General features: G+C 43.4%; 107 protein-coding genes and 5 tRNA genes (2 of these 112 running past the window's edge). 59 read left to right on the plus strand and 53 right to left on the minus strand.

Annotated features, from left to right (window positions below; all coding sequences use genetic code 11):
- The 12 genes from L1271_RS00790 to leuS all read right to left on the minus strand — a co-directional run.
- Window positions 1-354, minus strand: the 5' portion of a protein-coding gene (locus L1271_RS00790) for a hypothetical protein (protein ID WP_235366555.1). It extends 195 nt beyond the left edge of the window; the window shows 354 of its 549 coding nt (coding positions 1-354); its start codon is at window positions 352-354; the stop codon falls past the left edge of the window.
- Window positions 355-512: 158 nt separating this feature from the next.
- Window positions 513-1094 carry a hypothetical protein gene (locus tag L1271_RS00795; RefSeq protein ID WP_102057335.1) on the minus strand — a complete coding sequence of 194 codons (582 nt, stop codon included), beginning with the start codon at window positions 1092-1094 and terminating at the stop codon, window positions 513-515.
- A 419-nt stretch (window positions 1095-1513) separates the two neighbouring features.
- Window positions 1514-2677, minus strand: coding sequence for a serine hydrolase (locus L1271_RS00800; protein WP_102057334.1), 1164 nt, complete (start codon window positions 2675-2677; stop codon window positions 1514-1516).
- 41 nt (window positions 2678-2718) lie between these two features.
- Window positions 2719-3492, minus strand: coding sequence for a septal ring lytic transglycosylase RlpA family protein (locus L1271_RS00805; protein ID WP_235366556.1), 774 nt, complete (start codon window positions 3490-3492; stop codon window positions 2719-2721).
- Entirely contained in the window at window positions 3492-4598 is a 1107-nt protein-coding gene (rodA, locus tag L1271_RS00810) for a rod shape-determining protein RodA (protein WP_102057333.1), read from the minus strand. Before rodA ends, L1271_RS00805 begins: the two co-directional genes overlap by 1 nt.
- Window positions 4595-6463: a penicillin-binding protein 2 gene (gene mrdA / locus L1271_RS00815; RefSeq protein WP_235366557.1), complete on the minus strand. Its 1869-nt coding sequence runs from the start codon at window positions 6461-6463 to the stop codon at window positions 4595-4597. Before mrdA ends, rodA begins: the two co-directional genes overlap by 4 nt.
- A 2-nt stretch (window positions 6464-6465) precedes the next feature.
- Window positions 6466-6936 (minus strand): 23S rRNA (pseudouridine(1915)-N(3))-methyltransferase RlmH, encoded by a 471-nt coding sequence (gene rlmH / locus L1271_RS00820; protein ID WP_010372039.1) that lies wholly within the window; start codon window positions 6934-6936, stop codon window positions 6466-6468.
- 1 nt (window position 6937) lies between these two features.
- Window positions 6938-7255, minus strand: a complete 318-nt coding sequence (gene rsfS / locus L1271_RS00825) for a ribosome silencing factor (protein WP_010372036.1) — start codon at window positions 7253-7255, stop codon at window positions 6938-6940.
- A 52-nt stretch (window positions 7256-7307) separates the two neighbouring features.
- Complete coding sequence (gene nadD / locus L1271_RS00830; protein ID WP_235366558.1) at window positions 7308-7943, minus strand: nicotinate-nucleotide adenylyltransferase; 636 nt, start codon at window positions 7941-7943, stop codon at window positions 7308-7310.
- Window positions 7940-8983, minus strand: a complete 1044-nt coding sequence (gene holA / locus L1271_RS00835; protein WP_235366559.1) for a DNA polymerase III subunit delta — start codon at window positions 8981-8983, stop codon at window positions 7940-7942. Before holA ends, nadD begins: the two co-directional genes overlap by 4 nt.
- A complete protein-coding gene (locus tag L1271_RS00840; protein WP_102057329.1) occupies window positions 8983-9495 on the minus strand; it encodes an LPS-assembly lipoprotein LptE in 513 nt (170 codons plus the stop codon). Before L1271_RS00840 ends, holA begins: the two co-directional genes overlap by 1 nt.
- Window positions 9479-12067, minus strand: a complete 2589-nt coding sequence (leuS, locus tag L1271_RS00845; RefSeq protein ID WP_235366560.1) for a leucine--tRNA ligase — start codon at window positions 12065-12067, stop codon at window positions 9479-9481. Before leuS ends, L1271_RS00840 begins: the two co-directional genes overlap by 17 nt.
- A gap of 248 nt (window positions 12068-12315) precedes the next feature.
- On the opposite strand from leuS, the gene L1271_RS00850 reads away from it, so the two are divergent.
- From L1271_RS00850 to L1271_RS00870, 5 genes are all read left to right on the plus strand, one after another.
- Window positions 12316-13392 (plus strand): PepSY-associated TM helix domain-containing protein, encoded by a 1077-nt coding sequence (locus L1271_RS00850; protein WP_266069460.1) that lies wholly within the window; start codon window positions 12316-12318, stop codon window positions 13390-13392.
- 180 nt (window positions 13393-13572) lie between these two features.
- Window positions 13573-15708, plus strand: a complete 2136-nt coding sequence (locus L1271_RS00855; RefSeq protein WP_102057881.1) for a TonB-dependent receptor — start codon at window positions 13573-13575, stop codon at window positions 15706-15708.
- Window positions 15709-15842: 134 nt separating this feature from the next.
- Window positions 15843-16301, plus strand: coding sequence for a zinc ribbon-containing protein (locus tag L1271_RS00860; protein ID WP_017216346.1), 459 nt, complete (start codon window positions 15843-15845; stop codon window positions 16299-16301).
- Between the two features lie 71 nt (window positions 16302-16372).
- Entirely contained in the window at window positions 16373-18802 is a 2430-nt protein-coding gene (locus tag L1271_RS00865) for a Lon protease family protein (RefSeq protein WP_235366561.1), read from the plus strand.
- Window positions 18789-19268 (plus strand): FKBP-type peptidyl-prolyl cis-trans isomerase, encoded by a 480-nt coding sequence (locus L1271_RS00870; RefSeq protein ID WP_010606161.1) that lies wholly within the window; start codon window positions 18789-18791, stop codon window positions 19266-19268. The genes L1271_RS00865 and L1271_RS00870 overlap by 14 nt, the downstream gene beginning before the upstream one ends.
- 98 nt (window positions 19269-19366) lie before the next feature.
- On the opposite strand, the gene L1271_RS00875 is transcribed toward L1271_RS00870, so the two are convergent.
- The 8 genes from L1271_RS00875 to L1271_RS00910 form a co-directional block, all read right to left on the minus strand.
- On the minus strand, window positions 19367-19693 hold the full coding sequence (locus tag L1271_RS00875; RefSeq protein ID WP_069018990.1) for a hypothetical protein: 327 nt from the start codon (window positions 19691-19693) through the stop codon (window positions 19367-19369).
- Window positions 19690-20328, minus strand: a complete 639-nt coding sequence (locus L1271_RS00880) for a DUF4178 domain-containing protein (protein WP_235366562.1) — start codon at window positions 20326-20328, stop codon at window positions 19690-19692. Before L1271_RS00880 ends, L1271_RS00875 begins: the two co-directional genes overlap by 4 nt.
- A gap of 65 nt (window positions 20329-20393) precedes the next feature.
- A complete protein-coding gene (locus tag L1271_RS00885; RefSeq protein WP_010606164.1) occupies window positions 20394-21083 on the minus strand; it encodes a PspA/IM30 family protein in 690 nt (229 codons plus the stop codon).
- A gap of 15 nt (window positions 21084-21098) precedes the next feature.
- Window positions 21099-21512: a DUF2170 family protein gene (locus tag L1271_RS00890; protein ID WP_010606165.1), complete on the minus strand. Its 414-nt coding sequence runs from the start codon at window positions 21510-21512 to the stop codon at window positions 21099-21101.
- An 81-nt stretch (window positions 21513-21593) separates the two neighbouring features.
- The gene (locus tag L1271_RS00895) at window positions 21594-23246 is read right to left on the minus strand and encodes a polyamine aminopropyltransferase (protein ID WP_233525254.1); all 1653 of its coding nucleotides are present in this window, start codon (window positions 23244-23246) and stop codon (window positions 21594-21596) included.
- An 87-nt stretch (window positions 23247-23333) separates the two neighbouring features.
- Entirely contained in the window at window positions 23334-24233 is a 900-nt protein-coding gene (locus L1271_RS00900; protein WP_010606167.1) for a DUF350 domain-containing protein, read from the minus strand.
- Between the two features lie 23 nt (window positions 24234-24256).
- A complete protein-coding gene (locus tag L1271_RS00905; protein ID WP_235366563.1) occupies window positions 24257-25195 on the minus strand; it encodes a CHAD domain-containing protein in 939 nt (312 codons plus the stop codon).
- Between the two features lie 289 nt (window positions 25196-25484).
- Window positions 25485-26267 carry a sporulation protein gene (locus L1271_RS00910; RefSeq protein ID WP_010606169.1) on the minus strand — a complete coding sequence of 261 codons (783 nt, stop codon included), beginning with the start codon at window positions 26265-26267 and terminating at the stop codon, window positions 25485-25487.
- A 286-nt stretch (window positions 26268-26553) separates the two neighbouring features.
- Between L1271_RS00910 and L1271_RS00915 the strand changes: the two genes are divergently transcribed.
- Window positions 26554-27495: a sensor domain-containing diguanylate cyclase gene (locus tag L1271_RS00915; protein WP_010606170.1), complete on the plus strand. Its 942-nt coding sequence runs from the start codon at window positions 26554-26556 to the stop codon at window positions 27493-27495.
- A 683-nt stretch (window positions 27496-28178) separates the two neighbouring features.
- A complete protein-coding gene (yegD, locus tag L1271_RS00920) occupies window positions 28179-29537 on the plus strand; it encodes a molecular chaperone (RefSeq protein WP_235366564.1) in 1359 nt (452 codons plus the stop codon).
- A 55-nt stretch (window positions 29538-29592) separates the two neighbouring features.
- Here the strand turns inward: yegD and L1271_RS00925 are convergent, their stop codons facing one another.
- The 3 genes from L1271_RS00925 to putA form a co-directional block, all read right to left on the minus strand.
- Window positions 29593-30051, minus strand: a complete 459-nt coding sequence (locus L1271_RS00925) for a methylglyoxal synthase (RefSeq protein ID WP_102057321.1) — start codon at window positions 30049-30051, stop codon at window positions 29593-29595.
- A gap of 28 nt (window positions 30052-30079) precedes the next feature.
- A complete protein-coding gene (locus L1271_RS00930) occupies window positions 30080-30715 on the minus strand; it encodes a LysE family translocator (RefSeq protein WP_211866749.1) in 636 nt (211 codons plus the stop codon).
- Between the two features lie 303 nt (window positions 30716-31018).
- Window positions 31019-34822, minus strand: a complete 3804-nt coding sequence (gene putA, locus L1271_RS00935) for a bifunctional proline dehydrogenase/L-glutamate gamma-semialdehyde dehydrogenase PutA (protein ID WP_095728277.1) — start codon at window positions 34820-34822, stop codon at window positions 31019-31021.
- Between the two features lie 406 nt (window positions 34823-35228).
- Here putA and L1271_RS00940 point away from each other — a divergent pair, with 406 nt between their 5' ends.
- Genes L1271_RS00940 through L1271_RS00955 form a run of 4 tightly spaced genes read left to right on the plus strand, consistent with a single transcriptional unit; the run spans window position 35229 to window position 37549 of the window.
- Window positions 35229-35717, plus strand: coding sequence for a winged helix-turn-helix transcriptional regulator (locus L1271_RS00940; RefSeq protein WP_010606176.1), 489 nt, complete (start codon window positions 35229-35231; stop codon window positions 35715-35717).
- Window positions 35718-35744: 27 nt separating this feature from the next.
- Complete coding sequence (locus tag L1271_RS00945) at window positions 35745-36491, plus strand: SDR family oxidoreductase (protein ID WP_102057318.1); 747 nt, start codon at window positions 35745-35747, stop codon at window positions 36489-36491.
- Window positions 36492-36497: 6 nt separating this feature from the next.
- Complete coding sequence (locus L1271_RS00950; RefSeq protein WP_010371961.1) at window positions 36498-36947, plus strand: adenylyltransferase/cytidyltransferase family protein; 450 nt, start codon at window positions 36498-36500, stop codon at window positions 36945-36947.
- Entirely contained in the window at window positions 36944-37549 is a 606-nt protein-coding gene (locus tag L1271_RS00955) for an SDR family NAD(P)-dependent oxidoreductase (RefSeq protein ID WP_235366565.1), read from the plus strand. The genes L1271_RS00950 and L1271_RS00955 overlap by 4 nt, the downstream gene beginning before the upstream one ends.
- 9 nt (window positions 37550-37558) lie before the next feature.
- On the opposite strand, the gene L1271_RS00960 is transcribed toward L1271_RS00955, so the two are convergent.
- Together L1271_RS00960 and L1271_RS00965 are read right to left on the minus strand one after the other, a co-directional pair.
- Window positions 37559-38176, minus strand: a complete 618-nt coding sequence (locus tag L1271_RS00960; protein ID WP_102057317.1) for a GNAT family N-acetyltransferase — start codon at window positions 38174-38176, stop codon at window positions 37559-37561.
- Window positions 38160-38387, minus strand: a complete 228-nt coding sequence (locus tag L1271_RS00965) for a helix-turn-helix domain-containing protein (protein ID WP_102057316.1) — start codon at window positions 38385-38387, stop codon at window positions 38160-38162. Before L1271_RS00965 ends, L1271_RS00960 begins: the two co-directional genes overlap by 17 nt.
- Before the next feature lie 393 nt (window positions 38388-38780).
- On the opposite strand from L1271_RS00965, the gene L1271_RS00970 reads away from it, so the two are divergent.
- From L1271_RS00970 to L1271_RS00980, 3 genes are read left to right on the plus strand one after another with little or no spacing between them, the layout of a single operon-like run.
- Window positions 38781-39092 carry a 2Fe-2S iron-sulfur cluster-binding protein gene (locus tag L1271_RS00970; RefSeq protein ID WP_010371949.1) on the plus strand — a complete coding sequence of 104 codons (312 nt, stop codon included), beginning with the start codon at window positions 38781-38783 and terminating at the stop codon, window positions 39090-39092.
- 4 nt (window positions 39093-39096) lie between these two features.
- Entirely contained in the window at window positions 39097-40503 is a 1407-nt protein-coding gene (locus L1271_RS00975; RefSeq protein ID WP_102057880.1) for an FAD/NAD(P)-dependent oxidoreductase, read from the plus strand.
- The gene (locus tag L1271_RS00980; protein WP_235366566.1) at window positions 40490-41695 is read left to right on the plus strand and encodes an NAD(P)/FAD-dependent oxidoreductase; all 1206 of its coding nucleotides are present in this window, start codon (window positions 40490-40492) and stop codon (window positions 41693-41695) included. Before L1271_RS00975 ends, L1271_RS00980 begins: the two co-directional genes overlap by 14 nt.
- A gap of 370 nt (window positions 41696-42065) precedes the next feature.
- Here the strand turns inward: L1271_RS00980 and L1271_RS00985 are convergent, their stop codons facing one another.
- Window positions 42066-43055 carry a rhomboid family intramembrane serine protease gene (locus L1271_RS00985; protein ID WP_235366567.1) on the minus strand — a complete coding sequence of 330 codons (990 nt, stop codon included), beginning with the start codon at window positions 43053-43055 and terminating at the stop codon, window positions 42066-42068.
- A gap of 306 nt (window positions 43056-43361) precedes the next feature.
- Here L1271_RS00985 and L1271_RS00990 point away from each other — a divergent pair, with 306 nt between their 5' ends.
- The 4 genes from L1271_RS00990 (at window position 43362) to L1271_RS01005 (ending at window position 49904) form a co-directional block, all read left to right on the plus strand.
- Window positions 43362-44396: a S66 family peptidase gene (locus L1271_RS00990; RefSeq protein ID WP_235366568.1), complete on the plus strand. Its 1035-nt coding sequence runs from the start codon at window positions 43362-43364 to the stop codon at window positions 44394-44396.
- A gap of 267 nt (window positions 44397-44663) precedes the next feature.
- Window positions 44664-47315 (plus strand): Ig-like domain-containing protein, encoded by a 2652-nt coding sequence (locus tag L1271_RS00995; RefSeq protein WP_235366569.1) that lies wholly within the window; start codon window positions 44664-44666, stop codon window positions 47313-47315.
- A gap of 1611 nt (window positions 47316-48926) precedes the next feature.
- On the plus strand, window positions 48927-49478 hold the full coding sequence (locus tag L1271_RS01000) for a hypothetical protein (protein ID WP_010606187.1): 552 nt from the start codon (window positions 48927-48929) through the stop codon (window positions 49476-49478).
- An 81-nt stretch (window positions 49479-49559) separates the two neighbouring features.
- Entirely contained in the window at window positions 49560-49904 is a 345-nt protein-coding gene (locus tag L1271_RS01005) for an energy transducer TonB (RefSeq protein WP_211866737.1), read from the plus strand.
- A gap of 236 nt (window positions 49905-50140) precedes the next feature.
- On the opposite strand, the gene srmB is transcribed toward L1271_RS01005, so the two are convergent.
- Window positions 50141-51367 (minus strand): ATP-dependent RNA helicase SrmB, encoded by a 1227-nt coding sequence (srmB, locus tag L1271_RS01010; protein ID WP_010606189.1) that lies wholly within the window; start codon window positions 51365-51367, stop codon window positions 50141-50143.
- Window positions 51368-51434: 67 nt separating this feature from the next.
- Here srmB and L1271_RS01015 point away from each other — a divergent pair, with 67 nt between their 5' ends.
- Window positions 51435-52139 carry a tRNA1(Val) (adenine(37)-N6)-methyltransferase gene (locus tag L1271_RS01015; protein WP_235366570.1) on the plus strand — a complete coding sequence of 235 codons (705 nt, stop codon included), beginning with the start codon at window positions 51435-51437 and terminating at the stop codon, window positions 52137-52139.
- A 129-nt stretch (window positions 52140-52268) separates the two neighbouring features.
- Window positions 52269-53867, plus strand: coding sequence for a hybrid sensor histidine kinase/response regulator (locus tag L1271_RS01020; RefSeq protein WP_235366571.1), 1599 nt, complete (start codon window positions 52269-52271; stop codon window positions 53865-53867).
- Window positions 53868-53912: 45 nt separating this feature from the next.
- Here L1271_RS01020 and fldB read toward each other — a convergent pair whose 3' ends face one another.
- A complete protein-coding gene (fldB, locus tag L1271_RS01025) occupies window positions 53913-54437 on the minus strand; it encodes a flavodoxin FldB (RefSeq protein WP_010375981.1) in 525 nt (174 codons plus the stop codon).
- A gap of 80 nt (window positions 54438-54517) precedes the next feature.
- Between fldB and xerD the strand changes: the two genes are divergently transcribed.
- From xerD to L1271_RS01085, 12 genes are all read left to right on the plus strand, one after another.
- On the plus strand, window positions 54518-55441 hold the full coding sequence (gene xerD / locus L1271_RS01030) for a site-specific tyrosine recombinase XerD (RefSeq protein ID WP_010606193.1): 924 nt from the start codon (window positions 54518-54520) through the stop codon (window positions 55439-55441).
- A gap of 98 nt (window positions 55442-55539) precedes the next feature.
- Window positions 55540-56277, plus strand: a complete 738-nt coding sequence (dsbC, locus tag L1271_RS01035; protein ID WP_010375978.1) for a bifunctional protein-disulfide isomerase/oxidoreductase DsbC — start codon at window positions 55540-55542, stop codon at window positions 56275-56277.
- 101 nt (window positions 56278-56378) lie between these two features.
- Window positions 56379-58109, plus strand: a complete 1731-nt coding sequence (gene recJ / locus L1271_RS01040) for a single-stranded-DNA-specific exonuclease RecJ (protein WP_235366572.1) — start codon at window positions 56379-56381, stop codon at window positions 58107-58109.
- 173 nt (window positions 58110-58282) lie between these two features.
- Window positions 58283-59381 (plus strand): peptide chain release factor 2 gene (gene prfB / locus L1271_RS01045; RefSeq protein ID WP_099030198.1). Its coding sequence is split into 2 segments (ribosomal slippage): window positions 58283-58357 and window positions 58359-59381, totalling 1098 coding nucleotides; the frame shifts between segments, so codons are not numbered across the junction.
- Window positions 59382-59408: 27 nt separating this feature from the next.
- Window positions 59409-60959 carry a lysine--tRNA ligase gene (gene lysS / locus L1271_RS01050; protein ID WP_010375973.1) on the plus strand — a complete coding sequence of 517 codons (1551 nt, stop codon included), beginning with the start codon at window positions 59409-59411 and terminating at the stop codon, window positions 60957-60959.
- A 238-nt stretch (window positions 60960-61197) separates the two neighbouring features.
- On the plus strand, window positions 61198-61380 hold the full coding sequence (locus L1271_RS01055; RefSeq protein WP_010375970.1) for a hypothetical protein: 183 nt from the start codon (window positions 61198-61200) through the stop codon (window positions 61378-61380).
- A gap of 119 nt (window positions 61381-61499) precedes the next feature.
- A tRNA-Ser gene (locus L1271_RS01060) sits at window positions 61500-61592 on the plus strand.
- A 21-nt stretch (window positions 61593-61613) separates the two neighbouring features.
- Window positions 61614-61690, plus strand: a tRNA-Arg gene (locus L1271_RS01065).
- 136 nt (window positions 61691-61826) lie between these two features.
- A tRNA-Arg gene (locus L1271_RS01070) sits at window positions 61827-61903 on the plus strand.
- Window positions 61904-61956: 53 nt separating this feature from the next.
- Window positions 61957-62033, plus strand: a tRNA-Arg gene (locus L1271_RS01075).
- Between the two features lie 137 nt (window positions 62034-62170).
- Window positions 62171-62247: transfer RNA gene (locus L1271_RS01080), tRNA-Arg, on the plus strand.
- Between the two features lie 555 nt (window positions 62248-62802).
- Window positions 62803-63963, plus strand: a complete 1161-nt coding sequence (locus L1271_RS01085) for an exo-beta-N-acetylmuramidase NamZ family protein (RefSeq protein ID WP_235366573.1) — start codon at window positions 62803-62805, stop codon at window positions 63961-63963.
- A gap of 55 nt (window positions 63964-64018) precedes the next feature.
- Here L1271_RS01085 and L1271_RS01090 read toward each other — a convergent pair whose 3' ends face one another.
- Window positions 64019-64867, minus strand: coding sequence for a MurR/RpiR family transcriptional regulator (locus tag L1271_RS01090; RefSeq protein ID WP_010606197.1), 849 nt, complete (start codon window positions 64865-64867; stop codon window positions 64019-64021).
- Window positions 64868-65079: 212 nt separating this feature from the next.
- Here L1271_RS01090 and L1271_RS01095 point away from each other — a divergent pair, with 212 nt between their 5' ends.
- Complete coding sequence (locus L1271_RS01095) at window positions 65080-66456, plus strand: Na+/H+ antiporter NhaC family protein (RefSeq protein WP_235366574.1); 1377 nt, start codon at window positions 65080-65082, stop codon at window positions 66454-66456.
- A 13-nt stretch (window positions 66457-66469) separates the two neighbouring features.
- On the opposite strand, the gene L1271_RS01100 is transcribed toward L1271_RS01095, so the two are convergent.
- The 3 genes from L1271_RS01100 to L1271_RS01110 all read right to left on the minus strand — a co-directional run bounded on the left by L1271_RS01100 (window position 66470) and on the right by L1271_RS01110 (window position 68568).
- A complete protein-coding gene (locus L1271_RS01100) occupies window positions 66470-67075 on the minus strand; it encodes a hypothetical protein (protein WP_235366575.1) in 606 nt (201 codons plus the stop codon).
- Window positions 67068-67625: an RNA polymerase sigma factor gene (locus L1271_RS01105; RefSeq protein ID WP_235366576.1), complete on the minus strand. Its 558-nt coding sequence runs from the start codon at window positions 67623-67625 to the stop codon at window positions 67068-67070. Before L1271_RS01105 ends, L1271_RS01100 begins: the two co-directional genes overlap by 8 nt.
- Window positions 67626-67932: 307 nt before the next feature.
- Entirely contained in the window at window positions 67933-68568 is a 636-nt protein-coding gene (locus tag L1271_RS01110) for an energy transducer TonB (protein WP_102057304.1), read from the minus strand.
- 168 nt (window positions 68569-68736) lie between these two features.
- On the opposite strand from L1271_RS01110, the gene L1271_RS01115 reads away from it, so the two are divergent.
- Complete coding sequence (locus L1271_RS01115; protein WP_010606202.1) at window positions 68737-69243, plus strand: DUF3087 domain-containing protein; 507 nt, start codon at window positions 68737-68739, stop codon at window positions 69241-69243.
- A 210-nt stretch (window positions 69244-69453) separates the two neighbouring features.
- Window positions 69454-69726: a hypothetical protein gene (locus L1271_RS01120; protein WP_235366577.1), complete on the plus strand. Its 273-nt coding sequence runs from the start codon at window positions 69454-69456 to the stop codon at window positions 69724-69726.
- Window positions 69727-69765: 39 nt separating this feature from the next.
- Here the strand turns inward: L1271_RS01120 and L1271_RS01125 are convergent, their stop codons facing one another.
- Genes L1271_RS01125 through L1271_RS01135 form a run of 3 tightly spaced genes read right to left on the minus strand, consistent with a single transcriptional unit; the run spans window position 69766 to window position 72969 of the window.
- On the minus strand, window positions 69766-71331 hold the full coding sequence (locus L1271_RS01125; protein ID WP_010606204.1) for a sensor domain-containing diguanylate cyclase: 1566 nt from the start codon (window positions 71329-71331) through the stop codon (window positions 69766-69768).
- Window positions 71324-71746, minus strand: coding sequence for a hypothetical protein (locus tag L1271_RS01130; protein WP_102057302.1), 423 nt, complete (start codon window positions 71744-71746; stop codon window positions 71324-71326). The genes L1271_RS01125 and L1271_RS01130 overlap by 8 nt, the downstream gene beginning before the upstream one ends.
- Window positions 71746-72969, minus strand: a complete 1224-nt coding sequence (locus L1271_RS01135) for a hypothetical protein (RefSeq protein WP_102057301.1) — start codon at window positions 72967-72969, stop codon at window positions 71746-71748. The genes L1271_RS01130 and L1271_RS01135 overlap by 1 nt, the downstream gene beginning before the upstream one ends.
- A 159-nt stretch (window positions 72970-73128) precedes the next feature.
- Between L1271_RS01135 and L1271_RS01140 the strand changes: the two genes are divergently transcribed.
- From L1271_RS01140 to csrA, 6 genes are all read left to right on the plus strand, one after another.
- Window positions 73129-73755 carry a GTP cyclohydrolase II gene (locus L1271_RS01140; RefSeq protein WP_102057300.1) on the plus strand — a complete coding sequence of 209 codons (627 nt, stop codon included), beginning with the start codon at window positions 73129-73131 and terminating at the stop codon, window positions 73753-73755.
- A 242-nt stretch (window positions 73756-73997) separates the two neighbouring features.
- Window positions 73998-74795, plus strand: coding sequence for a BPSS1780 family membrane protein (locus L1271_RS01145; protein WP_235366578.1), 798 nt, complete (start codon window positions 73998-74000; stop codon window positions 74793-74795).
- On the plus strand, window positions 74795-75283 hold the full coding sequence (locus L1271_RS01150; protein WP_010375943.1) for a regulatory protein RecX: 489 nt from the start codon (window positions 74795-74797) through the stop codon (window positions 75281-75283). Before L1271_RS01145 ends, L1271_RS01150 begins: the two co-directional genes overlap by 1 nt.
- 4 nt (window positions 75284-75287) lie before the next feature.
- Complete coding sequence (gene alaS / locus L1271_RS01155) at window positions 75288-77891, plus strand: alanine--tRNA ligase (RefSeq protein ID WP_235366579.1); 2604 nt, start codon at window positions 75288-75290, stop codon at window positions 77889-77891.
- A 7-nt stretch (window positions 77892-77898) separates the two neighbouring features.
- Window positions 77899-79122, plus strand: a complete 1224-nt coding sequence (locus L1271_RS01160) for an aspartate kinase (RefSeq protein ID WP_010606210.1) — start codon at window positions 77899-77901, stop codon at window positions 79120-79122.
- A 90-nt stretch (window positions 79123-79212) separates the two neighbouring features.
- Entirely contained in the window at window positions 79213-79398 is a 186-nt protein-coding gene (gene csrA, locus L1271_RS01165) for a carbon storage regulator CsrA (RefSeq protein ID WP_010375935.1), read from the plus strand.
- 77 nt (window positions 79399-79475) lie between these two features.
- Here csrA and L1271_RS01170 read toward each other — a convergent pair whose 3' ends face one another.
- Entirely contained in the window at window positions 79476-79970 is a 495-nt protein-coding gene (locus L1271_RS01170; RefSeq protein ID WP_235366580.1) for a YcxB family protein, read from the minus strand.
- Between the two features lie 458 nt (window positions 79971-80428).
- Between L1271_RS01170 and L1271_RS01175 the strand changes: the two genes are divergently transcribed.
- The 5 genes from L1271_RS01175 to L1271_RS01195 all read left to right on the plus strand — a co-directional run bounded on the left by L1271_RS01175 (window position 80429) and on the right by L1271_RS01195 (window position 84782).
- A complete protein-coding gene (locus L1271_RS01175; protein WP_010606212.1) occupies window positions 80429-80677 on the plus strand; it encodes an OadG family protein in 249 nt (82 codons plus the stop codon).
- Window positions 80678-80689: 12 nt separating this feature from the next.
- A complete protein-coding gene (gene oadA, locus L1271_RS01180) occupies window positions 80690-82471 on the plus strand; it encodes a sodium-extruding oxaloacetate decarboxylase subunit alpha (RefSeq protein WP_235366581.1) in 1782 nt (593 codons plus the stop codon).
- A gap of 10 nt (window positions 82472-82481) precedes the next feature.
- The gene (locus L1271_RS01185; protein WP_010606214.1) at window positions 82482-83612 is read left to right on the plus strand and encodes a sodium ion-translocating decarboxylase subunit beta; all 1131 of its coding nucleotides are present in this window, start codon (window positions 82482-82484) and stop codon (window positions 83610-83612) included.
- A gap of 120 nt (window positions 83613-83732) precedes the next feature.
- Window positions 83733-84455 carry a subclass B1 metallo-beta-lactamase gene (gene bla, locus L1271_RS01190; protein WP_235366582.1) on the plus strand — a complete coding sequence of 241 codons (723 nt, stop codon included), beginning with the start codon at window positions 83733-83735 and terminating at the stop codon, window positions 84453-84455.
- A 9-nt stretch (window positions 84456-84464) separates the two neighbouring features.
- The gene (locus L1271_RS01195) at window positions 84465-84782 is read left to right on the plus strand and encodes a hypothetical protein (protein ID WP_010606216.1); all 318 of its coding nucleotides are present in this window, start codon (window positions 84465-84467) and stop codon (window positions 84780-84782) included.
- Between the two features lie 87 nt (window positions 84783-84869).
- On the opposite strand, the gene L1271_RS01200 is transcribed toward L1271_RS01195, so the two are convergent.
- Together L1271_RS01200 and L1271_RS01205 are read right to left on the minus strand one after the other, a co-directional pair.
- Complete coding sequence (locus L1271_RS01200) at window positions 84870-86414, minus strand: basic secretory protein-like protein (RefSeq protein ID WP_235366583.1); 1545 nt, start codon at window positions 86412-86414, stop codon at window positions 84870-84872.
- Between the two features lie 249 nt (window positions 86415-86663).
- Window positions 86664-87671 carry an alpha/beta fold hydrolase gene (locus L1271_RS01205; RefSeq protein ID WP_235366584.1) on the minus strand — a complete coding sequence of 336 codons (1008 nt, stop codon included), beginning with the start codon at window positions 87669-87671 and terminating at the stop codon, window positions 86664-86666.
- Between the two features lie 212 nt (window positions 87672-87883).
- Between L1271_RS01205 and L1271_RS01210 the strand changes: the two genes are divergently transcribed.
- A complete protein-coding gene (locus tag L1271_RS01210) occupies window positions 87884-88066 on the plus strand; it encodes an alternative ribosome-rescue factor A (RefSeq protein ID WP_010606219.1) in 183 nt (60 codons plus the stop codon).
- 3 nt (window positions 88067-88069) lie between these two features.
- Here the strand turns inward: L1271_RS01210 and L1271_RS01215 are convergent, their stop codons facing one another.
- Together L1271_RS01215 and L1271_RS01220 are read right to left on the minus strand one after the other, a co-directional pair.
- Window positions 88070-89551 (minus strand): sensor domain-containing diguanylate cyclase, encoded by a 1482-nt coding sequence (locus L1271_RS01215; RefSeq protein WP_235366585.1) that lies wholly within the window; start codon window positions 89549-89551, stop codon window positions 88070-88072.
- A gap of 180 nt (window positions 89552-89731) precedes the next feature.
- A complete protein-coding gene (locus L1271_RS01220; RefSeq protein ID WP_010606221.1) occupies window positions 89732-90139 on the minus strand; it encodes an MAPEG family protein in 408 nt (135 codons plus the stop codon).
- Window positions 90140-90233: 94 nt separating this feature from the next.
- Here L1271_RS01220 and L1271_RS01225 point away from each other — a divergent pair, with 94 nt between their 5' ends.
- On the plus strand, window positions 90234-91190 hold the full coding sequence (locus L1271_RS01225; protein WP_010606222.1) for a GlxA family transcriptional regulator: 957 nt from the start codon (window positions 90234-90236) through the stop codon (window positions 91188-91190).
- A gap of 128 nt (window positions 91191-91318) precedes the next feature.
- On the opposite strand, the gene L1271_RS01230 is transcribed toward L1271_RS01225, so the two are convergent.
- From L1271_RS01230 to L1271_RS01245, 4 genes are all read right to left on the minus strand, one after another.
- Window positions 91319-91606 carry a hypothetical protein gene (locus L1271_RS01230; protein ID WP_010606223.1) on the minus strand — a complete coding sequence of 96 codons (288 nt, stop codon included), beginning with the start codon at window positions 91604-91606 and terminating at the stop codon, window positions 91319-91321.
- A 312-nt stretch (window positions 91607-91918) separates the two neighbouring features.
- Entirely contained in the window at window positions 91919-92473 is a 555-nt protein-coding gene (locus tag L1271_RS01235) for a hypothetical protein (protein ID WP_102057291.1), read from the minus strand.
- Between the two features lie 117 nt (window positions 92474-92590).
- Window positions 92591-93325: a helix-turn-helix transcriptional regulator gene (locus tag L1271_RS01240; protein WP_235366586.1), complete on the minus strand. Its 735-nt coding sequence runs from the start codon at window positions 93323-93325 to the stop codon at window positions 92591-92593.
- A gap of 32 nt (window positions 93326-93357) precedes the next feature.
- On the minus strand, window positions 93358-93675 hold the full coding sequence (locus tag L1271_RS01245; protein ID WP_235366587.1) for a hypothetical protein: 318 nt from the start codon (window positions 93673-93675) through the stop codon (window positions 93358-93360).
- 155 nt (window positions 93676-93830) lie between these two features.
- Between L1271_RS01245 and L1271_RS01250 the strand changes: the two genes are divergently transcribed.
- A complete protein-coding gene (locus tag L1271_RS01250; protein WP_235366588.1) occupies window positions 93831-94841 on the plus strand; it encodes a hypothetical protein in 1011 nt (336 codons plus the stop codon).
- A gap of 132 nt (window positions 94842-94973) precedes the next feature.
- Window positions 94974-95360 (plus strand): MmcQ/YjbR family DNA-binding protein, encoded by a 387-nt coding sequence (locus L1271_RS01255; RefSeq protein WP_235366589.1) that lies wholly within the window; start codon window positions 94974-94976, stop codon window positions 95358-95360.
- Here the strand turns inward: L1271_RS01255 and L1271_RS01260 are convergent.
- Window positions 95338-96219, minus strand: a complete 882-nt coding sequence (locus tag L1271_RS01260; RefSeq protein ID WP_235366590.1) for a LysR family transcriptional regulator — start codon at window positions 96217-96219, stop codon at window positions 95338-95340. The two genes, L1271_RS01255 and L1271_RS01260, sit on opposite strands and share 23 nt — an antisense overlap.
- 232 nt (window positions 96220-96451) lie before the next feature.
- On the opposite strand from L1271_RS01260, the gene L1271_RS01265 reads away from it, so the two are divergent.
- Together L1271_RS01265 and L1271_RS01270 are read left to right on the plus strand one after the other, a co-directional pair.
- Window positions 96452-96835, plus strand: a complete 384-nt coding sequence (locus L1271_RS01265) for a rhodanese-like domain-containing protein (protein WP_010606234.1) — start codon at window positions 96452-96454, stop codon at window positions 96833-96835.
- A gap of 104 nt (window positions 96836-96939) precedes the next feature.
- Window positions 96940-98385, plus strand: coding sequence for a serine hydrolase domain-containing protein (locus tag L1271_RS01270; protein WP_235366591.1), 1446 nt, complete (start codon window positions 96940-96942; stop codon window positions 98383-98385).
- Between the two features lie 174 nt (window positions 98386-98559).
- Here L1271_RS01270 and L1271_RS01275 read toward each other — a convergent pair whose 3' ends face one another.
- Complete coding sequence (locus tag L1271_RS01275) at window positions 98560-99156, minus strand: acyl carrier protein phosphodiesterase (protein WP_235366592.1); 597 nt, start codon at window positions 99154-99156, stop codon at window positions 98560-98562.
- Window positions 99157-99312: 156 nt separating this feature from the next.
- Here L1271_RS01275 and L1271_RS01280 point away from each other — a divergent pair, with 156 nt between their 5' ends.
- Complete coding sequence (locus L1271_RS01280; RefSeq protein WP_235366593.1) at window positions 99313-99894, plus strand: YqaA family protein; 582 nt, start codon at window positions 99313-99315, stop codon at window positions 99892-99894.
- 6 nt (window positions 99895-99900) lie between these two features.
- Here L1271_RS01280 and L1271_RS01285 read toward each other — a convergent pair whose 3' ends face one another.
- From L1271_RS01285 to L1271_RS01295, 3 genes are all read right to left on the minus strand, one after another.
- Window positions 99901-100959: a hypothetical protein gene (locus L1271_RS01285; RefSeq protein WP_235366594.1), complete on the minus strand. Its 1059-nt coding sequence runs from the start codon at window positions 100957-100959 to the stop codon at window positions 99901-99903.
- Window positions 100960-101023: 64 nt separating this feature from the next.
- Entirely contained in the window at window positions 101024-102508 is a 1485-nt protein-coding gene (locus tag L1271_RS01290; protein WP_235366595.1) for a tetratricopeptide repeat-containing sulfotransferase family protein, read from the minus strand.
- A 54-nt stretch (window positions 102509-102562) separates the two neighbouring features.
- Window positions 102563-105010 (minus strand): TonB-dependent receptor, encoded by a 2448-nt coding sequence (locus tag L1271_RS01295; RefSeq protein WP_102057282.1) that lies wholly within the window; start codon window positions 105008-105010, stop codon window positions 102563-102565.
- A 339-nt stretch (window positions 105011-105349) separates the two neighbouring features.
- On the opposite strand from L1271_RS01295, the gene L1271_RS01300 reads away from it, so the two are divergent.
- The 4 genes from L1271_RS01300 (at window position 105350) to L1271_RS01315 (ending at window position 109340) form a co-directional block, all read left to right on the plus strand.
- Window positions 105350-105814 (plus strand): CreA family protein, encoded by a 465-nt coding sequence (locus tag L1271_RS01300; RefSeq protein ID WP_102057281.1) that lies wholly within the window; start codon window positions 105350-105352, stop codon window positions 105812-105814.
- A gap of 131 nt (window positions 105815-105945) precedes the next feature.
- The gene (locus tag L1271_RS01305) at window positions 105946-106119 is read left to right on the plus strand and encodes a hypothetical protein (RefSeq protein WP_157782802.1); all 174 of its coding nucleotides are present in this window, start codon (window positions 105946-105948) and stop codon (window positions 106117-106119) included.
- A 410-nt stretch (window positions 106120-106529) separates the two neighbouring features.
- Window positions 106530-107216, plus strand: coding sequence for a transposase (locus tag L1271_RS01310; RefSeq protein ID WP_102057280.1), 687 nt, complete (start codon window positions 106530-106532; stop codon window positions 107214-107216).
- Window positions 107217-107471: 255 nt separating this feature from the next.
- Window positions 107472-109340 (plus strand): DUF885 domain-containing protein, encoded by a 1869-nt coding sequence (locus L1271_RS01315; RefSeq protein WP_235366596.1) that lies wholly within the window; start codon window positions 107472-107474, stop codon window positions 109338-109340.
- Between the two features lie 104 nt (window positions 109341-109444).
- Here the strand turns inward: L1271_RS01315 and L1271_RS01320 are convergent, their stop codons facing one another.
- The 3 genes from L1271_RS01320 to nfsB form a co-directional block, all read right to left on the minus strand.
- The gene (locus tag L1271_RS01320) at window positions 109445-110506 is read right to left on the minus strand and encodes an endonuclease/exonuclease/phosphatase family protein (RefSeq protein WP_235366597.1); all 1062 of its coding nucleotides are present in this window, start codon (window positions 110504-110506) and stop codon (window positions 109445-109447) included.
- 133 nt (window positions 110507-110639) lie between these two features.
- The gene (locus tag L1271_RS01325; RefSeq protein ID WP_010606245.1) at window positions 110640-111752 is read right to left on the minus strand and encodes a M35 family metallo-endopeptidase; all 1113 of its coding nucleotides are present in this window, start codon (window positions 111750-111752) and stop codon (window positions 110640-110642) included.
- Window positions 111753-112139: 387 nt separating this feature from the next.
- On the minus strand, window positions 112140-112799 hold the full coding sequence (nfsB, locus tag L1271_RS01330) for an oxygen-insensitive NAD(P)H nitroreductase (protein ID WP_235366598.1): 660 nt from the start codon (window positions 112797-112799) through the stop codon (window positions 112140-112142).
- Window positions 112800-112895: 96 nt separating this feature from the next.
- On the opposite strand from nfsB, the gene L1271_RS01335 reads away from it, so the two are divergent.
- Entirely contained in the window at window positions 112896-113807 is a 912-nt protein-coding gene (locus tag L1271_RS01335; RefSeq protein ID WP_010606247.1) for a LysR family transcriptional regulator, read from the plus strand.
- Window positions 113808-113809: 2 nt separating this feature from the next.
- Here the strand turns inward: L1271_RS01335 and L1271_RS01340 are convergent, their stop codons facing one another.
- A complete protein-coding gene (locus L1271_RS01340; protein ID WP_235366599.1) occupies window positions 113810-114658 on the minus strand; it encodes a sterol desaturase family protein in 849 nt (282 codons plus the stop codon).
- A 121-nt stretch (window positions 114659-114779) separates the two neighbouring features.
- On the opposite strand from L1271_RS01340, the gene L1271_RS01345 reads away from it, so the two are divergent.
- Window positions 114780-115343 carry the 5' portion of an AraC family transcriptional regulator gene (locus L1271_RS01345; protein WP_235366600.1) on the plus strand. Its footprint extends 405 nt past the window's final position, so the window shows 564 of its 969 coding nt (coding positions 1-564); its start codon is at window positions 114780-114782; its stop codon lies beyond the right edge, outside the window.

A 115343-nucleotide genomic window follows, 5' to 3' on the forward strand; every position in this document is an offset into this window, starting at 1 on the left:
GAGCTTAGTATTTAAAACGAGTATTAATTGATAGATGATAGCGGCAATCACCATAAAATTGATTACTGTAACGAACACAGGGCGAAGTGGAAAAGCAATAAGACCAAGCAATATTACTACGAAAGCAAATAAATATCTCAAGTGTCCAAAGTTGTGACTTGATTCTAAGCTAGTATCGCTATTTTTTATTAAAGAATTTAACTCATAGAGCATGGAATAGAGTATTAAATAAAATCCAATATATGAAAGTTCTGGCATCTTTAAATGGTAGCTTAACGCAAGGCAGGCAAGATAAGCTATTGTGCTAATGTAGATATAAAATGGAGTGGACTTTATTTGTTCAATGAAAGTCATTAATTTATCCTTTTATTTTTCCATTTGATTCTATTGTTTTGTTTTATATAAATTAATTTAATGCTTGTCAGAGGTTGAAACCTTATAAAGAAAAGATGATTACATTCGATATTTGCGCTGTTTATCTAAATAGGCTAGTGCGAGAACTCTAAACTAGTTTAATCAGTTTCAAAAATATCCTCACTAATGATATGGTTTAAGTACTGCATGTAGCAGCTAAAAATAACCATATAATTAGCAGCCAACGCTCCTACGGGTATAGATAGAAAAGGTGTGGTGCACATAACAACAATGAGTACCAGGTTAACAGAAAGGATAAACCTCGACTTGGTTTTTAACCTCTCCTTTATCGCGTCAATAGCGGACATCTTTCTTATTTTATACACAATTCTTATAACATGGGCTGCTAATAACATAGCGAATGCAATATTAAAAAGTGTAAGTAGTAGGTATTCAAGGTGCAGCCCGGCAATACCTATACAAGCAAACGCTAGCATAAGTAGCAACTGTATCCAGTGCTGTTTACAGTAAGTTATGAGCGTAACTTTTGCACAAGCTCCTTGTTCTTTTGCCACTACGGATAATAAATCCCAAGCAGGTACAATTAGCGCCATATAAAAACCAATATATAAAAGCAGGCTTGACTTGTATAAAATAGCAGAGAAAAGCAGTAATACTGCAATAGTCAATTTGGCGACTGGTAAGCCTGGTTTTAGGTATATATGATCTATGTAGTTCATAGGAAAGCCTTTTGTGTATCACCTCTTAGATTAACATCTCTCTACTTCTTCTCATTCATAACAGTCATCACTGGTACAAGTCAGGATACTCTGCTGAACAAAAATCTCCGAAGAGCTACTGGGACCGCTGTCATTATTTCCACAGTCAAAAGGAGTTTCTACACTTCATCATTATTACCGCGATTGTCGCCATCATCACTTAAATATCCTTTTATTTATAATTCGAGTTTGTACCCGAAATTGATTATCACAAATTGTTTTTAAATTGTAAACTTAAAGGGAGTTTTCAGCCGTGTGGTATGTTGAAAAGGGGTCTTAGATTAGAAAGTATGAATGTCAGGAAAGTGAAGGGAAATAAATAAGCTTTATAGGAAAGATAAGCCAACCAGTTTGTCTCGGCTGGCCTATCAGATAAGGAATTACTGCGAGATCTGTAAACGTAGGTAGTCGTAGATCTTGCTAAAGAATCCACCTTCTTGGATCTCTTCAAGCGTAACCAGCGGGTATTGTGCTACGTCTTCACCTTCAAGCTGTAAGAACAAAGTACCAACTTTAGTACCTTTTGCTAGCGGCGCTTCGAGTGTTTTATCTAACTCAAAGTTAGCCTTTAAGTTCTTGCTTTGACCACGTGGAATAGTGATTGGCGTGTCTTCCATAATGCCAAGCGATACGGTTTCTTTGTTACCCATCCATACGCGCTGATCGGCAAAAGCGTCACCGGCTTGGTAAGGAGTAATGGTTTCAAAGAAACGGAAGCCGTAGTTAAGCAACTTTTTGCTTTCAACTTTACGTGCTCGCTCACTCTCAGTACCCATGACGACTGCAACAAGACGCATATCATCTTTAACCGCTGAAGTAACAAGGCTGTAGCCGGCATCTGAGGTGTGGCCGGTTTTAATGCCGTCCACTTCAAGGCTTGCATCCCAAAGTAGTGAGTTACGGTTATATTGCTTTATACCATTGTATGAAAAAGATTTTTTCTTGTATAAAGCGTATTCGTCAGGTACATCACGAATAAGTGCGGCACCTAGAGTCGCCATGTCTCTTGGAGTGGTGTAATGCTCATCGGTGTCTAGGCCATGGCTATTGATAAAGTGACTATTCGTCATGCCTAGCTTTTCAGCATGTGCATTCATCAGATCGGCAAACGCACTTTCGCTACCAGCAATGTGCTCGGCCATTGCAACACAAGCATCATTGCCAGATTGAATAATGATCCCGTGGTTTAAGTCATCGACACTGACCTGCTTACCGACTTCGATAAACATCACCGACGAACCGGGAAAATTCTTAGCCCATGCTTTTTCACTAATGGTGACCTGATCAGATGGACTAATGTTACCTGCCGCGATTTCAGTACCAATAACATAACTGGTCATCATTTTGGTTAAACTTGCAGGCGCTAGCTTAGTATCGGCTTCACCCTCTGCAATCACCTTTCCTGTTGTGAAATCTACAAGGAAATAGCCTTTCGCATTGATTTGCGGCGGTGAAGGAATAATTTGTGCACTGGCACTCATAATAGAGAAAGTGCACACCAGTCCAAGGACTTTTTTAACGATTTTTGGTTTGATAGAAGTCATTATGCTCGCTTTTTTGTTTATCGGCATTCATTGCGGTTATTCTAAAGTTCCTGCTCACTGTAAAGCAAGAAAGCACGACTAAATTGACCTTGTTGTAAGGTTTTTAGTAAAGATTGTGCTTGATTGTCGTCGGTAATTGGGCCGACTCTAAGCTTGTACAGGTTGTTTTCAAACGTGATGGGTGTACCTAACCCCAATTCTTGTTTTAACTGACCTGCTAATAACTGTATGTTCTCAAGTTTACTGCCTGCAGCAACTTGCACATAGGTTAGCCTTGGAGACTCGCGCGATAGAGTAATGGCTTCGACCTTAACGCGCGCTGTACCCTGAAGGTGATAGCCTAACTTGTAGGCGGCAGCGTAAGACAGGTCGATTATTCTATCGTCGTGGAATGGACCTCGGTCGTTAATTCTAACGATAGCAGAGCGTCCGTTGTCTAAGTTTGTTACTTTAGCAAAGCTAGGGAGTGGCAGCGTTTTATGTGCCGCTGTCATATCGAACATATTAAAAATTTCACCATTGGAGGTGTGGTAGCCATGGAATTTACGGCCATACCACGAGGCAATGCCTTGTTGTTGATACCCATGTTCGTCTGAGATTGGTGTGTAACGTTTTCCAAGAACAGTGTAGGGGCGATTGGCACTCACGCTCTTTTTCTCATTGGTGACAATGGCATCTTGCATTTCCAGTTCGGTAGGTTCGCGCAGTGGCGCTTTATCATGGCGAATATGATAGCGACTTCCACAAGCGCTGAGCACGCTTAACAGGGCAAATACTAAAACCAGTTTTGAAATTAGGGTAATACGAACTGTCATTATTTTAACAACATCCTCTTATCTGTTGCGATTGCCATAATAATGCCAAAACCGGCCATTAAGGTCACCATCGATGTGCCACCATAGCTAATTAGGGGCAGAGGTACACCGACTACTGGCAAGAGACCAGAAACCATTCCGATATTTACAAAGACATAGACGAAGAAGGTCAACGTCAGTGCTCCCGCAAGCAACTTACTGAAAGCGTCTTGTGCCTGTACTGCGATATATAATCCGCGACCAATTATAAAAAGATACAAACTGAGTAATATGGTGACACCCAACAAGCCAAATTCTTCGCTCAGCACCGAGAAGATAAAGTCGGTATGGCGCTCGGGTAAAAACTCTAATTGAGATTGGGTGCCATGTAGCCAACCTTTGCCTTCCACGCCACCGGAGCCTATCGCAATTTTCGATTGGATTATATGGTAACCAGAGCCCAGCGGGTCGCTTTCTGGATCTAAAAAGGTCAGAACACGTTGCTTTTGATAGGCATGCATTCCGTAATGCCAAAACGCATAGCCACCGGGAACCGCAAGTAATAAACCAGAGCCGATTAAACGCCAACTTAACCCAGCTAAAAAGAGCGCAAAAATACCAGAGCTGGCGATTAAGATAGAAGTACCCAAGTCGGGTTGCTCTTTGATCAGGATGGTCGGTACTAACACAATCACAAAACCGATTGTTAAATTCAAAATACTAGGAGGTAAGTGAGAGCGGCCAATAAACCAAGCGACCGTCATGGGCACTGCTAGCTTCATTATTTCAGAAGGTTGAAAGCGGGTAACACCTAAGTCGAGCCAGCGCTGAGCCCCTTTACTACTGACTCCAAAAAACAGCACGGCGACGAGCATGCCAAGACCTAAGAGGTAAACCGGAATTGCCACACGCTTAAGTGTATTAGGGGAAAACTGCGCCATAAATAGCATGGCAACTAATGCACCAAACATGCGTGTGCCGTGGCGCATCATCATGCCCATATCTTGTCCACTAGCACTATAAACAATCGCAAGGCTACCAATCATCATAGTGAGCAAGGCTGTAAATAATGGAAGGTCGATATGGACTTTTTCAAATAGCGAACGCGGCTTATTCAGCGGGCTCATTGCTGTTGCTCCTTCTCAAGCGGATAGGCTGAAAAGTAATAATCCATCACTTGTCTTGCCATTGGCGCTGCGATAGCACTACCACCACCTTGGTTTTCGACAACCACAGTGATAACAATTTGAGGGTCATCAAAAGGTGCAAAACCTACGTAGATACCATTGTCTCTGTGTTTTTCTTTTAGCTTTTTGGCATCGTACCTTTCGCCCTGAGCAATGCTGACAACTTGTGCGGTGCCTGTTTTACCTGCGTGGTCATAGGTCACGCCCTTAAATGCACTTTTCGCGGTACCTATTTTTACTGTGTTGTGCATGGCTTTTAACGCGATATCCCAGTGATAAGGATTTTTCAACACTACAGGTGGTTTTTCTTCCGTAAATAATTGTTCTACTTCAGTGTCTTGCTTAGAAATTTGTACTAAGTGAGGCTGGCGGTGTATGCCTTTATTGACCAAAATGCTCAGCGAGTTCGCTATTTGCATTGGAGTGGCAGTCCAGTAGCCTTGTCCTATCCCAACGGAAATCGTATCTCCCGGGTACCACGACTCTTTAAAACGTTCTCTTTTCCATTCAACGGATGGCAAAATGGCGGAGGTTTCTTCATGAATATCGATACCCGAAAGCTCACCAAAGCCAAACTGGTTCATAAAGTCGCTAATTTTAGTTATGCCGAGTTTATATGCAGCTTCATAAAAATAGGTGTCGCAAGACTGCTCAATAGCCTTATACACATCAACATGCTCATGGCCCCAAGGACGCCAGTCACGCCATTTATGTTTTACATTGGGAATTTGAAAAAAGCCAGGATCCCAAATTTTGGTTGTTTCGGTGACAACACCTTCTTCCAGCGCAAGCACAGCAAGATGGGGTTTCACTGTGGAAGCTGGTGCATAACGGCCTTGAGTTGCACGGTTGATAAGCGGTCTGTCTGGGTTGAGCAAGGCTCGGTAGTCTTTGCCGCTGATCCCGTGAACGAACAGATTCGGGTCGTAACTTGGGTTAGAATAGAGCGCTAAAATTCCACCATCGCGTGGATCCATAACGATGATCGCGCCTCGGGTGTCTTTTAGCACATGCTGGACGATTTGTTGCAAGCCGATATCAAGCGTTAGTACCAAGTCTTTACCTGGTTGCGGCGTTTCCATGCTTAATGTGCGAATGATACGGCCGCGATTATTCACCTCGACGCGGCGAGAGCCCACAATGCCGTGCAGCTGTTCTTCATAAAACTTCTCGACACCGAGCTTACCGATATCATGGGTGGCACGATAGTTAGTGTCTTTGCCTTCTAGTTCTAAGTCAAAGAGTTCCTCTTTATTGAGCTTTGCGACATAGCCAAGGGCATGAGTGAGGGTATCGCCATAAGGATAATAACGGGACAATCGAGCTTCAACGCTAAAGCCAGGCAGGCGGTGTTGGTTCACCGACAAAATTGCAACTTCTTCTTCATTCAAGCGGCCCTTTAGTACTTGACTTTTGAAGCGGCGGTTATGCTTGATTTCCTTTTTGAAATCTTCTACTTCTTGCTCAGAAATTTCGATGAGTTGACGTACAGAAGCTAATGATGCTTCGAGATCTTCGACATCTTCTGGGATCACTTCAAGGTTGTAAACGGGGCGGTTTTCGGCGAGCAAGACACCATTGCGGTCATAAATCAGACCACGATTAGGGGCGACAGGAATGACTTTTATACGGTTATCGTTAGAGCGGGTACGATAGGTCTCGTGCTCAGTCACCTGAAGCTTGTAGACGTTGTGAAACAAGATCCCAACAATAATAACGACAAAAACAAAGCCGACAAAGGCCCGTCTCGCGAAGAGGTTAGCCTCGGCAGAATGATCCCTAATCGTCGGCCGTTTTTTTATCATTATTATTCTCTGTGGTAAGGATGATTATTATTTAAACTCCAGCCACGATACAAGCTCTCGGCAACCACTATACGCACCAAAGGGTGGGGTAGGGTTAAGTTTGATAATGACCATTTTTGTTCAGCCGCAGCAATACATTCTGGTGCAAGCCCTTCAGGGCCGCCAATCAGTAAGCTAACATCGCGACCGTCCAGCTGCCACTTTTCCATATTGCTCGCAAGTTGGTGTGTATCCCATGGCTTGCCAGTCACTTCTAAGGTTACGATCCGATTGCCTTTTGGAATAGCGGCTAAGGTTTTTTCACCTTCTTGTTGCAAAATGCGTTTAATATCTGCGTTTTTCCCCCGTTTGCCAGCGCTAATTTCAATTAACTCCAGTGGCATATCTTTGGGAAAGCGTCTTTGATATTCGGTGAAGCCAGTTTCAACCCACTTCGGCATTTTGGTACCTACTGCAATGAGTTGGATCTTCACATTAGCCCCACAGCTTTTCTAGGTCATAAAAATCACGGGTTTGGTCTTGCATTACGTGAACAACAACGTCACCCAAATCAACCAATACCCACTCACCAACGTCTTGACCTTCTTGGCCAATTGGTGTTTCTCCAGCATGACGTGCTTCTTTTGCGACATGATCGGCAATCGATTGTACATGGCGTTTTGAAGTGCCTGTACAGATCACTAAGTAATCGGTGATTGAAGAAGTTTCGCGAACGTCGAGCTTAACAATATCACGCGCTTTCATATCATCTACTTTGTCTAGCGCGAAATCTAATAATTGTTGTGAATCCAAGTTTTTGTCTCTGTATTTCAAATAATCGGCGATTTTAACATGCTTTATGGGGTTAATCAGCATACAAGCCATGGCTATTTATATAATCTATGACAGAAGCGGGCAGCCAATGTTCCAAATATTCTTTGTCATGCTGTGCAATTGCAGCTCTTATTGTACTCGATGCAATGTCTTTTTGCTCACCGTGAAGGAAATAGCAGTGTCCAGCCTTGGTGGTTTGGAGTCTATTTGAGCTATCTGTGCGTGCTTTGGCTAAATAAGCCGAGACTTTAGCATCTGGTGAGCAATGTTCTTTTGGGCGTTGATACACTACCAGATGACACAGCTTTGTAATTTCTTGCCATTGATACCAAGTGTGCAGGCTATTAAACGAGTCCATACCCATTAAAAATAAAATCGGCTGATCCTGATATTCGTTACGCAGCTCTTGCAGTGTTAGCAGGCTGTAAGAGGGTCCTTGTCGGTCAAGCTCACGTTTATCAATAACCAGTTTTTGTTGCCCTGATAGCAAATTAGCAAGCATCGCTAGGCGATGCTCGTCACTGATGCTGGGCTTTTGTTTATGAACCGGTATGGCACAAGGTAAAAATTTTAACTCAGCCAGATTTAGCTCGTCGACGCAGCGCATCGCCATATTTAAATGGCCCAAATGCGGAGGATCGAAAGTACCACCAAACAAAGCAATCATACATGCTCACCCTGGCTAATTGGTAACGGCATTGCTATAGATGTAGCAAAGGCTAGCGCGATGTGTGCTAGAGCTTGATATGGCGCAGTGAGCCTTGCTTCTTTATATGCGGTATCAAAGTCCGCCATCATACAGAGCAACTGTTTCATCTGCTCTAGCGTTAATCTGTCTAACGCTTGCTGCGTGATGGTTTGCTGATTTTTCCAGACATTATGCTTTTTATAGGCATCCGCAAGCGTAGTGCCGGTTTGCCACAAGGTTTTAACACCCAGCAGGGTGCGTGCTTGGTTTTGCAAGGTCCAGAGAATACTCGCGGGCTCTACATTATCGCTGGCGAGCTTATTCAATACTTTGATGATTTGTTTAGGGTTGCCACTTAGCAATCCGGTATTTAAATCAAAAATATCGAACTTAGATTGATTTAATAAGCCGCTCAGCAATTGCTGTTCATCAACCGGGTTTTTACCAAATAGTAAGGAGAGCTTTTCGAGCTCCTGATGCGTTGCAAGCAAGTTGCCTTCTGTGGCGACGAGGAGGGCGCGCTTGCCTTGTGGTGACACAGACAGCTTCAGCCGCTTACATTCATCATCAAACCAGCGCTCAAGATGACGGCCCGTTAACGCATAGCAAGGGACGAACAGGCCTTTAGGCTCTAATGCTTTGAACCAAGCGGTTCGTTGAATGTCTTGACCCGCGCCCAGCCCTTTAAAAATAACAACGACATCTGGATTGACCTGTTCGGCCAAAGACTTTAAAACCGCAACACCTTGGGTAGGAACTTTTTGCTCGTTAAAGTCGAACTCGATGAGCGTACGCGCACTGAACAAAGACATACTGTTGTACTGTGCACTGAGCTCTTGCCAGTCAAATCCCGGAAGTAGAGCAAATTTAATGACTTCGTCAAAGCCTTGCTGCTTGGCTGCGGTTCGTATGGCAAGTACACATTCGCCTTGCTGAAAGGGTTCTTCACCAAAGACCAGATAAAAAGGGGCAAGCCCTTTACTTAGGTAATTGGAGAGTTGATTGGCATAACAACGCATTACAGTTGCGACAACTCTCGAATAATACGTTGGCTTGCAAGACGGCGCATCTCGGTTAGGATCAGCTCAAGCTCTTTTGCCTTTGCTAGCGCGTTGTCTGGGTCGTCCTGATAGTTACGATACAGCTCGAACATTTGTTTAACGGGTTCTTGGCCCGGACGACTCAATCGGTACGACACGCGATACGCCAGTTCATACTGAGCAACCTGACCATTTTTGAACAAACTGAGTGTTTGACGTTCAAGTGAGTCATTGTACAAGTACAATTCAGCAGCTTGTTTGGTATTTTTTGGTGTAAGGGATACCTGAGCGCGCTGAAGATCAGACTGTAGCTGTTCAAACAGGGCTGAACGCTTGTCGTCACCGCTTAAGGTGATTTCTTTTAGATCGTCAGGAAGGTAAGAGGCTTGCTTGAGGTGAAAACCGCAGCTCGCCACGAAGAAGCAAGCTAGCAAAACTGCTAGCTTGCTGGTGTGCCAAAATAGGCTATGCATCTTAGTTTGCAACCACATTAAGTAGTTTACCAGGAACATAGATCACCTTACGGATGGTCTTGCCGTCAGTAAATTTAGTGACGTTTTCTTCGCTAAATGCAATCGCTTCAACTTGTTCTTGCGTTGCATCTGCCGCCACGGTGATTTTAGAGCGCAGCTTGCCATTGACTTGTACAACGATAAGCTTTTCATCTTCAACTAGTGCGCTTTGGTCGACAATAGGCCATGCCGCATCAAGAATATCGCCAGCTTTGCCAAGCTCAGCCCATAGCTCGTGACACATGTGCGGTGTGATAGGCGCAAGCATGATCACCATGGCTTCTAGCGCTTCGTTTGCTAGTGCAATGTCTTGCTCATCGCTCAGTGGCGCTTTGATAAGCTTATTTGAAAGCTCCATCACCGCCGCAATTGCCGTGTTGAACGTTTGACGACGTTCGATATCGTCTGTCACCTTTGCAATGGCTTTGTGGATGTCGCGACGTAGCGTCTTTTGCGCTGCATTTAGTTTGCTTAAATCAAGCTCGGCAGTACCAGCTTGCTTTACGTCAACTGCGTATTTCCAAATACGACGAAGGAAACGGTGCGCACCTTCAACGCCTGAGTCAGACCATTCAAGCGTTTGTTCTGGTGGAGCCGTAAACATCATGAATAAGCGAACTGTGTCAGCGCCGTATTGCTTGATAACCGTTTGCGGGTCAATACCATTGTTCTTCGACTTAGACATTTTGCTCATGCCTGCAGAGAATACCGGCTCGCCGTCTTCTTTATGCCACGCTTTAGTGATGCGGCCTTTGTCGTCAGTCTCAGTTAATACGTCAGTTGGTGCGATCCAAATATCGCCGCCTTTCTCGTCTTTGCGGTAGTAAGTATCCGCAAGTACCATGCCTTGACATAGTAGACGCTCAAATGGCTCATCAGAATTCACTAAACCGAAATCACGTAGCAACTTGTGGAAGAAGCGCGAGTACAACAAGTGCAAGATAGCGTGCTCAATACCACCAATATATTGGTTTACTGGTAGCCAGTAGTTTGCAGCACCTGGTTCAAGCATACCTTCATCGTAGCGTGGGCTACAGTAACGTGCATAGTACCAAGATGATTCCATAAAGGTGTCGAATGTATCGGTTTCGTGGAATACCGCTTCACCATTTATTGTTGCTTTTGCCCATTCTGGATCTGCTTTAATCGGTGAAGTTACTCCATTCATGATTACGTCTTCAGGTAGACGAACAGGGAGCATGTCTTCAGGTGCCGCAAGCTCAGAACCATCTTCTTTGTTCAACATTGGGATTGGCGAACCCCAATAACGCTGGCGGCTCACACCCCAATCGCGAAGACGGAAGTTTACTTTGCGTTTACCTACGCCAAGTGATTCTAATTTAGTCGCGATGGCGTTAAATGCACCTTCAAAGTCTAGGCCATCGAACTCGCCAGAGTTGATAAGCGTACCTTTTTCGGTAAATGCCGCTTCAGCCAGATTGGCTTCTACTTCTGCGCCGGCTAGAGGCTGAATAACTTGTTTGATCTCAAGACCATAAGCGGTTGCAAACTCATAATCACGTTGGTCGTGACCCGGTACTGCCATCACGGCACCTGAGCCGTAATCCATCAGTACAAAGTTAGCTACCCAAATTGGCACCTCTTGTCCTGTGAGTGGGTGGATAGCCGTAAAGCCAGTTGCGATGCCTTTTTTCTCCATTGTTGCCATATCTGCTTCGGCAACTTTGGTGTTCTTGCACTCTTCAACAAAGCGAGAGATCGCTTCGCTGTTTTTCGCCGCTTCTTGAGCGATCGGATGACCTGCCGCAACTGCCACATAAGTCACGCCCATAAAGGTATCAGGGCGGGTGGTGTATACGGTGAAGCTTTCGTCGTTGTCGGCACGTTTAAAGTCGATTTCAACGCCTTCTGAGCGACCAATCCAGTTACGCTGCATGGTTTTAACTTGCTCAGGCCAGTGGTCAAGCTTGTCTAAGTCATCCAGCAACTCTTGTGCATAATCGGTGATCTTAATGAACCATTGTGGAATTTCTTTTTGCTCGACAATGGCACCAGAGCGCCAACCACGGCCGTCGATTACCTGTTCATTTGCCAGTACCGTTTGGTCAACTGGATCCCAGTTTACCGTTGACATCTTTTTGTATACTAAGCCTTTTTCGTAAAGCTTAGTGAAGAACCACTGTTCCCACTTATAATATTCAGGGTGACAAGTCGCGATTTCACGATCCCAGTCGTAACCAAAACCAAGTAACTTAAGCTGGTTGCGCATGTAGTCGATATTTTCGTAGGTCCATTTCGCCGGTGCGGTATTATTTTTAATTGCCGCGTTTTCAGCTGGAAGACCAAACGCATCCCAACCCATAGGTTGCATAACGTTTTTGCCTTGTAGGCGTTGGAAACGAGAAACCACATCACCAATGGTGTAGTTACGTACGTGACCCATGTGGAGGCGACCACTTGGGTATGGGAACATTGAGAGACAGTAGTACTTCTCTTTACTTTCGTCTTCGACAACTTTGAAGGTATTGTTTTCTTCCCAGTACGACTGTACTTTGGCTTCGATATCTTGCGGGTTATATTGCTCTTGCATCTAGGTTTCCAAACATCTGGCAAAATTAATAGAAAATTGCTCGATAGCATACCCGAAATTGGCCAGCAATCACAGCACCTAAAGTGGAATTATTTTAGTCGATTGCCGCGGACTAAAGGTGGTGTCGAAGTGGAGATAAACTACGCGAAGATCTGCAGCGGTAAAAGGGTAAATTTTGTGCTGTTGCAAGTAAGAGTTATTATCACTTACTATTGCTAAATATCGAAAGAAGTTTGAGAATTCCCTTGATAAAATTGTGGTTACGCCGTGCTCACCTAGTAATGGCGCTAGTGGCTGGTGCATTTATTATTTGCTTAAGCTTAACTGGGGCACTGCTTATATATGCCAAAGATATTCAATATCTTACTCAGCCTCAGTTGTGGCGAGTTGAGCCACAGTCTGAGCCTCTTGGGGTAGAGCAAATAGTAACCTTTATTGAATCTACAACCGCTGAAAAAGTTTCACTGTTTATGCCTGAGCAGCAACCGGATTTGGCGTGGCAACTGAAGTTGTCTAGCGGTGATTATGTTAGCGTTAACCCCTACAGTGGCGAGATCCTTCATCGCTACGAGTATTATTCTACGATATATGGCTTTACGATGGCGCTACACCGTTGGTTGTTGTTTGAAGATGCTGACAACAAAAAGCCGCTTAGAGACTGGGTATCTATTTGTGCACTTGTACTCATTATTGAGTTAGTGTTGGGCTTTTATCTTTGGGTAAAGCCTAAAAATTGCTTGAAACGATTAGTGATAAAACCAAAAGCTAAGCTAAGGATTTTGCTTTATCAGTTACACACCGTATTGGGGGTATATTTGCTTTTACCTATACTGCTCATTGCCTTCAGTGGTATGGCGTTTAACTGGCAGCCGCAAACTAAGGCTGTGGTTGAGTGGTTAAGCTTTGATGAGGTTGAAGTAAGGCCAAAACCACCCACTATTGCGGTTAATTTTCACGGCTTACCCTACGATTTAAATAGCGCTACAAAGCGCGTAAAATCTATCTTCCCAGACGGTCAGTTGTTCCGTATTTATATGCCTGACAAAGCGTCCGACAGCGTCGCTTATAGAGTTCAAAACCCTGGTGAAAGTCATGCCTACAGCTGGGTTTGGGTAAATCCTTATAACAGTGAGGTGGTAGCGCAATATGATGCATCAAAAGCCGGAGTCGCTACGCAAATATGGAACTTTAAGTACAAGTTTCATATTGGTGACTTTGCCGGTCCCATCGTGCAATTTGTTTGGTTAATGCTTGCCTTAATTCCGACTTTTTTCACGGTATCCGGCCTGTATTTTTGGCTGCAACGTCATCGTAGGAAGCGGTAATTAACTTCACTCTAAGTTACTGTTATGTGGATATAATTGCAAAAATCGATGTAAAGTAGGATGGTCTTGCAGTAAAGGGTAATGCAAACTATTCACATTAACCTTGTTTTTACTGAAGTTTGGCAATATTATATTGCCGCTTTTTACATCATTATTATTCTAAATCCAGCAAGGATAACCATGTTAAAAACTACTCTCAGTATGGTAGCGTTGGCTGTTAGCGCAGCAGCCATTGCAGACGATACCAATGTTAAAGATCTTCAAGCTGCAGATATGGAGCATATCGTGGTCTCGGGCAGTCGTGTGTTTGAAAGCATCGATGAAGTGCCTGCCTCCATTACGATTATTAATCAAAAACAAATCGAAGATCATTTAAAAGTAAATCCAGAACTACAAAGTTTGTTATCTCAAATTGTTCCTGGTCTTGCTCCGGATACGGGTAGTTCAAGCAATACTGGGCAATCGTTGCGTGGACGTGCGCCTCTGGTGATGATTGACGGTGTACCTCAGTCTACACCACTGCGAAATGGTTCTTTGGGTGTAAAAACACTCGATCCAAGTGCCATCGCTCGTATAGAAGTTATCAAAGGGGCAACCTCAATTTATGGTAATGGTGCTTCAGGCGGGATCATTAACTACATCACCAAGCAGGCTAAAAGCGATGGCAAACCAGAAGGTGAAATTAGCCTATCTAGCCGCTTTAGCGCAGTAAAACTTGCAGAGAGTGCGGGTGCTCGAATTGCGGGCGCGATTAATGGCCGCGTTGACCAGTTTAGTTATTTAGTCACGGCAAGCTATGAAGAAAACGGTGTTCAGCGTGATGCTGAAGGTGATATTCTAGGTTTACAGTATGGTCTGTCGGATACCGTGACAGAAAACTACTTTACTAAGCTTGGCTATGACTTTGATGAAGACAAGCAACTGCAATTTAGCTATAACTTCTACAGTTCACAGCAAAAAACGGACCTAGGTGATGTATTTGGTAACATCAATTTAGGTGAAAAATCTTACGCTATTCACGTGCCACCAGCTCAGCAAAAACAAGGTAAGCCACAAGGTCCTGAAGGTAATGAAAACATTACTTTGAAATACACCGATATAGAAGTTTTTGCTAATACACAAATGACGCTTGATGCGTATATGCAAGACATTGAGAACGTGTTCTTCTTCTCTCCAAGCTTAGCAAACCCTGATGAAGGATACACTGGCGGTCAATCTATCATCCGCTCTGAAAAAAAGGGCGCGCGTGCGACATTTAATACCTTGGTTGATTTTGACAATGTCCAAGCTACCTTCATTTATGGTATTGATGCGTTGAATGATGTGACCTCACAGCCACTTGTCGATGGTCGTATTTGGGTGCCGGAAATGGACATGGAAAGCATCGCAGGTTACCTACAGACCAAGTGGATTGTTGCCGATGACCTAGTGTTAAAAGCGGGAGTGAGACAAGAAAGTATTGATCTTGCGGTAGCTGATTACCAAACACTAAAACTTTGCCGCTCAGCGGATCAGTGCTCTGTGCCACTTAACGTGAAAGGTGACACCATTGACTATGACGCCACAACTTACAACGTGGGTATTAAATATAACGCAAATGAAAAGTTCAGCCCATTCGCCAGTTACTCGCAGGGCTCTGACATCTCGGATATTGGCCGTCTGCTGCGCAGTGCAACAGTAGAAGATATTGGTCAAATTCAAACAGAAGCATCAATTGTTGATAACTACGAAATCGGTTTTAACTCTCAATTTGAGACGTTACGATTTGAATTTGCGGCATATAGAAGTACATCTGAGTTTGGCACAACGAATAAATTCAATGAAGTAACCGGAGTTTATGAGCCTGTTCGAGCACCACAAAAAATTTGGGGTTATGAGGCACTTGTCGATTACAAGATCAATGACACGCTAAAACTCATTGCCACATATAGCTATGTTGAGGGTAAAGATACTAAAGCGGATACGTACCTTGGCTCGAGACAAATTAGCCCACCAAAGCTTACGGCAAACCTAAACTGGCAGCCAATTGATGCGTTATCGATGACGTTAAGCTGGTTACATGTCGGCGACCGTAAACGCTTTGAGCGGAACGATAAAGGTAACTATGTTGGAGATCAAGGTCCAATTGACAGCTATAACGTGGTTAACTTTAGTGGTCAATATCAATTCGGCCAAAGCTGGCAAGCATTTGTTGGTATTGAGAACTTATTTAATTCAGACTACTACCCAGCTCGCGCACAAGCCTATACGTACGGTGGCTATAACATCAAAGGCCTTGGTACAACAGCAACCGTTGGCGTTAAGTATCGCTTCTAAGCTAATAGCAATGACTTTTGGCTTCATAATCTAAAGCCAAATGGGTTTGCTGAGCACCCAGTTCAGCAAACCCTAATACAATGAATGGTATATCTGGTCTACACTTAATCTATTGGCGAAACAGGAGTGTAGCAATGGCGGATTATCAAAAATGGCTGGATCAATTTTCCGATTGGCTCAAAGACGTCAAAGAACATGAAATTGACGATTTATCTAAGCGATTCTGGGAAGCGCAGAGCGCACTGAAAGACTACACCAAACAAACCTATGATGATTATAGTTACTATTTAAAACGTGACTTGGAACATCTTCTCGAAAACAAATCCTTCTATGATGAAGCGGCTTGGAGTGAGCTCAAAGCCAACATCTTATTTGAAATATCCCAATTAGAAGATAGAACTCAACTTGAGTGGTCCGCACTTTTAAAAGATTTTGAACACCAAGGCATTTATAAAGAAGGTGAATGGATAGCTTTGGGACAATTAGTATGTAAGAATTGTGGCTATAAATTAGATGTTTATTATGCCATCAAGATCCCAGCTTGCAGCGAGTGCGGGCATGGGGAATATACTAGAAAAGCATTAGCGCCCTAAAGTGTGGGCGCTCAGCTTGGAAGCACCAAGCTGAGTAGACTAACGTATGCGAATAATACAAAGAAGTTAGAATGACCAAATCTAAATTGTCGTCTGAAAAAGCACTGCCTGCGAGCCAGCTCGCGCCATCAGTTTCGTTGACTCACATAGAAAATTGTATCCAAAACCCTTACCCAGAAGCGCTGCCATTTATTGGCCAGCAGCGCGCTCAAACCGCCCTAGACTTTGCCTTGGGAATGGAGCTTCCCGGTTATAATGTGTATGTCATGGGAGAAGCGGCGCTGGGTCGTTTTACCATGGTGAAAGACAAGCTCGAGGCGCACAGTAAAACTAAGCCAACGCCCAAAGAATGGTTGTACGTTAATAACTATGACGACCATCGTGAGCCTATCGCGCTATTTATGCAGGCGGGCGAAAGTAAGCAGCTTGAGGCCGATATTGACGCCTTTATTGATGAGATCTTAGATACTTTTCCTGCAGCTTTTGACAATCCGGGTTATCAACGCAAGAAAAAGTCGCTAGATAAAGAATTCGAACAAAAATACGATGCTGCGATCACCGCTGTTGAGCAACAAGCTATGAATATGAGTGTTGCACTGATAGAAGATACAGGGACAGTTGGCTTTGCTCCTGTGGTCGATGGTAAACAGCTCAGTGATACGGAGTTTTCGGCACTAGACGAGCATGTTCAGGCACACTTTTTAACCGCAATTGAAACATTAGAAGATGCCCTCATTGAGTCGCTTATTGAGCTGCCAAGATGGAAACGCGAATCCTCAGAGCGCTTGCGTAATCTTAAAAAAACCACCATTGAAATGGCGACTAAACCGCTATTAAAAGCACTTGAGCATAAGTATGCCGCACACATTGGCGTGCTGCGTTATCTTAAAGACCTCAAGGTTGAAATTGTCGATGCGGTATTAGATTGGCTAGACGACGATAGTAGTAACAGCGACGAAAACAAAGATGACTTTGACTCAAAGGGAATGCTCACTGACTTTTTTGCGCCCAATATTCTGGTTGAGTTTAAAGAGGACGACCCTGCGCCTGTAGTGTATGAGCCAAATCCGACCTTTGGTAATATTTTTGGTAAGGTGGAATATGCAACCTCTCAAGGTAATTTGATCACCAGCTATCGCTCTATTCAAGCCGGTGCATTGCACCGCGCCAATGGCGGTTATCTGATCATGGATGCGGAAAAGGTCATGGCTAACGCCCAGGTGTGGGATGGCCTTAAACTGTCGTTAAAAACCCACCAAATTAAAAATGACCTACCGTACCAAGACAATTCGGTGGGCAGCAGCTTTACCTTAAAGCCGCAGCTAATTCCGTTGGATGTCAAAATTATTCTTTTGGGGTCGCGAGACCTGTATTACACCATTGGTGAATACGATGAAGAGTTTGCAGAACTATTTAGAGTGCTGGCCGATTTTGATTACTATTTACCAAGCTCGGACAAAATGCAGTACCAATTTATCACTAAGGTGATGGAATACTGTAATGATACCTTGAAAATTGAGCTTAGCTCAGCGGCGCTGGCGCGTATGCTTAAATTTAGCTATCGCCAAGCGGAGCACCACAGTAAGCTTTCGGCGCGCTTTGCTGATGTTTTGGAGCTGGTGGCAGAAGCCAGTTTTTATGCCAAGCAAGATGGCGTAAACCAAATTGCCGCTAATCACATTGATGAGGCGATAGCTGGAAAAGAATATCGAACAGGGCAGTTAAGTGAAAATATGCTCAGCGATATTCAAGAAGGGCATACCTTGATTGCAACCGAAGGCACCGCAATTGGTAAGGTAAATGGCCTGACGGTACTGCATATTGGTGACACCGCATTTGGTACGCCTGCGCGTATTACCTCTACGGTATACGCAGGTGCTGACGGGGTGATTGACGTTGAACGTGAGGTAGACTTAGGTAAGTCAATTCACTCAAAAGGCGTGATGCTGCTTACCGGTTACCTAGGTAACAAGTATGCGCAAGACTTTAGCCTGACACTCAGTGCAAATATCGCCATTGAACAAAATTATGGTTTTATTGACGGTGATAGCGCATCACTTGCAGAGCTTTGTGCGCTGCTATCGGCTGTGACGCAACTGCCCGTGGATCAATCTTTAGCGCTCACCGGCTCAATAAACCAACACGGTGAAGTACAAGCCATTGGTGGTGTAAACGAAAAAATCGAAGGCTTCTTTAAACTCTGCAAAATGCGAGGCCTCACAGGTAAGCAAGGGGTGATCGTCCCTGAATCTAACAAGGTCAACTTAGTGTTAGATGATCAAGTGATTGCAGCTGTTGAAAAAGGCTTATTCCATGTCTATGCCGTTGCCACAGTAGATGAAGCGCTTAGCTTGTTAATGGATAGACCTGCAGGAGAGCTAAGTGATGAAGGCTATCCCGAAAACAGTATCAATGCAGTTGCAATGGCGAAGCTTGAGCGTATTGCGAAAGTCGTAAACGGCGATGATGACAAAGGAGAAGAAAACCATGACGACAACTAATATTATCCTCGTTATTGTTGCACTGGTGATTGCAGTGGTGTTTTTTCGTGGTGGTCAGAAACAAAAGCAGCTTGCGCAGTTTAATCGAATTCAAGCGGCTGACTTTTTGAAAGAAAACGAAAAGCGCACAGAGGTACATAAAACTGACTCAGGTCTTCAGTACGAAATAATCACTCAAACTGACGGTGGCAAACAGCCAAATGCAACGAGCAAAGTTAAAGTGCATTATCATGGCACTTTACTTGATGGCTCCGTATTCGACAGTTCGGTACTGCGTGACCAACCCATCAGTTTTGGACTTAATCAAGTGATCCCAGGTTGGACAGAAGGCGTGCAATTGATGAGCGAAGGGGATAAATACCGCTTTTGGATTGGTCCAGACTTAGGCTATGGTGACCGTGCTGCAGGTAAAATCGAACCGGGTTCGTTATTAGTGTTTGAAGTTGAGCTGCTCGCGGTAGAGTGATCGGTGTTATTGTTGTGTAGGGCGCTACGGCATATAGCTTGAATAAACGTAGCGCCATACGCAGTTAATGGAGCAACAATCTACATAAATACAGCCAATTATTTTCCTTTATTTTCTGTATAGCGACTAAGCAGCATATTGGCGACCTGTTGCTTTACAGCCCGTTTGTCATTAGGGTCAACGCCAAAACGTTCCGCCAGTAGTGCGATTTCTTCATCGGTTAGATTGAAGGATAAGCGTTGCCGAGTTTTCTTCGATTTAACTTCTAAATCAAGGATCTTTCTGATCATATCGGATGGCGTTAGCTCTTCGTCTATCGCCTGTTTTTTAATGCTTTTTTGTACTTCCGTGGTTAAGTCGAAGGCCATTTGTGTGGCCCTCAAAGCCACTTCTTGACGTTTCCACTTGTCTTCTCTTGTGGTCACGAGTTAGCTCCAGGAAATAGGTCAACAATATCGCTCAGTGGGCGACACATGGTTAGTGACACGTCAGTTTCCCCCCCATCCCAGATCTCGATATTGATAGCGAACTTTTCGTCAGGACTAAGTAACTCGATAACTTCACATACTTCGCCACTTTCATCTTGATAGCGTGGCAAGGCGCGACCGCGATAATCGCTATCGTAAAAATAGCAAACGTAGGGCGCTTCACTTTGTTGATAGCTTTTACCTAAGAATCGCTCGAAAATCTCTGGAGTAGCGTGGGTGTCGATGTGGGTCAGTGCTTCTTCATCGAAAATACGCGCAAATTCATCAAGCGTAAAAATAGCATCGACGTCTTCTCTTTGGATTTTGATAGAGAAATTCGCGTATTCCTCACCGTCATTTTGTTCAATTTGCAAAAAAGTAATGTTACCTGAATCACTTTCGAGAACAAATTCATATGTAGCGCTGCGTTCAAACTGGTAAGTTTGTACACCAGCCACTTTGAGGGTTTGCCCCTTGAGCCAGCTAGGGTAAGCGAACGAATCGATGATGGTGAGCATATCTCCAACTTGCAGATCTTTTGCATGAGTAAGCTGTCGCTCAGGAGTTTTTTTTGATTTAAAAAAGCCAAACATAATGCACCTACATAATCAAAAAGGGTAAAAAGGAGGCGAGGCCTCCTTTTTCTAATCAGCAAATATTAGTTGCTTTGTTTCGCTCTAATACGTTCAAGAATATCATTACTCTTTTGCGTAGAGCCAATTCCTGCTTCTGCCATTTTGGCTTTTAGATCAGCACCCGTTGCAGCGGCTTCAAGCTCTTTTGCCGCAGCCAGTTGATCTTGCCTATCTTGCTGGCGTTGCTTGATACGCTCAAGCGACTGACGTGCATTTACCATAGATGACGAATTAGTATTCAGCGTACTGTTTACTGCCATGGTTGCTTTTTGAACGCTGTCTGTGGTTTTTACCATTGTTAGTTGGCGCTGGTTTTCTTTAATCGTTTTTTCAGCTTCTTTAATTTGCTGTTTTAACAGGATCACATGTTTACTAAAACCGTCTAGCACTTGCTGGTGCTCTGCGCGCTCAACTTCAAATTCACCGATTTTCTCTGCGATTTCTACCGCTAAAGCTTCGTTACCTTTTTCCAGCGCTTGTCCAGCATAGTTTTCATGCTCGATAATGCTTTCGTCAAGTGCAGCTAATTTGCGTTTTGTCTGCATCTCTTTCGCCATTACTTCTGTTAAGTTCTTTTTGGCTTTAGCTAATGCGTTTTGTGCGTCAGCAATTTCTTGCTCAAAAATACGAATGCCATTTGCGTCAACAATTGACTCACCAACTTCTCTAGCGCCACCACGAACAGCAGTAAATAATTTCTTTAAAATACTCATTTCACAACTCCAATATTACTCATTCAAATACACAGTCACGGCTTCCAATGCTTCGATTGCATTGTCCGCGAGGGTGACCAGTTCGTGCGTGATCTCATCAATTGAGGAGGAAACGGCTAGAGCACCAAATATCGCATACTGCTCATCAATTTTAGCAAACGCACTCAGCGGGATCGGCACATTCAGTTTTAATAGTGCTTCATTTAACTCGTTTAGCAACTCAGGCTTTACCTCATTCTCTTTAAATAGGTAACTAATGCATACAAGTTGTTCTTCAGTCTGAGTCACAAAAATTGGTAATTCGTCATTTCCGTCAACAATCACTTGCAATACATCTTGCTCGCCTTCATTGGCGATTAAGAATGATTCGAAGTTAGCACCTTCTGTTTCAAATGATGCTAATTTGATTGATAGTTCATTTAATTCCATCTTCATTTACCTTTTTTGTTTTGACATATTATGTCTGAGTTAAGAGTTGCACGTAAGACATAATATGTCAATGACCGTGCGCTAATTTTTATACAACTCATCTTCTGTTTGCCATGCTTGGCGATAATAATCGTATAGTCTGCCCGTTCCTAACTGGTTGACTTCAATATCTTTTGCTCCGTCAAAAAAGCGATTTGGGAAGGCGAACGTCGCGAGTAAATACTCTTTGTTTATCCAGTTACTTGGAACAGGCAAAGACTCGACCGACCGGATCCTAGCACTTGCTGGTTGTCCTGTTCTCGTTGCGATTGTCCATCCCCATTGGCCAAATGAGGGAATATTCTGCTGATATTGCTCAACATGCGTAAACCCGGCATGCTTTACCGTTTTAGCTATGCTAATAAACGCTTTTTTGGCGTGATAGGGAGATGTTGACTGAATAGCGAGTGCACCATCGGGTGCCAGTAATTGACGCACATGATTATAAAAGTAGTCGCTATATAGTTTATTCAAATCGGGGTGATTAGGGTCAGGTAAGTCGATAATGATGGTGTCAAATTGTCTACCTTGGTCGAGCATTTTTTCTACTTCTAAAAATGCATCTGCAACGATAACCGTTGCTCTTGGATCGTTTAAGGCGTTGCCATTCAAGCGGGTTAATTGACTGGTGATATGTGGTCTAGCTGGGTAGGGCTGCCCTTGTAGTCCAAATAACGAAAGTAGTTGTCCATCCAAATCGATTAAGGTTGCATTTTCAACAGGCCATTCCAGTACATCTCGAAGTGCCAGACCATCTCCGCCGCCAATGATTAATACCTTTTCGCGCCGGTTAGAAGCCAGCATTGCAGGATAAACGAGCATAGTGTGATAGATCTGTTCATCTACAGATGAAAACTGTAATCGACCATTTAAGAATAAATCGTTAATTGGCATCGGTTGTGCGCGGCTCAATCGCTCAGTGATGACAACATGTTGATACTTAGTTGATTCTGAATAGATCACCTTGTCTTTGTATAGCACATTGCTGAGGTCTTTCATCCAAAGAGAGCCATGGCTCAGGATGACAAAAAAGATACCAAGTAGAACAAAGTGGCAAGCAAACAGCAGCTTAGCGAAGCGGACATGAGCATGGTAACGCCATAGGAAGATAAGTCCTGCAATGATATTAAATAGCGCAGTCCACGCTGCTGCTTGCATTATTGGCAGCGCAAGCATAATCGTGACCCAAATGGCAGCACCAACACCAGCACCGATATAATCTGCACCGTAAATGGTACCTGCGTTATTTTCAAGGAAGCGGCCATACACTTGTTGACGGATCCTAGCAATCAGCGGAATTTCCATGCCAATTAAAATGCCTAGAATGAGGCCGAAAACATAAGGTAAAAATCGGGCAAATGCTTGTAATTGCGCAAATGGCATGCCATCTAAGACACTATCGGGAGGCAAGCTGTAAAGGCTAGAAAGTGTATGGGGTAGGGTATAGGTAAGTGCAATAACACTGGCGATCACCAAAATACTGCTCATGCCGAGTAGCGCAATTAGGCTTTCAAGCCATGCAAAAGCGGTAAAGGGATCTTTAAACCAGCGCGCTAAAAATGCGCCAATGCCCATGGCCACGATCATAGTGCCTATCATGGCATAAATCGCGCTTTCTACAGAGCCTAAAACGCGGCCAGCATAATGGGAGAGCAAATATTCGTAGATTAGGCCGCAACCGGCCAAAATGGCCATGACGCCAATAAGTAGGGTGTCGTGACCAAACAACGACCAGTTGCCGGTCACTCTTGCTGAAGTTTGTGGTGCAGATGCGCTCAAGGGTTATGCACCTAACAAACTTGCCATAGTCGTACCAATCGCAAAAGAAAGCGCGGCTGAGATTGCAGCAACACCAATATTCTTTTGTCTGTTCACTTCATCGGAAATATCTTTACCTGCCAGAATAATTTTTATCATGACGAGGTGTAAGACGATGAAAAGCACAATGCTACCCAGTGCTGCAATACTCCAGTAAAGTAGGCTTGAGTTAATATTGTCAGCTACATACGGCGCTAAACCGGACGCTGCAGTCAGTGCCAGAGCCGAGCCGATTAAAAAGCCCGCGTAGCGGATCCCAACCGCGATATTGTTGTCTTTAATTGCCTGCTGTAAACAGTCGCCACTTTTGTTGGTGCGCTTGAATAGTTGTACTCGGTATTGGCTCACAAGCAGCATACAAATATTACCAATAATGAAGGCTGCAACCACAATAGGTAAGCCATACCAGCCTTCTGTGAGTACCCAAAGTAGAGCTGAGCGGATCACAATGGCAACGCTCACCACATGGCCAAAGTCAATCAGTGCTGAGGTGACATTACCTTTAACGATTTCGTCATGGAGGTTTACTTTGCGTAGCGCGACTTTGTCTTGGAAAAAGTGACCGAGCTTGATAAGGATGATACCAACGATACCATAGCCCGTCATTTGTAGCGCTTCTTGAGCTAAAGAACTGGCAAAAGCACCACTTGAAATACCTGAAATTACAATGGCCAGACCTGCTAAACCACCAGCAAAACTGAGGCCAAATGCAAAGTTGTCTTTTTCTGTGATTTCATCGTTTGCATGAAGGTTAGATACCCAACCTTTGATGTATTTTAAGCTAACAAATAACGCGACGATCACCGCCATATCTATTAGCAATGCTTGAAAAGTCCAAGCTGTTAATCCGTTAAATTGGTACATGTGTTAACTCCGCTATATATGCGCTATTTGCCCCGGCTTACGCCACGGGAGGTTCTACTTGAGCTATTGCGAACAGAGCCGTAGCTTGATGTTCGAGAATAGCTGCTTCGAGTTACTGCTGATGGGGTGTTACTACTTCGACTTAACCCTGAAGCGCCAGACTTTTTCTTGGCATAGGGACTGGTAAATTGTTTGCCTTGGCGTTGATACGATTGTTGAGTACGTTTGGCGAGCTCAGTTTGGCGTTTGTAGCCTTTATAACTGGTGTATCTGTGGCGGCCATAGTCGCTGTAGTAACTGTATCTGCGATGTTTACTCCAGCGGCCATATTCCACATCACCGACAATATCTCCAAGCATGCGATACATGCCATACCACATCCAAAAGCTAGTGCCGTTAGAGTTAGTCTGCCATTCGCCATAGTTGGCATTGCCAACAAGCTGATTGCCGACACTGGTCTGACCGTTTGCCGCTTGTTCCGCCTGCTGACTAATAGCGCCAACTCGCGCTAGCTTGCCATCTGACATATCAGCTAAAACATTGATTGGATCTGTCAGCGCATCATTGAACAAACTGATGGAAGCGGCTTCTTTTAACAACACTGCTTGGTTGATAATGTCGTCGCTGTTCATACTTGGAGCGGGGGACTTGAGGGACTGATAACGAGTCAATAAACTCTGATATAAGGTTCCACTGCTTGTTGCGTCTTGGGCAATAATTTGCGCAATTTCACTGAGCTGAGGTTTTTGCTGACTAAGTACTTTGCCATACTCAGTCAAAAGGTTGGCATTTCTCACCTGCTTTTTATCAAGGGCGGTTCCCAGCGTATTTATCGCTGTTGAAGCTTCTTGAAGTGTATGTGTAATGGTTTGCTGGATACGTTCTTCTTTCGATCCGCAGCCCAGCATTAGGCTCAAAACACACAGTAGGCTAACCAGTTTCCAAATTCTAAAGTTGGACATTCATTGTCACCTAATCTACCTTGACCGTTCATTTAAATGTGCTGTTTTATTGAGCTTAAGTCAACTCAAACGTGCCGTGATTGGCATGTTAAATGGGCTTAAATTGTAACAATAAATCAGTCTAGAGAGTTATTATCTATACACCTTAACATTTGTATTAATATAAACCATAGCGTTAGGTGAACTGGGATAATAATAGAGTTTGTTCATATAGAAGTTGCATTCGTATGAATGCAACGATCACCAAAGCATCAATATAAATCTATCGATACTACAAGGTTAATATACCTTAGCAATTTGCCTCTAGAATGTCATAAATAGCATCTTCTAGGTCTTCTAAATCAGTTTCATCTATCAGCAATCTGGCTTTTGATTCATCAAGGTCTAGCGCCTCCGCAAAGAAGCCTTTAAAGCCTCGCGCTTTGCGGTCAATCTCAAAGATAATTTCTAGTTGCTCACCGCGATTAAAGAAAACCACTTCCACTTCATCAAAGCGACCATGGAAGTCACCTGTGATCGTTTTAAACTCTAGCTCTTGTACGAATGGGAGGCGTGAGAAAGATACTTCATCAATACCTTCACAGTCTGATTCATAGAGTTTAAAGCCAAGCGCTTCCATCGCATCGATAGCCGCTTGTTGTAGCTCGGTAGGTACTATGTGTAAATAGTCCCTATCTGACTTGTCGAGCGCCATATCAATATCAAGGTTGGTAGCAATCCAAGTTTTGGATTGTCCAACGGTAAGCGGGGTTTCTTCAGCGAGGTCAAGCGCAAATGGAATGTGCTTTTCATCACCGGGTTCGATAGTAAATCGTTCGTTGATTTGAAATTTAGCAAGGGTGTGGTTTTTAGTGATGGTCGTTGTTTCACCTTCACTGTCTTCTCTTTCAACCGTGTAGTTACACATTACGTTAAGATCTATTTTGTTGATCTCTTGAGCAACTTTGCCACCGATGATTTTAACCGTTCCAGAAATTTCTTCGCCAGGAGAGGCGTGATGGGTCTCTAAGATGGTATCTACTTTTGCTGCACCGATACCGACTGCGCCAAGGGCTTTTTTGAAAAAAGACATAGTCATCCTTATATATCTTGTGACCTTCCATCATGGAAAGCGCTGTTGTGTCGATTATAGGAATTATTATCTATTCGTCAATTGCTTTTCTCTTTCGAAGCCAATGACTTGAAAATATTTTCTTTGATACAGTCGGTAATTAGTCATTATTCGTGAAATTGGTATATTATTTTATAACGATAGCCGTAGATGAGCTGTGTTCATTGGCATGTTTCAAATTGCAAAGTTCAAGTTTATAGAATTATGGAACAGGATGTTGCAACGCCTCATGGTCAAGGATCGTCGTATGGCCCGCACTCAAGCTTTGGCGCAACCGAGCTATGAGGAATTGGCGTCGACATTAAGTGCGATGCCGGACTTGATGTTTGAACTAGACGAAGAGGGGCGACACTGGGACGCCAGAATACTCCGCCCTGAGTTGTTAGTCGCGCCTGCAGAACAATTGATTGGCCATACGGTGACTGAAGTGATGCCAGAGCAAGCCGCTAAAATAGTGATGCGGGCATTACAGGAAGCAAAAGTTAACGGCTATTCACACGGCAGCCATATTCACTTGTCTACGCCTGTTGGCGAGCGTTGGTTTGAAGTCTCTATCGCCCGTAAGATTGTGACTGCAAGCGATAATCATGCTGAAACACGTTTTATCGTGTTATCTCGGGATATCAATGATCGTAAGTTGGAGTATCTTGAAGCCGAGAAGCTGGCGTATCATGATCAATTAACCGAATTACCGAATCGCCATGTTCTCCAACATGGGTTGATGGAGCAACTCCATGCCGGGCAGCTGTTTGGTAGTTACAGCGCAATCTTGTTCTTGGACCTTGACGATTTTAAAAAAGTAAATGACTTGCATGGTCACCATGTGGGGGATCAGTTACTCAAGGCGGTTGCTCAGCGTTTGAGTGCTAGCGTACGTGAGGATGATGTGGTGATCCGTTGGGGAGGTGATGAGTTTGTGATTTTAATTACTCATTTATCTCCACAACAGCCTCAAGCCGAATCTCATGTGGTTGGGATCTGCCAGCAAATAATCAACAAGGTAGATAAACCATATCTCTTTGAAGGCAATAAACTAAGTTGTCGGATTAGTATCGGTGTCAGTCTGTTTAATAACCTCGACATCGAGACTGGGATCCAACAGGCAGATTCCGCTATGTATCAAGCCAAGCAATCTGACAGTGTGCGCTATGCTTTCCACAACAAACCGATTAAGGATGTTGGAACCTAGATAAATTCATCTGACAATAACGACAACCATGATACACTTCGCGACTTTTCAGCAGTTTGAGGTAGAGAATGAAAGTCGGGTTTGATTAACTAAGCTCTCATTGTGCTATGTCTAGTGTGTTATGCAAAATGGTGGAGACTGAGATCCAACAGGCTTATTCCACTATACTTTTCACAACAAGCCAATTAATGGTGCTGTAACCTAGATAAATTCATCTGATAATAACGACAACCATAATACACGGCGTGACTTTTCAGCAGTTTGAGGTAGAGAATGAAAGTCGGGTTTGATTAACTAAGCTCTCATTGTGCTATGCCTAGTGTGTCATGCAAAATGGTGGAGACGGAGAGCCAACAGGCTTATTCCACTATACTTTTCACAACAAGCCAATTAATGGTGCTGTAACCTAGATAAATTCATCTGACAATAACGACAACCATGATACACTTCGCGACTTTTCAGCAGTTTGAGGTAGAGAATGAAAGTCGGGTTTGATTACCTAAGCTCTCATTGTGCTATGCCTAGTGTGTCATGCAAAATGGTGGAGACGGAGAGCCAACGGGCTTATTCCACTATATTTTTCACAACAAGCCAATTAATGGTGCTGTAACCTAGATAAATTCATCTGACAATAACGACAACCATGATACACTTCGCGACTTTTCAGCAGTTTGAGGTAGAGAATGAAAGTCGGGTTTGATTACGGAAGTTCTAATTGTGCGATGGGTGTCATGCAAAATGGTGAAGTGGACTTACTGCGTCTCGAGCAAGATAAATATTACCTGCCTTCGACTATGTATGCGATGCACAATGCGTTAATTCCTGCATTTGTTAATCGTCATCTCAATGAGCCAGATCCAGTCTACACGCAGTCTCGCCAAGGTCTGCTAACGGTAGCACAGCAAGCTAAGCGCGATCTTGATTTAGAAGCACATGAAGCGGGCGTTTTTTTTGGTCAAGCGGCAATTTCTGAGTATATCGAATTTCCCGAAGAAGGTTTTTTTGTTAAATCACCCAAGTCCTTCTTTGGGGCGGTTGGACTTAAACCTCAACAAATCGCCTTCTTTGAAGATATTGCTGCGGCGATGATGGTGGAGATTAAGCGTCGTGCCGAGTCGCAGCTGCAACAGTCCATTACCGACACTGTGATTGGTCGACCTGTTAATTTTCAGTCCGTCGGTGGAGAGGAAAGCAATCAACAAGCGGTTAATATTCTTACCACCGCTGCAAAAAGAGCTGGGTTTAAGGAAGTGGATTTTCTCTTCGAACCGCTCGCAGCGGGAATTGAGTACGAAAGCCGTCTTCAGCAAGATAAACTTGTGCTGGTGGTTGATATCGGCGGTGGTACTAGCGATTGTTCGTTTGTCCGAATGGGGCCAAGCTATCGCAATAACACACAACGCCAGCAAGACTTTTTAGCGCATACAGGCAAACGTATCGGCGGTAACGACTTAGATATTGCGCTAGCTTATCACCAATTAATGCCGTTGTGTGGTCTCGGATCTAACATGAGCTCAGGTTTGCCGATGCCTAGTCAACTCTATTGGCAGGCATGTAAAATCAATGATATTCAGTCTCAACTAGACTTCTACAGCGATAAATTAGCGCGAGAATTGCAAAGTATGTTGCGAGATGTCGCTGAGCCGCAAAAGCTGGCGCGTTTACTTCATATTCAACAGAACAAACTTACCCATCAGGTGGTTCGTGAAGGTGAACTCGGCAAGATTGCACTCTCTGAGCAAGCAAAGTTTAATGCCGATCTTGGTTTTATTGAACCACAGCTAGCCTCTGAATTTACGCAGCAAGATTTTGCCGAGTCGGTCATGTCGAACTTAGAACAGATGGGGGGGCTTGCGCAAGAAGCCATTCATCAAGCGGGATCAAAACCCGATGTAATTTATCTGACTGGCGGTAGCGCGCAATCACCGTTACTCAAGGCAACGCTTGCACAGCAAATTGGTGATATTGAAATGGTGAACGGGGATAACTTTGGTAGTGTTACTGCAGGCTTGACTAAGTGGGCGGATAAAATATTTAAATAATCGAAGTCAAAATCAAAGAAGCGGTCACAAACCGCTTCCATACTCATCTATTTTATCAATCTAAGCGACTAGCAAGGTACTGCTCATAATCAGGTAAATGCCTTGCGATTGGCTGGTTCATTTTATCGCACGCCATCAGTAAATCTGCCGTTGCTTCATTACAGGCTACGGGAATATTCCAGACAGCAGCGAGTCTCAACAGTGCTTTTACATCCGGATCGTGAGGCTGTGACGCAAGCGGATCCCAAAAGAAAATCAAGACATGAACATCTTGCTCCGCGATTTTGGCACCAATTTGTTGGTCGCCACCCATTGGGCCACTAAATAGTTTGGTGACTTCTAAACCAGTATGCTTTTCTATTAGGTTACCCGTTGTGCCCGTAGCGTAAAGCTTGTGCTGTTTTAGGCTATCTAAGTGAGTCTGACACCACTCAAGTAGGGCTGGTTTCATGCCATCGTGTGCAACCAAAGCAATATGCTTTTTAGCTGGCAGTGGCTGTGAGCGTTTTTGCATGTGTACTGCTCCTATTTTGCGTAACTGTTTAGAGTAATAAGTTGACTGCCAATGCGATAAAAATTAAGCCTGAAATACGATCAATCCACACCGGCGCTGCGGGATGCTGCCTAAAATAGCCAGCGATTTTATCACCACCGTAGATGTACATGCAGTCGATGGGAAAAGCTAAAATAGGATAAAGTAAGCCAAACATAGCCAGTTGCATCGTTGTCGAGGTCGCCAAGCTACTATCGACAAACTGAGGAATAAATGCAATAAAAAACAGGGCGACTTTGGGATTTAAGACTTCCGTCATCATTGCTTGGAACATCACGTTTTTAGGCTTTTTGGTGCTCACGTGCGGTTTTTCCTCGCAAGCTATCTGCGCCTTTCCAAGCGTTTCTTTGATAGTCATTACACCTAGATAAGCTAAGTAAGCTGCGCCGAGGTATTGCACTGTGGTATAGGCAGTCTCTGAAGCTTTTAGGAGTGCCGACAAGCCAACAACGGCAAAGAGTGTATGGATCACCCCACCTAGCGCAAAACCTAATGCGCTTTGCATGCCAGCTACGCGGCCATTAGTAAAGGTCTGCGCCATTAAAAATGCATTAGATGGACCTGGTGCCACGGCAATCACCGTGCTAGCAATTAAAAATGAGAATAAGTATTCAAGGTTTAACATTTTTCTTTTCGTTATTGGTTTTTATATCGTTTTTGTGAATAGCCAACATGCATGAAATTGGTATTATTGTGGTTATTTTATACTTTGAAATTCTAACATTATTATGCAGAGCAACAATATTAGTGGTCTTTTCACTGTGATTAAATCACCTTATTTGTATTGTGTCTGTTTTCTCTGAGTTGAGCAATTTTTAAAGTTGCTATTGTGTATGGTAGTTAGCCCTGATTTTTACTATAAAAAAGCCAGCTTACGCTGGCTTTGTTCGATAAAACCGCTATGTCTAGCATAGCGATTTATATTCTCTTACTCTTCGTCTTCAACAAGCGTCATCAGTGAAGTGTTACCACCAGAAGCTGTGGTATCGATACTGATGGTTTTCTCAGTCACTAGACGATTGATAAGCGTATCGTAGTACTCTGCACTGATCACCGGCAGGATAGCACCTTTACGCTCTGCAAGTTGCTGTGAGAAGTAACCAAGGCGTGAAGAGCGCGCAGCCACAACAGCACCTGCAAGGTGAGGGTGTGCCAAAATCGCTTGTAGCTGGTTTTGCTTCGCTACTTGGAATACGCCTTCGGCAACGCCAGTTGAGATGAACTTATCTCTAAATGCCAATGCTTCTTCGTAGAATAAGTCAGAGGCTACTGTGATCACTGTGTTACCGGCAGCAAGTGCTGTGATAATTGAAATCGCCCAGAAGTTGAACGACGTACTCTTATCGGCATATACCACTACACAACCACGCGCTTCTAAGTGCAGCGTGTTCGATTCACCAGTTGGTCCTGGTAGCGTTGTGTAAGTACGCATACGCTTTTCTAAGCGGTTTAGCTGAGCACGCGCATCAGAAAGCGTTAATGACAAATCATCCGCCAGCTCATCAATGATGTCTACCGTTGCCACTTTAGCAAGTAGCTGACGCACTGCCGAAACACGGTCATTAAGCGCAGTACGACGCCAGATCTTCTCATCACGCTTAGAGTTTTGCATCAGTTTTTCAACTTGCTCAACGGCACCTGGGAAGTGGTGGATCTCTAGCTCATCAGGCGTCAGATCTGTCATTTGTACGTTGTCTGGTGACGCTTTTTCTTTCACAAGGCGAACTAAGTAGTTTGGACCACCTGCTTTTGGACCTGTACCAGAAAGACCACGCCCACCAAATGGTTGCACACCAACGATTGCACCAATCATGTTACGGTTCACGTATACGTTACCCGCGCGAGACATCTTAGCTAGGTATTCGCAGCGCTCTTCAATACGTGAATGAACGCCCATTGTTAGACCGTAGCCTGTACCATTGATTTGATCGATCACATTATCAAGTTGATCTGCTTTGAAGCGTACAACGTGGACTACCGGACCGAATACTTCACGCTTAAGCACGGATAGATCAGAAATCTCATATAGACGAGGCGCGAAGAAGTAAGCGCCGTTCTCGCTGTTATCAGGGATCTTAGCTTCGAATAGGAGCTTACCGTTCGACTTCATGTAATCAACATGCTTAGTCAAAGTGGTCAGCGCTTTTTCGTCGATTACTGGGCCTACGTCTGTAGATAGTAGCGATGGGTCGCCGATATGTAGCTCTTTAAGCGCACCTTGGATCATTTCAATGATACCGTCAGCAACATCTTCTTGTAAGAACAACACACGAAGTGCTGAACAGCGTTGACCGGCACTTTGGAAACCTGATGAAATAACATCGTCAACCACTTGCTCTGGTAATGCTGTTGAGTCAACGATCATACAGTTTTGACCACCAGTTTCTGCGATCAGAGGAACCTGAATATCGTTACGCTCAGCAAGAATTTGCGAGATAAGCGTACCTGTCTCTGTTGAACCTGTGAACATAACCGCTTGGATACGCTCGTCAGGCACGATGTGTTTACCCACTTCGCTACCGCGTGCGATAACCGGTTGTACTACGTGCTCTGGTAAACCAACGGTATGCATTAATTCAATACAACGCAGTGCAATCATACTGGTTTGTTCAGCTGGCTTTGCAATAACGGTATTACCCGTCACGATAGCAGCAGCTACCTGACCTAAGAAGATCGCAAGCGGGAAGTTCCACGGGCTGATACATAAAATCACGCCACGAGCTTCAAAGCGCTCATCTTTAGAAAGCTCTTCTGCACGCGCTGCATAGTAGCGACAGAAATCAACGGCTTCACGTACTTCATCGATGCTGTCTTGGGTTACTTTACCTGCTTCTTTAATACAGATAGCAACAAGTTCGTCATGGTGACGCTCAAGGATGTCAGCAGTACGGCGTAGTAAGTTTGCACGTTCTTCAACAGAGGTTTGAGACCAACTTTCAAAAGCTGCATCAGCATTGGCAAGCACGCTTTGCATGTGTGCTTCATCGTGTAAAGGCACAGATCCAATCACTTGTTTGTGGTTCGCAGGGTTACGAACAGCAAGGTGACCTTCTGGTACTTGGCTTTCATCGATTAGGTGTTCGTTAAACCAGTTGTCTAGGTTTTCTTTAAACGGTGTTAAATCGTTGATGTCTGTTAGGTCTTTACCTTTTGAGTTTGGACGCTCATCGCCATAAAGCTCGATAGGTAGTTTAATCTGCGTATTGTAACGGTTACGTAGGCCTTGCAGTGTTTCTACAGGGTCAGGAAGTAGTGACTCAACAGGCTTAGTGGTATCAACAATCGCGTTTACGAATGATGAGTTTGCACCATTTTCAAGTAGACGGCGTACCAGATAAGCAAGTAGGTCTTCGTGCTGACCAACTGGCGCATACACACGACACTGAATACCCTCGTTTTCAACGATTTGGTCGTAAAGTGATTCACCCATTCCGTGTAAACGTTGGAATTCGAACCCTTTGTTGTCGCCTTTGGCAACTTCTAGGATAGTTGCGGCGGTGTAAGCATTATGCGTTGCAAACTGTGGGAAAAGTGCATCACGTGCTTCTAGTAGCTTAATAGCACACGCTTTATAAGAAACGTCAGTCGTTGCTTTACGGGTGAACACAGGGAAGTGCTCAAGACCATCTTGTTGAGTGGTTTTGATTTCTGTATCCCAGTAAGCACCTTTAACTAGACGCACCATCAGTTTACGGCCTACGCGACGAGCAAGTTCAGCCACCCATTCAACAACGAAAATGGCACGCTTTTGATATGCTTGCACTGCAAGACCAAAACCATTCCAGTCGCCAAGCGCGTCGTCTGAGAATACAGCCTCGATGACATCTAGTGAGATATCCAAACGATCCGCTTCTTCCGCATCAACCGTGAAACCGATATCGTATTCTTTCGCAGCAATTGCAAGTTCTTTTAGCTTAGGTACAAGCTCGTCCATCACGCGGTCGCGATGTGTGAATTCATAGCGTGGGTGAATAGCTGAAAGCTTTACAGATATACCAGGGCTTTTTATTGGGCCACGGCCTTTCGCTGCTTTACCAATTGCGTGAATGGCGTTCATATAGCTTTGGAAGTAACGCTCTGCATCTTTCATCGTACGTGCGCCTTCACCTAGCATGTCGTACGAATATACATAACCTTTTTGTTCTTTATCAGCGGCACGATCGATAGCATCTTGAATGGTTTCACCCATTACAAACTGCTTACCCATGATCTTCATTGCATAGTTAACGGATTTACGGATAACTGGCTCACCAAGACGACCAATTGTGCGTTTTAGCACGCCAAATTGTTCTTCTTTATTCTTGTCTGAATAATTAACCATTTTACCAGTAACGAGTAGACCCCAGCTTGAAGCGTTAACAAATAACGAGTCGCTGCTGCCTAAGTGTGAACTCCAGTCGCCTTGTGCGAGCTTGTCACGGATTAGGCTTTCTTGCGTTGCTTTGTCTGGTACACGAAGTAAAGCTTCGGCCAAACACATCAGTACCACGCCTTCTTCGGTAGAAAGAGAGAATTCATTTAAAAGCGCGTCGACACCGTTTTGACCATCTTGATCTCTACGAATGTTCAATACCATTTGACGTGCACGTTCCCATGCTCGGCTTCGAGCTGTAACGCCTACCTCAGCTAAAGGTAAAATATGATCAATTACTGCGTTCTCATCGATGCGGTAAAAATCACGGATCTTTTGTCGGATAGGACAGTTAGTTGTCAAATCGCCGTTATAAAGCATAAGCAACCCTCAAAAATTGGAGTCAAAAATACATGTAATTCGCGCCTGCCTATGGAATCACACACCTTAATGTGTAGATTACAAAACTACATCTGAACTGATGCCAAACTATGCAACCAAAGGTTGAAAGTGTAGTTTAATTTGTATAGGAAGCCTCAATTACGACAAAATGATGCAGTCACATTGCTAACCATAACACACCCATTTGGGGGTTCAAATTTTAGCCAGAATGCATAATCTAAATGTTCGAACAAAGTTGCGTTAAAGGCTGAAACAAGCCGCTTTGTTCTTTATCGTTAATTTCGCGGGCATTCTATCGAAAAGACAGCAGAATATGCTGTTTTATTTTCAATGAATACGGTAAATTTGCGGGTAATCTCAAACCCTCACAAAATTTTATGCTGATATGACGACTTCCATTAAAACTCGGGTATTAGATCGCATCGACTTAGCAATCTTAGACGCGCTTCAGCGCAATGCTCGGATCTCTAATGTAAACTTGGCGAAAGAGGTAAACTTGAGTCCGAGTCCTTGCCTCGATCGAGTAAAAAAACTCGAGTCCGAGGGGTATATCGAAGGATATACGGCAAGATTAAATGCCGCGAAACTTGGCCAGCATTTGGTTGCGCATGTGGAGATCACCTTGAAAAGCTCGACCGAAGTGGTATTTGAGGTGTTTAAACAGCACATTGTAAAAATCCCCAACGTCGTTTCTTGTGATATGGTAGCTGGTGGCTTTGATTATTTAGTTAAGATCCGAGTCCAAGATATGCGTCAATATCGAGAGGTATTAGGTCAAATCGTTGAAATACCTGGAGTTGGCACAAATCATACCTATATGGTGATAGAACACGTCAAAGAAGACATGGGTGTAGAAGTGCTGAACTATCAGTAACTGTTGACCCAGTTTAAGGAATAATAGATGCAAAAAGTGGTACTTATCACCGGTGCGAGCCGTGGGATTGGTGCGGCAACGGCTCAACTGCTGGGACAACAAGGATTTACTGTTGTTATAAATTACAAGCAGAACGTGCAAGCCGCAGAAACGGTTGCTGATACCATCCTAAGTAATAATGGTAAAGCGCATTTGTTACAAGCAGATGTCACAGACGAAAAATCTGTAGAGGCAATGTTTGACAAGATAAAGACCGATATTGGCATGGTAACGCATTTGGTCAACAACGCTGGCGTGCTGAACGTGCAGACTCGAGTTGAACACATGACCGCAGCGCGCATCAACAATATGCTTACTAATAATGTTACGCCGTATTTTATTTGTGCTCGCGAAGCAATTAAACATATGCGTTTGAGTGCCAATCCAGCACAGTGCGCAATGGTGAATGTATCGTCGGCAGCTTCTTATTTAGGTGGGGCTAATGAGTATGTTGACTATGCGGCTGCAAAAGGTGCAATAGACAGCTTCACTAAAGGTTTATCTCTGGAATTAGCCGCTGAACAGATCCGCGTGAACTGCGTGAGACCGGGCTGTATTTATACCGATATTCACGGCGACGGTGGCGAACCAAACCGAGTTGATCGTCTAGCCGATTTTTTACCGCTGAAGCGAGGTGGAACCGCGATTGAGGTTGCCAATGCCATCGCTTGGCTTTTAAGTGACGAAGCAAGCTTTGTTACAGGAACTTTTATTGATTTAGCTGGAGGGAAATAGCAATTTATGAAAAATAAAATTGTTTATGTCTCAGGAACATTTGATTTATTTCACAGTAATCATTTAAAAATGATTAGTTATGGCCGAGGTTTAGGAGACACGTTGATCGTTGGTGTAAGTACCGATGAACTTGTTTGTTCTTATAAAAAGCCACCGGCAGTGCCATTTGAAGAGCGTTTGGCGATTATCGAAGGGTTAAGAGACCCAGATCTTGCTATTCCACAACGTACTTTAGATCATCGTGAAACGGTGAAAAATCTAAATATTGATGTGTTCGTGATTGGCGATGATTGGAAGGGAAAATATGATTATCTGAAAGAGCTTGGGGTTCAGGTATTTTACTTTCCTTATGGTGCTGGCGTTAGCTCTAGTAACTTAAAGCAAAAAATCTACGATCAGTATAAAAAGCTGATTGAGCAAAGCGACAATCATCCAATCCCAGAGCCACAGAAATGAAAGTGTTAATAACGGGCGGACAGGGTGGTCTTGCCGCTTATTTAAGCGATGAACTGAAGCGCTTAGGACATGAAGTGGAAGCGCCATCGCGCGCGCAGCTTGATGTTTCTAAACCAGCTGAAGTTGAGCGTTTTTTTGACGACAAATCTTATGACTGTGTAATCAATGCGGCAGGAACGCTTTACTCAAGTTTAGTGGCAGACTCTGACCCAAGTCTTTGGATCCGTGACATCGAAGTAAACCTAATCGGCACTTATTTAATTTCTCGTGCTGCAATTAAAGCAAACAAAGCGGTGCATTTGATCAATGTGGCGTCGACGGCGGCATTTAACAGTTACAAAGATTGGACGTCTTATTGTGCGGCGAAAGCGGGCGTGGTGACTCTATCTAAAGGTCTTCACAAGGACGGCTACAAAATAGCGGTACTGTGCCCCGGGGCAATAGATACTAAACTGCGCGATGGTCTTACTATCAATAATCCCAATGTGATGAGCATACCACAAGGCGCCGCGCCAATCTTAGAGGCTGTAACTACACCACAGCACATCGGTAAGCTGTTTTTTTATCGCCTGAACGAAAGTCGTAGCGAGCCGCTTGATTAGACTGCTTTGCTAATATTCATTGGCATAATGCACTAGAGCTACGTTCTCAATACGATTGCGCAAGGTCGGTGCAAGCAGTTTGTAATAGTATGTGGTGGCATGGAAGTCACCGCGCTCATCACTGACAAAATGAGGGATTTGCCCAGCCACTTTAAAGCCCAAGCTCTGATATAAGATTTCTGCGTCCGAATCCGATTGTGTGTCAAGGACGAGTAACGATATCTGCTGCCGTGTAGATTCTTGCTCTATGGCTTGCATCAGCTTTGTTGCTACGCCTTTTCGTCGGCTATTCGGATGAACTAATAGCTTTTCAACTTCAGCCCGGTGCTGAGCATTATCTTTTGTTGCCGGCGAGAGTTGCACACAACCTGCCATTACGCCATTAAGTTCAGCGATAATAAGCGTCTTTTGCGACTTGATCACAGCATCGAATACCTGCCACCAGTAGTTTTGTATTGCTCTGCTAGAGGAAGAGGGCAAAAAGCCGATAGAGGCGCCAAGATTAATACAGGCTTGCGTCAGCGCACTGAGCTGTTTTACCCAAAGCTGACAATCTAAGCGATTGTATTTCAAGCTAGGCGCCTGAATAATGCGAAGCTGCATAGCGGTATTAGACAAATTGTTCATGCAGTTCCTTATTTATCCGAGCCAGACTTTGCTCAAGCCTTGCCTTTTCATGCATTAATTTCTGCCATCGAGTTTGCTGTTTCTCTTGGGAGCGTCGCAGTGCTTCGTAAAGTGCTCGCTGCGGCACATGATAGGCTTTTGCGGCTTGTGATGGGGTGAGCATATCGTTCATTACTGCGTGTACTGCAGTTTCTAGTTTGCCAAGTGTCATTGCGCTTCCTCCTTACCATCTACAGGGGTTGTTGCTGTATCGTGCACAGGCCAGATACTCACATCCAAATGCCAAAGTAAGTACATCGTTTGATATAAAGTGTACATAATTACGCTCCTTTCATCCGTCGTGTCGTTTAATAAGGAAAAACTGTGCCAGAAATTAAAACTATTTAATATCAATAAGATGTGGTTTTTGTTGGTCTGTAAATACGTTCATATTGCACTGCTTTAGTGAGGTGAGTGCAGCATTTGCACCGAATTGAACAGAATTAGCGCGAGAGTGCTTAAAAGTTAATTTGGATCAAATTAAAGTGAATAAAGTAAATAAAATGTTTATTTTTACTATTTGGATAGTAGGCTTTGTGCGACTTTATTGAAGGAGCATTTTTTCATGTCTGAATTATCCAGAACGCAAGATATTACAGACCCTGAGGGGTTACAGTTCCAAATTCAAATCGACGACATTGCGGTTAACGCATGCGACGGTGAAACCGTGTTGTCTGTTTTGCTTGCGGCGAACTACAAGCAAATTATGGAAAGCGATCGAGAAGCCGTATCTGGTGCTTATTGTGGTATGGGCGTTTGTCATTGTTGTCAGGTAACGATAAACAAGCAACATAAACAAAAGGCTTGCCAAACCTTAGTACAACCCAACATGCAGGTTGAAACTAAACAAAATCGTTTCAAGCAGGTTGGAGTATAGTGTGATGTCTAATTGTCAAAAAGAAAAAATCGTTATTGTTGGTGCAGGGCCTGCTGGCGTTAGCTGTGCAGCTGAGCTGGCTAAATATGGCATTACTAGCACCTTAGTGGATGAAGCACCAAAAATTGGTGGGGTGATCTATCGCGGGCCACTTCGACAAGCAAGTAAGCTTCCTCATTTAGATGAAAATCTTAAACGTGCGATGGCTGCACTAAAGGTACGCTACGAACATCATAAACAAGATATAACACTACAACTACAAACCAAAGTGCTTGGGCCCGAGGGCGAAAGCGGTTTGCTGTTGCAAACACAAAATCAGTTAACACAAATAGATTACACCAAGTTGGTTCTGGCAACTGGTTGTCATGAGCGCAGTGTGCCATTTGAAGGATGGCAGTTACCTGGTGTGATGTTAATGGGCGGGATGCAACTTCAGCTTAAAAGTGGGTTAGTTCGACCAGGGAAAAAAGTGGCTTTAGTCGGAACTGGACCATTATTGCCACTGGTTGCTTGCCAGTTACATAAATCCGGTGCACAAGTGGTTGGCGTATATGAAGCGAGTCGCTTTAGTGAACTGGCGAAAGAGACCGTGGCGCTGCTTAATAAACCTAAGCTTACGCTTTCGGGATTGAGTATGTTGGCGTATCTCAAAAAGCATAATATTCCATTCAAGTATGGCTATGGCATTGTGAAAGCAGAAGGCCAAGAAAAGCTCTCCAGTGTTACCGTAGCGCCTTACGATGAGCACTGGCATGCGGACTTGTCAAAAGCACAGCATTTAGCCGTGGATAGTTTGGGAGTTGGCTATGGTTTTGTTGCCCGCACCCAGCTTGCCATGCTACTTGGGGTTTCTCATCAGTACACCACCACGAATGGTTATGTGCCTTTATTAGATGACAATTTACGCAGTAGCTTAAATTCAATTTTTGTCTGTGGTGACACCAATGGTTTGCTAGGCGCAGAAGCGGCTATCATTGAAGGGAAAATGGCCGCAACCATGCTTGCCTATGAGCAAGCCTGTTTAAGCGAAACGACCTTCCACACGCGAATGCGCAAGCTCAAGACTAAGCGTAAGCAAGCACAGAAGTTTAGAGCAGGATTTGACCGCTTCTCGGCGCGCCGAGAGGGGCTGCTTGCGTTAACCCAGGCAGATACCGTGGTGTGTCGCTGCGAGCAAGTAAAGCGCCAGCAACTCGATTTAGCATTGCAACAAGGTGCAAAAGACTTATCTAGCGTAAAAATGAGGACCCGTATTGGCATGGGAGACTGCCAAGGAAAAATGTGTTCTAGCTATGCGTTAGACCGACTGCATGCGGCAGGGCACTTAGATACGCTGGGCGTGATAAGGCCAAGATTCCCACTTGACCCAATTCCGTTTACTTTACTGGAGAAAAACCATGAAGCAGTATGATGTCATTATCGCAGGTGGCGGTGTAATTGGTGCGGCTTGTGCCTATTTTTTAAGCCGCGATACCAACCTAAAAATCGCGTTAGTGGATTTAAAAAAGCCGGGTAACGCGTCTCGTGCATCTGCTGGTGGATTATGGGCAATTGGTGAGTCGGTCGGACTTGGCTGTGGTGTGATCTTCTTCAAAACCTTGTCGAAGCTCCAAAGTGAAGGAGATACCGAAGCTGCACAAACATTACGGCCGCATCAATTACCAGAATGCTTTTTTGAACTTGCGCTCAAGTCAAACAAGTTATATCCAGCACTGCATGAGGAAATGCTGACCAGACATGATGTCGACTTTAAGTTTGAACGTACCGGTCTTAAATTCATTATGTACAATCGCGATGATGAAATATATGCAGATAGCATAGTGTCAGGGATCCCTAATTTGTCTTCGCAGATCCGATGGTTAGACCAACAGCAATTACGTGCAGAGGAGCCTTATATCACCCCAGATGCGATTGGTGCAATAGATTTTATTTGCGACCATCAGGTAAACCCATACAGGTTAGTTGATGCGTATACCGAAGGAGCACGTCAAAATGGTGTTGAGTTATTTTTGAATACCGAAGTGCTAGAGGTACTGCGTGAAGGCAATAAAGTGATAGGCGTGAGGACGCAAGATCAAAGCCTGCATTGTGAGACCTTAATTAATGCCGCTGGTGCCTGGGCGGATGACATTTACCATCAGGCGACAGGTAAACATATGCCAGTTTATCCTGTTAAGGGTCAAATAGTGCTATCTGAGCGCATGCCTAAAGTATTAAATGGTTGTATCAGTACCAGTGATTGCTACATTGCACAAAAAGACAACGGCGAGATTTTAATTGGCTCATCAACGGAGGAAAAAGGCTTCGATACCACCAACAGTCTAGATAAAATCACCGAGTTGTCACAAGGTGCTATGAAATGTTTGCCAGTGCTAAAAGAGTCGAGTATTAAACGTTGTTGGGCAGGACTTAGACCTGGTACACCGGATGAGCTGCCAATTTTGGGCCCCGTTGATGGCGTGGAAGGTTACATTAATGCGTGTGGGCACTTTAGGACGGGGATTTTAATGTCGGCCATTACTGGCACGCTTATTACTGAACTCATGACAGGCAAACCTACCTCTGTTGATTTAGCTCCGTTTCGCGTTGAAAGGTTCGAATAAGCATTTGATTCTGTTGTCTTAATGGGATATATCTAGTTGCTGATGAATATTCCATTAAGGCAAGATAGACGGTGCAATTACGCAAGCCTAAAAAACTAAACCGAGGTGATACCCTTGCGATTGTATCACCTAGCTGGGGTGGCCCAGGTACATTTCCTCACATCTTTGAGGAAGGGTTAGCAAACCAGCGTTCGCTTGGTTTTAATATTGTTGAAATGATGTGCTAAGCTCAAACTGTCACCTAAGTTAACTCGAACTTGTTAAATTAACATATATATGTATCGTTAGAATATCTAATTGACAGTCTGAGTTGTTTTTTAAGTTAGTCTGAACTTTACAAGGTGATAAATATAAATAGTGAAGTATTCCACTATTTATATTTGTCTCGGTGTTTGCACAAGAATGCTAGTAAAACCCCAGTAATAAATCCTGATATATGTGCAGTATTGCTAATTGAATGTGATAGTAGTGCGCTTAAAGCGGTGCTCATAAATAAAAAGTTAACTATTGATATGTGCAGGTTTCCAGTTTTTATATTTTTGTTTTTATATGAGTTAATGGTGATGTAACCAAGTAATGCATATATTCCTGCAGAAATTCCGCCATATGCGTCAGCAGAGGTGAGACCAAAAAAATACAAAAAATATGCAGATATAGCTCCAGTGATACAACCTGAAATAAAAACAAATAACCCTGTTCTTCTCACTAATGCTATAAATAATGGACCTGATAACAATGCGAAAGCAAGATTACTAAACCAGTGGGTTAATCCAGAGTGAAAGAATGATGCTGTGATAATTCGCCACCACTCACCTGCCACAATTAACTTATAAATCCCACCATATCGATACGCTGCTTCTTCAAACCCACCTGCTAAGTAGTTTATAAATACTTGAATTAATCCTATGGCTAAGCATATAAAAAACCATTTTGCAGCATGTTTTTTATACCTGTGTGATAGGTTAGAGATAAACACATTCCTATCAGTTAGGCTCTGCAGATTATTTGAAATTGTGATGTGGTCAATTGTTAAGTATAGCGTTAATATTAGTCCTGATAAGGTAAGGTTTAGTAGTTTTTCATTTTTTGTATATGTGAATAAAAGTAATGAGACTAATGTGGCAAATATTGAGTATATGATGATGAACTGAGATTTTTTCTTGTTAAATTTAAATGCGCTTTTCTTAAAGCCATCAACAAGCATGACCGGTTTAAAATCTTGACTGTATGGTAAAGCTATAAAAAGTGGTGAGAGTATATGCCATTTAGAAATTGCTCTGTTTACGTTTGACTCACCTGAAAATATCTTACCACTTCCAACTTTAGCTCTAACTTCCTCTATAGATGCAGTCTTTTCCATCTTACCTCGCTTTATTAAGTAATAAGTTGCAACAAGGCTTAACATGTAGCCTTGTTGCTTATCCTAACTAAAAAAATTAAGAAACGAAATACAAGGCTGCTGCAATTGGTATAGCAAATCCAAGTGTAGCAGGGTTACTTATTTTTAATCATTATTGTCATGCTTATCTCTTGCTAATGAAAGGCAAGGCCACATCTGTTTATTTAGTTCCGTTTCGAGATGAAAGCTTGAGTGAGTATTTGATTTTGTAGTCTTAATTGGATATATCTAGTCGCTAATGAATATTCCATTAAGGCAGGATAAACGGTGCAATTGCGCAAGCCTAAAAAACTAAACCGAGGTGATACCCTTGCGATTGTATCACCTAGCTGGGGTGGCCCAGGTATATTTCCCCACATCTTTGATCAAGGGCTGGCAAACTTGCGTTCGCTTGGTTTTAATATTGTCGAAATGCCGTCGGCTCGAACGGCCGCAGACGTACTCTTTTCACAGCCGCAATTACGTGCAAAAGATATTAATGATGCCTTTGCCGATCCGAATATAGCCGGGATAATTTCTTCTATTGGTGGTTCAGATTCCGCGCGGATCCTACCTTATTTAGATAAATCCGTTATCTTGAATAACCCTAAGTTTATGATGGGCTATTCTGATTTTTCCACGCTGACCACACTGCTGAACCAATGGGGATTAGTCACTTTTAACGGCCCATCAGTCATGGCCGGTTTCTCCCAGTACCACAATGCTAGTGCTGAATATCAAGCCTATTTAGTGCAGGCGCTGCTAGGTGAAGTCCATTATCCAATATTCAAAGCTTATTCTCATGGCTATCCGGAGTGGGCAATACCAGAAAACGTCGGTAAGCTGCATCCCGCAATTGCGACAAATGGTCCAAAAGTACTGCAAGGTACTGGGCAAGTGGAAGGGCGGCTATTTGGCGGCTGTTTTGAAGTGATGGAGATGCTAAAAGGCACAGAATACTGGCCATCGCCGTCATTTTGGCAAGACAAATTGCTATTTTTAGAAACCTCTGAGGATAAACCTAGTCAAGATTATATTCGCTTTTGGTTACGTAACTATGGGGTGATGGGGGTGTTTGAAAAAATATCCGGCTTAATGATTGGCCGCGCTCGGGATTACAGCGAGCACGAGATGATAGCGCTTGATGAGGTGATTTTATCGGTTGTACGTGATGAGTTTGGCTGTAACAGTTTACCCGTAATAACTCGGCTTGATTTCGGCCATACCGATCCGCAGTGGATTTTGCCGTTAGGAATACAGCACCGCTTGGATCTGGACAACTTCAGTCTAGATGCGATAGAGCCGGTATTTGATTTGTTGTAAACAAAGACAAAACAAATGACACCCATCACTATTAATATCCAAGCCGAGGAAGTGAAGTAACATTTAAGGTAAACACCCTCCCTAATTTCCTCTTTGTAACAGCAGCGACAAGGTTCAAATTGTTGACCCCAATGGCTTGGCGAAAAAAACAAGTGATACCCATCACTATTAGCCTCCATCTCACCACCCACCTAAACTTACACTGAATATGTATTGATTGTATGAATGTTATGTGTTTACATACAGTCTTTTTTTAAGGAACATATCATGGGTCAATTGCGCTCATTTTGTTACTTTGTTCTGCTATTCCTATTAACTGCGTGTGGCGGCGGAAGTGATGCTGGCAACAGTGATAGCAGCAAAGGTAACAGCCAAGTACCACAAACAGCCATCTCATTCGCTGAAACTTCAATCCAAATATTGGTAGACGAGATTCCATCCGTTAATAAGATATCAGGAAGCTCAGGTACTGGAGCAATAACGTTTTCATCGTCAGACTCATCAATAGTAGAAGTTTTGAACCCTCAAACAGGGCAAATAAAAGGTGTTGGAGCAGGAAGTGCAACCATTACTGTATCCAAAAGTGCAGATGCTCAGTACCAGTCAGCATCTGCAAGTTATTCAGTTGAAGTTAACAAACGTGAGCAAGAGCCACTACTTTTTGATGCAGGTCACGTCGCAAAGTTTGTGAGTGATTCAAACTTTACAAACCCACTCAATGGTGGAAGCGGTGATGGCGCTTTTATTTTTACATCTAGTAATACAGGTGTTGCAACGGTCAATAGTACCAGTGGGGAAATCCAAATCATCGGTGCAGGGCAAGTAGAAATTTCAGTCACTAAGCATGCAGACCTAAAATTTAAACCTGCATCTACGAGCTTCGCATTATCCATAAAAAAGCGGGAACAAACACCACTCAAATTTAACTATGAGACCGTCAATGTATTTGTTGATGACTCTCCGGCAATCAATATGTTAATTGGTGGAAGTGGTACAGGCTCAATTAGCTATAGCTCGAGTAATCCAGACGTTGCGACTATTAACCTTACATCCGGAGAAGTAACTTTTGTAGGTAAAGGAACAACAACCATAAAAGCCACCAAATCTGCAGATGGAATATATAATTCAGCAGAAGCATCTTATTCACTGACGCTCAATAAAAGAAATCAAGACGACATTGTTTTTGAACAAGACTCTCTATACATCTATCTAGATGAAACTAAAACCAACCGTTATACAGGAGGCAGCGGAGAAGGGAAGGTTACCTATTCGACATCCAATGCTGAAGTTGTGCTCACCCATACTTTCACGGGCTTACTGACACCCGTGAAAGCAGGCTCAGCTACCATTACCCTGACTAAATCAGGTGATACTTTGTATGAACCTCAAACGGCTCAGTTTACAGTTAATGTAACAAAAAAAGAGCAGGAGCCTCTATCATTCCAATCTAGCTCTTTAGATTTATTAATTGATACACCGATACAGAGCAATCCTTTATCAGGAGGTACAGGCTCAGGTACTATAACTTATCACTCCAGTGACACCTCAGTGGTAGATGTCAATTCAAAAACAGGAAAATTAACATTACTCAAAGACGGTGTTGCAACGATATCCGCAACAAAAGCTTCAGATGCTTTGTACAATGAATCAACGGCTTCCTATGATGTTGATATCAGTTATATATTAGATGAACTCAGTATTGCCATCAGCTTAACAAATGCTGAGCTAACATGGAGTAAACAAAGTCAGCAACTAGAGGTATACAGAAGTACAGATGCGAACTGTGATATAACCAATTACACTGCATGTGATAATTCGCAGATGAATATTATATCCGCACAAGATGCACTGCCTCTTCAAGATGGCTTTATAAATATTCAGCGTTCTAAAGACACACTAGAACACCAAAGTGCCTATATTAAAATTGCCCACGAAGACTATATTTCTAATACCATCCATGTGACACCTTCCTTACCCCCTTTTAAACTTGGGAATGGAGCTCAAATGGTGTCCTTTAAAGGTAAGTTGTGGTTGATGGGAGGTGAATACTACAAAGGTGATGATACCATTTGGCAAACTGGCATTTGGTCTTCTACAGATGGAATAAACTGGCAGCTCGAGGTTGAAAAGGCGCCATTCCAGGGGCGTGCACATTTTGAATTAATTGAATTCAATGAGCAGCTCTATTTAATAGGTGGTGAAAGAGGAGTAGGAACAAATGGAGCAAAGGTATTTGAGTCAGATGTGTGGCGCTCTGATGATGGAGTCAATTGGACATTAATTCAACCTACTCCAGGAGTCTATATAGGGAAAGTAGCATCAGCAATCGTCTTTCAAGGTAAGCTATGGTTATATGGAGACTCTTACAGTAGTGAAAATAGCACTATATATTCAACCGAAGACGGACTCAACTGGACTATGCAAAACAGTTCTGCAGCATACACGCCTAGATCTAAGCCTACATTATTTGTCCACAATGACCACTTATGGATGTACGGTGGCCAGGTATTGGAAAGTAACAAAGCAAGGGCAGTTAACGAAATTTGGTCTTCAGAAGATGGGGTTAATTGGCGTTTAAGAAATGCAGCCCCCAATATTCCAAATGAATATGCTAAAGCCAGTAAAGTCTTCAATTTTAACGGCAAACTTTGGATGATTAGCGGACAAGCTTATAACGCAAACGACAGCGCCGTAAACGGCAGCGCCGCCTATTCATCTGATAACGGAATAGACTGGACGATTGAAGCAAGTCCAATTATATCTAGGTTTAATACCTATTTAACAGGTGCTAAGTTTGCTGATAAGCTGTGGATATATAGTGGTTGGCAAGATGAGTATATCTGGCACTCCAAAGACGGAAAAGATTGGAGGACCTATGTCGAGCTACCACAACTAGAATGGAGCCCAAGGCAAAAATAACCCTAAGGTGACAATAGCAATTTAACGTGGACACCCACCTCACCTTCAACTTACCCACCTCAACTTGCATGTTGGGGTGGTTTTCCTAAGCTTGAAGTTCTTCAAAATCAAGTTTTGAAGGCAATTTATAAAAGATAGGCACTCATGCGCATCTATTTTCTAAAACTGGACTATCGCGCACGATAATGCACAATTTAACGTGGACACCCAGCTCACCTTCATTGAGAGAAAAACTAGAACTCGCAGTCAAAACTAATCCCCTTAACCACACCAGAAGAGCATAACTTCTCGGCGGGTGAACCGCCTCCCACAAAACTATTTAGACTGTGAGGTAGGAGGCTGCGCTGATAGTCTTTGCAATGCTTGCAAGCAGCTTAATCATAAAAATTGTAGAAGATCTCACAAGCAACTTATTCCCCCTTCATCACACCCGAAAAGCATAAGCTGATATGCAATGTGCCGACAGGATGTTGGCTAAGTATTGTCAGGCATAGGGATGTGCCTTACAAGGCGGTTGCACTATATCAGCTTAGGGTTTGAGGATTGAGTGTGATGCTGGGGCGACGTTTTCTTGGTTCGTTCTTTTTCGTCGTTTAAAAAGAATGAACGAGAAGCGCATGGATGCGCTTTGATATTAAACATGGAGGTTTATGTTGCTAACGACTGGTAGCTCGAAATTTACCGTAAAGTCAGCCCGTCCTCCTGACGGATTTCGACACCCATCCATGGACTACGACTTACTTTTCTTTGATGCCCAAAGAATCGTTGCGCAAAAGAAAGGGCACTCCCAACATCACACTGACTCCTCAAGTAAATTGCCAATATGAACGTCACCGCGGTGTAAGGGCCATCCTTGGCCCTGTCACCGCTTTTCACGCATCCATGCGTTGAAATGACTCATTGGCAATTCACTTTCGGGTGTGATGAGGGAGGAAAACGGTGCTGATAGTTTTGTTTGGTGCTTGCAGGCAAATTTGCTGCTTTGAGAGAAAAACTAGAGCTCGCAGTCAAAACCAATCCCCCCTCCATCACACCCGAAAAGCATAAGCTGATATGCAATGTGCCGACAGGATGTTGGCTAAGTCTTGTCAGGCATAGGGATGTGCCTTACAAGGCGGTTGCACTATATCGGCTTAGGGTTTGAGGATTGAGTGTGATGCTGGGGCGACGTTTTCTTGGTTCGTTCTTTTGCGTCGTTTAAAAAGAATGAACGAGAAGCGCATGGATGCGCTTTGATATTAGCCAAGGAGGGGATGCTTGATTATGGCTGCTTTGTAAAATCAAGTAATTAACCTGCTTAATTGCTCAGGCTAGCGGCCTCTGTACGCGTAAAAAATATAATTGCTTCTTAAGGCAAATGTAGGTGTAATGAATACATAATAAGCGCTGAGCAATGCAGGGAAAGCTTACATAACACTAGCTAAACTGATGACACTAGCTAGGAAAGTGAGAGCCTCCAAAAAGCCTATTTTTTTCTAAGTAAGCCATAGCATAAACAACACCAATTCTGACACACCTAGCTGCTCAGTCCAACAAGCGATTATGCAACACAAACTGCATGTCGCATAAATACTAAAATGTTATGTTTTCAGAGAAGGAGCCTAAATCACCATGGAAAAAGTTATAGCGGGTGCGCTCATCGCCGTTACGGGTTGGCTTGTAGCACATTTTAGCAAACTGCATTTTGAGAAAAGGTCAGCGCAACTCGCTCGAATTAATGAACAATTAGAAAATCTATATGGGCCACTAATGGCAACATTAACGGCAAGCCATGAAACTTGGGTTTCTTTTACTAAAAAACATTGGCCTAGTCATGGAATGCCAGGGTATTTTGGAAAAGGTGAAGACCAACTTTCAGAAGCTGAATTGCTAAAGTGGAGGACATGGATTGTAAATGTATTCCACCCTCTTAATGAGAGAGTTGAATCAATAATAATCGAAAATATACATCTCATTGAAGGAGATGAAATTCCTGAAGCATTCACGCTGGCGCTATCCCATGTTAGTTCATATCGAGCAGTTATAGCTCAATGGGAAAATCAGGACTTTTCGGAACATGTATCTGTGAATAATTGGCCAACGAAGGGTTTAATGGATTCAGTAAAGCCAGTATTCGATGAATTAACCCGAAAACAGTCAGAATTATTAGGTAAAAAAACATAACAAGCAAAGGCAGCATCGCCACTACGTGGCTGGACACGCTAACGCGCGCCGCTGCTTTGGGCGCTATACGAAAGGGGTTTTATGAAATATTCAATTTTGGTGTCATTAGCAATTACTTTACTAATGGGGTGTGCTTCAAAACCATTACCTGATAGAGCTAATGCTACCCTACAAGAAACAGCAAATCCAACATATCCAGCTTATGCTGCTCGCAATAGAATCGAAGGCTATGTTCAAATGAGTTTTGATATCAGTGAAAGTGGAAAGCCTATTAACATTCAGGTACTAAAGTCTGTACCTGAACAAGTCTTTGATAAAGCTGCAATCAAAGCTCTCTCCAATTGGAAATATGCCCCTAAAGTAGAGAATGGCGTTGCCGTTATTCAAAAAGATCTTAAGGTACAATTAGACTTTACATTAGGTTAAATGTATAGCTAACAAGCATGAAAAATAAGTCACACCCATCACTATTAACATCAAAGCTGAGAAAGTGAAGTAAATACTTAATGCGGCGTTACCACTGCCCGCTATTGGCGCATATACGACCGTTAGATTTAACTAAGTTCTATCAGCCAAATCTAACAGAACAAGTTAAGGGCTATCAGCTTAGCACTTATTCAGATTGACAGAAAAAACCAGCGTATTGACGCTGGTTTTTTGGGTTATTTTTTCTTTTTAACCTTGGCGGCTTTCTTTTTCGCCTTAATTTTCACCGGGTCTTTTTTCTTCTTCGGTGCTTTTGCTTCTTTATGTTTAGGTTCAAGGCCTTTAATTACACGGCGCTTAAGTTTTTGGTCGGTGTAACGCTCAACCTTACCTAAAATCTCAACATCGTGGGCTTCAACCAAGGAAACCGCGGTGCCTTTTTTACCAGCGCGGCCTGTACGACCGATGCGGTGTACATAAATATCTGCGGTGCGCGGCATGTCAAAGTTAAATACGTGGCTGATATCCGCAACGTCGATACCACGGGCTGCAACATCTGTTGCCACTAAGATATTCGTCTTACCACTGTGAAAACTTGCCATTGCAGCCATGCGTTTGTCTTGTGGCATTTCACCACGTAGCCAAGTGGTTTTAATGCCTTTGGCAAATAGCTCGCCAACAAGTGTTTCTAGGCGTTCACGCGTTTTTACGAAGATAACCGCTTTGGTGACTTCTTCGTCATCAAGCAGTTGTGCGAGCAAATTGACTTTGTGCTCGTAGTTATCTGCAAGATGAACCCACTGATGGATTTTACCTTTTTCTTTACGTGATGGCGTGGCTTCAAGTAGTGCTGGATCTTGTAATATACGCTCAGCAAACTTCTCAACGCTTTCGCCCTCAAGGGTTGCAGAGAACAAAAAGCACTGACGACGGTTAACCGCTTCAGAGCAAATACGTAGCATTTCTTTTCGAAAGCCCATGTCTAGCATGCGGTCGGCTTCATCTAAGATCAGTAGCTCAACGTTTTCTGCGTGGAAGTTCTCGGTTTCAAGATATTCCATCAAACGACCAGGCGTTGCGATGAGAATATCATTGTTCTTTTCGAATATTTCTTTGTGACTGCCGTAATTGATACCGCCAGTTACCACGCCTATTTTAAGGTTGACACCTGCGGCAAGGAGTTCACATTGCTCGTGTATTTGATAGGCAAGTTCACGTGTTGGCGTCATGATAAGTACGCGGGCAAAGCCTGGCTCTTTGCGAGGGAAATCAAGCAAATACTGAATCGCAGGGATCAAGAATGCAGCGGTTTTACCCGTACCGGTTGGTGCGCTGGCGAGAATATCTCGGCCAATTAGCGCTTCAGGAATAGCCATCTGTTGAATGCTGGTGGGAGTATCGAAACCCATTTTTTTAATCGCACTAATCAGCTTGCTGTCTAAATCAAATTCAGTAAATTGCATATTGCATCACAAATAAAGGACAATAGCGGAATTATACGTTGCTATTGCATTTTCTCAAAGGTATAGGATGTCTCAGTTTGCATTTAAACAGTTTTCGGTGGCCCAGCATCATGCGGCAATGAAGGTTTCAACCGATGGTATTTTGCTTGGCGCGTGGGTTCCGCTCGCTGAAGCCAAGCGGGTTGTTGATGTCGGAACGGGAACTGGGCTTATCGCATTGATGTGTAAACAGCGAAGTCCAATGAGCACAGTCCATGCGGTTGAGATTGATGACGATGCGTTAAAGGATGCTAAATTTAATATCAAGCACAGCCCGTGGCCTGATATTGAGCTGCATCGCTGTGCAATACAAGAGTTTGATAGTGAGCTGCGCTTTGACCTCATGGTATCAAACCCACCTTACTTCAACGCGAGTTTGAAAGGAGAAAATCAAGCGAGAAATAGAGCGCGACATACAGACAGCCTAAGTTTTGATGCCTTGCTTGATGCCTTCGAAAAGTTTACGACGGATGCTGGGCAACTTGCGGTAATTTTACCCTATCAAGAGAGCTTGCTTTTTTGTCAGCTTGCCAAAGCGCGAAATTGGTTTCTTGTTTCAAGCTGTGCGATTAAAACCACCCCGAGTAAATCTTACTCTCGCAGATTGCTACTGATCGGCAAACAAAACATAGCACAACCAAGTCATGAGCAATCGTTGGTGATATACGATGTAGATAATCAATATACGAATGATTTTGTTTCTTTATGTCATGAGTTTTACCTAAAAATGTGATGGATGTTTTTTGCTCATATCGTAATTTATCTTCTACACTTTAGCTGAGAAATAGTCAGAATCATCGTGTCAAAAGTGCAGTCTGATTTACGTGTACTTAGCTGGTTTAATTCGCTTGTGTAGGTGTTCATGAAAAAGGCCGAGATCCCAAATAACGAAGAAAATCGTCTCAAAGCATTGCGCGAATATAAGGTATTGGATACAGCTGCCGAAGCAAATCTTGATGAAATTACGCAGCTTGTGTCAGAGATCTGTGAAACGCCTATTGCGCTTATTAGCTTGATAGACACAAACCGCCAATGGTTTAAGTCTAAAATCGGGCTTGAGGTGGATGAAACCCATCGAGATATCTCCTTTTGCTCCCACGCTATTTTGCAAGAAGATGTATTTGAGGTGCAAGACGCCCTAGAAGATGAGCGCTTTTTTGACAATCCACTGGTTACTGGTGGTCCGAAAATCCGCCATTATTCCGGTGCACCGCTGATTAGCTCAGGTGGTTATAAGGTAGGCACTATTTGTGCTGTCAGTGATAAGCCTAAAAAACTCACCGATTTGCAAAGGAAAACACTCGCGACCTTGGGTCGTCAGGTAATTCGGCAACTTGAACTGCGCAGAGAATTAAACGTACTTAAGCTGCTCAATGATTCCAAAGACAATTTCTTATCTGATATCAGCCATGAACTGCACACCCAACTTAATGCCATCATTGGTTTTAATGATGTGGTACTCAACTCAGCTGAAGCCGAAGGGTTTTCTGAATCTACGACAAGCTACCTGCAAAATATAGAAACAGGGGGAAGTAAACTGCTTACTGTCATTGATTCCGTATTAGAGCTTGAGCTTATTGAAGGTGAAAAAGTTCAGTTTGAACCTATTCTTTGTTCATTACCCGATTTACTCAAACAGTCAGTTGCTCGCTTTGCTACTGAGGAAAAACAACACGATATTACGATTACGCACTCTATTGCTGGTGTCTATAAAGGTGAGGCTTTGATGCTCGATAAGGATAAAGTGTCACGCGTTATAGAGACTTTACTCGACACTGCAATTCAGAGCAGCGAGGCTGGGCAAGAGGTGGTGCTCAGAGCATATGTCATTGGTAATGAAATACAGTTTATCGTAAAAGACAGTGGTAAAGGCCTTTCAGCGCTTGAGCAAAGTAATCTGTTTGACCGTTTTAGTATGTTTGAGGGCAGAGGAAACTTAGGGGTTGGGTTAAGCTTATGTGTAACTAAAGCACTTATTGATATTATGGGGGGGCGGATCAGTGTCTCCAGTCAAGAGGGCGAAGGAACTGAAGTGGTGTTTATTATTCCGTGCCGAAGTGAAAGTGGAGTCAAAGTCGCTTCGCCGCCAAAAACAGAGCATATTGCCATTTTCTATCATCAAATTGGTGTAATAGAAGACAATCCGCTTAATCAGCTACTGATCACTGCGATACTCGACAAACTGAATTGTAGTTATGATATTTTCGAATCTGCTGAAGCCTATTTTGAAGTGGCAAAAGAAAAACACTTTGACATCATTTTTATGGATGTGAATCTTCCGGGTATGAGTGGTACAGAGGCGGCACATTTAATCAAACAAGAAAATTCAAGGTTACCGATTTTGGCGATAACCGCTGATATTTTCTTAACTCAAGCTCAAAATGAAGTTTTTGATAATGTGATCCATAAGCCGTACAAGCTATCTCAAATTGAGGCCGCATTGAGCCAGTTTTATAAGTAATAACACGGCCTTGAGTTACATTAATTAGTGCTAACGCTTACTGCGCTAAACATCTAATTCGGCGTATTCCGTCATGATTTGCTCTATCCAAGTTGCGATACGCTCGTCGCTTTTATCGTATTGACTGTCTTCATCTAGTGCCAGGCCAACAAACTGACTTTTATCTTCGGTAAGTGCTTTTGACGCTTCAAATTCATAGTCATCTGAATTTGGCCAGTAACCTAAAAAGGTGACGCCTTGAGGGGCAATTTTTTCATGTAGCATGCCTAGTGCATCTTGAAACCATTCACCATAACCTTGTTGGTCACCCATGCCGAATAGCGCTATCACTTTGTTGCTCAGATCAACGCTGTCGATATCGTCCCAGTGAGACTCCCAGTCTTCCTGAAGTTCGCCGAAGTCCCATGTTGAGATACCAAAAATGAGGAAGTCAAACTGCTCAGCTTGTTTTAGCGGCTCGTCCTTAATATTAAATAAGGTAATTGTGTCTTTGCCGATGATTTCTTGAATCTTTTCTGCGGCCATTTCTGTGTAACATGTTGTCGAGCCGTAAAATAACCCAATTTGCATTGTATTTATCACTTTCAATTTGACTGGTATTATAGGTGGCAAGTCTACATCATGACGTTAATAATTAATACAGGTACTCTGTGAGCGAACACCAAGCAACTTCCCATACACTGTCCGATCCGCAATATATAGAAGCCTTTTTAGATGCACTATTTTTGGAGCAAGGGCTCAGTGAAAATACCATTGCAGCCTATCGCAGCGACCTTGAAAAATTTCTCTTATTTATAAAAGCAGAAACCTCGGTGTCTTCTTTACTGGCAATCACAAGTCAGGACGTTGAGGCTTATTTGGCACACAGAATAGACAAGGGCTTAAAAGCAAAGAGTAACGCGCGAGCCATCAGTGCATTAAAGAGATTTTATTTATATTGGTTGCGAGAAAAACAAATCGCGCAGTCTCCACTGGATACTATTGCGCAACCTAAAACAACACTGTCGTTGCCAAAAACCTTGTCAGAGCAAGAAGTTGAGGCCCTGTTAAATGCTCCTGATTGTGACGACCCTATGGGGTTGAGAGATAAGGCTATGCTCGAACTCTTGTATGCCACGGGGTTGCGCGTGACTGAGTTAGTCGGGCTAAGAATGGAGCAAGTCAACATGAGACAAGCTGTTGTACTTGTGCGTGGTAAGGGAGGCAAAGAACGCTTAGTGCCTATGGGTGAAGAAGCATTGCATTGGATTGAACAATTTCTCAAAAAAGGGCGGGGCTTAATGATTAAGCATGCTACCGATTTTGTCTTTCCATCCAAGCGAGGCATAGGTATGACGCGACAAACTTTTTGGCATCGCATAAAACACTATGCTATTTTGGCAGACGTTAAGTCGCCGTTATCGCCACATACGCTACGTCATGCTTTTGCAACACATTTATTGAATCATGGCGCTGACTTGCGAGTTGTGCAAATGATGCTTGGCCATAGCGACTTGTCGACGACTCAAATTTATACACATGTTGCCAGTGAACGTTTAAAAACATTGCACCAGCAGCATCACCCAAGAGCTTAATTTTTGTTGCTTGGGAATTATTTATGGTTACTCCGGTCTTAGTGAGTAACACAAAGGGGCGTGTGATCCCCTCAAATAACAGGTTTAGAGAGAACATAATGAAAAAACTAATAGTTGCCGCTTCACTGGCATTGAGCTTTGGCGCTTTCGCTGAGCAAGTTGAGGGTCCTGTCGCACCAACAGCACAAGTAGACCCAATTACGACGCAATTTAGCGGATTGGGTATAACGGTTAAGCAAATCAAAGATAGTCCGCTTGCTGGCTTAAAAACAGTGATCACAGATAAAGGGGTGCTGTATTCAAGTGCCGATGGTAAATATCTGATTCAGGGCACTATGATTGATCTTGATAACCGTCGTAATATTACCGAAGACGCGTTGAGTGATGTGCGCCAGAAAGGTATCGCTGAATACGAAGACTCAATGATCGTCTATAAAGCGGAAAACGAAAAACATCAAATCACGGTATTCACAGACATTACTTGTGGCTACTGCCGCAAACTGCACCGTGAATTAGAAGATTATTTAGCGGCAGGTATTACCGTGAAATACCTAGCTTTCCCACGTGGTGGCTTGCGTGGCTCAGGCTATGAAGATTTGAAAAATGTATGGTGTGCAAAAGATGCCGCTGCTGCACTTACTGAGGCGAAAGCTGGTGGTGAAGTGAAACCAGTTGAAAACTGCCAAGCGCCAGTAGCCGAGCACTATCAACTAGGGCAAAGTTTTGGCATTTCAGGAACGCCAGCGATCATTCTTGAAGATGGTTCTATGATCCCAGGTTATCAACCTGCTGCAGCTATTGCACAAATGCTGGACGCAAATAGCCCTAAGTCATAATGACTCACGCTTAGCGATGGAGTTCGCGTTGAGAACTCGATAAGATAGCAAGATAAAGAATACAAAAGGCCATTTTGGCCTTTTTTGTTTTGTGAAAAAGTATGCATACAGAAATTAAACCAAGAGACTGGGTTGATGATAGCCATTTACCGGCTTCACTGCATCCCGTGATCAAACAGCTTTATGCTGCCAGAGGGGTTAAATCGGTCGTTGAACTGGATAATAGCGCCGCAACCTTACACGATTTTAAATTATTTAAAGACATCGAGCTTGCAAGCCAAATTCTGGCTGAAGCACTTTCTTTGCAACAACAAGTGTTGATTGTTGGTGACTTTGACGCCGATGGCGCAACGAGCACCGCCGTATTAATGGAGGGTCTGCCTCAGTTTGGTTTTCAGCGTGTGGATTACCTCGTGCCTGATAGATTTAGCTTGGGGTACGGTCTAAGCCCTGCATTGGCCGAGCAAATCGTCGCCATAAAACCTGATTTGGTGATCACCGTTGATAACGGTATTTCCTGTATTCGCGGTGTCGAAATCGTGAAGCAAGCGGGTATTAAGGTGATTGTTACCGATCACCATTTACAAGGTGATGAGTTGCCGATTGCCGATGCGATTGTTAATCCAAATCGTCTTGACTGCGATTTCCCGTCTAAGTCTATCGCGGGCGTTGGGGTTGCCTTTTATCTGCTGATAGCGCTGAGGCATTACTTACGGGCGCAAAACTATTTTGTGGAGCAAAATGTCGCGATGCCAAATTTGGCGACATTATTAGATATTGTTGCCCTAGGAACCGTGGCTGACGTTGTGGCGTTGGACGCGAATAACCGCACTTTGGTACACCAAGGACTCGCCCGGATCCGTAGTGGTCAAACGCGACCGGGGATCCAAGCGCTAATCGAGGTTTCTAACCGTAATAATGCTAGATTAAGTGCCAGTGATTTTGGCTTTGCGTTAGCGCCAAGACTCAATGCCGCGGGGCGTCTTGACGATATGAGTTTAGGTATTGCTTGCTTGTTATCGAAAGACATTAACCAAGCTCGCCGTATTGCATCCGAGCTCGATAGTCTAAATATAGAACGACGCGAGATTGAGCAAAGTATGCAGCAAGAGGCGCAAGCGGTATTGGAGCGTTTGGTACTTAAAAGCCAAGAAGTACCAGATGCCTTGTGTTTGTATCAAGATGATTGGCATCAAGGTGTGATAGGTATTCTGGCGGGACGCTTAAAAGAAAAATATCACCGCCCATGTATTATTTTTGCACAAGGCGACAACGGCGAGATAAAGGGCTCATGTCGTTCTATTGAAGGTCTACACATACGCGACCTCTTAGAGTCAATCAATACCCAGCACCCAGAATTAATTGTAAAGTTTGGTGGTCATGCGATGGCAGCAGGATTGACCATTTTAGAGTCTGAATTTGCGCGGTTTAAACAGATATTTGAACAAAACGTCAGTGCGACGCTGAGTGAAGAAGCAAAGCAAAGCATTCTGTTGACGGATGGTGAGCTGCCGGGCGATTGCTTTACCATGGATTTTGCTTTTGAGCTACAGCAGGCAGGTCCGTGGGGGCAGCAATTTAGTGAGCCGGTATTTCAGGATGTATTTGAGTTGGTGCAGCAACGTATTGTTGGCGACAAACATCTAAAACTTGTGCTTAAGCATCGCTCGGGCCGATTGGTTGATGCGATAGCATTTAACGTTGACGTTCGGGCTTGGCCAAATCTCCAGGCAACCCATGCTTTGTTTGCCTATCAATTAGATATTAATGAGTTTCGTGGTAAATATAATTTGCAGCTCATTGTGCGTGAACTTCAGGCGCAATCGAATTAATAGAGATGTGCGTACTGAGTTTGTTAAAAAACTCCCAAAATTCTCACTTTAAGGGATGCTAAGCGCGGTTATTATTTGATACTATTGGTCGCTTAAATCTATGGTCTGACCCGTTGTCAGACCTGTTTGTGTGAATTCACAAACCGACAAATTTAGTTCTGGAGTAAAGGTAAATGTTTGAAGTGAATCCTGTGATTAACCAAATCAAGGAAATTCGCGAACGTACAGAGCTTCTTAGGGGGTATCTTTGACTACGCTCTAAAGCAAGAGCGTTTAGAAGAAGTTAATGCCGAATTAGAAGATCCCGCTGTATGGAATGAGCCGGAAAGAGCCCAAGCACTGGGCAAAGAAAAATCGAATTTAGAAGTGATTGTTGAAACCATCGACAATCTCGTGTCTGGTGCCGATGATGCGGAAGGTCTGGTTGAGCTCGCCGTAGAAGCCGAAGATGAAGAAACCTTCACTGAAGCAGAGCAAGAGGTCAACGGCCTTGTTGAGCAGCTGGAAAAACTAGAGTTTCGTCGTATGTTCTCAGGCGAGCAAGATGCCAACGATGCGTACATCGACTTACAGTCAGGCTCTGGCGGTACTGAAGCTCAAGACTGGTGTAACATGTTGCTGCGTATGTACTTGCGCTGGGCTGAGGCGAAAGGCTTTAAAGCCGAAATCGTTGAAGCGACAGATGGCGATGTTGCTGGTATTAAGGGCGCGACAGTTAAAGTCACGGGCGAATATGCTTACGGTTGGCTTCGTACAGAAACGGGCGTACACCGCTTAGTACGTAAGAGTCCTTTTGATTCAGGCGGCCGTCGTCATACTTCGTTTGCTTCTGTATTCGTTTACCCAGAAATTGACGACAATATCGAAATCGATATTAATCCTGCAGATCTTCGTATCGATGTATATCGTGCATCGGGCGCGGGTGGTCAGCACGTTAACCGTACAGAATCTGCGGTACGTATTACACACTTACCAACCAATACGGTAGTGCAGTGTCAGAATGACCGTTCGCAGCACAAGAACAAAGATCAAGCGATGAAGCAGTTAAAGGCGAAATTGTTTGAACTTGAACTGCAAAAGCAAAACGCTGAAAAGCAAGCCCAAGAAGATGCAAAATCTGACATCGGCTGGGGCAGCCAAATCCGTTCATACGTGCTAGATGATTCACGTATTAAAGATTTGCGTACAGGTATTGAAAATCGCAATACCCAAGCCGTACTAGACGGCGATTTAGACAAATTTATCGAAGCAAGCCTGAAATCAGGCCTTTAATCCACAAGCTAAACTAAGAGCTAAACAATGACAGATCACAATCAAGACGAAAATAAACTTATTGCTGAGCGTCGTGGCAAGCTAGATGCGATCCGGGAAAATTGCCCTGCGAATGGCCACCCGAACTCATTCCGCCGCGAAGACTACACACAAGATCTACAGGCTAAGTTTGGTGATAAATCGAAGGAAGAGCTAGTAGAACTTGATCATCATGTTTCTGTTGCGGGTCGTTTGCTTGCGAAACGTGGTCCCTTCTTAGTGTTGCAAGACATGAAGGGTCGTATTCAGGCTTATGCTTCAAAAGACGTACAAAAAGACCTAAAAGAGAAGTATGGTCAATTAGATATCGGCGATATCGTTGGTGTTAAAGGTCCGCTTCATAAATCCGGTAAAGGCGATTTATACGTCGACATGGTTGAGTATGAACTACTGACTAAGTCGCTACGTCCACTACCTGAAAAGTTCCACGGCCTGACTGACCAAGAAGCAAAATACCGTCAGCGTTATGTTGATTTGATCACTAACATGGACACACGCGAAACATTCCGTATTCGTTCAAAAGTGATTGAAGGTATTCGCCGTTTCTTAGCCGAGCGTGACTTTATGGAAGTGGAAACGCCGATGCTACAGGTTATTCCTGGCGGTGCGTCTGCACGTCCTTTTGTAACGCATCACAATGCACTAGATATTGATATGTATCTACGTATCGCGCCTGAGCTATATCTTAAGCGTTTAGTGGTTGGTGGTTTTGATCGTGTGTTCGAAATCAACCGTAACTTCCGTAACGAAGGTTTATCTACGCGTCATAATCCAGAGTTCACTATGATTGAGTTCTATCAAGCATACGCGGATTACAATGATTTGATGAACTTGACTGAAGACATGTTACGCACCGTGGCACAAGACGTGTTAGGCACTACTACGGTTGTTAATACTGTGAAGAATGCTGAAGGCGAAGTGACAGAGACGATTGAGTATGACTTTGGCAGTGCGTTCCAGCGTTTGTCTATGGCTGATGCTATTTTACAATATGGCCCAGATGCTGAAGCACAAGCTGAAATCTTCAAAGATCCAGAAAACCACTTTGAAGCACTAAAAGCATACGCTAAGAAAGTTCACGTTAAGATCCCTGAAAACTGTGTATGGGGTCCAGGTAAGTTCCTATGTGAAATCTTCGAAGAAGTCGCTGAACACAGACTTATCCAACCGACGTTCATTACTGAATATCCTTGGGAAGTGTCACCGCTTGCACGTCGTAACGATGAAAATCCATTTATCACAGACCGTTTCGAGTTCTTCGTTGGTGGCCGTGAGCTTGCAAATGGTTTCTCTGAGCTTAATGATGCTGAAGATCAAGCTGCGCGCTTTGCTCGCCAAGTGGAAGAAAAAGATGCAGGTGACGATGAAGCAATGCACTACGATGCGGATTATATCCGTGCGCTAGAGCATGGTTTACCACCAACAGCAGGTGAGGGGATTGGTATCGATCGTCTTGTGATGTTGTTCACGGACTCACCGACTATTAAAGACGTTATCTTGTTTCCGCATATGCGTCCTGAAGTGCAAGCTGAACAGTAAGTATTTTCACGTAATCTGAAAGTACATCTAGAAAAGCGCCTTATGGCGCTTTTCTGTTATTTTCGTAAGATAAATCTTACAGTATTTCTAAATACTTAGTTTTATTATGTAGTTATTGCTAACTCCTATTCATAATAAAAGTTGTTTCTCTTTTGAAACTAGATTATCCCAATTTCCTAACTAGTCTTTTTCAAGTTCTAATGCTGCGTTAAAAATAACGAATAGGGAATCCAAAAAGATGAGCAATAATGAGTTTGAAAATGTCGATGAGCACGAGCAAGCGAGAATCTTATATTATCGGGCTTGTATCGCTGAGTTTCAGCAGCTTGGTTATCAAGAAGCATTTTTAGACGAAGTTTTGCGTCAACAACGTGCATTAAGAAATACCTATAGCGATCCTAACCCCCTACAAAATGAGTAAAAATTGGCGTTAGTGCCGAGTAACTAAGCAGACTGCACAATCTATCACCATTCAGCGCTTTTTTACAAGAAAAGTATTTGACATATTTTTTCTAACCTATATTATACGCCCCACAAGACGGAGAGGTGGCCGAGTGGCCGAAGGCGCTCCCCTGCTAAGGGAGTATAGGGTTTGTAGCCCTATCGAGGGTTCGAATCCCTCCCTCTCCGCCATTTTTAATGGTTGTCTTGTACGGACGCATAGCTCAGCTGGATAGAGTACCTGGCTACGAACCAGGCGGTCGGAGGTTCGAATCCTCCTGCGTCCGCCACTTCTCCTTGAGTGGTTAAATAATAAAGGTAGGAAACAGGCGTTGGAGGTTTACCTTCAAAAAACACGTCCTGCGTCCGGCACTTTTCTTTCGGTGGTTAAATATTAAAGAAGTTGGAAAACTATACATTCGTAACGGACGCATAGCTCAGCTGGATAGAGTACCTGGCTACGAACCAGGCGGTCGGAGGTTCGAATCCTCCTGCGTCCGCCACTTCTCCTTAAGTGGTTAAATATAAAGAAGTTGGAAAACTATACATTAGTAACGGACGCATAGCTCAGCTGGATAGAGTACCTGGCTACGAACCAGGCGGTCGGAGGTTCGAATCCTCCTGCGTCCGCCACTTCTCCTTAAGTGGTTAAATAATAAAGGTAGGAAACAGGAAGTCGGAGGTTCACCTTCACAAAATACGTCCTGCGTCCGCCACTTTTCTTTAGGTGGTTAAATATAAAAGAAGTTGGAAAACTATACATTCGTAACGGACGCATAGCTCAGCTGGATAGAGTACCTGGCTACGAACCAGGCGGTCGGAGGTTCGAATCCTCCTGCGTCCGCCACTTTTCCTCTAGTGGTGAAATAAAGAGATAAACAAGCCGACGAAAGTCGGTTTTTTTGTGCTTAAATGTATCGTGTAGGAGCAGGTTTACCCTGCGATCTTTTATGAAAGTTGAATATGACGACGGTCGGAGGTTCACTCTCCACAACACACGTCCTGCGTCCGCCACTTTTCCTCAAGTGGTGAAATAAAGAGATAAACAAGCCGACGAAAGTCGGTTTTTTTGTGCTTAAATGTATCGTGTAGGAGCAGGTTTACCCTGCGATCTTTTACAAAAGTTGAATATGACAATGGTCGGAGGTTCACTCTCCACAACACACGTCCTGCGTCCGCCACTTTTCCTCAAGTGGTGAAATAAAGAGATAAACAAGCCGACGAAAGTCGGTTTTTTTGTGTCTAATATCCATGTAGGAGCAGGTTTACCCTGCGATCTTTTATGAAAGTTGAATATGACGACGGTCGGAGATTCACTACTGCATGATTAAACTCCCGAAACACTTTTCATTTTTTTTCTGACTGATACCCTAATCGCGTATTTATTTAGAGAAAGCGTTATATGTTTCAATCACTCAGAATTTTATTACTACTTGCTTTTTGTTGTGTTCCTTTAACTGTTGAAGCGCTTACATTAGGTGCTGAGCGCGCAGAAGAGTATTTACCTGTGTTAAAAGGTAAACGCGTCGGATTAATCGTAAACCAAACATCCCGCATTGAGGACCAACATCTAGTTGATTACTTACTTAATAAAGAAGTGGATGTTAAAAAGGTCTTTGCACCGGAACATGGTTTTCGTGGTAATTATGATGCGGGTGCTAAAGTAGATGATGCAACAGATGTGAAAACTGGGCTACCAATCATTTCGCTTTATGGTAGTAATAAAAAGCCAAGGCCTGAGCAGCTCAAAGATATCGATGTGCTTATTTTTGATATTCAAGATGTGGGGTTACGCTTTTATACTTATATCAGCACTATGCACCTCGCGATGGAAGCTGCAGCCGATGCAAATATTGAATTTTGGGTTTTTGATAGGCCAAACCCAAATATCGCATATGTTGATGGCCCATTATTAGAAAAACCATTTCAATCTTTTGTTGGTATGCATCCCATTCCCGTATTGCATGGCATGACCGTTGGCGAACTTGCGACTATGATTAAAGGAGAAGGGTGGTTAACCTCGCTTAAAGCGCCACAGTTACGTGTATTTCCAATGCGAAATTATAGCGGTACCACCGAATACAGATTGCCGATCCCACCAAGTCCTAACCTGCCAAACCAACAAGCAATCTACTTGTATCCATCTTTGTGCTTTTTTGAAGCGACACCTATTTCTGTTGGTCGTGGAACGGATTTTCCATTTCAAGTTTTTGGCTATCCAGACCCTAAGTTGGGTGAGTTTCAGTTCACTCCCCGACCAGTACTAGGTGCGGCTTCCAATCCTAAATTAAATGGTGTGACTGCGTTTGGGCAGGATTTAAGAAACAGCAATGTACGAGGCTTTGATCTAACTTGGTTTGTTGCTGCATACGCACAGTTCAAACACGAGAATAAAGCGTTTTTTCAGTCCCCCGGTTTTCTCGATAAGCTTGCAGGCACGGACAAAGTCCGCAAAGCCATTGAATCTGGCCAATCGGCATCAGAGCTGAGGAAACTGTGGCAGCAGGATGTACAAGATTTTTTAAAGCAGCGGAAAAAGTATTTATTATACCCGAGACTGTAACGGGTTTTTGCTAGAGGTAAACGGCAGCACGAGTCTGCCGTGAGTGGCTTAAGTCTTACTCGCTACGCAATACTTGCATGTTTTCATTGGCCTTATCCACACGTTTTTGCCAATGCAGGTTAGATTGCGCGAGTGCAGTGAATAAAACATCAATAAGGTAGGCTTGAGAAGTACGAGACAGCATACCTGAATGCTTAAGTGGCTCCCCTTCATTGATGCAATACAGTATCGCATCTGCCATTTCCGCGAGTGAGTGGCTACCATAACGTGAAATGGCAAGACATTTACAGCCATTATCCAGAGCTTGATTAGTCAAGGTTAGCAAGCTCTTGCTGGTTCCTGTATTGCTGATCACAATAAAAAGATCGTCTTTTCCCATCGTTGCAATAAAGCTAGAGGCACTGATTTCATCGACCTGAGCAATTGCCGGAATACCAAGCTTTTGGAGTTTCCAAGTTAAATCTTGGGCCATAGTGAAGGTACTACCAAGTGCACATACGATGACTTTTCGTGCGTTTTTCACCAACTGAATTGCGTTCTCAAACTGTTTTGCTGAGTTAAGTTTTCGAGTTTCGGAAATAACATTTTGCTGTTTTAGTTGTAATTTATCTGCGATTAACTCGATGGAGTCATTACTGGAAATTAACTCATCAATTGCTGCGCTGGTATCTGTTTGCTCGTTGAGCGCATCAACAACGGCAAGTTTAAATGCTGGAAATCCTTTATACCCCAGCTTTTGGGCAAATTTTACGACGCTAGATTGGCTGACACCGGCTTCGCGTGCCAGCTCAACGGAGGAAAGCGCACGGATTTTATCGCCCGAGTTCAAGGTAAAGTCAGCAAGCTTTGCTTCACTATTTGAGAGTGATGGACGAAGTGCTTTTATTTTGACAAATGTAGACATACGATACTCAATCCGAACTAAATTAATCTGTCCATATTATAGGTTCAATTGGAACGTTACGATAGACCAAAAAGGAATATCATTGCACAAAACACACTCATTGTACCAGTATTAGGGTTAAATGTTGACTTAAATTTAATTTAGTCGCAAAGGCTTGGTGTTTTAAACCGCTTAACTTAAGCTAAGTGTTTTGAATTTATAGACTAAACTATATGGCTTGGTACTCGATTTTGCCACCTTTGATTGCGATTGCAGTCGTGTTTTGGCGTAAAGAAGTGATTATCGCTTTGATTTTAGCGTTAGTTTCTTCCGAATTTTTATTGGCTGTACATGGCCAGCAGTCGCTAGTTGCTGGCACATTTGTAGGCAGTATCGAACGTGTTATTGAGGTTGCGACATCGGCAGGTAACAGCCGGATCTTGATTTTTAGCATTGTGATCGGTGCATTGCTTGCCTTCATCCGAGAGTCAGGTGGGGTTGCTGCAACGGTGAATATGCTGCTTAATCGAGGCGTCGCTAAGAGTAAGCGTCAGGTTGGCTTACTGACCATGTTTACTGGCACGGCTGTGTTTATCGAATCAAATATGAGTGTACTAACTTCTGGTATTGTTGCGAGGGGGCTATTTGACAGGTTCAAAATGAGTCGGGCTCGTTTGGCTTATATCATCGATAGTACTAGTGCTCCTGTATGTATTTTGATTTTACTTAATGGCTGGGGAGCTTATGTGCTTGGGCTGCTGAGTAACTACGAACTTGAGCAGTCAGCAGTGAGTATTTTATGGGGTAGTGTCGCGTTTAACTTTTATGCGATTATCGCACTGTTAATTGTTCTCTATACTATTGTCTTTGATAAAGTTCATGGACCGATGAAGGCTGCGGAACAAGAGTTAAAACACCAAACGGCTGAAATAAGTAGTGGGCCGAGTGCTACCAAGTCGCGTTATATGCTGATCCCTTTATTAACGCTGATTGTAAGTATGCTTGGATTTATGTTTTGGACAGGCAATGGTGTATTGGCAAATGGTAGTGGCTCTAAATCAGTACTTTATGCCACACTCTTAGCTTCAACGGTTGCATACTTGCTGCTTTTAACCGGCAAGAGATTTAGTCATCACGAGCTAATGGATGTTGGGTTTAAGGGAATGGGAGAACTGCTGCCATTGGTAAGTATTGTGTTGCTCTCTTTGACCTTAGGTGCAAGTCTAAAAGAGTTAGGAACAGGGACTTTTGTTGCGTCTTTAGTTGGTGACTATTTGCCTATTTACTTGATAGTGCCTGTACTCTTTATTACAGGTGCAATCATGTCATTTACGACTGGTACATCATGGGGCACCTTCGCCATATTAATACCTATTGGTGTGCCACTTATTCAATCGCTAGGCCTGCCACCGTCGCTTGTGCTTGGTGCTATCTTAAGTGGCGGAATATTTGGTGATCACTGCTCGCCTATCTCTGATACCAGTGCGGTATCGGCACTGGCATCTGGATGTGACTTACTGACTCATGTTAAAACCCAGTTGCCTTATGCATTGGTGGGCGGGGTATTAGCAATTATCTGCTTCTTTATTGCCAGCCTTATTATGATTTAAGAGTAAGCGCCAGTTAGGGGCAAGCCAAAACTTGGTTGTGCCCCGTACTTTCAATAGCAATAATTTGTCCGTTGTTGGCGGTCGACAGTGCTAGCATAACTGGCGTATTAAAATTGATAACACTAGTTTTTGGCTGTGGCATCACGCTAAGTAGGCTTTGTTTTAACTCGATGAGGGTATGGGTATTACACTCTTCAATTAACCAAGCATCATCGTTAATTGCAACGAGTCGACCGTAACGCTGTTCTTGAACTTGTTGTTGCGCAGCCTCAAATCTAGCATCCAGCACTTTTTTCTGTTCATCTATACGGGCAAGATACTGGCCTTGCTGTAGCTCATGCGTTTCGATGTGTTGAAAATCTCCATAACTGACTAAATGAGCATTTGAGTTATATTCTTTATCAATATCAAAATGTTGATTTTGATACCATAAGGTGAAAAGTAAAGCGACTGAACAAGTAACCGCGCTCCACTGCCAAGTTTCTATACGACCCAAATAATGATGGGCAAAGCTAACTAGTCGCACCTTGATGCGAGTAGTCAAAGTTAACGGTTTTTCCTGCTTGTTAGCTTGGTAAGCCGCTTTTAACTTGGCGTCAAATTTGTCTAAATTACTCATGATTTTCACCCACTTGAGACTTTAGTGTCTCTTTTGCGTATCTAATTCGAGTTTTTACAGTCTCTTGCGTGGCCCCTACAATTTGTGCTATTTCAGCTAAGCTGAACCCTTCTAACTGTAAGCTTAGTGCCTCTTTTTGTAATAAAGGAAGTGTAGCAATTTGCTGGTATAGCCACTGTTCCTCCGATGTTTTTGTAAACTCATTGGAGTTGGTCATACCTACTTTACTATCTGTCAACTCAGAGAGTTTACCTGACGCCCTGATTGAATCGATTAGCAAGTTACGTGCAATGTGAAACAAGTAAGCCTTGGGGTGGCCCTGTTGTCGATAAGCGCTTTTCTTTTCGATGACTTTTAGCCATGTTTTTTGACATATATCTTCTGCCGACGCCGCCTGTGTTTGTGTTTTTAGAAAGTGAAATAAATCACCTTGATAGCGCTCAATGACTTGCTCTAGGTATTTTACTTTACCCGTCGTCGCATATTCATAAAGCGGATCTTCTACGTTGCTGGTGGCGCGAGCACGCCACATTTTCAAGCTACTCAGCATAGGCAATCCTAAGTCTCAAGGGTCAACAGACCCTAATATCAATAAGCTAAATTAACCTGAGCTTCGGATAATTAATGCCTTTCTAGCAGCCAGTTTTAGCGCTAACTGCGTTGAATTCACTTCCAATAGCCAGCTATTGGTGCATAAATTCGCCTTGTTATCCCTAAAACTGTCAGGCTAGATAAGGGGATAATTTAATGTGGTATTAAAAACAATGAGTTAGCTCATTCCTTATCCAAACCTCAGGTTAAATTAAGAAGTTTACTTCGTGACTCAGCGGCTCAAATTGATTACGTATCAATGGCTGTTATTGTTCCAGTGTAAACTCTAATACAACGCGCTGAGCGTATTGCGGCTGCGGCTTTCCATCAACAATAAGTGGTCTATACTTCCATTTCCTTAGTGCTCTGACAGCAGCCTGATCAAATACTCTTTTAGGCTCCGCATTCGTCACTTTAACATCAATCACTTCGCCTTGTGGAGAAATGGCAAACTCCATTTCTACCCAGCCTTCCACTCCATCTCTAGCAGCCGCGGGCGGATAGTTAGGGTTGCTTCTAACAAGTGGAGTCGCTTGCCCATCGGTGGAGAATTGCAGCGTCATTGTGTTAGTAAACTTACCTAAATCTACGCTAGGTGTCTCGCTACTAATTTGTAGATTATCTCCTGTATCAACGATATTTTCAGTCGGTCTAACTGGGGCCGTTATTGGTTTTGGTGGTTCTGGCATTACCCTTTTTTCTTCGACTGGAGAGTCCTCTCTATCCGTTGCAATAGTAAGATCAAATACTTCTATGTCGACAATGGGGGGAGTGAGTTCCTGAGAAACTAAGTTTTGCATAAAGCCAAAGGTGGCAAAAGTAATAATAACTGCGCCAACAAGCGATAGTGCGAGTTTTGGAATTGCTAAATTAGGCTGTTGAAGAGTGGCTAATGTCGTCATGATTTTATCCCTGTTATATTGTTTTCGTATATAAAACGTTTGGGTAACTGAAACGGGGTGAAAGTTTTTAGATTTTTTTGATATGTATCTTGGTTTGGCTACAGGCCATGGATTACAATGCACGAAGAGCAGAGCACATTATTTAATTTTTCGTGATCATAGGTAGTTATGAAGTTAGTTGAGATCAATAAAGCGCGTTATCGCAAACATTTAAATCAAGTAATTATTGCTTGCGTTGTGGCGCTAGCACTCGGTAGTTTAGGGATTGCTCAGTTATTGATCCAATTATTTCCTGATGTAGATGGTAGCCATTTTCATTGGAATCTAACTGGTGTAGTAGTGACCTGCATCGTCATTGGGCTCGTGCTCAAAAAGCATAAAGCGCATCCCTTTATGACTGAAGTCAGTTATGTGTGGGACTTAAAGCAATCATTGAACAAAATCACCCGTAAAATGGCGAAGTTAAAACAGGCAGCGCAGCAGGGGGATGTAGATGCGATGACGGCGATTCAGTATAGCTATGCGGGATCTCGTCAGCTATGGCAATTGGATGACAACACCATAACGATGGATGATTTGGCGATGTGGCAAGCAGAGCTGGATTCACTGGCTAGCAAGTATCAAGTTGAAATAAAAGCAGAAAACTATAAAGAAACGATATTGAAACAGTACTAACAAAGCGGCTTGTTTCGGCGTTAAACTTTTTCACAATTTTTAATGTGACGCTAATGTGTCAGAACGGTAATATAACAGTCAAATTTTCTATTAAAGGAACAGCTTGAACTGTGCTATTGCGTCATCGATTTCACCAGTTCGGCTGGTTGGTTCTTATCAACTCTCTTTGCTCAATCTTAATTACCATAAATGTTGTAAATACCGATCTTGATGAATGAGTACTTAGGGGTCAAAAACACACCTGAAGATTATAGTACGGGTTATAACTTAACCGGAACAGTTAAAAAGAGAAACTGGCTATTACTCAGTAGCTACAATAAATATGCGATTGTGAGTAAGCAGCAAATTGTTGAAGTCTCGCCCATGGGAACTTATGAGATGCTCGATGAAACTAACAAGCCATCTGAGCAAAAGCCAAACTTTGAATATATTCAAGAGGCAATGCAGCAGATAAGCCACTTTCAGCAGATAAAAGAGGATTAGGTGTGCTGGTGGACTGTCGTGCTAACTTGAGCGGTATAACTAAGCGCTTAACGAGTAAAATTGAAAGGCGTTTTTCTTGTCTTTTTTAACCGTATACATGGCGACATCGGCACATTCGATTAATTGGCTTAGCTCAACCGCGTCTCTTGGGTAGCTTGCAATACCTATGCTCGCACCAACTCGCAGTGGAAGTAATTTCCCTTCTGACGTTTGCCAAATCATCTCGGTGTTTATCGCCCCTAACAGGTTTTCAGCGATGCGCTGCAATTTTTCATTTTTAGCGCAGTGCAAGGCAATCAAAAACTCATCACCTCCCCAACGACAAACCACGTCTTGTTCTCTCACCTGAGCACTAATTTGAGTGGCGATGTGTTTTAACATAGCGTCACCGGCGTTATGCCCATAAATATCATTGATTGGTTTAAACTCATCTAAATCAATAATAAATAAGCTAAACGGAGTTTCGTTATCTAACCACTCGTTGATCTTGATTTCAGTACCATGGCGATTGTAGAGGCCTGTTAGCTTATCGCGGTTAGCCTTTTTATTGAGTTCTTGAAACACAGTTTTTCTAAGCGTGATATCTGATAAAAACACCTGTAAATAGAATTGCCCGCTACTTTCCACTCTAAGCATGATGACACTCAGCCAAACAGGTTGTTCGGTCATGGGGTTAATAAACTCAAACTCTGACTGAGTTGGCTGGTTAAGCTCCAAGGTATGCTCCGTAAAGGTGTAGAGAATATCCGGAGTTTTGCAGTAGCGACCAAAACTTTCGGGAAAATATTCATCAAGGTCAATTGCCATGCCTGCCAGCAAATCACAAGCGGCATCATTAGCTAAGATCACTTCACCTTTGTCTTTTACCAGTAGGGTGGGAGAAGAGGAGCGCTCAAACATCAGCCTAAAGCGCTTCTCAAGTATTTCAATATCAGCTCGCAGTTGGCGCTCTTGCTCGAACATGGAAGCGGTTTTAGCAATAAGTTGATTGGTATTGCTCGCAATATCACCAATTTCACTTGATTCATGCCCCCTAGGCACGACTAAATCCAATGGTGTTCCAGGAATAACCCTAGCAATTTGACTACTTAAGTTACTCAGGGGTTTTGTAACTATAAAATGTGTAACAACGGTGAAGATGACTAAGATTGGGATGATGACAACCAACAAAGTTTGAACACTTGAACGGGCGATATCTCTAGCACTTTGCTCGATAAAAACGGAATTTGGTTGAATATAGATCTCACCAACAATTTCACTCAATAAAAACGGATGATTAAGCGAAATAATGGTCGCATTTTGCGATTTAAATCCTACACTTTGAGCGAGCCACTTATCCTCACTTTTTATTGCGGCCGAAGAGATAACGTCGTTACTGACTAGGCCATTAATAACTTCTACAGCAAGGTCTTTGTCATTGAGATAAGTGGCAATAGAGGAAGAAGACGACACGGTTTGGCCAATTTGCCCAATAATAGTATTAGAACGCCGAAGTTCACGCTCAACAATATGGTCGTGATATAACTTAGCGTAAAGCATTGAAAAAATAAAAGTCGAGACAACAAGCACGAGTGCTAGCCGCACGATCAGCCCATATTTAGTCATTGATTTGATAAATTACCTTCACATCACCCGTCACAAAGTCTGCTGGAACATAGCCGATTGCATTTGGCGTATTTCTGATATTTTCAAGTATAGTCGACGGTGAGGAAAATGACTGTGGGGGAGAAACTTTGCCGCTGAACTTTATTCTTGACCAATAAGCATTGATTTGGCTTTCATTGCGTCCTGTCAGTGCCAAGAAAAAAGGACCTCTTAAAGGGTGTGATTTTTCGTAGTCATAGGTCACGGCCATATCGCCGTTGGGAAAGGCAACGTATTTTCCCATGTACATGTCGATGAGTTGGCGCTGCGATATTGACTCGATGGGGTTGTCTTTGTTAACGATGACGGCAATATCAGCTGTTGCTGAAATTGGGTAAGAAATCAGGAAGAAAACAGCAGTAAGTAACCTTTTCATCAGAACACCCAATTAAAGCTAAGTGTGAAGGTGTTAAAAGAAAGGTCGGGATCACTAAATTGCTCAGTATCGTGAAGGTAAAAAGCGCTGGGCAAATGGTCCGCTGATGTATGCTTCCAATTGAACTTTAGTGCTAACGTCGGGCTCAATTCGCGTCGCCACGTTAGTGAGGTGCTATGCTGATCCAGTTGATAAAAACCAGAGTGCATGGAAGCAGCTTCGTATATTTGTATTAATTCAGGTAATGGGACGAGCGGACCGGGTTCTACACTTGGCTCATTATCGGACTTGGCAACTGAGTAGGTGAAAGACAAAGTGTTTAAATCGAAGCGCTTGCCTAGTGTGATATAAGCTGCTTTTAGGCGGTTGAGCACGCTGGAATTTGAATCCGTCAGCGATAATTCACTTTGTACCAACCACTTCGAATCATCATATCTCATACTGAGCGCGCTATAGGTGAAGCGCTTGTCGATAATATAAAGAGAGTCGATAAGCTCATTTTTGGTTGGCCAAACTTGTAGAGGAACTTGCGCGAGAGCCTCACGTAACTGCTTTTGCTGTTCATGCTCATTAGCTGCTTTTGTTGTTGTATAGTTGGCTCTAAACAGCCAATTTAACGTTTCGTACTGTACCGCTACACCCAAGATAGATTTAAGTTCTACATTCCAAAAAAACTTATAATCGCTGTAGATAGGCGATTCGGAGCGGCCCCAATATGCTTTGATGCTGGCGATGCCCTGATCAAGCGGTGCGCGATACTGCAAGTCAACGCCATCTAGGTTTTGGTGAGGAATAATGGAATAAAACTCGACAGGCGGATGTTCCATATCCATTGAATAGCCAATATCCCGATATTCAGTCATCAAAAATAGGTCTAACCCGGTGCGTCCGGCACGAAATTGCCAGTTCGAATTTAGATTGTAGCGTAGAAAAGCCAGTTTTATTGCATTGTTGACTTGGTCATCGTGTTGCTCTTTTAATAGCAGTTGCCCAACAAACTCTACATTATCATTTGCATGCCACTCTGCCTGTAGGCCCAAAGAAGAAAATGAAAAGTCGAGCTCATCTTTTTCCACACCGTGCGGATGTGAGATGGATTCTCTGATTTTGGCGGTATGGGAGTCTGTTTTAACCGCCTTGAGCGTAGCAAAGCCACTGAAATCAATGTCAGAGCCGTAGCTGAATGTGGTTAAAAATAGTAGGCAGATAAAAACAGAGCGCATGAGTTATAAATGTTTTCGCTTTCCTTTTATATAGCCTAGTTCGAATTTTGACATTTACCAATGCGATGTCCGCCTTGGCCTTGTATAATGAACTTAGAGACACCATATCCCATGTATGGTAGCATATTGTTATATTATCACATTAGGCAAGATTAAGACGTGGCAGAAGTAAGAGCGAGAGTCGGGCTGAATGTAGGGCAGCATAGTAATATCCCTGCAGAAATAGTTTCTTTTTCAGGGCTAAAAGATGGCCAGGAACATGTTGCGCTGGTATTTAATAGCGCAGACAGTCAGCAGCAAATTCCCCTAATTCGTATGCACTCTGAGTGCTTAACCGGCGATGTCTTTCATTCTTCTCGTTGTGATTGTGGCGAACAGTTAAATGAATGTATTGAGGCGATGCATAATCAAGGCGGCATTTTGTTATATTTGCGCCAAGAAGGTCGTGGCATTGGCTTGTACAATAAAATCGATGCTTATGTATTGCAATCACAAGGGATGAACACCTACGAGGCAAACAACCACCTCGGCTTTGAAGATGACTTAAGAGATTTCTCTGATGCCGTGTTGATGCTTCAGGCGCTCGGATTAAACCACGTTAAGTTAATGACGAATAATCCAAGAAAGCTGAAGGCGTTGAGAAATGCGGGTATTACTGTCGATGAGGTAGTTGGCACTCAGGCGCATGTTAAGGCTGGGGTTTCTGGTAATGAACAGTATCTAAAAACCAAGATCCAACACGGTGCCCACATGCTGGATATCAAAAAGATATCAAAAGCTGATTAGCCGAAGCGTATATGCTTACTACAACAAGCCGACTAGATAAGTGCTTCGGTTGGCTTGTCATATCAAACATACTATTCTCATTACAACTCTCTCAAACTTAAGATGTCCAACATAGGTTATGGTAACCGTCAGTATTTGTTTAAAATATGCTAAAAAGCGCTGACAAATCCGCTTTTCATGCCTTTTCACTCGACGCGGTAATCAGTATAATCAAAGACGTTATAGCTTAAATTAAGTGGACTATGTCGACACCAATTAGAACATTCAAAGCAAGCATGGGCGTGCAGTGGCTAAAAGCCGGGTGGGCAATTTTCAAAACCCAGCCTTTGACTTTCATGCTGATGTACATTTTCATGGCGGTAGTAAGCCTATTACCCCTGTTCGCACCTATTTTTCATATCATCGCTGCCTTGTCTGGTCCTTTCTTAAGCGCTGGCTTCTACCTTGCAGTTATCAATAAACAGATCAATAAACCAATAAAGTTAGCTGATATTTTTGAGCCTTTTGCAGCAAAAGGCCGCCGATTACACTTGTTCCGAGTTGGTATTTATCAAATGGCAGGGGCGCTGTTACTGACTATGGTTGCCGGTGTGCTATTCAGTGATGTGGCAACTGCGCTGGAGAGTGTTGGCCCAAACACCGAGCCGAATGAACTTATCGGGCTTATTGCGAGCAATATTAGTTTTGCCGAAGTTGCCGTATTTGTGATTGCACAATCGGTCATTATGATGGCCTTCGCTTTTGTCGTGCCACAGGTGTTTTTCCAAGGTGAAAAACGTATTTTTCACGCGATGAAGTGCTCGCTTGCCGCTTTTTATCATAATATGGCCGCGCTGAGTATTTACGGCCTGGTCGTCGCAGCGTTTATCGTTGCGTCTATACCGCTGTCGATGATCCCGGCGATTATTATCATGCCGGTCGCCATGATAGGCTTTTTTGTTTCTTTTCAAGCGATGTTTATGCCAATTATCGTTGAAAAGAAGGAAAATGATGAAAATGCTAACATCTCTCAGTCTGACTCAGGACGCTTTGACGCCTGATGGATGAACAAGAAGTTAAAAAGCTAAAAAACTATGCGGTTTGGTTATTGTCGAGACAAGAGTACTCTGAGTCAGGATTGACGCAAAAGCTACTGCAAAAAGGGGCTACAGCGGCAGTCGCAGAGCAATTGGTATCTTGGCTAAAGTCGCTCGATTACGTTAATGACGACCGCTATGCAGAGAGCTTTTTAAACCGTCAGATTGCAAAAGGACTTGGAGAAAAGCGTGTATTAATGGATGCAGGGCAAAAGGGTGTGAGCCGAGAGACTTTGCATACGCTAATCGCTGAGCGTGAAATTGATTGGTACATGCAAGCCGCAAAAACCTATGAAAAAAAGTACGGTCTTTGCGCACAACCGATAGAATATAAAGAAAAAACTAAGCGCGTACGTTACATGAGTTATCGTGGCTTTAGTTTTGATGAAATAGATTTTGCAATTGAAGCTGCAATGACTGCAGCAGAGCAAGAAGAAATAAAGGGTGAATGATCACATGCAGCATATGACTACCGCACAAATCAGGCAAAGCTTCTTAGATTTCTTTGCTAAACAACAGCACCAAGTGGTGCCTTCAAGCTCGTTAATTCCGGGTAATGATGCCACCTTACTGTTCACCAACGCTGGTATGGTGCAGTTTAAAGATGCCTTCTTGGGTGCGGAAAAACGCCCTTATACGCGAGCAACCAGTTCACAGCGCTGTGTTCGTGCTGGTGGTAAACATAATGACCTTGAAAACGTAGGTTATACCGCAAGGCACCACACTTTCTTCGAAATGCTAGGTAACTTTAGCTTTGGTGACTACTTTAAAACCGACGCAATAAAATTTGCTTGGGGCTTCCTAACAGATGTAATTAAGCTGCCAAAAGAAAAGCTGCTAGTTACTATATATCATGAAGACGACGAAGCATTTGATATCTGGTCAAAACAAGTTGGTGTTCCAGAAGACAGGATCATCCGTATTGCGACGGCGGATAACTTTTGGTCAATGGGCGACACGGGTCCTTGCGGTCCTTGCTCTGAAATCTTTTATGACCACGGCGAGCACATTTGGGGGGGACCTCCGGGCTCACCAGAAGAAGACGGCGATCGCTTCATTGAGATCTGGAACTTAGTATTCATGCAGTACAACCGTCATGCAGACGGCACAATGGAGCCGCTGCCAATGCAGTCGGTTGATACCGGCATGGGTCTTGAACGTATCTCGGCTATTATGCAAGGTGTGCACTCAAACTATGAGATTGACCTGTTCCAAGCGCTGATTAAAGCAGCTGCAAAAGTAACAGATGCACAAGATTTAGAAGATAAATCACTACGTGTGGTCGCTGACCACATTCGTTCGTGTGCGTTCCTTATTGCTGATGGCGTCATGCCATCGAATGAAGGTCGTGGTTACGTGCTACGTCGTATCATTCGTCGTGCAGTTCGTCACGGCAATAAACTCGGTGCAAAAGGGGCATTCTTCTATAAGTTAGTTGCCGCACTTGCTGAGCAAATGGGTGAAGCTTACCCAGAATTAGTGAAGCAACGAGCGATTATCGAAAAAGTACTACGTATTGAAGAAGATCAGTTTGGTAAAACACTAGACCGTGGTTTGACTATCCTAGAAGACAGCCTTGGAGGTATTGAAGGCGACGTTATTCCAGGCGATTTAGTGTTCAAACTGTATGACACTTATGGTTTCCCTGCGGACTTAACGGCAGATGTGGCGCGTGAGCGTTTTATGACGATTGACGAGCGTGGCTTCCAAGTATGCATGGAAGAGCAGCGTAAAAAAGCACAAGCGGCTGGCAAGTTCGGTGCAGATTACAACGAGCGCTTGAAGTCTGATAAAAACACTGACTTCAAAGGCTATGACGCTGAGCACTATACCGGCACTGTGGTTGAAATCTTTAAAGACGGTCAACATACCAATACGTTAGAAGATGGTGAACAAGGTGTGGTTATCCTTGACCGCACGCCTTTCTATGCTGAGTCAGGCGGCCAAGTTGGTGATACGGGTGTACTAAAAGTGGCTAACGGCGAGTTTGTGGTTACTGACACGCAAAAGCTAGGTAATGCATTTGCACACCATGGTCATGTGGTTGGCCGTATTGGTGTTAACGATAAAGCCGATGCGCGTATTGACGCTGAGCGTCGCGAGCGAGTGAAGAAAAACCATACTGCAACGCACTTGGTGCACAAAGCACTGCGCGATTTGTTGGGTGACCATGTTACTCAAAAAGGTTCATTGGTACTGCCGGATCGTCTTCGTTTCGACTTTTCACATTTTGAAGGCGTCACTAAAGCGCAGTTGCAGCAAGTAGAAGATGCAGTGAACGCAGAGATCCGTCGTAACTTTGCTCTGCAAACTGAGTTGATGGATATCGATGCTGCCAAAGACAAAGGTGCGATGGCGCTCTTTGGTGAAAAGTACGATGATGAAGTTCGAGTCGTTTCAATTGGTGGGTACTCAATCGAGCTTTGTGGTGGTACACACGTGAAGCGCGCTGGTGATATTGGTCTCTTCAAGATTGTATCAGAAGGCGGTATCGCAGCGGGTGTTCGTCGTATCGAAGCGGTAACAGGTGCTGATGCTATCGCTTATGTTAATGAGCAAGAGCAAGTGCTTTCTGAAATTGCGGCTTTGGTTAAGGGTGATACCTCATCAGTGCTAGAAAAAGTATCTGCGCTACTTGAAAAGTCAAAAGGCCTTGAAAAGCAAGTTGCTCAACTAAATGACAAACTAGCAAGTGCCGCGGGTGCAACGCTACTTGACTCTGTAACCGAAGTGAATGGGATTAAATTACTCGTAGCGAACGTTGCAGGAACTGAGTCTAAAGCACTGCGAGGCATGGTCGATGACCTGAAGAACAAGATTGGCTCAGGTGTCATCGCGCTAGGTGTAGCAAATGGCGATAAAGTAAGCCTAATCGCTGGCGTAACGAAAGACTTAGTTGGTCAGGTAAAAGCAGGTGAGCTAGTTAATCACATGGCTTCTCAAGTCGGTGGTAAAGGTGGCGGTCGTCCTGATATGGCGCAAGCTGGTGGTTCACAACCAGAAAACCTAGACGCAGCACTAAACAGTGTTCCAACTTGGTTAAATGAAGTAACGCAGTAATCAGCAAGTGGCGCTGATTGTACAAAAGTTTGGCGGCACCTCGGTAGGTTCGGTAGAGCGTATTGAGGCGGTTGCCGAACACGTTATCAAAACACAACAACAAGGCCACCAAGTGGTGGTCGTGTTGTCTGCAATGTCAGGCGAGACAAATCGTCTCATTTCCCTTGCCCAACAAATCGATGCACGTCCGAGTTCTCGTGAGCTAGATGTATTGATCACCACCGGCGAACAAGTTTCTATTGCGTTATTGGCGATGGCCATCATTAAGCGTGGGCATTCTGCCGTGAGCTTACTTGCCGATCAGGTTGGTATTAAAACCGATAACATGTTCTCTAAAGCGCGGATCACAGAAATAGACACGACTCGCTTAAAGCAAGAGCTTGAGCATAACCGAATAACCATTATTGCCGGATTTCAAGGGCGCGATGAAGAAGGCAATATCACCACGTTGGGGCGTGGTGGTACAGATACCTCAGCAGTTGAAATCGCAGGGGCTTTGCAAGCAGACGAATGTCAGATATATACTGATGTCGATGGCGTTTATACTACCGATCCGCGCATAGAGCCAAATGCAAGGCGTTTATCACATATTACTTTTCCTGAGATGTTGGAGCTGGCCAGTGTGGGCGCTAAAGTTTTGCAGATCCGTTCGGTTGAAGCGGCTGGTCGATATAATGTACCACTGCGTGTACTTTCTTCGTTTTCTCCTGACAACGGCACCTTAATTAGCTATGAGGAAGGTAAGATGAAAAATACTAAAGTGGTCTCTGGGGTAGCGAGTGTCAAAGACGAAGCGCTTATCTTAGTTAACAATGTAGATGCAAAACCTAGTAATCTTGCCAATATACTTTCTCTTCTTGGTGAGCATAATATCGAAGTCGATATGATTAACCATTTGAACCACAGTGAGAAAAAAATAGACTATGCTTTTACTGTGCACACAAATGATTGTATTCTGGCGGAAGAAGTTTTAGCGCAACATGCACAAAATTTAGGTGGCGCAACCGTAGAGGTTAATGCTAACGTGGCAAAAATCTCAGCGGTTGGCATCGGGATGAAATCTCATTCAGGTGTTGCTGGTCTCTTTTTTATGGCATTGGCCGAAGAAAATATTCACACTCTATTAGTATCTACATCAGAGATAAAAATCTCGGCACTGGTAGAAGAAAAATATTTAGAGCTAGCTGTACGGGCTTTACATGCCAAATTCGAATTGGAAAGTACTGAGTAAAAGAAGTTTTTGCTTACTTTTCTAGGAACTTTTATTTAAAATGGATTTGACGCGGAATCTTTTAAATTTTGGAATAACAGGAGCAAGAGAATGCTAATACTAACTCGTCGAGTAGGTGAAACCCTGATGATTGGTGATGAAGTGACTGTAACAGTACTAGGTGTTAAAGGTAACCAAGTACGTATTGGTGTAAATGCGCCTAAAGATGTTTCAGTTCACCGTGAAGAAATTTACATGCGAATTCAGGCTGAGAAATCTAGCCCGGGCAATATGTAATTGACCAAATATTGAATTACGATGTTAGTTAACATAGTTTGACTGGCATAAAAAAAACCCCGCCACTGCGGGGTTTCTTATTTCTGGCTTTGCCCAGACAAAAAAGCAATCGCTTCTTCGTTAAGTCCAGATTTACTGATATAGCTCGGTTTGTTTTGGTGAAATACCAAAAAACCTCTACTCGTTTCAACGAGTTTATCTAAGTCGTCAAATGGGTAAGAAAATTCGGCATGTGTCGCTTTGGTGCTAATACCAGTTTTAGTGATTGAAACTTTGACGACATTGCCAGCAGCGCGAGAATACGACTGTCTTATCACCCACCAAGCTTTACGATAATAGAAAGCGACGCATTCAACCACAGCCAATAGAATAAGAAAGTTCCCGACGTAGTGCTCCTGCACCCCGTAAATAGCAAACAGCCCCAATGCAATTAGCAGTACAAGCAAGCCATATTTCGGCTTAACAGCAAGTCCATTGGCTTCAGATTCTTCAAAACACTCTCGATAATAGGCTTTATCTAACTTAAATTGGCTTTGAAAAGATAAATTTTCATTTTGTTCAATGGAGGGCATAGACGTTCGTTGTGGTAAAAATTTCCCATTATTATACCCATCTATATTGAAAAAGCTGTAACGCGAATAAATTGTTTGCAGTTCCCTTTTGCTATATCCAGCGAAATACGTGCTATACAGTATGACGTTTACGTAAACGTTAATCATTGGTCAGTCCAATTTACAATTTATCTTGCGTAATCAAAAATCCTTTCTATATTCATTAGGATCTCAGTATTAGTTGGCGCTATTTTGAATATTTTTCATATTTATTACGTTGGTTTTCCATATTTATTAGTGCTTTCCTAGCTAACTAACTGATTATTTGTAAGTTAAGTGTTTTGGTAATACCAATTTACAGCAGGCTTTACAGTGGAACATTTTTTGTTATAAGGTGAATAAATATCTATAAAAAGTGAAGGTTTATACCAGTTCGTTAACATCGAATAGGAAAACCAAACAGCAAGTAAGGGGTAAAAATGGATATTGGAGCGCAGCTACTGCAAGCAGGAAATCTTATGCTGACCGGTATGGTTGGTGTTTTTGTTTTTCTGTCCATTTTGATTTTTGCGATGCGACTGTTGGCCAACTTTGCTGCTCAATTTAAAGAAGTAGAGCCAAGTACCACAAGATCAAAAACAACCAGAGCAACATCGTCACAGGGTGTGCCACAGGCACATATTGCAGCCATTAGCGCTGCCGTTGCAGCCTACAGAAAAAACAATTAATAGGGGTTTTGCATGTCACAGTTAAAGCTAACCGAATTAGTGCTGCGCGATGCGCATCAGTCATTACTCGCCACCAGAATGCGCTTGGAAGATATGCTTCCTATCGCTGAGAAGCTCGACAATATGGGCTACTGGTCTGTTGAATCATGGGGGGGAGCAACCTTCGACTCGTGTATTCGCTATTTAGGCGAAGATCCATGGGAGCGGATCCGTGCACTGAAAGCTGCAATGCCAAAAACCAAACAGCAAATGCTACTGCGTGGTCAGAATCTATTGGGCTATCGTCATTATGCTGATGATGTTGTCGAAAAGTTTGTTGAACGTGCCCACCATAACGGGGTAGATGTATTTAGAATATTCGATGCAATGAACGACGTGCGCAACTTAGAAACGGCTATTAAAGCGGCCATCAAAGTGGGCGCGCATGCGCAGGGCACGATTTCGTACACCGTAAGCCCTGTTCATACGCTGGAAATGTGGCTCACGCAGGCCAAGCAGCTCGAAGACTTAGGCTGTCATTCCATTTGTATCAAGGACATGGCTGGATTACTGAAACCCTATGATGCCGAAAAGTTAATCTCTGGGCTTAAAGCGTCCGTCTCTATTCCTATCGCAATGCAGTGCCATGCAACCACAGGGCTCAGTACTGCAACTTATCAAAAAGCCATAGATGCGGGTATCGATATGCTCGATACGGCGATTTCTTCGATGAGTATGACCTATGGTCATAGCGCAACAGAAACTATCGCGGCGATTGTGGAAGGCACAGAACGTGATACCGGGCTGGACTTACTTGAGCTTGAAGAGGTTGCAGCCTATTTCCGTGAAGTGAGAAAGAAATATGCAGCTTTTGAGGGCAGCTTGAAAGGGGTCGATGGTCGTATTCTATCTGCACAAGTGCCTGGTGGCATGTTAACAAATATGGAAAATCAACTGCGAGAGCAAGGTGCAGGTGACAAGCTTGACGCAGTACTAAAAGAAATTCCAAGTGTGCGTAAAGAACTTGGCTACTTACCGCTGGTAACACCAACCTCACAGATTGTCGGGACGCAAGCGGTATTAAACGTACTTACTGGTGAGCGTTACAAGTCTATAACCAAAGAAACTGCTGGCGTGCTGAAAGGCGAATATGGAGCGACACCAGCGCAAGTCGACCAAGCTTTGCAACAACGCGTGCTTGAAGGCGCAGAGCCTATTACCTGCCGTCCTGCAGACTTAATTGAACCTGAGCTGGATAGTTTACAAAGCGAGTTAGTCGCGACGGCAAAAGAGGAGCAAATTACCTTAGCCGACGAGGTTATTGATGATGTGCTTACCTATGCATTATTCCCGCAGATTGGCCTTAAATTCCTGAAAAATCGCAATAATCCAGATGCGTTTGAGCCAAAACCGACGCTTGTTGAAAGCAAAGAGCAAAAAGCTGCAGCGACGCCTGCTAAAGCCAAGTCATCAACTAGTGAGCGTTACAGCGTAAAAGTGGATGGCAAAGTATACGATGTGATGGTTGCGCCGGGTGGAGAGTTACAAGAAGTACAAGTCAAAGACAGTGAGCTTATTCCTCAGTCAACCTCGGTAAGCTCCAGTGAAACTTTGAATGCGCCACTTGCTGGCAACATCTTTAAGCTTATGGTGCGCGCAGGAGATGAGGTGCAAGAAGGCGATGTGGTACTCATCATGGAAGCCATGAAAATGGAAACCGAGGTGCGCGCAACACACAGTGGGCAAGTCGCGGAGCTACTCGTCTCTGAAGGCGACTCCGTCAGTGCTGGCGATGCCATCATGTCTTTAGCATAAGGATGTCGTGATGGAAGGGTTACTTAATTTATGGCAAGCAACAGGACTTGCCAACTTCACCGTGCCTGCACTTTGCATGATGGCTGTGGGCTGCGGACTTTTGTATCTTGCGATCGCCAAAGGCTTTGAGCCGTTGCTATTGGTGCCTATTGGCTTTGGTGCCATACTCACGAATATTCCTGTCGCTGGGCTTGCCGATCCTGGTGGGCTTTTATACTACGTGTATTACATAGGTATAGACAGCGGAGTATTCCCCTTACTGATCTTTATGGGGGTGGGTGCGATGACGGACTTTAGTGCTTTGATAGCTAACCCCAAGATGCTGTTGCTTGGTGCCGCAGCTCAATTTGGGATCTTTGCCACCTTGTTTGGGGCTATATTGCTGAACTATATTCCGGGTTTTGAATTTACCCTGCAAGACGCCTCTGCAATCGCCATTATTGGCGGTGCAGATGGTCCAACTGCGATCTTCCTCGCGTCTAAGCTTGCACCAGAGTTACTAGGGGCAATTGCGGTGGCAGCCTATTCGTATATGGCGTTGGTGCCAATTATTCAACCACCAATCATGAAAGCACTCACGACGCAAGAAGAGCGCCAGATTGCGATGCCACAGCTACGCCATGTATCAAAAACCGAAAAAATCCTATTTCCTCTGGCGGTACTGGGCCTAACGATACTGTTTTTACCTGCTGCAACACCTTTGGTTGGTATGTTCTGTTTGGGTAACTTGATGAAAGAGTGTGGTGTAGTAGACCGCTTGAGTAAAACGGCGCAAAACGAGTTGATTAATATCACCACCATTTTCCTCGGTTTGGCGGTGGGCTCAAAGTTGGCAGCTGATCAATTCTTAACGGTTGAGACGTTGGGGATTTTAGCACTAGGTGCCGTGGCATTTGGAATTGGTACCGCAGCAGGTGTATTAATGGCTAAAACCATGAATAGATTTAGTGATACCCCCATTAATCCGTTAGTTGGCGCTGCTGGGGTATCCGCAGTCCCGATGGCGGCGCGTGTGGTCAATAAGGTTGGCCTTGAAAGCAATCCGCATAATTTCTTGCTGATGCATGCGATGGGCCCCAATGTCGCGGGTGTATTAGGCAGTGCGGTTGCTGCTGGTATTTTGCTTGCACTGGTAGGCTAATTTACACTTCTCCAACCATTTGCGTGGCGATTTTAGGTTGCCGCGCATTTTTATTTCTGGACTTTATATTCTTGAACTTGATAGTCTTTCGTCACTTTTAATTAACACGAACAACTTCAGATGAAGTTTTTAGCTCCTTTCTTATTTTTGTTACCCTGTGTGACAGTTGCAACGGAAACATCGACTTTAGTGGTAACACCGATAGCAGAGCATGTTTATAAACATGAATCTTCGCTACACGTTGAACCTTGGGGGTTAGTGGCAGGCTCTGGGCTGATTGTGGTCGACGGTCAAGATGCTTACATTGTTGATACACCTTGGACCGAGCAAGACACAGAAGCACTGCTATTGTGGGCCGAGGACCGCAAGCTCAATATTAAAGGGGCGGTGGTCACGCATTATCATCAAGATGCAAGCGGTGGCCTAGCGGTATTAAATAAACATCAGATCCCAACCTATGCATCAGCCCAAACTAACCATCTATTAGCCCAAAAACACAGCGCTATCGCGTCACATAATTTGCCGCAAGCCTCAGCAGCAATAAAGTCAGGTGTCGTTGAAACCTATTACCCAGGTGCAGGACACTCGAAAGATAATATTGTCGTGTGGCTGCCACAATCTAAGATTTTATTCGCAGGATGCTTTGTGAAAAGTGTGGTGAGTAAAAATTTAGGTAACTTGGAGGATGCTTCGGTTGATGAGTGGCAAGCGTCTATACACAAGGTATTGAGCCGATATCCGGAAGCAAACATGGTTATTCCAGGGCATGGTAAAGAAGGGGATTTATCTTTGTTGCACCATACCGTTAAGCTAATCAAAATCGAGCAATCAAAAGGTAACTAAAGGACTGACATGAAATTTATTCCATTTCGTAATTTACGCTGTCCGGGTTTAGAAACTGCGCTGTGGTATTGTCGCTTGTTGTTTTTAACGGGCGTAGCCTTGATAGTGCTTGGGGTTATCAAAGAGGGGATTGCAATCTATCATTGGCTAATCGCCATGATAGAAAATGGCGACGCGCCAATAAAAGCAGCCTATATCTATGACTTAGATTTGCTTTCCCACCCAAACTTTCATTTGATCATTGTTGGAGTGGTGAAGATCTACTTCTCCTGTGGCCTCGCGATTAAACTAAAAACAATGTCCCACGAGCAGGCGTTACAAAAATAACGAATACCACGTAAAGGAGTCTCATAGAGGAGTTTCTCAGAGAAATTTCTTAGACCCTTTTACGTGGCAGAGTTACTATTTTAAAAATTAATACTCCAGCTGTCCGCCATTTTGGATAAAGGCGACATATTCGTTCCAAACATCTTCAACACTTCGGCCCAAGATATGTTGAAATGCAGCATCAAATGACCAGGTATAATTACCCATATCTTTCGCCGCTTTATTAAACTTGTAGATAAACTCAGAGTCGTGCTGTTGTTTGACGTAATGCAAGAAAAACCCAGTTGTGGTGTAGCCACTAAGCCAGCGTTTAGCGTTGATGATATCTGGTGAGCGTGACTTATGAAAACCAGCACCGATCCGCACGGCATCAGCTAGACCTTCGGTGTATGCCCAGTTTGCCTTGCCATCACCATAGCTGTCATGAGTCAGCGGCGAGTTATTGTAACCATGGGTGACTTCGTGGAATAAAATGCCGTCGATTTCATCACGGATCACGGCATCGTTGTTATTATTATCGCGATAAATACGTTCTAAGTGCGCGGTGCTAACGACGATAGTCATCTCACCCGAACCGTCTTGCCCCATCTTATAGGCAACGAAATCCTTACCCCAATGATCTTTGGCTCTCAACTCAAACTGCAATTTTCTAAAACGCTGGGATTCACTGGCGTCGCGGTATAGCACTTTTGCTACATCCACACAGCGTTCGGCCATGTGTGCAGCTGGGTTTGGTATGATCCGTTTAAATAATGCTGAGCCTCGTGTTTCAGGATTTACATCAACAAAGTTTACTTCCGGACGTTGCCACGTGTCGTTTGGTGGTGTGCTATCGCTACTGACGGCTAATTCATAATTGGCGCTTTGGAAACCGTATACAGAAACATAAACCGGCGCATTTGAGCTTATATCGCAGCGCTCGTTGGAGCTGGCATCATTGATACTTTGGCAGTCATAACTTGCGGTGGTCGGTTGGCTATTTGCTTTTAGGTATAGATCCGCATCACCGCTGCCAGTCAAGGTTGCTGTGATAGGAGCTGAGCTTGTAAATGGCCCAAAATGTGCCCATTGGCCAGGGGTAACGCTGCCATTTTGGTTAAATGGCAAGGTTGTACCACCGTTTGCCGGAGCACCGATAAATTCGATTTCTGCAAGCTGTAATAAATTGGCACCTTGCGTTGCGGTGACATTTAAGCGCACAAAGCGGTACGCTTGATTGGTACTGACATTGAACTGCTTAGTTTGATGTCTCGAAGCAAAACTTTGATTGTTTTGCGAATCTATAGTAAACCACACTTGACCGTCTTGAGAGCCTTGAAGCGTCCAATTTTTGGGATCTCTTTGTGGCGCATCGTTCGCAGAAGTGAGGGTGTAAGCTGTTAAATTCACCGCTTCGCTAAACGCATAACTTATCCAACCGGAAGCTGAAAAAGTAAGCCATTTGCTGTAGTGGTTATTATCAAATGCGTTGACTTTGCCCTCATAGGGTTGGTTTTCTCCTGAAACGCTGATAGCAGCGGCATTGGCAGTTGTCAGATCGCTGTTTGCGTGCGCCGAGCTTAAGCCTAGGCTCACTAAAGCGGCTGCTATAAAAGAACGTTGGAATCGCGTTTTAGCTATAATGATGTTCATGTTGACCTCTTTTGTATCGTTCCACTTTTTGTGGGTAGATATCTGTTGATGTTGTATCCATGGCTATTTTTATTTTGGCGTCCAAATGAGTTTGGAACGGTTTAATTGTTGTTGCTTTTATGTGCGTTTGTCAAATGGAAATTTACTTTAATTTAACGATAAGGATAGAATTGGTGTTCCTGATTTAGGTTGAATTACGATGCGAAGGCTAGCACTTTCAGGCTTTACAGGGCGTGATGTTAGGGAATGTTATTTATTTTGAACTGTGTTTTGTTGGGGCGTGTTTGATTGATTTTTCGGGACTTTTTTATCTGTAGTCTCCTGGACAGCATTTTGTTTGCGCTGTTTCTTTTTTAATCGCTTTCGCTCTGCTTTAGTTACGTGTTTTGCCACCCATTTGGCAATCTTCTGCATGAGCATTGGAGGGAAGTCATGACCCATCCCATTGACCAGTTTTAGTTTGGATTTGCGAATAGTCGCGGCGGTTTGCTGGCCAGCGGCCGCGGGGAAAATAGGGTCGTCGGTACCATGGATAACAAGTGTAGGCGTTTTTATCTTTGCCAGCGTGTGCTTGCGACATTGGCTTGCGACAATCGCTGCAAGCTGACGCTTAAATCCTTGCGGGTTATGCGCGCGTTCAATACTGTGTTTGGCTTGTTGATGTAGCGTCCCTTCGTCTTGAGGGTAAGCAGGACTGCCGATCAGCTGGTTGAGTTTTATATTGTATTGAATAGCAGATTGGTGGCAGTCTGACTTTGGCCGTGCTTTTGCTAGTTGCAGCATGACTTTTACATTTGCTGCGGTAAACTTGGGATACGCTGAGGTTGACATAATTGAGGTCAAACTTACCACTTTCTTTTTATGCTTAGCAGCAACGATTTGTGCAATCATCCCGCCCATAGAAGCACCAACAAGGTGGGCGCGTTTAATCTTAAGTCCTGCCATCAAAGCGACAACATCTTCGGCCATATCTTCTAGGATATAGGGAACAGAAGCGCGAATAGGAAGTTTTTTGCTCAGCATGGTTTTTATCACACTCGGTGAACCTAAATGGTCCAAGTGGCTCGACAATCCCGTGTCGCGATTATCAAAACGGATCACCCGAAAACCTTTATTGACTAGCCCAAAGTACAATTCATCGGGCCAAATCGTCATTTGTGCCCCAAGACCCATTATCAAAATAATAACGGGGGCGTGAGGCACCCCCTCATCCTGATAATGTATGCTGATCCCGGTTGCAATCTCGATATCGGTCATTGTCGCGAATGTTTAGCTTGACTTGAAAGGGCTGCATTTAAGTATAGAGCGTAGGTATGAACTTAACTTTAAAATAGCAGTCAAAAAAGACGAAAATTTATTGCTAAAAGCCATTGCGCTTTAAAACATTTAGGTTAATATTCGCGCTTGTTGATGGTCTGAAATTATGCATCAACACTATCAATTTATATGATTCTTATTTGGAGTAAGTCATGACTAAAAAAAGCAAACTTCAGCATGCTCATCAGCGTGGTGAAATTAAAGACAACGCATTAAAAGCGTTGGTAACCAGCCCGTTGTTTAAGGCGAAAGTTGAAAAAAGTAAAAAAGGCAAAGGTAGTTATCAACGGAGCGTAAAGCACAAAGGCCAAGAGCCTTACCTTAAGGCAGCCTAAGCTTTAAGATAAGGTTTTTTGCTGATACATTTGCTTGTCAGCTTGTGCGATTAAGTCGCTGATATCTGTTATCGGGTGTTGGGAAAATGCTCGCCCGACACTACCTTGAATTGCTACCTCTTGTTTTCCATGACTAAATTGCAAGGTATTGAGCTGTTGTTGCAGCTGTTGTGCTTTTTCTTCTGCAGACTGTGTGTCGTCAAATAAGCACAGGGCTGCAAACTCATCGCCACCTAGGCGTCCTACAATATCTTGTTTTCTGATACTTGATGACAAAAACGTCGCAACATGGGCAAGCGCCTTATCTCCAGCATCGTGACCAAATTGGTCATTAATCAACTTAAACTTATCTAAGTCAATGTAAAATAATGCCAAAACACCACCACGTTTATTAAATTGCTCGACTAACACGTTGGCTTGTTTGTACCAGCCTCGACGGTTAAAAATGGCGCACAATTGATCATAATTTGCTTCATTTTCAGCTTGTTGCTTTTGCTGTCTGAGCCGTCCAATGCGTTTAGATACCGCAACGGCAAGAAGTAAAGACTCAATGGCAAACGCAAAAATAAGTGCATACCGCTGCATAAATGGGCTATATCCCACTAACAGCACGCGAAATACCATACCGACTAATACTAGGCTCAGTGCCGCAAAAACCAAACTTGCTTCGCCAATTTTACGCTTGGTTTGAAGAGCAGATAGCACAAAGATAGTGGCGACAATAACGAGGGTGATATAGGCCATAATTTGGCTTAATAAGTAAGACACTTGTGCTTGTTGAGTGGGAATTTTAAGTATGCTCAGGATCATCACGATACCCGCGGCACTTTTAAGTAACAACACGAGTTTTGGCCACTGTTTGTCAACAAGTAGGATACTCAACATAAACCAGGTTGCCGAAACCACAGTGAGACCAATACTAAGTAAATATGCGTGTTTGAGTAATGGCTTATACTGAGATGAAACAAAAAGATTTAATTGCCCTTCTTGGAATAATACAAATCCACAAAGGCAGAAGATATAAGCGCCGTAAAGCCTAAATATAGGATCATTGAGGCGACTACCCATGATCAATACATAGCAAATTAAGGTAAAACAAAGGCCATAAAATGCGCCCATGACTAGGCTGCTTTTTTGACTTTCCCAAATAAATTTCCCCATGCTCATCAGCCCAAATCTTGGCGTATGAATTTGCATAGAATCCAAGCTTAAGGTTGCTGTGTACTTACCTTTTGGAATGATAAATGCGGGTTGTGAGAACTTAGCGGGCAAAGGGGCGTTGACTCGCCACTGATAGTGATTAAGGCCAACATCTACAAATGAAAAAACGCTGTCTTCATGTAAATTGCAGGCTATCGAGACGGTATTGTTGCCGCGTTCAATTTTGCTATAAGACGTGGTATTGATAGTAAGCAAAATTGAGTCGTCGTGAGCGGTCGTGAGCGAGCAATTGTCATCAAGCGCAAAAATTGAGGGGCTAAACAAAAATACGGCGCCGTAAATAACAGCGAGTAGGAGCGTAAGCTTCCCACTAAAGTTGCTGTGTATTTTGACGCCATTCAACCTAGACTGCAGCACAACCAAAACCTAAGGTTATTGTTGTGGTTAATGTAACAAACTTGTACGTAACTTAGCCAGTGTAAAATCCCTTTAACCAGTGACTTTTTACATTCTATCGAACAAGAAGCTAAACCAGGCAAAAAACAAGCAAAAGCTACTTAATCCAAATGCTAGGGTTCGTAACCGTAAATTGCTGCCTAGCACGTGCTCGTAGCTGTGCCAATATCTTGCTGCGACAAACACGGTGCTAAGCACAAACCAAAATTGTCCCGTCATTTGCTCAATATGCAAAAGTATCAGTAATGCGATAAATAACACCGGCTGCTGAAACTGGCTGTCATAGCTATTACCTAATAATCTTATGCGCTCGGGGAAGGCGTGTTTTTCAACATAGCGAATATCTTGAAGTGCAATATCACCATTTTTGACTGCGCGAATTCTACTCGTTGCGGTTAAAAGAAATAATAGCAGCGTTAGGCTAAGCAAAAATAAAACCGGAATATGGATCCACATCGTAAAGCTCCTGAATTTGAAAGAGGTTTTACTTTAACTAGATTGATTGCTAACTTATCGTGTCAATAATGACTAATTTTGGTTTGATATTGCCATGAAGGTGATTTTGCTTTGTCCTGAACATGTGTTTGCGAGCGCATTAACTGGCGTGATTGATATATTGAACGTGGCAAACAAAGTCGCTGGTAAGGCGGTGTTTTGCTGGCAGACGGTTGCGCTTTCAGGGCAAAAGTCGGTGATGAGTAGTCAAGGCTTAGAATTTGTTTGTCATGCTGAATTTAGCGCATTGGCTGATGCTGATGTCGTTATCTGGCTCGGCAGTCACTTTTCATCAGAGCCTTTGTTGTGGCAACAATGCCAACAAGTCAAAGCACAATTAAACAAGCATGGTATTGAATTTCATCCCGCGACTTATCAACTTGCCGGATGTTGCGGTACCGCATTTTTAGCCACAGCAGGATTGTTGGATAAAAAACAATTTACGTGTAGCTGGTGGCTTACGCCTTTTTTTACACGATATTATCCCGTTTTAAAGCCCAACAGCCAAAAGGTAACAGAGCAAAGCGGTATGGTGTATACCGCGGGCGCAGCTCATAGTTACTTGCACTTGATGCTGCGGTTTATTACCGACGTGCTGGGTTCAGAAGTGGCAAAAACAATCGCCGCGTGGCTGGCGATACCAAACGAGCAAGCGAGTCAAAATGAGTTTGTGCAGCTCAGTGGCTTTTTACAACATAGAGATGCGCAATTGCTTAAGGCACAGTATCATATCAGCGATAATCTCGATGTTTCGCATAGCTTACAGAGCCTTGCGAAACATGCTTGTATGTCAGAGCGTACGTTAATTCGACGCTTTAAACAGCACACGAGTATGACGCCTTTTGAGTACGTGCGACTTGCGCGACTCGTTCGCACCAAACAGCTATTGCATAGCACTAATATGAGTGTGGAGCAGATAGCCAATCAGGTTGGCTACCAAGACAGTCAGGCTTTAGCGAAGCAATACAAAAAGCACTATAACCAATCGCTTAATCGAGTGAGAGGGTCGTAATAGTGGGTGTTAACCTTTCTCTTTGTGCAATAAATAACATCGGCTGTTATCGCTATTGTTAACTGCAAAACATGACTACTACAGGAAACCAAACTACGGCAATACTAACTTGGACATGTATTGTATGTTTACTTGTAAAGTTTCTCTGTTGCTTCTTTAAGTCCTGAATGGGGTAAAAATTGATCTGTGATTGTTAGAATCGAGTGCAGATTATTTTTTAATTTATCAAGCTCTATGTTACCTGGCTGAATAGCCGTTTGTAATAAATGAATGGCCATGTCAGCTAATAGAATACGCTGTTTTTCTAGCCATTCCTCATCGCCTTTGGTAGCGGGATTGCCAAGGTAGCTACTTTCTACCAAACTATGCAAATCCCAGCTAGTTTTGATTAACTTATTCCTTTCAATATCATTCACTGCCGACCTTCCGAAATATATAGATATAATGACTCCCACACTGTGCTAGCCTTCTCTTTTTCGTGGGTTAGCTTAATACAAAGCGAGGCCATAATTAATTTGTTAAATAACTAAACAGCTGAGGCTAGCATGAACAAACATAACATACTTTATATGTGAACTAATACGCATAAAGCATTTAATGAAGTAGCCATATTTTGCTCAAAGTCGCCTGTCAGTCAAAGTCCATATCAATTTGTCTAAATGGTAAGGCAAGTGATGAGCAAATACAGTTGGAGGAATATTTTCCTCCATTCAATCAGTTCAACTTGCTTAGCTTGACGCGAGGCAACGGGCACTCGGGGTTTCACCGGGTTCGATGATATTAATATTGACCTCTTTTAAGTCACCGATTATGGGTTTTAACGCCTTATCAAAACGATTTGCTGCGGCTTCGATTTTTTCGGCATAGTCGTCAATGGCATCAAAATTAGCTGCGTGACTTTCAATTACTGCCTCAATTTGCTTGGCCTTTTCTTCTTGTTTTGCCAGTAGCGCTTTATTGATCACAAGTCGATCGTCGTCTTCTTGTATCGCCTCTTTACTAATGGCTTCCATTTCCTTGCTGAGCAGTGCGAGCTTATCTTCAATATCTTTCATTGGTAACTCAGAAGCTGAGATATCAAGCTCTGCCGCTTTGAGTGCTTTGTATGCGGCCACCTGTTCGGCGTCCATGGTGTGTTTGATTATTGGGTTACAGTCTTGGTAAGCGATAAGCCGGTAGCTGCCTTGTGTTTGCGGCTCGGTTGTATTTGCATTGGAGTAGCCAATGCAGGCACTCAAAGCCAGTGTTACCGAAATAATGAGTATTGATTTTGTGGTTTTCATAAGCACCTCGAAGGAATAAGTCTGATTTACAAAATTAGTCGCGGTGCAGTTTGAAAAGGTTGATTTTAGATGCGCAAGTATTAGTAACAAAATATGAATCGGGCAGTGAGCTTAGAATTAGTTGCTACTTTTATCAGGCGCTTGGCATTGGTGCTGTGCAATTTCTTCGGCGTATTTGGCCTTAACTAGTTCAACGTAATGGTTGAGGTTTTTATCAGGACTTACGGTAAAGGTCAGCTTACTTTTATGTATCGCGGTGATACGGTCCAAGCGAAATTCACGGTAATCTCTGCGGAGCTGACAAAATGCGACCAGCGTCCACTTTCCACCCCAATAAACCAATCCGAGAGGCTCGATAATACGCTGGGTTTGTTGCTTTGCAACGTCTTGATATTCAAGTTGTACACACTGCTTAGCCGCAATGGCGAGCCTGAGTGTAGCGCTAAAGGATTGTTGTTGTGGTCCGTGTTTAAAACTCGAAACCAAATAAGGGGAGTGGTCATGCTGTTGTTTGAGGTGAGCGGGTAGCACGGCCTCTATTTTGGCAATGGCTGCTTTTGCATGTGCGCTTAGTTCGGGATCCGTCCATGCTCCAACCATTTTACTGCCAAGTAATAATGCGGTGAGTTCATCATAGCTAAACATCATAGGGGGCAGTGGGTAGTCACCAATAATATAGCCGACACCTGCTTCCCCCTCAATTGGCACGCCAGAACTTTGTAAGTCCTGAATATCGCGATAAATCGTACGCTCAGATACCGTAAAGTGATCGGCCAATGACTTAGCGGTAACCGCTAATCGTCGACCCTTGAGCAGATCCACTAACTGAAAGAGACGTTCTGATTTATGCACGAGTTTTCCTTGTTATTCAAATCTCAGATTGATTAACCGCTACATGGGGTTTGAGAGAGCACATTACTGTGACTAATGGTGACACTCTCGCTGTCTATGTATTGCGTTAATTTTTGGCATACTTCGGTTGTTGGGAATTGTGCCGAAACCGCTTTAGCATGCTCCATCGATTGCCAATAAATAATATCTAAATACTCGTCAGTCTGACTGTCTTTAGTCAACGAACGATATAGTAACCCAGGTTGCTGTTCAACCCACTCGGTAAAAGCTGGGTTTACACCCATAATGTCACTCTCTGTAGCACCAAGAGCCAATTTAAATTTTACAATCTCTACGACATTTTGTTGCATGGTCTTTCTCCTTTTTGAGTTCAAAAAGAGTAAACCACGATGTTGTGTCAGGGAGTGTCAGTAGTGTTTAAATATACAGTGCATTTTATATCTAGATCTGTATTAGGATTTAGGGTACTGCAATTGGCAGGATTAAACGTGTAAAGGATAAGGAAATGAAATTAAGTACAAGCATATTTGCAATCAGTTTGGTTGCATCCGCTATCTGCGCTTCCCATGTTTTTGCAAAGGATACAAATGACAGCGATGTCAAAAGGCTGTATGTCTTGGCAAAGCAAGTCGCATCACAAAGCGTCAGTGGGTCGTATACTTTTGCTATCAACTGTCATACTAACCCCAGCTTACTGAAACGTGCCGTTGAGCAAGTAAGTTGGCCTGTCGATGAAATTACCTTTGCTATTCAAGGACAATGTCAGGGCCCAATTAAGATCACGAGACCTGGTATCACCATTACTGGGTCTGATAATACCCAAGATGTTATCACTGCGGCGCTAAGCGGCGTACAGCCGACCATATTAGTGGAGTCTGGCTCGGCTAAGCTCAATAACTTAGGGCTTGTCAGCACTGCTCAGCAAAGTAGCGTAACGGTAACGGCGCAGGGAATGGCAAGATTGGATAATGTCGTGACTCAAGTGCAAGGTACTGAGCATGAATACCACTATATCGTGACAGATAATAGTAATCTTTACTTAAGTAACCTAAACCAAGCTAAAGTGAAAATAGCAGGGGGCGCTTTTGCTGAATTTGTAGCCGGCAATCAGGCAATGACAGCATATGTGTTTGACACCGCCAATGCTAGAAGTACCCAAGGGAACCAGTTCGACGCAGTACAAGTTGCTGGAAATGGCTACTTTTTAGCAGATGGGCAGTCGCATATAAATCTATTGATGATCTGGAGTAAAGGCGCCGCCGAAATCGACCAGCAAAGTAGTGTTGGCGAACTGATGATGGGCGGCCAAACTTTGTTTGCTGCTTATAGAAACTCGACCTTGTCAGGGCCTTACAGCTTCTTTGGGAACGTGGTTTTTGAGTTGGAGCATTCCTCTGCGACAAATTGGGTAACGCAAGAAAGGCCGCACTCGCTGTTTTCTGGTAATAATGCCGTCGTGAATGGCGAACTATTTCCAAGTTGGAGTTGGCAAGGACAGGCACCACAACCTGAGTAACCTGAGCTTCAAAACAATGAGTTAGCGTATTTTTTATTCAAACCTCAGGTTGAGTAATTTATGCTACTACGCCGCTTGGTATTATGCTTTACTACTAAGCGGCAACGATTAATCTAAAGGCAGAAGAATAAGATGGATCATCAACAAGTACACGACTACTTGCTTGCAAAACCCTATACCAGCGTAAGTCAACCTTTTGGTGAAGGCGTTGATGTATATAAAGTGAAAGACAAAATGTTCGCGACGTTGGCGCTTGGTAAAATGGGCAAAGAAGATGACAAGCATCCCCATTGGCGCGTAAATCTCAAATGCGATCCTGATGAAGCGCAAGCGCTGCGAGACATTTTTAGTGCGGTGTTACCGGGTTATCACATGAATAAAAAGCTGTGGAACACGGTGGTGCTCGATGGCTCCATTCCTACAGGAGAACTTGAGCGGATGATGGATAACTCATTTCGCCTTGTAGTCGAAAAAATGCCGAAAAAGCAGCAGGGGATTATCCTTGCGCAGCATCAATAGATGCACAAACCACTTGGTACACGGCGTTCACTTTAGGCTCTGTGAGCGCTTGATTTGCCACAACAAAATGTACTGGGAGCGAAAAGTCTAGCAAACTAGACAAGGCAACTTCTGCTTCTTGATCTGCAATGGCGTTGGCTTCAATAAAGCTCACGCCGAGTCCTGCCTTAACTAAAGCCAAGCGGGAGCGCTCATCCGCAGCATTAATATTTACCGCGTTTACTTCGCTTAGCTGTTGATCAAGTTGCTTATCAAAAGGGCAGCCTTTTCCCATACGTATCCACGTCATCTGTGCCAATTCGGCTTTATGTGATGGCGTAGGCCAAGATGCAGGATAAGCGGTGGTAACTGCAACTTCTGTGAGCGGTACCGCACTAAAATGTGCAGGTACTTCGCCATAAATAACCCCACCATCAAGTAGCCCATCACTGAGTTTGTCGACGATGACACCACTTGAGAGTAATTCCAGCGAAAAAGAAAGACTTGGAAAGTGCTGGTTGAGGGTTTTTATTAGTGTGCCAAGTTCGCTCGAGGTGCCAATAGGGTGGTTCAAGCCAAGTCTGAACTCGCCTGTGAGCAGTGTTTTGGCTTGCGATGCGGTGTGCATTAAATCATTTGCACTTGCAAGCGTTAACTTAGCTTTGTCTAGCAAGATCTTACCTTGTTCTGTGAGCTGCATCCCTTTGCTAGAACGATGAAACAATACTGTATTGAGTTCTTCCTCAAGCGCTTTGATATGGGCGCTGATAGCAGGTGGTGTGGTGTACAGTCGTTTCGCTGCTGCTGTTAGATTTTGGGCCTCTGCAACCGCAACAAACGACCTTAAATGGTAAAACTCCATTGCACTAAACTCAATCACGTATTGAATACCACCAGTTTAAATGAGCTTGCTGCGATTGCCTATTCTGAAATGATGAACATCGCCTTCAAAAAATATGAATTCATTAACGCCTATCAAGTGCGTAACGTAGTTGACCTCGGGTGAGGTTAAATAACCTGAGCTAGCTCATTCCTTATCCAAACCTCAGGTTAAATAATTATCCGCAGCTCAGATTATTTAGGACCCAGAGTATTTAAATAGGAGTTAGAAGATGAAAGTAGAAGTATCACAGTATTTTGCAATGAAGCTGGCTTGCGAAACGGATTGTGCTGATGTTTATCAGGCGATGTTAACGGGGCAGCAGGATTTTGTGCTATTTGATGTCAGGTCGAATGAAGCCTTTGCCAAAAGTCATGCTCAAGGCGCAGTCAATATGCCAAGCGCAGACATAAGCGAACTGACGATGGCTAAGTATGACAAGGTCACACCAATCGTGGTTTATTGTTGGGGTCCTGGGTGTAATGGCGCGACAAAGGCCGCGTATAAGCTTGCAAAAATGGGCTATCAAGTAAAAGAGATGATAGGTGGAATTCATTACTGGGAGGATTTCGAGCGTTACCCCGTTAATCGCCGAGTGTCTCAGGCTCAAAGTTGATGTAGGTGCATTTTTCTTCATCTCATGATTATACTGTTATTCATTCACGGCACATTTATCAATGTGTAAAGTGAGTGAATAACGATAATAACAAGGGAAATATCATGTCGAAACTATTGTACTGCGCCATATTTTGCTCGTCTTTGCTAAGTCAGACATCCTTCGCCACTGACTCAGCTCAACATCAAGTTCAACAAGTTGCACAAAATCTTTTACCTAGAGTGCAATTGGAAGGCCAAAAATATAAACCTGTAGATTTGCAGACGCGTCTTCAAGAAACGCATTTGCCGGGCTTAAGCCTTGCCGTGATCAAAGATGGTAAAGTGGTGTGGGCTGAGGGTTTTGGCATTGCAGATAAAAAGCAAAATCGAAAAGTGACCACTGAAACGCTGTTTCAGGCAGGGTCAATTAGTAAGCCAGTTGCTGCGCTTGCGGTATTAAAGTTAGCGCAAGATGGTAAAGTCGATTTAGATGCTGACGTTAATCAATATCTCACCTCTTGGAAAGTACCAACGAACGAATTTACCAAAGCCAATCCTGTTACTTTGAGACAGTTAATGACTCACACCTCGGGGCTCACTCAACATGGTTTTCCGGGCTACGTGCGTGGTAGTAAAATTCCAACTGACGTTGAAGTCTTAATGGGTAAAGGCAATACCGACTTAGTGACGGTTGACACTTTGCCAGGTAAAGCTTGGCGCTATTCTGGCGGTGGTTACACGGTAATGGAATTGCTCGTGGCAGATGTGACAAAAATGCCATTTGAAGAGTATGTCCAGCAGGCAATTTTAACTCCGCTAGGGATGCACAATAGTACCTATGCGCAACCATTACCGAAAACGCTATGGTCAAAAGCCAGTGCTGCGTTTGACGATAAAGGCGAGCAAGTTGAAGGGGACTGGCATGTTTATCCAGAACAAGCCGCGGCTGGCCTTTGGACCACTCCGGTGGATCTCGCTAAATATATTATGGCCGTACAACAAGCGTATGCAGGCAATACCGTGGGGCCCATCACACCAGAGCTGGCGAAGCAAATGCTTGAAGTTCATCATGACGTATGGGGTTTGGGACCAGAGCTTGAACAGCGAGAGCAAGGGCTTGTTTTCACCCATGGTGGTAAAAATAAAGGCTTTAGCAATCGTTTTGAAGCATTTGTGGAAAAAGATGAGGGTATGGTGTTGATGTCCAATGGCGACTCAGCGAGTACCGTATTTGGTGAGCTTCGCATTGCCATCAGCGAACATTATGGCTGGAATTTTATACGCAGTAAAAAGATAACCGCGATTACATTACCTGAGGCACGCGCAAAGCAATTGGAAGGTCTGTATGCTTATGAGAAAGATCATCAGTTTAAAATGAAAATCACCCGAGAGGGGACGCGATTTTACGTCTTAGATATGGCCCGTGATAACCTGATGGCCTTTGTTGCCACAGAGGAAGACACTCTGATTGAGCTTGAAGGGGGCGCGGATGTCACCATTGAAACGAATGATAAAGGTGAGATCACCGCGGTGATTTGGCGTGGCCTATATCGTTTTGAGCGGATTTAATCGGAAACTTCACGTCAACGAGTAGTCTGTCTCTGGTATTGGTATAAAATACATCTAGCGTTTATGTACCGTTTTGACTGGTTAGATAGCAGCCAAAGAACAGGTGTCCAGCGGGGGGGCAGCCCTTCCTGGCAACCTTGCAATCGAGTTGGTATTGAGTAACACGGCGACAGTTTACTCTATTTTCTGGTGCTCTATGGATTGCTGCCTTATGTGCTCAACCAACTGCGGAAAAAAGGTTTGAAATCCAGATTCAAGCTGGTGGTAGTGCTCTTTTATATCCACTTCAGTGCCTGAAAATTGGTTTTGAAAACGAATACGTTGGGCGATGTTATCGAGTGCATGACCCACACCAGCTACGGATTTATAGGTGGCAAACCAATCATTTTGTGTCATTGCGCTAACGACTCGTTGCATGTGCGCAGGCATGATGTGCAAGTTATCGTGCAGCAATGAAAAGCTCTGACGTTTAAAGTCATCAAGCGAGGTGCTGTGATATTGCTGCCAGTGCTTAATCAAAAAGTGGTCATATAACACATCCAGTGCAATGCCTGCAAAGCGGCGACGCGTGGGCGAAAAAAGTTGTTTAGCAGATTTTGTTATCGTGTGGCTATCAGTAAATTTATCGACTTGCATATGTGTTTGTAGACCAAGTTGCACAGGTTTGGGCAGTACTTGTATATTCACGCCTTTTTGAAAGTCACCGAGCAAGTTGCCAAAGTGCGATGCGGCAGTTGGTTTGGCAAAGTACAAATGCGCCAAATAATTCACAGAAACATCCCCCCCAATAATTCACTCTAAAACAGAGTATCGCATTTGTCCGCACATACAAATACCAGCATATATGAATAACCATTTAATTCAGGAAGGAGAAACATAGCTTAGGCTATGCTTGTCTCCATTACTCAGAACATCAGGGGAAGTGTGATGGCGCTAACGGCTGAATTGAAGCAAAAGACCAAGCGATTAGTAGAATCAAAAAATATGCTCAAAGGGATCACGGTTGCCTCTTTTTTAGAGTCAACCATCGTACCTATTCCGCTTGAAGCTGTGATGGTGCCGCTAATGCAGGCAAGGCGAGAAAAACTATGGCTAATTGCGCTAATGGCGACGGTTGGATGTGTGATTGGTGCCTTATTTGGTTATGCGTTGGGTTACTATTTATTTGATGCAGTGGGGGATTCCGCTATTGAGCTGCTGTCGAGCCAGTCTCAGTTTGAGCAAGTGAAAGCGCAGATGCAAAGTCAGGGATTTTGGTTTGTGTTGACCTTAGGTATTGCGCCAGTACCTTTTCAGATTGCCATGTTAGCAGCTGGCGCCACAAAGTTTTCACTATTACAATTTCTAATTGCAACTTGTATTGCCCGTTCACTACGTTATTTTGGCTTGGCGGCGGTCGTTTACTTTGCTGGTGATCAGGCTGAAAAGCTAATTAAACAACATAAAATAAAAGCCGTTATTCTCACAACGGCAATTGTGCTGCTCGCATGGTGGATAACTGGTCGCTAGTAGGGCCTAGTATTTTCTATACAAAAATTTTGATTCATTTTGTGAGCGTGCAAAAGCGAGTAAATCATCGCTCAGTGTTAGTGGCTCTGACACCAGCATTTGATACTGTTGATAAAAGTTATGAGGGGCTCCGGCGCGCTCAAATAATGCGAGGGCTGCTTTCCCTTGTCGAGCATACTCTCTGTAATCTTTGGACTTATTCAGCAGTTGAATATAAGCAAGGTAAAAAAGCTCAAACTCAGCATGTCTTGCAGAGCCTGTCTGCTTTAACATGAGATCAATGTTGTACAGCAGCTCACTTTGGTGCTGCATTGTCTCAATTAATTTATTTTGATCTTGGCGGATCATTGAGGCTACTACTCGTTCTTCAAAGTTATTCAGTTGCTCTGTCACTGTGTGATGAAGCTGTATAAATTGCTCCGCATGTATGGTACTTAACTGCTGCTGAAGGTTGCGCAAAAGCAAACTTTCCTGCTTACCTAGTTGTTCAATTTGAGATTCAGCCACCGTCAGTACAGTTTGGTAGACTGCATTGTGCTTTTTACCTTCAGGAATAGCTGCAATCTGCTTTCGAATCGCTTGAATATGAGCGTTGATCAGCGACAATTTTTGATTGACGTCGATTATGTTCCATTTACTAGGAGGTTGGTTAAAGAAGCTCGTGAGTGCAATTTCATGCCGGTTTGATGCAGAATGTAACTTTACCAATGTATCAATCAGCTCGGTCAGAGGATAGTCGGCAGATAAGGTGCGCAGCAATGTATCCGCTTGCACTGAATTGTTAAGTGCTTTTGATTGCGCGGCTTTTATCTGAGCCGTAACGATATCAGCGTTTTCATAAGCAATTTGTGCGTCTAGTAGTAAAGCTGAGGCATTTTGTGTTTTTTGATATAAGCTTTGCCATGTGGCGCTATCATATTCACTGAGTGTCTTGAGCGCGTGTGCTTGTGCTTCTATGTCTCTTTGTTGTTGAGCTTGTGTGAGTGCTCGCTCGGTTTTTGTTATTTCGACCGGTGTACAAGCCACAAGTGTTGCGAAACAGAGAGTAGGGAATAGTTGCTTCATATCGTTATTGTTTTGTATTCCTTTTGCTTAACGTTAGCATCATCACTGCAATGGGGCAATATTCCTATATTGGGTATACATTTCGATATTTGCCCACACTTGCATTGTTCAATGGTTGTCTGATCTGCATTTTGCTGGCTGTCGCTGAGTAATAACTCTGCTTATAAAAATGAAGTGCATTGTCTTGCCAATCCAACTCGAGAAATTGACAGACTTCCTTCATCACAGCCTGAGGCATTTCTACCAGCGATTCATAATTCACAAATTTAATTTGAGTCGGATGTTTTTGTGCGGCATCTTGCAAAAACGCATAAGCATTATCATACATAGCTTGAATATCTTGCATCCGGTATGAGTAGCCATGAAAGGGGCTATTCGTTTGATATAATTGACGAAAGTTTGCGATACAAGTATCTGTTCTGTCTCGTTTCATCACGACAAATTTCGCGCGTGGAAACGCCTTTGCAAGCAAATCGATAAAGAAAAAATGAAATGGTTGTTTGTCTATAAAACGTTGAGCACCAGCAAAGGACTGCGCGGTGAAGAGACGGTATTGCCCAATGGCGTTAGCCTCTTTATAGGCGTGGCTGATATATTGAATATTACTGTCGTAGTCACGAGAAAACCTAAGTGCTTGGGGCAATACACTGGTTTCTCCCAGCGGTTGTAGCGACAATTGCGCTAAGATCTGCTCCATTAAACTGGTGCCTGAGCGTGGTAGCCCAATGATAAATACAGGTGCAAGCGTTTGCTCTGGAGCAAAATCAATAGGCTTGTCTAGAAGTTTGCCAAGTGCTTGAAAATAGCCAGTCATTTGTTTAGATGAATAGGAAACCTCAGCACTGACCGCTTGTTTACTGGCCACAAAGCTTTGCCATGCCTTGGGATAATTTTCCTGCTTTTCGTATTCGAGTGCCAGTGCATGGTGAAGCCGCTGTAATGCAAGTGGTGTAGTTTGCGCTGTTATTTCAGTTGCTAACTGAGCGATGCGAGTCGATGCTAATTCTACAGGAGTAAGCTCTGAGTAGGCTAACTGGCACTTTGCATTACTTGGGTTTGCTTGCACTAAAGAGGCAAGCAGCGTCCGCGCTTGTGCTAATTCACCAGACATCTTTAAATGCATTGCATAGTTGAGCGCGATTTCAGGACAGTGTGGTGAGCGTGTATAGGCATGGCTAAAATGCCAACCAGCGCCAGTATATTGATTTAATCTCAGTAATATATTTGCGAGGGTATCGTGCTCAGATCCCGACAACTGTGTGTTACCTAGCAAATGCAGAATATAACGCTTTGCCACTAATGGTGCTTGGGTAAAAAGCGCAAGTTTGGCAGCGCTCAATGAGTAAAATGCGCAGGGAAATAAACTTAGGCACTTGTCGTAAATTTTTAGTGCTTTGCTGAGATTACCGAGAGCGATATTCAATTCGGCCAATAAGGCGTACGCGTGGTGATCGTTGGCATTGGTATTAATGCGAGCGACTAATGCGTGATGCGCCGCTTGAAATTGACGCTGTTGAATATAGCTTTGGATCTGATTGTATGATGTCATCGCAACGTAAAGAGAGTGAAGGTAACTTCACTCTCTATTTTAGTTTTTTGCTGATTATAACTCAAACTGGTAGTTAAGCTTGACCCCAACGGTACGAGGTGTTGTGACATAGTGTCCGTACACTCGCTGCTGCTCAGGCAAGGCTTTGTTTAACGCCGCGAATTTAGCTTCACCAGCCCAAGACTTGTCGCGTCTTACCGAGGTGAAAGCAAATTTGTCAAACAGGTTGTCGACATAAAAAGTGACGGCCCATTGCTCGCTTGAAAGCTTAGCACTGAGGTTAGACAAGGCAAATCCTGGCAATACCTCTCCGTCAGCTTTGAGTCCGACTTTCGTGTATACGTCACTCTGCGCGGTGACCCCATAATTAACGTTAAGCATTTTGTCGTCGAACACTTCCTGCTCGTAGCTTAAGCCGAATGAAAACTGCTGTTTTGGCGCGCCAGGTAGGCGGTCGCCATCTGTACCGTCATAGTACGGCTGGTAAAGCGCAATTTCTTCTGCGCTATAGTCACCTTCTTTGAATACCGCAAACAGGGCTGGTGCATCATCAGTTAGCTGTGCTTTTGCATAAGAATAGGTTGCATACACCGTCCACTGGTCGTTCAACATAGCCCGGGTTGACAACTCAATCCCACTAGAGTTCGCAGATCCAGCATTAGAGGTAATGATCTCTTGACCGTTTACCGTCACGGATGAGATCTGTGCATCTTCCCAATCAACACTGAATAATGCGGCATTGAAATGCAGCTTGTTATTCAGCCATGTAGATTTTAATCCCAGCTCATAGTTAGTGGTGGTATCTGGTTTATAGCTAAGCTCATGCGGCAGTGCACAGATGATCTGTTGCTCTGGTAGTGTTTCTGGACAGGACTCCAAACCGTTGCCACCGCCTAACCTAAATCCTTCACTGACAGTGAAGTACGTCAGCAGTCCATCTTGCCAAGTGTAATTGGCATTAAACTTAAACAAACTACCATTGTCTTTGGCACTGACTTGTTCAAATGAAATTTGTTCGAGGCTTGGCAGGCCCCCAGAATAGAGCGGGGTTTCAGCCGCTGACTCAGTTTTAACATCATAGCGATAGAAACGAGCGCCCACTGTGATATTAAAATCATCTGAAAATGCGTAGCCGATTTCGCCAAACAATGCAGACTCTTTGCTGGTGGCATTGGTAAGTGCAATATACTCAAGGTCTTGCTCAATATTGTCGATTTCATCGCCCCAAAACGCCGTGAGTCCTGGCGTGTACTCTCTATCGTCCGAGCTAATTTCTTGTTTACTGTAATATACCCCAGCAATCCAATTTAGCGCGTCATCCCCTTTAGAGACTAAACGGATCTCTTGGGTAAAAGTGTCTTGATCTGTGGTGTCTTTGGTCAACGCGGTGAAACTAGGAAAATCCGCATAACCCGGCCAAATATCATAAAGTAGATCGGTTTGATCTCGTTGGCCTTGTTGTTCTTTACTTGACCAACCGGATGCCGAAACTAAATCAGCAAACTCTAAATCGGCGTTGATTTCAAGGCTAAGCAGGTCGTCTTCTTGTTCGTTAGGTTCAAGCACGCGATAGGCTGACTCGTATGGTTTGATCGTATCGGCAAGCGAGTGCTGTGCTGCAAGGCTTTGATATTGTGAAATTGAGTTAGCGCCATTTTCTTGCTTCTGGTGAAAATAGTTCAGCGTGGTATCGATATTCTCACTCACCAACCAACGTAGAGAAACCCGTGTGGTCGTAATGGTCTCATCATTTGCATCCGCAACTGCGTTGATGTTTGCTTTTACATCCTCAGCATTGGACCAATCAGGATCTGGGTTTGAAACGCCAGCTTGCTTAACCACATAACTGTAATCCATAAAGCCGGGGTTGTGATAGCGGTTAATACTTGCACGAACGGCTAATTCATCCATCACTACAGGCATATTGAAGACAGCACCCACTTCATGACCATGGCTGTCACTATCATTGATACTGAATAAATCACCACTTAGTTTACCCTCAATAACGTCAAGCACTGGTGCTTTAAGCATGGTTCTAATCGCACCACCTAGCGTGCCTGCACCGTAAAGCGTACCTTGTGGGCCAATCAAGACTTCAACACGTTCGATATCGGTTAGTCGCAAATCCACATTGATTGGGATTTCGCCGAGGTAAGTTGCCACGGTTCCCGAGTCAGAGGCACGTTCTGACGAATTAGTATTCAAACCACGAACAATAATAGGTGAACCTTCACGGCCACCTTGTTCTGTGATTGTCAAACCTGGGACCCATCTTGCTACGTCTTCAAGGTCGCCAATATTTTGGTCGCTCATTACATCGCTGTCGACGGCGGTAATGTTTAATGGCGCTTCTTGAACTGTGCCTGCGCGTCGAGTTGCTGTTACTTGAATTCGCTCAATTGACTTTTCTTGAGCCTTACTTTCTTCTGCTTGTGATTGATTAACAACAAAAAAACTCGAACTAACAGCTAGTGCGACTAAGCTTGGATGGAGCTTACTCATAAATGGTGGAACCTCAAATTTAGAATTAAACGTGACGAAATTTCAATATTTATAAATGGGTAAGTATGCAGGTAGCACATTTTAGTCCCGAGTTTAGAGAAAATTTCATACAGCTGGCGGTAAATAGACGGGCAATACTTTGTATTTACTTTAGGTAATTTAACCACCCTGAAACTGCGGCGCATGCTAACATGCTTATTCGTATTTTGTGAATAATTATTTTGATTTTTTGAATGGTTATTTCTTTATGGAAGACGGCTATTTGCGAAAATTTTTAAATAGCTTAGAGTATTAGCTCCGTATACTTCTTTTATACATCGATAATATTAAGGAAAAACAATGAAAAAGCTGATGTTTGCATTGTTGGCATCTTGTTCGTTACTCGGTTGCTCTGACAGTGAAGTTGGTGATGTATCTCTTGGTCTATTTACGCTCAAAGATATAAAACTAGACTCTATGGTTGACCCTGTTGTAACGGGCGTGACCTGCCATGTCGCGAGTGTTGAAGATAACTTGAGTTTTTCAGATCCTAGCGATAGCTCTATTTCTTGTCGTCAAACGAGCGAAATAACACCGGCAATGCTAGCAAATATAGACAAAAGCGATTCTGGTGAAGTGGTGTTCAAAAAATCAAAAAGTGTGTTTTTTAAAGCAATGAAAGTGAGAAGGATCTTTGATGCAAAAAATCAAACTTTAATGTACTTAGCCTATACCACCAAGGAAACCTCTGGCAGTTTTAAGCATAGCTTATCAACTGTGCCACTATGGGGAACTCAGGCTTATCAAGGCGATAAAACCAATTAACTCGAATGTTCGCTAGCACATAAACCCACACGCTTCGATAATTGCATTTAATGAGTTATTTTTTTGTTTGAATTAAACCTTTTTGCTCACGATTTCGACTAAGCTTAGTAGTGATAAGTTTAGGAGAAATCGTGATGTTAAAAACACGCTTTTTAGGGAAAACGGTCAATATTGCATTTGCAGTGATGACTGTATTGTTTGTTATTTTAACGTTAACAACTGATGCTCATAGCATCTCATCTCAAGCTGCTCAGGTTGAGATGTTTAGCCAAGACGAGGTAATCTCTGAATCCAAATCTAAGTAAATTTGGGCCGTGATTTATCTTGTTTTGCTGATTAATGTCATTCGAAACGATGAAAATATAATATAAATATTACGCTCGGCTCAGTCTCTGTCGCGCGTGGTGTTAAGTGCATAAATTTGCATGAAGTTTTTATGACATACATTCATGCTTCACTTACGCGCTGTATAGCGTATAAGCTCTAAACCGCCATCTCTGACTCATCTCATTAATAGTCTTAGCTAGGCTGCCAGCAAAATTGTAATTAATTTGTTGCGTTCTCCTCAGTCTGCATTAGCTTTAATTAGGGACTAAGAAAAAAGCAGCGCAGTTTGCAATCGGATATTTGCAAGTTTCTGTTTTAAAAAAACTCGAATTTTAGCTGACGCACTCGCTATTCGTCTGACTAAAACGCTTACAAACAAGGAAGAAATATGGCACGCCAATTTGATAACTTTTATAGTCATGGGGCAATTAGCTTTAGTGACTTTGTTAATTGTGTTTCTAGCTTATATACAGGTCCAGCTTGCTTGGATGACAGTACATTGAGGCTGCTAGCTGAAATGTTGTATCGGCTATCGCAAAATAAGCAATTTCTCGCGGCACGAGTTGCGGGTAGTAGTAATTACCAACATCATGCGCGAGGGATGGTGGACAATGATGATCTATATGTACTTTACGAAAATAAACGACCATTTTTTAAAGTATGTGCACAGATTTGGCATCCAACGCCAAAGCGGGGAACTCAGCGCTGCTTTATTCCACAAGTGCGGGACTACAATTTTACGGCATTGACGACCTGTTATTTTGGCCCCGGTTGTGGCAGCAAGCTCTATCAATATGAATATAGAAAGGACTTACAGCAAGGCGATCACTGTGATTTGCAGTTTGGGCAGTTTTATCAATTTACCCCTGAATCTGTACTCTTTACCGAAGCATCGAGAGATGTGATAGCCCAAGCTTTACCCAAAAGTTTGAGTATCACCATCAGCTTACAGTTAGAGCAAAGGCCACATGCTTGCTTTGTGTTTGACAAGTCATCTGGTCGCGTGCAGCGCGTTATCGTTGAGTTACCGTCACAATGCGCTAATACGCCAAAGCCCCTAGTGCTCGAAAGCTAAGCTAGTTTGTTGGAAAAAGCTCGGAAAAGTCAATTAATTCGCAATTTTCCGTCTTTTATAGCTGTAACAAAAACGCAAATATGTTACTTGTAGTTGCATCTATGAGAATAGCGTGAGCACTTTATTGCAGTCTCATATTCTTAATAAAGTGCTTATATCCATTTGCTTTTTCAAATAGGTATGACTATTCCATCAGCAGCCAGATCTGCACTGGTATTTTAGCTTTGACAACAACCTTAATGGAGCGGCGTAATAATGAATAAAATAAGCTTGGTAGCACTCTCTGTTGTGCTAGGTTTGAGCGGATGTGCTCAAGACAAGCCAAAAACAGAAACTACATCTGTTGCTAAAACCACTGAATCAACTCTCTCTCGTGCAGAAATCGACAAAGTCGTAGAACAGTACACCAAGCAGTTTATTAACCACGAACCCGCACTTGCCACTTCGCTCAAATTATCAAGCAGTGAATATGGTCACTACGCCAATAGACTGCCAGATTACTCGGTTGTCGGTATGCAGGCGCTACAGGTGGATATGAACGCAGCCGCAGATAAATTGAAACAATTACAATCGGGCGTGGCGAACTCTGATGACTTGTTGCACCTTAAAGTAAATGAAGTTATTGCCCGTTATTATGCCGGCGATAAAGGCTTCTCTGCAGGTTATATTGATACTTGGGGCGGACACCTGCCATACATTGTTAACCAGTTGTCTGGCCCATTGTTGGATATTCCTAATGTGCTAAAAGATCAGCATGGAATTGAAAGTGAGCAAGATGCAAAAGACTATGTTGCGCGCCTAAATGCCTTTGTTGAAGTCACGAAGCAAGTTGCAAGCAAGGTAAAAGCGGATGCCAATAAAGGCGTAATTTTACCAAAAGTATTATTTCCAAACACGCTAGGTTATTTAGATAACTTCACGGCGCCAAGTGGTACAGAACATCCTTTGGTTGCGTCGTTTAAAGATAAACTTGCGAATATTGATGGTATTACGGATAAAGCCGCCGCTGATTATGTTGCACAGGCAACACAAATAGTTGAGCAAAAGCTTTATCCTGAGTTTAAAAATGTGTCTGCGATTATGCACGCGCTAGAGAGCAAAGCGCCTGAAAATGTCGGTATTTGGGTTCAACCAAATGGCGAATCTTTCTACCAGCATGAAATCACCTATTTGGCGGATTCTGATATGAGCGCGGAAGAGATCCACCAAATTGGCCTTGCTGAGGTGAAGCGTATTTCAAAGCGCATGGACGAAATCCTTAAGCAAAATGGCTATTCACAAGGTACTGTTGGTGACCGGATGAAGCAGCTCAATGAAGAGTCGAGATTCTTATATGCGGATTCTGACGAAGGTCGTGAAGCGTTATTATCGTTCTTGCGTGGTGAAATAGGGACAATTTTACAAAAAGCGCCAGATTATTTTTCTACAATTCCACCGCAACCTGTTGAAGTTAAACGTATACCAAAGGCCGTGGAAGCAGGTGCGCCAGGTGGTTACTACAACGGTCCATCGCTTGATGGCAGTCGCCCAGGGGTATTTTCAATCAACCTAAAAGACATGAAAGCAGTACCAAGCTTTGGCATGAAAACCTTAACGTATCATGAGGCGGTTCCTGGTCACCACTTCCAAATTGCGCTTAATATGTTGCAAACAGAAATCGGTTTGATGCGTCAAAATGCCTCATTTAATGGTTATGTTGAGGGCTGGGCGCTGTATTCAGAGCTATTGGCATACGAAATGGGGATGTATAAGGACGACCCATTTGGAGACTTAGGTCGTCTGCAAGCTGAGGCATATCGTGCGGCTCGATTGGTGGTTGATACGGGCCTACATTATAAAAAGTGGACACGCGACCAAGCGATCACGTATTTTGCTGATGCAACTGGTACGGCGATGAGCGATGTGGTATCGGCTATCGACCGTTATATCGCTTGGCCAGGACAAGCGCTTGGTTATAAGTTAGGTATGCTTAAATTGGTTGAGCTTAGAGAGCATGCTAAACAGCAACTGGGCGATAAGTTTGATATTAAAGCATTCCACGACGTGGTGTTGCTAAAGGGCGCAAGGCCAATGGCGCTTGTTGAAGAAGATATCAAGACTTGGATTAATTCTCTGAAGTCGTAAATACACTTTTCGGCTTGAAGTCAGTGAACGATGCTGGCTTCAAGCTGATGTTATTTAAAAAACCTTATAACACTCGTTCACACTTACCGTACTTAAATTCGCTATCATAATTTGCAATTCGGCTTTGCCACGGCATTTTCAATAATTTCTTTGCTGCGATGTATATCTTTCTTTTTCAGCTCAAGTCCTGCTTCATCTTCATTTTTGACCGGTTGATAAGCGAGTTTTGCATAAAGCGCAAAGTGATCTGACCCTATGTTGTTGAGCCTTTTAATATCGATCACTGTGAAATGGTGACTCGAAAACAAATGATCCAGCGGCCAACGTGCAAACGGGTACTGTGCATGAAAAGTGTTAAACATGCCTCGGCCAACTCTCGGATCAAGAAGCCCACTTATTTTCCTAAATAACCTCGTGGTTGGTGACCAAGCAACATCATTGAGATCGCCAGTGACAATGGTGGGCAGTGGCTCATTTATGACGCGTTTGGCGACAACCACCAATTCCGCATCTCGCTCAATGGCCGTTTCGTTTTCGGTGGGGCTTGGCGGTGCCGGATGTAAAAAATGGGTTTGGAGCATGATATGGGGAGCGATCCTGAGTTTTGCATGTATCGAAGGTACGCCTTCTTCAACGATATACTCACATTTTGCCTCGTCTAGCGGGTAGCGAGCATAAACGTGCATGCCGTATAAATTGGATTGTGGACATTTAACGCTGTAGGGCAGTATGTCCAGCAATGAGTCTAATTGTTGCTCCCATATCTCATCACTTTCTAACGTGACTAAAATATCAGGTTGATGTACCCGGACTTGCTCCAGCAGCAAATTAAACTGTCGATTAGTTTGCAGTACATTGGCGGTGATCAAACTAATTGTGTGAGTATTGGTTGTCGCTGTTTTTACCTCGACAGGCCAAAGCGGGGTGTAGGGTAAAATCCACCACAGTTGAAAACTTAAACAACCTAATAGAGAAATGGCAGCAAGCGCGGCTACACTTTGAAGATTAAGATAGAAAATGGACAGCAGTAGCGTAAATGCGGTAATAACAACGAGCTGAAGCCGCGGGAACTCCATTGCTCTCACACTCCAATGCGGATGTTTAGCAAGTGGCAATAGCGTAGCTAGTAGGATAAAACCACACAGCGCGACGATAACCCAAGTCATGAAATTCCTCAGCAAATAGATGAATTTAAGAAGTATATTTCATGTTAGCTGAAATCGCTGTGAATAGCATCGGGTCTAGGCGCTTGCCTAAACCCGATACTCGTCAGGGATATCTATACCAAATAAGTCGAGATTAGTTTTGGTACGGAGTGTTTTCCGCAAAATATTCATGGCTGTCAGCATTTTGAATTGCTTGACTTGGATTTGAGTTTGCTAAGTTTTTCGCACCAGATTGGCCATAAACGATGTCATCTGTACCTGCAACGGCATTAAAGTGACTTAGCTCATGAACAATCGTGCCTGCGCGTGAATCCGTACCTAGCTCATTTGCGCTCCAAAATGCGCGACATAGATATACTTTGTATGGTTGATTTGGGTATACATAAGCAAAGTATGATTTGTTACAACTACAGTCAAAAGTGAGATCTTGGTTGTCGATTGCATCATTGATTGCGTTGAAGTTAGATTTCACGGTTGCATAGCGGCTGCTTGTCGCTGCGCCAAACCAAGTTTGATAACGCGTAGACGGGTTGCTCGCTGAGTGGCTATTTAAGTAAGCAACAGAGTCATTAGTAATTTGGTCCGCAGCATTCAGTGCTGACAAAATACTGGTTTTTTCACTGTTACTACAACGACCTGTAAAACAAGTGCCATCAGTACAGTCTGCTGCACCAGCGACTGGTTTTGCGTTAACTTGGAGGTTACCTTTGCTTAATGCTACACCTTCAAGCCAAAGATTGACCGAATTTGAGCTGAGTTCTGCTACATCGGCACGCATCATCGATTGCTGCCCCATCGTTCTTGTAGTCATGCTTGGGATTTCTTTTTTACCGAAAAGGTCAAATGATTCAACATCATAACTAATTTCGTAGTTACCTGGCTGGCTAAGATCATAAAGGCCCGAAAGCTCAAATGATTTAGTGAGCGTTTCGCCAGACTTTAGCTTGATAAAGTCAGCTTCGGTAGGAGCTGGGCGTTTGTAGTGAGGGCCAAAGAAATTAACTTCTTTACCATCACGCGTAATTTTAAAAATATGCTCTTCTTCGAGATCTGTATACCAGCTTAAGATTTTTTGGTTACCTTTACCCTGATTGGTGATGTTTAGCGTCGCAATAACATCGCCATTGCTTTTTGTGTCGACATCAACGCTTACCGCTAGGTCTTTATTCATTGCTTGAGCATTCAGTGATGCGGTTACGGCTGCTGCGAGTAACCCGGTAGATAGTGTGCGTGATAGTAGCTTCATTATTTCTTCCTGTTGAGGTTGCTACAGTCTCTCGGCTGGCAGGTACAAAACCAGTTGTGAGGACTGAGTTTACTTGTTGTCATTTCGTTATTTTTAAAGGTGAATTCACTCTTCACTTTTAATTAACAATAATATATTCGATGTTTAAAGCAGAATTTTCACAATAGAGCTAAAAAGTTTACATTAAAAAATTACCAATAATTTCAAATAACTGTAATGTTATTGAAAAGTATGGATAAATTTAATACAAAACTGGGGAGCGGGTAGTTGTGAATTTATTGTTTCATTCACATTGATTTACATTGTGGTGTTTGAAATGGTATTCCAGCCGAAGTTGGAGTGGCACTGATGTTATCTAGTTAGCCATTATCAGTGCCAAACTGGGTCTTAGATTTCGGTAATGATATCGTCGATAGCAAAGCGAGATTTAGGTAATTTAGCATTAAAATCACCTTGGTCTCGATAGCCCAACGCGACAATGGCAAGGGCATCAAAGCCTTGCTCAGTTAACCCAAGTTCATTGCTGAGAATTTCAGCGTCAAAACCCTCAATGGGTACAGAGTCTATACCGAGTAGTGCAGTGCTTAGCAAAAATTGCCCAAGATTTAGGTAAACTTGTTTGCCAGTCCATGCTTTGATTGCTTCATCGCTGGTTTGATTTAAGCCGACAAAATAGCGACGGCCATTATTCATTTGTGCTTCTACCTCAGAGCCTTTTTCAAATCGGCCGTCGGCACTTTCTTTGGCAAGCACTTTATCTAAATGTGCATCATCTATATTTTGTTTTGCAGCAAATACAACAACATGTGATGCGTTAAGTACTTTGGCTTCATTAAATTTGTAATTCTCTTGTGTGCTTTTAGCCACCTGAGTTTTGCCTGTCTCAGTACTTGCGATGACGAAATGCCATGGCTGAACGTTGGTACTAGATGGGCTCAGCCTTAGTACTTGCTTAAGTAGCTCAATATCTGAATCACTAATTTTTTTATTAGGATCAAAGGCTTTTGTGGAATAACGATTGTGAATTGCATCGCGTAATGTGTACATAACAGACTCCTAAAATTGCTTTCAAGAGATAATAGGGTTTTACATAATCAATAAAAAGATGATAATGAGTTAAATAGTTTCAAAAATTTTTTGAAAATGAATACACAAGATTTAATCGTCGTGATGAAAACGGCTAAACTTGGCAATATTAGTGCGGCGGCTGCGCAGTTAGATATGCAAGTTGCCACGGCGAGCGCTGCGATAAAGCGAGTGGAAAAGCACCTTGGCTTTCAACTTTTTGTGCGTTCTACGCGTAGCTTAAGGCTATCAAAGCAAGGTGAAACTTATTTGCCAATTTGCGAGCAGGCACTTGCGCTTTTGGCTGATGGCAAAAAGCAGGTGCTCGACAACGACAACGAAATTGACGGTGAGCTAAGGTTAACCGCACCGTCAGATTTTGGCCGTAATATTCTCCTTCCTTGGCTAGACGAATTACTTGATGAATACCCTAAACTTGCCCTGAAGCTTATTCTTAATGATCACAATCTCGACTTTTATCGTGACGGTGTTGATATCGCGCTGCGCTATGGTGCGCCTGAAGACAGTAGCTTCTACGGCTTTAAAATTTGTGATGTGCCATTGCTGCTTTGTGCCTCTACGGAATACTTAGAAAAACAAGGCACACCAAAGGATCATGAGGAATTAAGCGAGCACCAAGGGCTATTCTTTTTGATCAGAGGCAGTAAGTTTGATACGTGGAAACTGACGAAAAATGAACAAACTTACAAAGTGGTGCTTAAAGGGCGTAGAACCAGTAATGATGCGGATGTGGTAAAGCGCTGGTGTGCGCAAGGAGCGGGTATTTCATTGCGATCCGCGATAGATGTAGCAGACCAACTAGAACAAGGTGTGGTGCAAAGTATATTAAATGACTACCGCGTTGAATGTAAGCCGTTGTGGTTGATCTGCCCGTCAAAGCAAATGATCAACCCAAGTGTGAGAGTGCTGCGCGATAAACTAAGAAAGTACTGCCAAGCGCTTGTAGAAAAGGCCGAGCGGTATAAATAGCTCTAGGATTTGGCAGAGTCCGTATTTTTTAGCTTGTCGGGTAAGTGGGTTGGATAACCAAACAGCGCCAACCATTTGCCTTTTAAAGTGTTTGCTTGTGAAAAGCGGTGGAACATATGACGCCACTGAGCAAAGTTAACATCTAAAGGGGTCTGCTTTGGTGCCGCACCTCTTATTCCATAACAAATTGGTATGTCTTCACGCTCCTCGATAAAGGTGCCAAAAAGCTTATCCCAAATGATCAGCACCCCGGCAAAGTTTTTATCTATATAGTCAGGATTACTGGCGTGATGGACTCTGTGGTGGGAAGGCGTATTAAAAATTCGCTCTACCATCCCTAATCGATTAACCGTTTGTGTATGAACAAAAAATTGAAAAGCTAAGTTGATTGCGACGATGGTAAATACCAAGGTCGGGGTAAATCCAAGAAGTATCATAGGCAGCCAGAACAGCCACATACCGACAATTGGGTATAGCAAGCTTTGGCGAAATGCAATGGTAAAGTTCATGTTGTTAGAACTGTGATGGACCACATGTGCACTCCAAAGCCAGTGAATACAATGTGATGCGCGGTGAAACCAGTAATACAAAAAATCTTGCAAGATAAACCCAAAGAGCAAAGTGAAGGTATTTAATTCGATTGTGAATAAGGCAAATTGATGGAGCCAGTAAAAGAGCGGCATCAGCACAAGCAAAGCTAGCGCGTCGCTGCCTTGATGGAGCAACGCAAGTAGGGCATTGAGTAATGAGTCTCGCAAATCATAGTGTTCGTGGTGCTTAATATACTCCCAGGCAACACAAAGTAAAAAGACGGGACTGAGTGCCAGTAAAATTAGCGATACATCAACCATATATAGCTCCTTCTTTAGCCAAAGCTTTGGTACTTTATATGCACTAGCGTAACGGGTTAGCCATTGACAATCCTGCCAAACTGCGCCAACAATTTGTCCAAATACGACAAAAGGAACTGCAATGCACTCCACTTCGTTTGTTTATTTTTATAGTGCGTGGGTATATCTCCATGACCATTTTACCGATGACAAGAGACTGCAAGGCGAGTTTGCTGAGCTGGTAGCGTCACGGCCTGAACGTGTAACACTCGTTGAGTACGAGCGGTTGCTTGAGGTAGGGCAGGAGTTAAGCGGCGATCCCTTGATTGGTTTTGAACTGGGTAAAGCCATTCAGTTGCATGACTATGGGGCGCTTGGCTACTTGGTCGAAACCAGTAAAGACTTGCAGCAGGCTATAACCTCATTATTGCATTACGACGCAATTGTTGCCGATATTGGCCTCGCCGTATTCACAAGTGATAGTGACAATGCCAAGTTAACTTGGCAACCAAAAACCCCGCTGGGTAAGCAAGCCATTTTGCGTAATATGACCGCTTGGGTGAGCGCTGCACGGCAGCTTTTGCGATCAACTTTATCGCCTAACCAACTCCAGCTTAGCTTTAGCGTGTGTGACCTAGAATTACAGCGGTTGCAAACTTGGTTTGGTTGCCCCATATCACAAAATTGCCCTGAAAATGCACTGTCG

It is taken from the genome of Pseudoalteromonas sp. OF5H-5, from assembly GCF_021530695.1.
Lineage (GTDB): Bacteria > Pseudomonadota > Gammaproteobacteria > Enterobacterales > Alteromonadaceae > Pseudoalteromonas.

Bases quoted from the DNA above. Each gene is read 5' to 3' on its own strand.
- L1271_RS00795 (WP_102057335.1), bottom strand. From the start codon at position 1,094: ATGAACTACATAGATCATATATACCTAAAACCAGGCTTACCAGTCGCC.
- L1271_RS00800 (WP_102057334.1), bottom strand. From the start codon at position 2,677: ATGACTTCTATCAAACCAAAAATCGTTAAAAAAGTCCTTGGACTGGTG.
- L1271_RS00805 (WP_235366556.1), bottom strand. From the start codon at position 3,492: ATGACAGTTCGTATTACCCTAATTTCAAAACTGGTTTTAGTATTTGCC.
- rodA (WP_102057333.1), bottom strand. From the start codon at position 4,598: ATGAGCCCGCTGAATAAGCCGCGTTCGCTATTTGAAAAAGTCCATATC.
- mrdA (WP_235366557.1), bottom strand. From the start codon at position 6,463: ATGATAAAAAAACGGCCGACGATTAGGGATCATTCTGCCGAGGCTAAC.
- nadD (WP_235366558.1), bottom strand. From the start codon at position 7,943: ATGATTGCTTTGTTTGGTGGTACTTTCGATCCTCCGCATTTGGGCCAT.
- holA (WP_235366559.1), bottom strand. From the start codon at position 8,983: ATGCGTTGTTATGCCAATCAACTCTCCAATTACCTAAGTAAAGGGCTT.
- L1271_RS00840 (WP_102057329.1), bottom strand. From the start codon at position 9,495: ATGTGGTTGCAAACTAAGATGCATAGCCTATTTTGGCACACCAGCAAG.
- leuS (WP_235366560.1), bottom strand. From the start codon at position 12,067: ATGCAAGAGCAATATAACCCGCAAGATATCGAAGCCAAAGTACAGTCG.
- L1271_RS00855 (WP_102057881.1), top strand. From the start codon at position 13,573: ATGTTAAAAACTACTCTCAGTATGGTAGCGTTGGCTGTTAGCGCAGCA.
- L1271_RS00860 (WP_017216346.1), top strand. From the start codon at position 15,843: ATGGCGGATTATCAAAAATGGCTGGATCAATTTTCCGATTGGCTCAAA.
- L1271_RS00865 (WP_235366561.1), top strand. From the start codon at position 16,373: ATGACCAAATCTAAATTGTCGTCTGAAAAAGCACTGCCTGCGAGCCAG.
- L1271_RS00870 (WP_010606161.1), top strand. From the start codon at position 18,789: ATGACGACAACTAATATTATCCTCGTTATTGTTGCACTGGTGATTGCA.
- L1271_RS00880 (WP_235366562.1), bottom strand. From the start codon at position 20,328: ATGTTTGGCTTTTTTAAATCAAAAAAAACTCCTGAGCGACAGCTTACT.
- L1271_RS00885 (WP_010606164.1), bottom strand. From the start codon at position 21,083: ATGAGTATTTTAAAGAAATTATTTACTGCTGTTCGTGGTGGCGCTAGA.
- L1271_RS00890 (WP_010606165.1), bottom strand. From the start codon at position 21,512: ATGGAATTAAATGAACTATCAATCAAATTAGCATCATTTGAAACAGAA.
- L1271_RS00895 (WP_233525254.1), bottom strand. From the start codon at position 23,246: ATGGCCATTTTGGCCGGTTGCGGCCTAATCTACGAATATTTGCTCTCC.
- L1271_RS00900 (WP_010606167.1), bottom strand. From the start codon at position 24,233: ATGTACCAATTTAACGGATTAACAGCTTGGACTTTTCAAGCATTGCTA.
- L1271_RS00905 (WP_235366563.1), bottom strand. From the start codon at position 25,195: ATGTCCAACTTTAGAATTTGGAAACTGGTTAGCCTACTGTGTGTTTTG.
- L1271_RS00910 (WP_010606169.1), bottom strand. From the start codon at position 26,267: ATGTCTTTTTTCAAAAAAGCCCTTGGCGCAGTCGGTATCGGTGCAGCA.
- L1271_RS00915 (WP_010606170.1), top strand. From the start codon at position 26,554: ATGGCCCGCACTCAAGCTTTGGCGCAACCGAGCTATGAGGAATTGGCG.
- yegD (WP_235366564.1), top strand. From the start codon at position 28,179: ATGAAAGTCGGGTTTGATTACGGAAGTTCTAATTGTGCGATGGGTGTC.
- L1271_RS00925 (WP_102057321.1), bottom strand. From the start codon at position 30,051: ATGCAAAAACGCTCACAGCCACTGCCAGCTAAAAAGCATATTGCTTTG.
- L1271_RS00930 (WP_211866749.1), bottom strand. From the start codon at position 30,715: ATGTTAAACCTTGAATACTTATTCTCATTTTTAATTGCTAGCACGGTG.
- putA (WP_095728277.1), bottom strand. From the start codon at position 34,822: ATGCTTTATAACGGCGATTTGACAACTAACTGTCCTATCCGACAAAAG.
- L1271_RS00940 (WP_010606176.1), top strand. From the start codon at position 35,229: ATGACGACTTCCATTAAAACTCGGGTATTAGATCGCATCGACTTAGCA.
- L1271_RS00945 (WP_102057318.1), top strand. From the start codon at position 35,745: ATGCAAAAAGTGGTACTTATCACCGGTGCGAGCCGTGGGATTGGTGCG.
- L1271_RS00950 (WP_010371961.1), top strand. From the start codon at position 36,498: ATGAAAAATAAAATTGTTTATGTCTCAGGAACATTTGATTTATTTCAC.
- L1271_RS00955 (WP_235366565.1), top strand. From the start codon at position 36,944: ATGAAAGTGTTAATAACGGGCGGACAGGGTGGTCTTGCCGCTTATTTA.
- L1271_RS00960 (WP_102057317.1), bottom strand. From the start codon at position 38,176: ATGAACAATTTGTCTAATACCGCTATGCAGCTTCGCATTATTCAGGCG.
- L1271_RS00965 (WP_102057316.1), bottom strand. From the start codon at position 38,387: ATGACACTTGGCAAACTAGAAACTGCAGTACACGCAGTAATGAACGAT.
- L1271_RS00970 (WP_010371949.1), top strand. From the start codon at position 38,781: ATGTCTGAATTATCCAGAACGCAAGATATTACAGACCCTGAGGGGTTA.
- L1271_RS00975 (WP_102057880.1), top strand. From the start codon at position 39,097: ATGTCTAATTGTCAAAAAGAAAAAATCGTTATTGTTGGTGCAGGGCCT.
- L1271_RS00980 (WP_235366566.1), top strand. From the start codon at position 40,490: ATGAAGCAGTATGATGTCATTATCGCAGGTGGCGGTGTAATTGGTGCG.
- L1271_RS00985 (WP_235366567.1), bottom strand. From the start codon at position 43,055: ATGGAAAAGACTGCATCTATAGAGGAAGTTAGAGCTAAAGTTGGAAGT.
- L1271_RS00995 (WP_235366569.1), top strand. From the start codon at position 44,664: ATGGGTCAATTGCGCTCATTTTGTTACTTTGTTCTGCTATTCCTATTA.
- L1271_RS01000 (WP_010606187.1), top strand. From the start codon at position 48,927: ATGGAAAAAGTTATAGCGGGTGCGCTCATCGCCGTTACGGGTTGGCTT.
- L1271_RS01005 (WP_211866737.1), top strand. From the start codon at position 49,560: ATGAAATATTCAATTTTGGTGTCATTAGCAATTACTTTACTAATGGGG.
- srmB (WP_010606189.1), bottom strand. From the start codon at position 51,367: ATGCAATTTACTGAATTTGATTTAGACAGCAAGCTGATTAGTGCGATT.
- L1271_RS01015 (WP_235366570.1), top strand. From the start codon at position 51,435: ATGTCTCAGTTTGCATTTAAACAGTTTTCGGTGGCCCAGCATCATGCG.
- L1271_RS01020 (WP_235366571.1), top strand. From the start codon at position 52,269: ATGAAAAAGGCCGAGATCCCAAATAACGAAGAAAATCGTCTCAAAGCA.
- fldB (WP_010375981.1), bottom strand. From the start codon at position 54,437: ATGCAAATTGGGTTATTTTACGGCTCGACAACATGTTACACAGAAATG.
- dsbC (WP_010375978.1), top strand. From the start codon at position 55,540: ATGAAAAAACTAATAGTTGCCGCTTCACTGGCATTGAGCTTTGGCGCT.
- recJ (WP_235366572.1), top strand. From the start codon at position 56,379: ATGCATACAGAAATTAAACCAAGAGACTGGGTTGATGATAGCCATTTA.
- lysS (WP_010375973.1), top strand. From the start codon at position 59,409: ATGACAGATCACAATCAAGACGAAAATAAACTTATTGCTGAGCGTCGT.
- L1271_RS01055 (WP_010375970.1), top strand. From the start codon at position 61,198: ATGAGCAATAATGAGTTTGAAAATGTCGATGAGCACGAGCAAGCGAGA.
- L1271_RS01085 (WP_235366573.1), top strand. From the start codon at position 62,803: ATGTTTCAATCACTCAGAATTTTATTACTACTTGCTTTTTGTTGTGTT.
- L1271_RS01090 (WP_010606197.1), bottom strand. From the start codon at position 64,867: ATGTCTACATTTGTCAAAATAAAAGCACTTCGTCCATCACTCTCAAAT.
- L1271_RS01095 (WP_235366574.1), top strand. From the start codon at position 65,080: ATGGCTTGGTACTCGATTTTGCCACCTTTGATTGCGATTGCAGTCGTG.
- L1271_RS01100 (WP_235366575.1), bottom strand. From the start codon at position 67,075: ATGAGTAATTTAGACAAATTTGACGCCAAGTTAAAAGCGGCTTACCAA.
- L1271_RS01105 (WP_235366576.1), bottom strand. From the start codon at position 67,625: ATGCTGAGTAGCTTGAAAATGTGGCGTGCTCGCGCCACCAGCAACGTA.
- L1271_RS01110 (WP_102057304.1), bottom strand. From the start codon at position 68,568: ATGACGACATTAGCCACTCTTCAACAGCCTAATTTAGCAATTCCAAAA.
- L1271_RS01115 (WP_010606202.1), top strand. From the start codon at position 68,737: ATGAAGTTAGTTGAGATCAATAAAGCGCGTTATCGCAAACATTTAAAT.
- L1271_RS01120 (WP_235366577.1), top strand. From the start codon at position 69,454: ATGAATGAGTACTTAGGGGTCAAAAACACACCTGAAGATTATAGTACG.
- L1271_RS01125 (WP_010606204.1), bottom strand. From the start codon at position 71,331: ATGACTAAATATGGGCTGATCGTGCGGCTAGCACTCGTGCTTGTTGTC.
- L1271_RS01130 (WP_102057302.1), bottom strand. From the start codon at position 71,746: ATGAAAAGGTTACTTACTGCTGTTTTCTTCCTGATTTCTTACCCAATT.
- L1271_RS01135 (WP_102057301.1), bottom strand. From the start codon at position 72,969: ATGCGCTCTGTTTTTATCTGCCTACTATTTTTAACCACATTCAGCTAC.
- L1271_RS01145 (WP_235366578.1), top strand. From the start codon at position 73,998: ATGTCGACACCAATTAGAACATTCAAAGCAAGCATGGGCGTGCAGTGG.
- L1271_RS01150 (WP_010375943.1), top strand. From the start codon at position 74,795: ATGGATGAACAAGAAGTTAAAAAGCTAAAAAACTATGCGGTTTGGTTA.
- alaS (WP_235366579.1), top strand. From the start codon at position 75,288: ATGCAGCATATGACTACCGCACAAATCAGGCAAAGCTTCTTAGATTTC.
- csrA (WP_010375935.1), top strand. From the start codon at position 79,213: ATGCTAATACTAACTCGTCGAGTAGGTGAAACCCTGATGATTGGTGAT.
- L1271_RS01170 (WP_235366580.1), bottom strand. From the start codon at position 79,970: ATGCCCTCCATTGAACAAAATGAAAATTTATCTTTTCAAAGCCAATTT.
- L1271_RS01175 (WP_010606212.1), top strand. From the start codon at position 80,429: ATGGATATTGGAGCGCAGCTACTGCAAGCAGGAAATCTTATGCTGACC.
- oadA (WP_235366581.1), top strand. From the start codon at position 80,690: ATGTCACAGTTAAAGCTAACCGAATTAGTGCTGCGCGATGCGCATCAG.
- L1271_RS01185 (WP_010606214.1), top strand. From the start codon at position 82,482: ATGGAAGGGTTACTTAATTTATGGCAAGCAACAGGACTTGCCAACTTC.
- bla (WP_235366582.1), top strand. From the start codon at position 83,733: ATGAAGTTTTTAGCTCCTTTCTTATTTTTGTTACCCTGTGTGACAGTT.
- L1271_RS01195 (WP_010606216.1), top strand. From the start codon at position 84,465: ATGAAATTTATTCCATTTCGTAATTTACGCTGTCCGGGTTTAGAAACT.
- L1271_RS01200 (WP_235366583.1), bottom strand. From the start codon at position 86,414: ATGAACATCATTATAGCTAAAACGCGATTCCAACGTTCTTTTATAGCA.
- L1271_RS01205 (WP_235366584.1), bottom strand. From the start codon at position 87,671: ATGACCGATATCGAGATTGCAACCGGGATCAGCATACATTATCAGGAT.
- L1271_RS01210 (WP_010606219.1), top strand. From the start codon at position 87,884: ATGACTAAAAAAAGCAAACTTCAGCATGCTCATCAGCGTGGTGAAATT.
- L1271_RS01220 (WP_010606221.1), bottom strand. From the start codon at position 90,139: ATGTGGATCCATATTCCGGTTTTATTTTTGCTTAGCCTAACGCTGCTA.
- L1271_RS01225 (WP_010606222.1), top strand. From the start codon at position 90,234: ATGAAGGTGATTTTGCTTTGTCCTGAACATGTGTTTGCGAGCGCATTA.
- L1271_RS01235 (WP_102057291.1), bottom strand. From the start codon at position 92,473: ATGAAAACCACAAAATCAATACTCATTATTTCGGTAACACTGGCTTTG.
- L1271_RS01245 (WP_235366587.1), bottom strand. From the start codon at position 93,675: ATGCAACAAAATGTCGTAGAGATTGTAAAATTTAAATTGGCTCTTGGT.
- L1271_RS01250 (WP_235366588.1), top strand. From the start codon at position 93,831: ATGAAATTAAGTACAAGCATATTTGCAATCAGTTTGGTTGCATCCGCT.
- L1271_RS01255 (WP_235366589.1), top strand. From the start codon at position 94,974: ATGGATCATCAACAAGTACACGACTACTTGCTTGCAAAACCCTATACC.
- L1271_RS01265 (WP_010606234.1), top strand. From the start codon at position 96,452: ATGAAAGTAGAAGTATCACAGTATTTTGCAATGAAGCTGGCTTGCGAA.
- L1271_RS01270 (WP_235366591.1), top strand. From the start codon at position 96,940: ATGTCGAAACTATTGTACTGCGCCATATTTTGCTCGTCTTTGCTAAGT.
- L1271_RS01280 (WP_235366593.1), top strand. From the start codon at position 99,313: ATGGCGCTAACGGCTGAATTGAAGCAAAAGACCAAGCGATTAGTAGAA.
- L1271_RS01285 (WP_235366594.1), bottom strand. From the start codon at position 100,959: ATGAAGCAACTATTCCCTACTCTCTGTTTCGCAACACTTGTGGCTTGT.
- L1271_RS01290 (WP_235366595.1), bottom strand. From the start codon at position 102,508: ATGACATCATACAATCAGATCCAAAGCTATATTCAACAGCGTCAATTT.
- L1271_RS01295 (WP_102057282.1), bottom strand. From the start codon at position 105,010: ATGAGTAAGCTCCATCCAAGCTTAGTCGCACTAGCTGTTAGTTCGAGT.
- L1271_RS01300 (WP_102057281.1), top strand. From the start codon at position 105,350: ATGAAAAAGCTGATGTTTGCATTGTTGGCATCTTGTTCGTTACTCGGT.
- L1271_RS01310 (WP_102057280.1), top strand. From the start codon at position 106,530: ATGGCACGCCAATTTGATAACTTTTATAGTCATGGGGCAATTAGCTTT.
- L1271_RS01315 (WP_235366596.1), top strand. From the start codon at position 107,472: ATGAATAAAATAAGCTTGGTAGCACTCTCTGTTGTGCTAGGTTTGAGC.
- L1271_RS01320 (WP_235366597.1), bottom strand. From the start codon at position 110,506: ATGACTTGGGTTATCGTCGCGCTGTGTGGTTTTATCCTACTAGCTACG.
- L1271_RS01325 (WP_010606245.1), bottom strand. From the start codon at position 111,752: ATGAAGCTACTATCACGCACACTATCTACCGGGTTACTCGCAGCAGCC.
- nfsB (WP_235366598.1), bottom strand. From the start codon at position 112,799: ATGTACACATTACGCGATGCAATTCACAATCGTTATTCCACAAAAGCC.
- L1271_RS01335 (WP_010606247.1), top strand. From the start codon at position 112,896: ATGAATACACAAGATTTAATCGTCGTGATGAAAACGGCTAAACTTGGC.
- L1271_RS01340 (WP_235366599.1), bottom strand. From the start codon at position 114,658: ATGGTTGATGTATCGCTAATTTTACTGGCACTCAGTCCCGTCTTTTTA.